At 71.6% G+C, this 109,078-nt stretch carries 113 protein-coding genes and 4 tRNA genes (2 of these 117 only partly in view); 53 read left to right on the top strand and 64 right to left on the bottom strand.

Annotation, left to right across the window (positions count from 1 at the left end; all coding sequences use genetic code 11):
• The 5 genes from infC to HNQ09_RS04715 all read left to right on the top strand — a co-directional run.
• Positions 1–177, top strand: partial view of a translation initiation factor IF-3 gene (infC, locus tag HNQ09_RS04735; RefSeq protein WP_184026098.1) — the end only. The gene continues 441 nt to the left of window position 1, outside the view; 177 of the gene's 618 nt are visible here — the last part of the coding sequence; its start codon lies beyond the left edge, outside the window; the stop codon is at positions 175–177.
• Positions 178–286: 109 nt separating this feature from the next.
• A complete protein-coding gene (locus HNQ09_RS04730; RefSeq protein WP_184026096.1) occupies positions 287–532 on the top strand; it encodes a glutaredoxin domain-containing protein in 246 nt (81 codons plus the stop codon).
• Between the two features lie 189 nt (positions 533–721).
• Positions 722–1,144: a DUF805 domain-containing protein gene (locus HNQ09_RS04725; protein WP_184026094.1), complete on the top strand. Its 423-nt coding sequence runs from the start codon at positions 722–724 to the stop codon at positions 1,142–1,144.
• Between the two features lie 248 nt (positions 1,145–1,392).
• Entirely contained in the window at positions 1,393–3,342 is a 1,950-nt protein-coding gene (gene thrS, locus HNQ09_RS04720) for a threonine--tRNA ligase (protein ID WP_184026091.1), read from the top strand.
• A gap of 140 nt (positions 3,343–3,482) precedes the next feature.
• Positions 3,483–4,202 carry an esterase/lipase family protein gene (locus tag HNQ09_RS04715; protein ID WP_221269578.1) on the top strand — a complete coding sequence of 240 codons (720 nt, stop codon included), beginning with the start codon at positions 3,483–3,485 and terminating at the stop codon, positions 4,200–4,202.
• A gap of 57 nt (positions 4,203–4,259) precedes the next feature.
• Here the strand turns inward: HNQ09_RS04715 and HNQ09_RS04710 are convergent, their stop codons facing one another.
• On the bottom strand, positions 4,260–5,141 hold the full coding sequence (locus HNQ09_RS04710; protein ID WP_184026088.1) for a glycerophosphodiester phosphodiesterase family protein: 882 nt from the start codon (positions 5,139–5,141) through the stop codon (positions 4,260–4,262).
• A gap of 133 nt (positions 5,142–5,274) precedes the next feature.
• Here HNQ09_RS04710 and HNQ09_RS04705 point away from each other — a divergent pair.
• From HNQ09_RS04705 to HNQ09_RS04685, 5 genes are all read left to right on the top strand, one after another.
• A tRNA-Cys gene (locus tag HNQ09_RS04705) sits at positions 5,275–5,348 on the top strand.
• 28 nt (positions 5,349–5,376) lie between these two features.
• Positions 5,377–5,451, top strand: a tRNA-Val gene (locus HNQ09_RS04700).
• 137 nt (positions 5,452–5,588) lie between these two features.
• Positions 5,589–5,789 (top strand): hypothetical protein, encoded by a 201-nt coding sequence (locus tag HNQ09_RS04695; protein WP_184026262.1) that lies wholly within the window; start codon positions 5,589–5,591, stop codon positions 5,787–5,789.
• Between the two features lie 141 nt (positions 5,790–5,930).
• The gene (locus HNQ09_RS04690; RefSeq protein ID WP_184026086.1) at positions 5,931–6,176 is read left to right on the top strand and encodes a hypothetical protein; all 246 of its coding nucleotides are present in this window, start codon (positions 5,931–5,933) and stop codon (positions 6,174–6,176) included.
• A 38-nt stretch (positions 6,177–6,214) separates the two neighbouring features.
• Entirely contained in the window at positions 6,215–7,483 is a 1,269-nt protein-coding gene (locus tag HNQ09_RS04685) for a cation:proton antiporter (RefSeq protein WP_184026085.1), read from the top strand.
• A 30-nt stretch (positions 7,484–7,513) separates the two neighbouring features.
• Here the strand turns inward: HNQ09_RS04685 and HNQ09_RS04680 are convergent, their stop codons facing one another.
• Complete coding sequence (locus tag HNQ09_RS04680) at positions 7,514–8,869, bottom strand: TrkH family potassium uptake protein (RefSeq protein ID WP_343057614.1); 1,356 nt, start codon at positions 8,867–8,869, stop codon at positions 7,514–7,516.
• 161 nt (positions 8,870–9,030) lie between these two features.
• Between HNQ09_RS04680 and HNQ09_RS04675 the strand changes: the two genes are divergently transcribed.
• A complete protein-coding gene (locus tag HNQ09_RS04675) occupies positions 9,031–9,573 on the top strand; it encodes a hypothetical protein (RefSeq protein WP_343057613.1) in 543 nt (180 codons plus the stop codon).
• A gap of 88 nt (positions 9,574–9,661) precedes the next feature.
• Here the strand turns inward: HNQ09_RS04675 and HNQ09_RS04670 are convergent, their stop codons facing one another.
• The 3 genes from HNQ09_RS04670 to HNQ09_RS04660 form a co-directional block, all read right to left on the bottom strand.
• The gene (locus tag HNQ09_RS04670) at positions 9,662–11,053 is read right to left on the bottom strand and encodes a sugar ABC transporter permease (protein ID WP_184026083.1); all 1,392 of its coding nucleotides are present in this window, start codon (positions 11,051–11,053) and stop codon (positions 9,662–9,664) included.
• A complete protein-coding gene (locus tag HNQ09_RS04665) occupies positions 11,050–12,471 on the bottom strand; it encodes an ABC transporter permease subunit (RefSeq protein WP_184026081.1) in 1,422 nt (473 codons plus the stop codon). The genes HNQ09_RS04670 and HNQ09_RS04665 overlap by 4 nt, the downstream gene beginning before the upstream one ends.
• A 205-nt stretch (positions 12,472–12,676) precedes the next feature.
• The gene (locus HNQ09_RS04660; RefSeq protein WP_184026078.1) at positions 12,677–13,858 is read right to left on the bottom strand and encodes a sugar ABC transporter substrate-binding protein; all 1,182 of its coding nucleotides are present in this window, start codon (positions 13,856–13,858) and stop codon (positions 12,677–12,679) included.
• Positions 13,859–14,242: 384 nt separating this feature from the next.
• Between HNQ09_RS04660 and HNQ09_RS04655 the strand changes: the two genes are divergently transcribed.
• Entirely contained in the window at positions 14,243–15,502 is a 1,260-nt protein-coding gene (locus HNQ09_RS04655; RefSeq protein WP_184026076.1) for an MFS transporter, read from the top strand.
• A gap of 53 nt (positions 15,503–15,555) precedes the next feature.
• A complete protein-coding gene (locus tag HNQ09_RS04650) occupies positions 15,556–16,830 on the top strand; it encodes a transcription antitermination factor NusB (RefSeq protein ID WP_184026074.1) in 1,275 nt (424 codons plus the stop codon).
• A gap of 65 nt (positions 16,831–16,895) precedes the next feature.
• Here HNQ09_RS04650 and deoD read toward each other — a convergent pair whose 3' ends face one another.
• From deoD to HNQ09_RS04625, 5 genes are all read right to left on the bottom strand, one after another.
• On the bottom strand, positions 16,896–17,603 hold the full coding sequence (gene deoD, locus HNQ09_RS04645; protein ID WP_184026072.1) for a purine-nucleoside phosphorylase: 708 nt from the start codon (positions 17,601–17,603) through the stop codon (positions 16,896–16,898).
• Between the two features lie 86 nt (positions 17,604–17,689).
• Positions 17,690–18,286 (bottom strand): helix-turn-helix transcriptional regulator, encoded by a 597-nt coding sequence (locus HNQ09_RS04640; protein WP_184026070.1) that lies wholly within the window; start codon positions 18,284–18,286, stop codon positions 17,690–17,692.
• Positions 18,287–18,402: 116 nt separating this feature from the next.
• The gene (locus HNQ09_RS19100) at positions 18,403–19,290 is read right to left on the bottom strand and encodes a S1C family serine protease (RefSeq protein ID WP_184026068.1); all 888 of its coding nucleotides are present in this window, start codon (positions 19,288–19,290) and stop codon (positions 18,403–18,405) included.
• A 33-nt stretch (positions 19,291–19,323) separates the two neighbouring features.
• Entirely contained in the window at positions 19,324–19,878 is a 555-nt protein-coding gene (locus tag HNQ09_RS04630) for a GNAT family N-acetyltransferase (protein ID WP_343057612.1), read from the bottom strand.
• Entirely contained in the window at positions 19,875–20,903 is a 1,029-nt protein-coding gene (locus HNQ09_RS04625) for an NAD(P)H-dependent flavin oxidoreductase (protein WP_246363119.1), read from the bottom strand. Before HNQ09_RS04625 ends, HNQ09_RS04630 begins: the two co-directional genes overlap by 4 nt.
• 28 nt (positions 20,904–20,931) lie before the next feature.
• Between HNQ09_RS04625 and HNQ09_RS04620 the strand changes: the two genes are divergently transcribed.
• The 4 genes from HNQ09_RS04620 (at position 20,932) to HNQ09_RS04605 (ending at position 27,663) form a co-directional block, all read left to right on the top strand.
• Positions 20,932–21,876, top strand: coding sequence for an arginase family protein (locus HNQ09_RS04620; protein ID WP_184026063.1), 945 nt, complete (start codon positions 20,932–20,934; stop codon positions 21,874–21,876).
• A gap of 117 nt (positions 21,877–21,993) precedes the next feature.
• Complete coding sequence (locus HNQ09_RS04615) at positions 21,994–23,592, top strand: peptide chain release factor 3 (RefSeq protein WP_184026061.1); 1,599 nt, start codon at positions 21,994–21,996, stop codon at positions 23,590–23,592.
• Positions 23,593–23,597: 5 nt separating this feature from the next.
• The gene (locus HNQ09_RS04610; protein WP_184026058.1) at positions 23,598–27,038 is read left to right on the top strand and encodes a DEAD/DEAH box helicase; all 3,441 of its coding nucleotides are present in this window, start codon (positions 23,598–23,600) and stop codon (positions 27,036–27,038) included.
• Positions 27,039–27,093: 55 nt separating this feature from the next.
• Positions 27,094–27,663 carry a C39 family peptidase gene (locus tag HNQ09_RS04605; RefSeq protein ID WP_184026056.1) on the top strand — a complete coding sequence of 190 codons (570 nt, stop codon included), beginning with the start codon at positions 27,094–27,096 and terminating at the stop codon, positions 27,661–27,663.
• Here the strand turns inward: HNQ09_RS04605 and HNQ09_RS04600 are convergent.
• Positions 27,660–28,187: an AAA family ATPase gene (locus tag HNQ09_RS04600; protein ID WP_343057611.1), complete on the bottom strand. Its 528-nt coding sequence runs from the start codon at positions 28,185–28,187 to the stop codon at positions 27,660–27,662. The two genes, HNQ09_RS04605 and HNQ09_RS04600, sit on opposite strands and share 4 nt — an antisense overlap.
• A gap of 23 nt (positions 28,188–28,210) precedes the next feature.
• Positions 28,211–29,317: an aminopeptidase gene (locus HNQ09_RS04595; protein ID WP_184026054.1), complete on the bottom strand. Its 1,107-nt coding sequence runs from the start codon at positions 29,315–29,317 to the stop codon at positions 28,211–28,213.
• A 44-nt stretch (positions 29,318–29,361) separates the two neighbouring features.
• On the opposite strand from HNQ09_RS04595, the gene purU reads away from it, so the two are divergent.
• Positions 29,362–30,279 carry a formyltetrahydrofolate deformylase gene (gene purU / locus HNQ09_RS04590; RefSeq protein ID WP_184026051.1) on the top strand — a complete coding sequence of 306 codons (918 nt, stop codon included), beginning with the start codon at positions 29,362–29,364 and terminating at the stop codon, positions 30,277–30,279.
• 3 nt (positions 30,280–30,282) lie between these two features.
• Here the strand turns inward: purU and HNQ09_RS04585 are convergent, their stop codons facing one another.
• From HNQ09_RS04585 to ftsE, 8 genes are all read right to left on the bottom strand, one after another.
• Entirely contained in the window at positions 30,283–30,897 is a 615-nt protein-coding gene (locus HNQ09_RS04585; RefSeq protein ID WP_184026047.1) for an LON peptidase substrate-binding domain-containing protein, read from the bottom strand.
• Between the two features lie 87 nt (positions 30,898–30,984).
• Positions 30,985–31,854: a tRNA (guanosine(37)-N1)-methyltransferase TrmD gene (trmD, locus tag HNQ09_RS04580; RefSeq protein ID WP_184026044.1), complete on the bottom strand. Its 870-nt coding sequence runs from the start codon at positions 31,852–31,854 to the stop codon at positions 30,985–30,987.
• Positions 31,851–32,423 carry a ribosome maturation factor RimM gene (gene rimM / locus HNQ09_RS04575; protein ID WP_184026041.1) on the bottom strand — a complete coding sequence of 191 codons (573 nt, stop codon included), beginning with the start codon at positions 32,421–32,423 and terminating at the stop codon, positions 31,851–31,853. The genes trmD and rimM overlap by 4 nt, the downstream gene beginning before the upstream one ends.
• Positions 32,424–32,433: 10 nt before the next feature.
• The gene (locus HNQ09_RS04570) at positions 32,434–32,673 is read right to left on the bottom strand and encodes a KH domain-containing protein (protein WP_184026038.1); all 240 of its coding nucleotides are present in this window, start codon (positions 32,671–32,673) and stop codon (positions 32,434–32,436) included.
• Positions 32,674–32,818: 145 nt separating this feature from the next.
• A complete protein-coding gene (gene rpsP / locus HNQ09_RS04565; RefSeq protein WP_184026034.1) occupies positions 32,819–33,067 on the bottom strand; it encodes a 30S ribosomal protein S16 in 249 nt (82 codons plus the stop codon).
• A 212-nt stretch (positions 33,068–33,279) separates the two neighbouring features.
• Complete coding sequence (locus tag HNQ09_RS04560; protein WP_184026032.1) at positions 33,280–34,986, bottom strand: peptidoglycan DD-metalloendopeptidase family protein; 1,707 nt, start codon at positions 34,984–34,986, stop codon at positions 33,280–33,282.
• A 31-nt stretch (positions 34,987–35,017) separates the two neighbouring features.
• Complete coding sequence (locus tag HNQ09_RS04555; RefSeq protein WP_184026030.1) at positions 35,018–35,881, bottom strand: cell division protein FtsX; 864 nt, start codon at positions 35,879–35,881, stop codon at positions 35,018–35,020.
• Between the two features lie 13 nt (positions 35,882–35,894).
• A complete protein-coding gene (ftsE, locus tag HNQ09_RS04550) occupies positions 35,895–36,578 on the bottom strand; it encodes a cell division ATP-binding protein FtsE (RefSeq protein ID WP_184026248.1) in 684 nt (227 codons plus the stop codon).
• Positions 36,579–36,812: 234 nt separating this feature from the next.
• Between ftsE and HNQ09_RS04545 the strand changes: the two genes are divergently transcribed.
• Complete coding sequence (locus HNQ09_RS04545; protein ID WP_184026246.1) at positions 36,813–38,114, top strand: S41 family peptidase; 1,302 nt, start codon at positions 36,813–36,815, stop codon at positions 38,112–38,114.
• A gap of 143 nt (positions 38,115–38,257) precedes the next feature.
• On the opposite strand, the gene HNQ09_RS04540 is transcribed toward HNQ09_RS04545, so the two are convergent.
• The 3 genes from HNQ09_RS04540 to HNQ09_RS04530 are packed head-to-tail and all read right to left on the bottom strand — an operon-like array spanning position 38,258 to position 40,102.
• The gene (locus HNQ09_RS04540; RefSeq protein ID WP_184026028.1) at positions 38,258–38,863 is read right to left on the bottom strand and encodes a hypothetical protein; all 606 of its coding nucleotides are present in this window, start codon (positions 38,861–38,863) and stop codon (positions 38,258–38,260) included.
• A gap of 56 nt (positions 38,864–38,919) precedes the next feature.
• Positions 38,920–39,486: a GNAT family N-acetyltransferase gene (locus tag HNQ09_RS04535; RefSeq protein ID WP_343057609.1), complete on the bottom strand. Its 567-nt coding sequence runs from the start codon at positions 39,484–39,486 to the stop codon at positions 38,920–38,922.
• Between the two features lie 58 nt (positions 39,487–39,544).
• A complete protein-coding gene (locus HNQ09_RS04530) occupies positions 39,545–40,102 on the bottom strand; it encodes a GNAT family N-acetyltransferase (RefSeq protein ID WP_184026023.1) in 558 nt (185 codons plus the stop codon).
• 60 nt (positions 40,103–40,162) lie between these two features.
• Here HNQ09_RS04530 and HNQ09_RS04525 point away from each other — a divergent pair, with 60 nt between their 5' ends.
• Complete coding sequence (locus HNQ09_RS04525; RefSeq protein ID WP_184026021.1) at positions 40,163–40,699, top strand: putative glycolipid-binding domain-containing protein; 537 nt, start codon at positions 40,163–40,165, stop codon at positions 40,697–40,699.
• Positions 40,700–40,703: 4 nt separating this feature from the next.
• Here HNQ09_RS04525 and yidD read toward each other — a convergent pair whose 3' ends face one another.
• Positions 40,704–41,015 carry a membrane protein insertion efficiency factor YidD gene (yidD, locus tag HNQ09_RS04520; RefSeq protein WP_184026018.1) on the bottom strand — a complete coding sequence of 104 codons (312 nt, stop codon included), beginning with the start codon at positions 41,013–41,015 and terminating at the stop codon, positions 40,704–40,706.
• 150 nt (positions 41,016–41,165) lie between these two features.
• Here yidD and HNQ09_RS04515 point away from each other — a divergent pair, with 150 nt between their 5' ends.
• Both HNQ09_RS04515 and HNQ09_RS04510 read left to right on the top strand, forming a co-directional pair.
• Positions 41,166–42,371, top strand: coding sequence for a branched-chain amino acid ABC transporter substrate-binding protein (locus HNQ09_RS04515; RefSeq protein WP_184026015.1), 1,206 nt, complete (start codon positions 41,166–41,168; stop codon positions 42,369–42,371).
• A 104-nt stretch (positions 42,372–42,475) separates the two neighbouring features.
• Positions 42,476–43,711, top strand: coding sequence for an FAD-dependent oxidoreductase (locus HNQ09_RS04510; RefSeq protein ID WP_184026012.1), 1,236 nt, complete (start codon positions 42,476–42,478; stop codon positions 43,709–43,711).
• Positions 43,712–43,827: 116 nt separating this feature from the next.
• On the opposite strand, the gene HNQ09_RS04505 is transcribed toward HNQ09_RS04510, so the two are convergent.
• The 4 genes from HNQ09_RS04505 to HNQ09_RS04490 form a co-directional block, all read right to left on the bottom strand.
• Positions 43,828–46,044 (bottom strand): AAA family ATPase, encoded by a 2,217-nt coding sequence (locus HNQ09_RS04505; RefSeq protein ID WP_184026003.1) that lies wholly within the window; start codon positions 46,042–46,044, stop codon positions 43,828–43,830.
• The gene (clpS, locus tag HNQ09_RS04500; protein ID WP_184026000.1) at positions 46,041–46,394 is read right to left on the bottom strand and encodes an ATP-dependent Clp protease adapter ClpS; all 354 of its coding nucleotides are present in this window, start codon (positions 46,392–46,394) and stop codon (positions 46,041–46,043) included. Before clpS ends, HNQ09_RS04505 begins: the two co-directional genes overlap by 4 nt.
• Before the next feature lie 107 nt (positions 46,395–46,501).
• Positions 46,502–47,311, bottom strand: a complete 810-nt coding sequence (locus HNQ09_RS04495) for a YtxH domain-containing protein (protein WP_184025998.1) — start codon at positions 47,309–47,311, stop codon at positions 46,502–46,504.
• 80 nt (positions 47,312–47,391) lie between these two features.
• Positions 47,392–47,760 (bottom strand): hypothetical protein, encoded by a 369-nt coding sequence (locus HNQ09_RS04490; RefSeq protein WP_184025995.1) that lies wholly within the window; start codon positions 47,758–47,760, stop codon positions 47,392–47,394.
• 144 nt (positions 47,761–47,904) lie between these two features.
• On the opposite strand from HNQ09_RS04490, the gene HNQ09_RS04485 reads away from it, so the two are divergent.
• The 4 genes from HNQ09_RS04485 (at position 47,905) to HNQ09_RS04470 (ending at position 51,180) form a co-directional block, all read left to right on the top strand.
• On the top strand, positions 47,905–48,933 hold the full coding sequence (locus tag HNQ09_RS04485) for a DUF1517 domain-containing protein (protein ID WP_184025993.1): 1,029 nt from the start codon (positions 47,905–47,907) through the stop codon (positions 48,931–48,933).
• 60 nt (positions 48,934–48,993) lie between these two features.
• Entirely contained in the window at positions 48,994–49,320 is a 327-nt protein-coding gene (locus HNQ09_RS04480) for an HNH endonuclease (RefSeq protein ID WP_184025990.1), read from the top strand.
• A gap of 376 nt (positions 49,321–49,696) precedes the next feature.
• Positions 49,697–50,200 carry a PH domain-containing protein gene (locus HNQ09_RS04475; RefSeq protein ID WP_184025988.1) on the top strand — a complete coding sequence of 168 codons (504 nt, stop codon included), beginning with the start codon at positions 49,697–49,699 and terminating at the stop codon, positions 50,198–50,200.
• Positions 50,197–51,180 (top strand): hypothetical protein, encoded by a 984-nt coding sequence (locus HNQ09_RS04470; RefSeq protein WP_184025986.1) that lies wholly within the window; start codon positions 50,197–50,199, stop codon positions 51,178–51,180. Before HNQ09_RS04475 ends, HNQ09_RS04470 begins: the two co-directional genes overlap by 4 nt.
• Before the next feature lie 83 nt (positions 51,181–51,263).
• Here the strand turns inward: HNQ09_RS04470 and HNQ09_RS04465 are convergent, their stop codons facing one another.
• From HNQ09_RS04465 to abxC, 4 genes are all read right to left on the bottom strand, one after another.
• A complete protein-coding gene (locus HNQ09_RS04465) occupies positions 51,264–52,883 on the bottom strand; it encodes a HAMP domain-containing protein (protein ID WP_184025984.1) in 1,620 nt (539 codons plus the stop codon).
• A 151-nt stretch (positions 52,884–53,034) separates the two neighbouring features.
• Positions 53,035–53,451, bottom strand: coding sequence for a hypothetical protein (locus HNQ09_RS04460; protein WP_184025982.1), 417 nt, complete (start codon positions 53,449–53,451; stop codon positions 53,035–53,037).
• Positions 53,448–54,302, bottom strand: coding sequence for a hypothetical protein (locus HNQ09_RS04455; RefSeq protein WP_184025980.1), 855 nt, complete (start codon positions 54,300–54,302; stop codon positions 53,448–53,450). The genes HNQ09_RS04460 and HNQ09_RS04455 overlap by 4 nt, the downstream gene beginning before the upstream one ends.
• Positions 54,303–54,532: 230 nt before the next feature.
• Positions 54,533–55,204, bottom strand: coding sequence for a monothiol bacilliredoxin AbxC (gene abxC / locus HNQ09_RS04450; RefSeq protein WP_184025978.1), 672 nt, complete (start codon positions 55,202–55,204; stop codon positions 54,533–54,535).
• A gap of 144 nt (positions 55,205–55,348) precedes the next feature.
• Between abxC and HNQ09_RS04445 the strand changes: the two genes are divergently transcribed.
• Entirely contained in the window at positions 55,349–55,597 is a 249-nt protein-coding gene (locus HNQ09_RS04445; protein ID WP_184025976.1) for a hypothetical protein, read from the top strand.
• A gap of 102 nt (positions 55,598–55,699) precedes the next feature.
• Here HNQ09_RS04445 and HNQ09_RS04440 read toward each other — a convergent pair whose 3' ends face one another.
• The 7 genes from HNQ09_RS04440 to HNQ09_RS04410 all read right to left on the bottom strand — a co-directional run bounded on the left by HNQ09_RS04440 (position 55,700) and on the right by HNQ09_RS04410 (position 62,162).
• Positions 55,700–56,650: a class I SAM-dependent methyltransferase gene (locus tag HNQ09_RS04440; RefSeq protein ID WP_184025974.1), complete on the bottom strand. Its 951-nt coding sequence runs from the start codon at positions 56,648–56,650 to the stop codon at positions 55,700–55,702.
• A 111-nt stretch (positions 56,651–56,761) separates the two neighbouring features.
• Positions 56,762–57,679, bottom strand: coding sequence for a phospho-N-acetylmuramoyl-pentapeptide-transferase (locus HNQ09_RS04435; protein ID WP_184025972.1), 918 nt, complete (start codon positions 57,677–57,679; stop codon positions 56,762–56,764).
• A 201-nt stretch (positions 57,680–57,880) separates the two neighbouring features.
• On the bottom strand, positions 57,881–58,882 hold the full coding sequence (locus tag HNQ09_RS04430) for an isocitrate/isopropylmalate dehydrogenase family protein (protein WP_184025970.1): 1,002 nt from the start codon (positions 58,880–58,882) through the stop codon (positions 57,881–57,883).
• Positions 58,883–58,917: 35 nt separating this feature from the next.
• The gene (locus HNQ09_RS04425) at positions 58,918–59,910 is read right to left on the bottom strand and encodes an NAD(P)/FAD-dependent oxidoreductase (protein ID WP_343057608.1); all 993 of its coding nucleotides are present in this window, start codon (positions 59,908–59,910) and stop codon (positions 58,918–58,920) included.
• Positions 59,907–60,590 (bottom strand): tRNA (5-methylaminomethyl-2-thiouridine)(34)-methyltransferase MnmC2, encoded by a 684-nt coding sequence (mnmC2, locus tag HNQ09_RS18765; protein ID WP_184025966.1) that lies wholly within the window; start codon positions 60,588–60,590, stop codon positions 59,907–59,909. The genes HNQ09_RS04425 and mnmC2 overlap by 4 nt, the downstream gene beginning before the upstream one ends.
• 86 nt (positions 60,591–60,676) lie before the next feature.
• Positions 60,677–61,216: a DUF2382 domain-containing protein gene (locus HNQ09_RS04415; RefSeq protein ID WP_184025963.1), complete on the bottom strand. Its 540-nt coding sequence runs from the start codon at positions 61,214–61,216 to the stop codon at positions 60,677–60,679.
• A 109-nt stretch (positions 61,217–61,325) separates the two neighbouring features.
• Positions 61,326–62,162, bottom strand: coding sequence for a PRC and DUF2382 domain-containing protein (locus HNQ09_RS04410; RefSeq protein WP_184025961.1), 837 nt, complete (start codon positions 62,160–62,162; stop codon positions 61,326–61,328).
• Between the two features lie 301 nt (positions 62,163–62,463).
• Here HNQ09_RS04410 and HNQ09_RS04405 point away from each other — a divergent pair, with 301 nt between their 5' ends.
• From HNQ09_RS04405 to HNQ09_RS04385, 5 genes are all read left to right on the top strand, one after another.
• A complete protein-coding gene (locus HNQ09_RS04405; protein WP_343057607.1) occupies positions 62,464–64,473 on the top strand; it encodes an elongation factor G in 2,010 nt (669 codons plus the stop codon).
• An 85-nt stretch (positions 64,474–64,558) separates the two neighbouring features.
• On the top strand, positions 64,559–65,596 hold the full coding sequence (locus HNQ09_RS04400; RefSeq protein WP_184025959.1) for a threonine aldolase family protein: 1,038 nt from the start codon (positions 64,559–64,561) through the stop codon (positions 65,594–65,596).
• Between the two features lie 197 nt (positions 65,597–65,793).
• The gene (locus HNQ09_RS04395) at positions 65,794–66,753 is read left to right on the top strand and encodes a CPBP family intramembrane glutamic endopeptidase (protein WP_184025957.1); all 960 of its coding nucleotides are present in this window, start codon (positions 65,794–65,796) and stop codon (positions 66,751–66,753) included.
• Between the two features lie 11 nt (positions 66,754–66,764).
• The gene (locus HNQ09_RS04390) at positions 66,765–67,139 is read left to right on the top strand and encodes a YkvA family protein (RefSeq protein WP_184025955.1); all 375 of its coding nucleotides are present in this window, start codon (positions 66,765–66,767) and stop codon (positions 67,137–67,139) included.
• Between the two features lie 10 nt (positions 67,140–67,149).
• On the top strand, positions 67,150–67,833 hold the full coding sequence (locus tag HNQ09_RS04385) for a hypothetical protein (RefSeq protein ID WP_184025952.1): 684 nt from the start codon (positions 67,150–67,152) through the stop codon (positions 67,831–67,833).
• 57 nt (positions 67,834–67,890) lie between these two features.
• Here the strand turns inward: HNQ09_RS04385 and HNQ09_RS04380 are convergent, their stop codons facing one another.
• Positions 67,891–68,391: a DUF456 domain-containing protein gene (locus HNQ09_RS04380; protein WP_184025949.1), complete on the bottom strand. Its 501-nt coding sequence runs from the start codon at positions 68,389–68,391 to the stop codon at positions 67,891–67,893.
• Between the two features lie 60 nt (positions 68,392–68,451).
• Here HNQ09_RS04380 and HNQ09_RS04375 point away from each other — a divergent pair, with 60 nt between their 5' ends.
• Entirely contained in the window at positions 68,452–69,042 is a 591-nt protein-coding gene (locus HNQ09_RS04375) for a peroxidase-related enzyme (RefSeq protein ID WP_184025946.1), read from the top strand.
• 11 nt (positions 69,043–69,053) lie between these two features.
• The gene (locus HNQ09_RS04370; RefSeq protein ID WP_184025943.1) at positions 69,054–69,218 is read left to right on the top strand and encodes a hypothetical protein; all 165 of its coding nucleotides are present in this window, start codon (positions 69,054–69,056) and stop codon (positions 69,216–69,218) included.
• Positions 69,219–69,276: 58 nt separating this feature from the next.
• Here HNQ09_RS04370 and HNQ09_RS04365 read toward each other — a convergent pair whose 3' ends face one another.
• The 5 genes from HNQ09_RS04365 to HNQ09_RS04345 form a co-directional block, all read right to left on the bottom strand.
• Positions 69,277–70,113, bottom strand: coding sequence for a 3-hydroxyacyl-CoA dehydrogenase family protein (locus HNQ09_RS04365; RefSeq protein ID WP_184025940.1), 837 nt, complete (start codon positions 70,111–70,113; stop codon positions 69,277–69,279).
• A 28-nt stretch (positions 70,114–70,141) separates the two neighbouring features.
• The gene (locus HNQ09_RS04360; RefSeq protein WP_184025937.1) at positions 70,142–70,585 is read right to left on the bottom strand and encodes a hypothetical protein; all 444 of its coding nucleotides are present in this window, start codon (positions 70,583–70,585) and stop codon (positions 70,142–70,144) included.
• A 2-nt stretch (positions 70,586–70,587) separates the two neighbouring features.
• Positions 70,588–70,911: a YciI family protein gene (locus HNQ09_RS04355; protein WP_184025934.1), complete on the bottom strand. Its 324-nt coding sequence runs from the start codon at positions 70,909–70,911 to the stop codon at positions 70,588–70,590.
• A gap of 10 nt (positions 70,912–70,921) precedes the next feature.
• Positions 70,922–72,103 (bottom strand): thiolase family protein, encoded by a 1,182-nt coding sequence (locus HNQ09_RS04350; protein WP_184025931.1) that lies wholly within the window; start codon positions 72,101–72,103, stop codon positions 70,922–70,924.
• Between the two features lie 70 nt (positions 72,104–72,173).
• Positions 72,174–72,875, bottom strand: a complete 702-nt coding sequence (locus tag HNQ09_RS04345) for a histidine phosphatase family protein (protein ID WP_184025928.1) — start codon at positions 72,873–72,875, stop codon at positions 72,174–72,176.
• Between the two features lie 49 nt (positions 72,876–72,924).
• Between HNQ09_RS04345 and ffh the strand changes: the two genes are divergently transcribed.
• Together ffh and HNQ09_RS04335 are read left to right on the top strand one after the other, a co-directional pair.
• Complete coding sequence (gene ffh / locus HNQ09_RS04340; RefSeq protein WP_184025924.1) at positions 72,925–74,277, top strand: signal recognition particle protein; 1,353 nt, start codon at positions 72,925–72,927, stop codon at positions 74,275–74,277.
• 91 nt (positions 74,278–74,368) lie between these two features.
• Positions 74,369–74,444: transfer RNA gene (locus HNQ09_RS04335), tRNA-Lys, on the top strand.
• A gap of 292 nt (positions 74,445–74,736) precedes the next feature.
• Here the strand turns inward: HNQ09_RS04335 and HNQ09_RS04330 are convergent.
• The 5 genes from HNQ09_RS04330 to HNQ09_RS04310 all read right to left on the bottom strand — a co-directional run bounded on the left by HNQ09_RS04330 (position 74,737) and on the right by HNQ09_RS04310 (position 78,432).
• The gene (locus tag HNQ09_RS04330) at positions 74,737–75,639 is read right to left on the bottom strand and encodes a hypothetical protein (protein ID WP_184025921.1); all 903 of its coding nucleotides are present in this window, start codon (positions 75,637–75,639) and stop codon (positions 74,737–74,739) included.
• Positions 75,640–75,679: 40 nt separating this feature from the next.
• Positions 75,680–76,786 carry an LLM class flavin-dependent oxidoreductase gene (locus HNQ09_RS04325; RefSeq protein WP_184025918.1) on the bottom strand — a complete coding sequence of 369 codons (1,107 nt, stop codon included), beginning with the start codon at positions 76,784–76,786 and terminating at the stop codon, positions 75,680–75,682.
• Between the two features lie 59 nt (positions 76,787–76,845).
• Complete coding sequence (locus tag HNQ09_RS04320; protein ID WP_184025915.1) at positions 76,846–77,583, bottom strand: metallophosphoesterase; 738 nt, start codon at positions 77,581–77,583, stop codon at positions 76,846–76,848.
• A 98-nt stretch (positions 77,584–77,681) separates the two neighbouring features.
• Positions 77,682–77,758, bottom strand: a tRNA-Pro gene (locus tag HNQ09_RS04315).
• 104 nt (positions 77,759–77,862) lie between these two features.
• A complete protein-coding gene (locus HNQ09_RS04310; protein ID WP_343057606.1) occupies positions 77,863–78,432 on the bottom strand; it encodes a regulatory protein RecX in 570 nt (189 codons plus the stop codon).
• Positions 78,433–78,620: 188 nt separating this feature from the next.
• Here HNQ09_RS04310 and rpsT point away from each other — a divergent pair, with 188 nt between their 5' ends.
• On the top strand, positions 78,621–78,899 hold the full coding sequence (gene rpsT, locus HNQ09_RS04305) for a 30S ribosomal protein S20 (RefSeq protein WP_184025912.1): 279 nt from the start codon (positions 78,621–78,623) through the stop codon (positions 78,897–78,899).
• Positions 78,900–78,987: 88 nt separating this feature from the next.
• On the opposite strand, the gene HNQ09_RS04300 is transcribed toward rpsT, so the two are convergent.
• Genes HNQ09_RS04300 through HNQ09_RS04290 form a run of 3 tightly spaced genes read right to left on the bottom strand, consistent with a single transcriptional unit; the run spans position 78,988 to position 81,163 of the window.
• Positions 78,988–79,353, bottom strand: coding sequence for a hypothetical protein (locus HNQ09_RS04300; protein ID WP_184025908.1), 366 nt, complete (start codon positions 79,351–79,353; stop codon positions 78,988–78,990).
• Positions 79,354–79,389: 36 nt separating this feature from the next.
• Positions 79,390–80,829, bottom strand: coding sequence for a MocR-like pyridoxine biosynthesis transcription factor PdxR (gene pdxR / locus HNQ09_RS04295; protein ID WP_184025904.1), 1,440 nt, complete (start codon positions 80,827–80,829; stop codon positions 79,390–79,392).
• A gap of 4 nt (positions 80,830–80,833) precedes the next feature.
• On the bottom strand, positions 80,834–81,163 hold the full coding sequence (locus HNQ09_RS04290; RefSeq protein ID WP_184025901.1) for a hypothetical protein: 330 nt from the start codon (positions 81,161–81,163) through the stop codon (positions 80,834–80,836).
• 102 nt (positions 81,164–81,265) lie between these two features.
• Between HNQ09_RS04290 and HNQ09_RS04285 the strand changes: the two genes are divergently transcribed.
• On the top strand, positions 81,266–82,336 hold the full coding sequence (locus HNQ09_RS04285; RefSeq protein ID WP_184025898.1) for a GTP pyrophosphokinase: 1,071 nt from the start codon (positions 81,266–81,268) through the stop codon (positions 82,334–82,336).
• 398 nt (positions 82,337–82,734) lie between these two features.
• Here the strand turns inward: HNQ09_RS04285 and pgi are convergent, their stop codons facing one another.
• Positions 82,735–84,426, bottom strand: coding sequence for a glucose-6-phosphate isomerase (gene pgi, locus HNQ09_RS04280; protein WP_184025895.1), 1,692 nt, complete (start codon positions 84,424–84,426; stop codon positions 82,735–82,737).
• A 76-nt stretch (positions 84,427–84,502) separates the two neighbouring features.
• The gene (locus tag HNQ09_RS04275; protein ID WP_184025892.1) at positions 84,503–85,192 is read right to left on the bottom strand and encodes a TetR/AcrR family transcriptional regulator; all 690 of its coding nucleotides are present in this window, start codon (positions 85,190–85,192) and stop codon (positions 84,503–84,505) included.
• Between the two features lie 271 nt (positions 85,193–85,463).
• On the opposite strand from HNQ09_RS04275, the gene HNQ09_RS04270 reads away from it, so the two are divergent.
• On the top strand, positions 85,464–87,734 hold the full coding sequence (locus HNQ09_RS04270) for a RelA/SpoT family protein (RefSeq protein WP_184026239.1): 2,271 nt from the start codon (positions 85,464–85,466) through the stop codon (positions 87,732–87,734).
• A gap of 487 nt (positions 87,735–88,221) precedes the next feature.
• On the opposite strand, the gene HNQ09_RS04265 is transcribed toward HNQ09_RS04270, so the two are convergent.
• Positions 88,222–89,052 carry a phosphatase PAP2 family protein gene (locus tag HNQ09_RS04265; RefSeq protein ID WP_184025889.1) on the bottom strand — a complete coding sequence of 277 codons (831 nt, stop codon included), beginning with the start codon at positions 89,050–89,052 and terminating at the stop codon, positions 88,222–88,224.
• An 83-nt stretch (positions 89,053–89,135) separates the two neighbouring features.
• On the opposite strand from HNQ09_RS04265, the gene HNQ09_RS04260 reads away from it, so the two are divergent.
• Positions 89,136–90,737, top strand: a complete 1,602-nt coding sequence (locus HNQ09_RS04260) for an ABC transporter ATP-binding protein (RefSeq protein WP_184025886.1) — start codon at positions 89,136–89,138, stop codon at positions 90,735–90,737.
• A 59-nt stretch (positions 90,738–90,796) separates the two neighbouring features.
• Here HNQ09_RS04260 and HNQ09_RS04255 read toward each other — a convergent pair whose 3' ends face one another.
• On the bottom strand, positions 90,797–91,339 hold the full coding sequence (locus tag HNQ09_RS04255) for a hypothetical protein (protein WP_184025884.1): 543 nt from the start codon (positions 91,337–91,339) through the stop codon (positions 90,797–90,799).
• 111 nt (positions 91,340–91,450) lie between these two features.
• Between HNQ09_RS04255 and HNQ09_RS04250 the strand changes: the two genes are divergently transcribed.
• The gene (locus tag HNQ09_RS04250) at positions 91,451–91,897 is read left to right on the top strand and encodes a hypothetical protein (protein ID WP_184025881.1); all 447 of its coding nucleotides are present in this window, start codon (positions 91,451–91,453) and stop codon (positions 91,895–91,897) included.
• Between the two features lie 57 nt (positions 91,898–91,954).
• Here the strand turns inward: HNQ09_RS04250 and miaB are convergent, their stop codons facing one another.
• From miaB to HNQ09_RS04230, 4 genes are all read right to left on the bottom strand, one after another.
• Positions 91,955–93,334, bottom strand: coding sequence for a tRNA (N6-isopentenyl adenosine(37)-C2)-methylthiotransferase MiaB (gene miaB, locus HNQ09_RS04245; RefSeq protein ID WP_184025878.1), 1,380 nt, complete (start codon positions 93,332–93,334; stop codon positions 91,955–91,957).
• A gap of 89 nt (positions 93,335–93,423) precedes the next feature.
• On the bottom strand, positions 93,424–93,924 hold the full coding sequence (locus HNQ09_RS04240) for a hypothetical protein (protein WP_184025875.1): 501 nt from the start codon (positions 93,922–93,924) through the stop codon (positions 93,424–93,426).
• Between the two features lie 19 nt (positions 93,925–93,943).
• On the bottom strand, positions 93,944–95,128 hold the full coding sequence (locus HNQ09_RS04235; RefSeq protein ID WP_184025872.1) for an amidase family protein: 1,185 nt from the start codon (positions 95,126–95,128) through the stop codon (positions 93,944–93,946).
• A 48-nt stretch (positions 95,129–95,176) separates the two neighbouring features.
• Positions 95,177–95,668 carry an LEA/WHy family protein gene (locus HNQ09_RS04230; protein WP_184025869.1) on the bottom strand — a complete coding sequence of 164 codons (492 nt, stop codon included), beginning with the start codon at positions 95,666–95,668 and terminating at the stop codon, positions 95,177–95,179.
• 109 nt (positions 95,669–95,777) lie between these two features.
• Between HNQ09_RS04230 and HNQ09_RS04225 the strand changes: the two genes are divergently transcribed.
• Positions 95,778–96,770, top strand: coding sequence for a hypothetical protein (locus HNQ09_RS04225; RefSeq protein WP_246363117.1), 993 nt, complete (start codon positions 95,778–95,780; stop codon positions 96,768–96,770).
• Positions 96,771–96,867: 97 nt separating this feature from the next.
• Positions 96,868–97,536: an outer membrane lipoprotein-sorting protein gene (locus HNQ09_RS04220; RefSeq protein ID WP_184025866.1), complete on the top strand. Its 669-nt coding sequence runs from the start codon at positions 96,868–96,870 to the stop codon at positions 97,534–97,536.
• Positions 97,537–97,696: 160 nt separating this feature from the next.
• Here the strand turns inward: HNQ09_RS04220 and HNQ09_RS04215 are convergent, their stop codons facing one another.
• A complete protein-coding gene (locus HNQ09_RS04215) occupies positions 97,697–98,329 on the bottom strand; it encodes a C40 family peptidase (RefSeq protein ID WP_184025864.1) in 633 nt (210 codons plus the stop codon).
• Between the two features lie 360 nt (positions 98,330–98,689).
• On the opposite strand from HNQ09_RS04215, the gene HNQ09_RS04210 reads away from it, so the two are divergent.
• The 8 genes from HNQ09_RS04210 (at position 98,690) to serA (ending at position 104,822) form a co-directional block, all read left to right on the top strand.
• Positions 98,690–99,073, top strand: coding sequence for a hypothetical protein (locus tag HNQ09_RS04210; protein ID WP_184025861.1), 384 nt, complete (start codon positions 98,690–98,692; stop codon positions 99,071–99,073).
• Positions 99,074–99,075: 2 nt separating this feature from the next.
• Positions 99,076–99,762: a uracil-DNA glycosylase gene (locus HNQ09_RS04205; RefSeq protein ID WP_184026233.1), complete on the top strand. Its 687-nt coding sequence runs from the start codon at positions 99,076–99,078 to the stop codon at positions 99,760–99,762.
• Positions 99,763–99,840: 78 nt separating this feature from the next.
• Positions 99,841–100,098: a DUF1844 domain-containing protein gene (locus HNQ09_RS04200; protein WP_184025858.1), complete on the top strand. Its 258-nt coding sequence runs from the start codon at positions 99,841–99,843 to the stop codon at positions 100,096–100,098.
• A 3-nt stretch (positions 100,099–100,101) separates the two neighbouring features.
• Positions 100,102–100,548, top strand: coding sequence for a D-aminoacyl-tRNA deacylase (gene dtd / locus HNQ09_RS04195; protein WP_184025855.1), 447 nt, complete (start codon positions 100,102–100,104; stop codon positions 100,546–100,548).
• 129 nt (positions 100,549–100,677) lie between these two features.
• Positions 100,678–101,901 carry a LysM peptidoglycan-binding domain-containing M23 family metallopeptidase gene (locus HNQ09_RS04190; RefSeq protein ID WP_184025853.1) on the top strand — a complete coding sequence of 408 codons (1,224 nt, stop codon included), beginning with the start codon at positions 100,678–100,680 and terminating at the stop codon, positions 101,899–101,901.
• Positions 101,902–102,012: 111 nt separating this feature from the next.
• Positions 102,013–102,444, top strand: coding sequence for a PaaI family thioesterase (locus tag HNQ09_RS04185; RefSeq protein ID WP_184025850.1), 432 nt, complete (start codon positions 102,013–102,015; stop codon positions 102,442–102,444).
• Between the two features lie 51 nt (positions 102,445–102,495).
• Positions 102,496–103,149, top strand: a complete 654-nt coding sequence (gene aat, locus HNQ09_RS04180; protein ID WP_184025847.1) for a leucyl/phenylalanyl-tRNA--protein transferase — start codon at positions 102,496–102,498, stop codon at positions 103,147–103,149.
• 44 nt (positions 103,150–103,193) lie between these two features.
• Positions 103,194–104,822 carry a phosphoglycerate dehydrogenase gene (gene serA, locus HNQ09_RS04175; RefSeq protein ID WP_184025844.1) on the top strand — a complete coding sequence of 543 codons (1,629 nt, stop codon included), beginning with the start codon at positions 103,194–103,196 and terminating at the stop codon, positions 104,820–104,822.
• A 13-nt stretch (positions 104,823–104,835) separates the two neighbouring features.
• Here serA and HNQ09_RS04170 read toward each other — a convergent pair whose 3' ends face one another.
• Positions 104,836–106,197, bottom strand: coding sequence for an FAD-dependent oxidoreductase (locus HNQ09_RS04170; RefSeq protein WP_184025841.1), 1,362 nt, complete (start codon positions 106,195–106,197; stop codon positions 104,836–104,838).
• Positions 106,198–106,241: 44 nt separating this feature from the next.
• Between HNQ09_RS04170 and HNQ09_RS04165 the strand changes: the two genes are divergently transcribed.
• Together HNQ09_RS04165 and HNQ09_RS04160 are read left to right on the top strand one after the other, a co-directional pair.
• The gene (locus HNQ09_RS04165) at positions 106,242–107,303 is read left to right on the top strand and encodes a WD40 repeat domain-containing protein (RefSeq protein ID WP_343057605.1); all 1,062 of its coding nucleotides are present in this window, start codon (positions 106,242–106,244) and stop codon (positions 107,301–107,303) included.
• 102 nt (positions 107,304–107,405) lie between these two features.
• The gene (locus HNQ09_RS04160) at positions 107,406–108,617 is read left to right on the top strand and encodes a pyridoxal-phosphate-dependent aminotransferase family protein (RefSeq protein ID WP_184025838.1); all 1,212 of its coding nucleotides are present in this window, start codon (positions 107,406–107,408) and stop codon (positions 108,615–108,617) included.
• Positions 108,618–108,723: 106 nt separating this feature from the next.
• On the opposite strand, the gene HNQ09_RS04155 is transcribed toward HNQ09_RS04160, so the two are convergent.
• Positions 108,724–109,078, bottom strand: the 3' portion of a protein-coding gene (locus HNQ09_RS04155; RefSeq protein ID WP_184025835.1) for a CBS and ACT domain-containing protein. The gene runs 281 nt beyond the window's last position; 355 of the gene's 636 nt are visible here — the last part of the coding sequence; its start codon lies beyond the right edge, outside the window; its stop codon occupies positions 108,724–108,726.

Raw genomic sequence — 109,078 nt, 5'->3', positions numbered from 1 at the left:
GCCGACATCGGCGCGCCCGAGGGGATGCCCAGCATGATGGGCATGGACATGAACATGATCATGGCCCCCAAGGCCGCGCCCAAGCCCAGGGTCAGCGAGGAGCAGGCGGAAGCCCCCGCCCCCGCCGCGCCCAGCACCAGCCCGGCTGCCCAGCCCGAGGCGACCGCGAACGCCTGAACGGTCCTTTCCGCCCAGCGGCCTGCCCTCCGGGGTGGGCCGTTTTTGCCTTGGCGTCCCGGTCAGCGAGGCTCACCCACTCCGGCGCTTTATTTTGTAAAGTAGAGGCATGATCAAGATGTACACGACGAGCTGGTGCCCCGACTGCGTGGCCGCCAAGCGGGCGCTGACCCAGAAGGGCCTCACCTACGAGGAGATCAACATCGAGCAGGACGAGGGCGCGGCCGAGTACGTCATGAGCGTGAACGGCGGCAAGCGCAGCGTGCCCACGCTCGTCAGCGGTGACGTGGCCCACAGCCTCAGCGGCTTCCGGCCCCAGAAGCTCGACGCCTTCCTGGCTGAAGCCGGGCTGTAGGCCGCAGGGCCAGGTGAGGGCAGCCTCTGGGTGAGGCTGCCCTTTCTCCATTCCCTCAGAGGAGAGGGCAGAATTCCCCATTCCCGTGACGGTCGCCGACGCGGATGTGCAGTCTCACGCCGTTCAAACAGAGTTTATGCTCTTCTCACCCAGTCATAACCTGGGACTGATCTGGAGTGAGGAGACCCTATGAACGACTATCTGAACGTGATTCGCCAGCACTACGCCGACTTCCGAGGACGCGCCCGGCGACGGGAATACTGGATGTTCTACCTGATCAATACCCTGATCAGCCTTCTGCTGTACCTGCCGTTCGCCGTGCAGACGGTCACGGCACCTGACCCAGAAACGGCGGCCCCCACTGGGCTGGCCCTGCTGAGCCTGATCGCGGCGGGCCTCTACAGCCTGTTTATCCTGGTGCCGTCCCTGGCGGTGAGTGTCCGGCGGCTGCACGACACGGGCCGCAGCGGCTGGTGGTACCTGATCAACTTCGTGCCGCTTGTCGGCGGTCTGGTCTTCCTGATCTTCATGGTGCTGGGCGGCCAGCCCGGCGCCAACCGCTGGGGGCCGAATCCCAAGGGGCAGACCGCGAACGCGGTGGCGGACTGGTAGGGGAGACCGGGTGGGGGCGCGGTTGCCCCCGGCCCGCCCCGCCCGCTATCCTGCCTCCCATGAGCCTCCTTGCCCATCACTCCGGTCTGGTGATGAGGGCGGGAGCGTCCCGGCGACCGCCGATGCCCGGCCCAGTCACGCGAACTCCCTGCGCCTGAGAACCCACGCGGCTCTCAGGCGCTCTGCTGGATTCGCGGCCAGACCGGGTCTTTTCTTGCCTTTTGCCAGGCTTACTTCAAGGAGTTTCCATGCACGTCACCCTCCCCGACGGAAAACAACTCGACCTGCCCCAGGGGGCCACGGCCCTCGACGCCGCCCGCGCCATCGGCCCCCGCCTCGCCCAGGACGCGCTGGCCGCGACCGCGAACGGTGATCTCGTGGACCTGATGTCCCCGCTGCCCGACGGCGCGAGCATCACCCTGATCACCAAGAAGAACCCCGCCGAGGCCGCCCCCCTCTTCCGGCACTCGCTGGGCCACGTGATGAGCCAGGCGGTGGGCGAGTTCTACCAGGCGAAAGGCTACGGTCCCGAGACGATCAAGCGCGGTGTCGGCCCCGCCATCGAGAACGGCTGGTATCAGGATTTCGATCTGCCCGAAGCCCTGCGCGAGGAAGACCTGCCCGAAATCGAGCGCCTGATGCGCGACATCCTCTCGCGCGGCCTGGACTTCTCCCGCCGCGAGGTGAGCAAGGATGAGGCCCTGGCGCAGTTTCCCCACGACCCCTACAAGGCCGAACTCATCCGCGAACTGCCCGACGGCGAGGCGATCACCCTCTACCAGCAGGGCGACTATGTGGACCTGTGCCGGGGGCCGCACTTCCCCAACACGGGCAAGCTCCCCGCCGCCTTCAAGCTGATGAGCACCTCGGGCGCGTACTGGCGCGGCAGCGAGAAGAACCCGATCCTCCAGCGCATCTACGGGGTCGCCTTCGCCACGCAAAAGGAGCTGGACGAGTATCTCGAGCGGCTGGAGGAGGCCAAGCGGCGCGACCACCGCAAGCTGGGCCGCGAACTCGAACTGTTCACCATCGACCCGATGGTGGGCAAGGGCCTGCCGCTGTGGCTGCCCAACGGCACGGTGCTGCGCGAGGAACTCAGCCGCTTCCTGCGCGAGCAGCAGTTCCAGCGGGGGTATCAGGGTGTGGTGACGCCGAACATCGGCAACCTCGACCTGTTCCGCACCTCGGGGCACTACCCCTACTACGCCGAGAGCCAGTTCAACCCCATCGACGTGGACGACGAGCAGTACATGCTCAAGCCGATGAACTGCCCCTTCCACGTGCGGATCTACGCCAGCAAGCCCAGAAGCTACCGCGACCTCCCGGTGCGGCTGGCCGAGTTCGGCACGGTGTACCGCTACGAGATGAGCGGCGAACTCAACGGCCTGACCCGCGTGCGCGGCTTTACCCAGGACGACGCGCACATCTTCGCCCGGCCGGACCAGCTCAAGAAGGAATTCCTCGACGTACTGGACCTCACGGTGCTCGTTCTGAAGACCTTCGGCATGGAGGACGTGCGTTTCCGGGTGGGCGTGCGCGACCCCGAGTCCGACAAGTACGTGGGCGACCCCGCCCAGTGGGACCGGGCCGAGGCGCAGATCATGGAAGCGGTGGAGGAAGTCGGCCTGCCCTACACGGTCGAACCCGGCGACGCCGCCTTCTACGGCCCCAAGCTCGACTTCGTGGTGAAGGACGTGCTGGGCCGTGAGTGGCAGCTCGGGACCATTCAGGTGGACTACAACCTGCCCGAACGCTTCGACATCTCCTACACGGGGGAAGACGGTCAGGACCACCGCCCGGTGATGATCCACCGTGCGCCCTTCGGCAGCCTGGAGCGCTTCGTGGGCATCCTGATCGAGCACTACGGCGGCGACTTCCCGCTGTGGCTCGCGCCCCGGCAGGTCATGATCATCCCCATCGCCGACCGCCACATTCCCTATGCCGAGACACTCGCCAACGAGTTCAAGGCCGCCGGAATGCGGGCCGAAGTGGACGATTCCGCCAACCGCATGAACGCCAAGGTCCGCACGGCGGAACTCTCCAAGATCCCGGTGATGCTGATCGTCGGGGATCAGGAAGAGGCGCGGCGCGAGGTCAGCGTGCGTGAACGCACCCCGGAAGGCCACCGGGAGCGCAAGGGCGTGGATTTCTCGGCGCTGCTCGCCGAGTTGCAGGAGCGCGTCCGCACCCGCGCCTGAGTTCTCTGGGTTCAACCGATCTGGGCCATCCCCGAGGGGTGGGGGCGGCCTCTTGCTGTCCCAGCAGCTTGAACCCAGTGCCCTAGCCCGCTACGCTGGGCCATCTTCAAAATCCACAGCAGTCCTGCAAGGAGTCTTTGATGACCCGATTCTGGAAGGTGGCGGCCCTGATGGCCGGTTCGGCAGCGTTGCTCACGGCCTGTGGAGGCACGACCCCGCCCGGCCCGGCGGCGGGCTTGCAGGCCCAGGCGCGCAAGGCCCCGGCTCCTGCGCCGACGCGCGACCCCATCCTGTTTGTCCACGGCTACAACTCCAGCGGATCGGTCTGGACCACGATGGTCGGCAACTTCAAGCGCGACGGCTGGACCGACGCGGGGCTGTTCGCCTGGAGCTACGACACCCGGCAGTCCAACGCGGTGACCGCCGACCTGATCCGGCAGAAGGTCGACGAGATTCTGACCCAGACCGGGGCCGCCCGCGTCGACGTGATCACCCACTCGATGGGCGGGCTGTCCTCGCGCTACTACCTCAAGAATCTCGGCGGCGACGTGAAGGTGGACGCCTGGGTCTCGCTGGGGGGTCCCAACCACGGCACCGATTTCGCCCTCGCCTGCCTTGACGCCTCCTGCGTGGAGATGCGCCAGGGGTCCAGTTTCCTGACGGCGCTCAACAGCCCCGACGAGACCCCCGGCGTGTCCCGCTACGGCACCTGGTGGTCCCCGTGCGACGAGATCATCAACCCGGATCAGAGCGTGCTCCTCAGCGGCGCCGCGAACACCCAGACCGCCTGCCTGACCCACAGCCAGCTTTACCAGAGCAGCACGGTCTATGCCCAGGTGCGCGACTTCGTGAACCGCTGATCTGGGGGCGGTCCTGCCCCTGACCATCCTGGGAGGGCAACGGGGGCGCGGCTTCCTTCACCGCCCCTGCGCTTCCCTGGTCAGCACTTCTTCCAGCAGGTCGGGCCGGTCGGTGATGATGCCGTCCACCCCCAGGCGGATCAGGCGGCGCATCTCGGCCGGGTCGTTGACGGTCCAGACCTGCACGGCGACCCCGCGCGCCTGCATCGCCCGCACGAAGCCCGGCGTGACCACCTCAATGCGGCCCGCGCGCACCGGCACCTGGGCGGCGCGGCCCCGTACGGGTGCCAGCCGCGCCAGGCCAACTTTGCTCAGCAGCACCAGGGGCCTCAGCTCGCGCTCGGTCATGCTGGTCATGACTTCGGGGCAGGCGGCGCGGAACTCGTTCAGGGCCACGTCGCTGAAGCTCGCGGCGATCACCCGCCGGGTCGCCCCCGCGTCTCTCAGCGCCCGGCAAAACGGCGCGGCGAGGCTGGGCGAGGCCTGCTTGATCTCGATGATCATGGGCAGGGCCGGAAAGGCGCTCAGCACCTCCGAGAGCTGCGCGACCTGCACCCCCTGGCCCCGGAAAGGAAAGGTGCGCCCGCCGTCGAGCGAGAAGGCGTACCCCGCGTCGGCGGCCCGCACCTGCGCCAGCGTCAGCTCCGGGATGCGGCCGCGCACGTTGGTCAGGCGGTCGAGCGCCGCGTCGTGCGAGAGCACCAGCACGCCGTCGCGGGTGGCGTGCATGTCCATCTCCAGCATGTCGGCCCCCAGCGAGGCGGCGTTGCGGTAGGCGAGCAGCGTATTGCTGGGCCGCAGCCCCTCGCCCCCCTGGTGCGCGATGTTCAGGGTCCGCCCCTGCACGAACGGGTTCGCGGGGGGATTCGCGGAACCCGGCAAGAGCGCACACGCGCCCAGCAGCAGCGCTCCCAGGCCAGCCAGCCACAGTCTGTTCATGACAGCCTCAACTCTACGCCCCCGCCCCTGCTTCCGGCTCGGCCGCCCCACCTTTACAGCCTGAAAAGTGCGTGCTAACATTCCCTCCGCTGGGAGAGGACGGACCCTCCAGCCGCCCCACGGCGAAGGCAACGGCGCTGTAGCCAAGTGGTAAGGCAGAGGTCTGCAAAACCTCCACCACCGGTTCGAGTCCGGTCAGCGCCTCCAACATTTACCCCGCAGACGACCTGCATGGAGAACCGTAGCTCAGGGGTAGAGCACTACCTTGACACGGTAGGGGTCAGGGGTTCAAATCCCCTCGGTTCTACCACCACGCGCCCTCCTGGAGGGCGCTTCTTTTTGCTTTCCAGTCGTTAACTCGGCGGTTGGGACTGGGGCGTTTCGTACAGCGGGGGGCGGCCCAGTCAGGGCCACGTCAGACCCGGAATCCTAGTTTGCGTGTCACGCATGACCATCCTCGATCCGCTTCCTCCGCTGACCTCCTACCGGACGCAAGCTGGCCGCCTGCACGTCTGCCCCACCCGCGACGGCCTCTACCTCTCCGTGGACCGCTACGGAGTCGGGGCGCAGGAGTTGACCCTCACCCGTGAGCAGGGGCTGGACCTGCTGCGGCTGCTCCAGGAGCAGTTCGTGAGTCCAGGCGATTGACCCCGCCCGGGGCTGCCCCCGCGCGCCGCAACACCTCAGCGTGGCCGCATGGTCCGCTCACCTGGGGCGAGAGGCTTGGGGGAGGGTTCATTTCTCAGGCGTTTTAAGATCACCGTCAGACGCCGCCTCCTATCGTGGGGCATGACCCTGACGCCCGAACAGTGCCGCGTCCTGGCCCGCATGAGGGCCGGAACGGTTCTGGAACGTGTCTGCCCCGACGGCAACCCGGTGGTGCCCGCCTACCGGCTGGGGGGTGTGCCGGTGGACGCCGAGGCGATCATGCAGCTCGAGTCGCGCGGGCTGATCCAGCCGCTGATGCCGGTCGTGCTGATGCAGATCGGCTACTCGCTCTACGAGCTGTGCCCGGCAGGCGCCGCCGCTGTCTGAGGGTCCACGTTTCAGGCTCCAGTCTCTAGAGTGGGCACATGTTGACCGCGTTCGCCGTGCTGCTGTGTGTGACTGCTGGGCTGGCGTACCTCAACGAGCGGTTCTGGCACTTCCCGACCACAGTGGGCGTGACGCTGGCGGGCGCGGTGGCGAGCATCGGCTTGATCGCGCTCGACGCGCTGGGGGTACCGGGCCTGCGCGGCTGGGCGGCGGGGTTGCTGGAAACCCTGGATTTTACCGACTTCGTCCTGAACGGAATTCTCAGCATTCTGCTGTTCGCGGGGGCGCTGGGCCTCAACGCCCGGCAGCTGGTGCGGCAGCGGGTCAGCATCCTGACGCTGGCGCTGCTGAGCACCCTGATCAGCACCGGACTGATCGGCTTCGGGGCGCACTTCCTGTTCGGGCTGGTGGGGCTGGACGTGCCGCTGGTGTGGGCGCTGCTGTTCGGTGCCCTGATCAGCCCGACCGACCCGGTCGCGGTGCTCGACCTGCTGAAGCGGGCCAGGGTCCCCGCCCGCATCGAGACCCTGATCGCGGGCGAGAGCCTCTTTAATGACGGGGTGGGCGTCGTGATCTTTCTGGTGCTGGCGGGGCTGGCCGGGATCGGGGGCAGCCACGCCGAGCCGGGGGTGGTGGGCGCACTCACCCTCTTCGTGCGCGAGGCGCTGGGGGGCCTGCTGTTCGGGGGGCTGCTGGGGGGAGTGGGGTACGCCTTGCTGCGCAGCATCGAGCAGCACGCGGTGGAGGTGCTGCTCACGCTCGCGCTGGTGATCGGCGGCTACGTCGCGGCGACCGCGCTGGGGGTCAGCGGGCCGCTGGCGATGGTGGTCGCGGGGCTGGTCATCTCGGCCACCAAGGACGCGGCGTTCGGTCAGGAGACCCGCGCCCATATCGAGGGCTTCTGGGAGACGGTCGATCAGGTGCTCAACATCCTGCTGTTCGCCTTTATCGGGCTGGACGTGCTGCTCACCGAAACCACCGGGCGGCAACTGATCGCCAGCGCGGGGCTGATCGCTCTGGCGCTGGCGGCCCGCTGGATCAGTGTGGCGCTGCCGTTCGCGCTGGTGCGGGCGCGTGACGGATACGGTCCCTACACGGTGCGGCTGCTGACCTGGGGAGGACTGCGGGGCGGCATCGCCATCAGCCTCGCGCTGGGGCTGCCGGACCATCCGGCCCGCACCCACCTCGTGACCGCCACCTACGCCGTCGTGCTGTTCACCATCGCCGTGCAGGGCCTGACCATCTTGCCGCTGGTCCGCCGGGCCGCCCAGGCCAGCGGCGAGGTCCCGGCCGCGCCCGGACGCTGAGACGCCGAGGCGCCGGCGGCCCTCCCCGGCTCAGCCGATCAGGATGGATTTGTCGGCCGGGTAGCGCACGCCCAGGCGGCCCTGCTGGGCAAAGGCGATGGCGAAGGTCAGCGGCCCGATGCGGCCCAGGTACATCAGCGCGATCACGATCAGTTGCCCGGCCACATTGAGCTGGGGGGTGGTGTTCATCGAGAGGCCGACGGTGCCGAAGGCGGAAAAGCCCTCGAAAGCCAGGTTGACGAAGGGGAGCTGGGGATTGGTGACCAGCAGCAAGAAGACGCCGCCCGTCACCACGACCAGGCTCAGCGCCGCGACCACACTGGCCCGCAGCACGTAGTCGAACTCGATGCGCCGCCCGAAGACGTTGTTCTCGGCCTGTCCGCGCACGCTGGCCCACACGCTGGAGAGCAGCACGTAAAAGGTGGTGGTCTTGATGCCCCCCGCCGTCGAGCCGGGGCTGCCGCCCACGAACATCAGCAGCATGGTGACAAAGAGGCTGCCCGGCAGCATCGCCCCGTAGTCCACCGAGTTGAAGCCTGCCGTGCGCGGCGAGACGCCCTGGTAGTAGCCGCTCAGCAGCTTGCCGGCGGTGCCCAGCGGCCCCAGCGTGCCGGGGTTGTTCCACTCCAGCGCCGTGACGGTCGCCGCCCCGACCGCGATCAGCCCCAGCGTGGTCCACACGATGATGCGGGTGTTGAGCGCGAGCGGATGGCGGCGCGGCGCGGCGGCATACAGAGACAGGCTCAGCAGCACCAGATACCCCAGCCCGCCCAGGATAAACAGGGCGCTGGTGGTCAGCAGCACCAGCGGATCCTGCGCGAAGGAAATCAGGTTGTCGGGATACAGGCCGAAGCCCGCGTTGTTGAACGCGCTCACCGAATGAAACAGGGCGGAAAAGGTTCCCTTGCCCCAGCCCTCGGCCGGCACGAAGCGCCACATCAGCAGCAGGGTGCCGACCAGCTCCGAGACCAGCGTGAAGGCGAAGATGCCGCGCACGACCCGCGTGACGCTGGCGAACTCGGTGACATTGACCTGCTGGGCCACCCGCAGCCGCTCCTCGACCCCCACCCGCTGCCCGCGCAGCGAGGCGAAGAGGGTCCCGAAGGTCAGCAGCCCCAGCCCGCCCAGCTGAATCAGCAGCAGCAGGGTCCACTCGCCCGCCCGGTTGAAGGTGCCGCCCGGATCGAGCACGTTGAGGCCAGTGACGCAGGTCGCGCTGGTCGCCGTGAACAGCGCCTGCAACAAGGTGACCCGGACACCCGGCTCGTGCGTGAAGGGCGACTCCAGAATCAGGGTACCGATCAGGATCGCGGCGGCAAAGGACAGGGCGATCAGCTGGGGAGGCCGGAAGCGGTCCATCCAGAAGCGGCGGGACGGGCGAGTCACGCCGGGTAGCCTACTCCTCGCCTGCGCCGGGAACCCGTGACCCGTGCTCTGCCGCTCCCGGACCTGGCGAGGCGCGGGGCACCCTCACGGCCTTCCGGGGCTTGCGGTAGGCTGAATCCATGCGCCGGGAGAGGTCAGAGACAGCCGCAGGTGGCGGGCGGGTGACCGCTCACCGCTGGATGCTGGCGGCGGGCCTGCTGGGGGCCGCGCTGGGGGGGACCTGGGCCGCCGCCCACGGCGAGAGCGCCGGGGTTCAGCTGCGCGGCGCGGTGCTGTGCCTGGACCCGTCCTCGGCGGCCGTGACGTTTGTGGGTGTGCCCGCCGCCCGGCAGCGTCAGGCGAGCCGCCTGCGCCCGGCGCTGTACGCGGCGCTGCTGGGCGCGCTGCGGGAGGGCCGGGTGCGCCACGAGGTCCGCGCCTCCTGCCGCCAGCACCGGGGCGCCACGCGCCTGAGCGTCGAGGTGCGCTATCTCGATTCCCGGACCTATATCGGCTTCGGGGACCCGGCCTACAGCTACGTCATGGGTCTGCGGGTCGGCTTGGCGGGGGGCGGCGGAGGTGCGGCCTCCCCCGCTTTCGCCTCCTCGTGGAACGACATTCACTCCGAGCGGCGCACAGGCCAGGCCTTCGAGGCGGCGCTGGGCGCGCTGGGGCGGGTGCAGGCGCGGGACCTGACGCGGGCGTGGCGGCAGGCCAACCCGTAAGCGGCCCGGACCGCGAAGAGGCCCCCGGCGCGTAACCGGGGGCCTCTGACGCGGGAGGAGCAGGGGCGAAAGCCTGACTCCTTATTCCTTACTCCTTGACGCCGCCCGCGAGCGTGCCGCCCACGAAGTAGCGCTGGAAGCCGTAGAACAGCGCGATGATCGGCAGCGCGCCCAGCGTGGCGGCCGCCGCGAAAACGCCCCACTTGGTCGAGAACTGGCCCTGGGTAAAGCTCAGCAGCATCACGCCGACGGTCCATTTCTCGACGCCGGTGAGCAGCACGTTGGCCAGGATAAATTCGGCGTAGGTGCCGATAAACTGATTCAGGAAGATAAAGGCCAGCATGCCCCCGGAAAGGGGCAGCACCACCCGCAGGAAGGTCTGCCAGCGGGTCGCGCCGTCCACCATCGCCGCTTCCTCCAGCGATTCGGGCAGCGACTCCACGTAGCCCTTGAAAATCCAGGTGTTAAAGGCGATCGCACCCCCCGAGTACGCCAGGATCAACCCGGTAAAGGTGTTGGTCAGGCCCAGCAGCACCATCAGGGTGTACACCGCGACGAGCGCCAGGAAGACCGGGAACATCTGGATAAAGATGAAAAACAGCAGCATCTGGAAGCGGCCCGAAAAGCGCAGCCGCGCCATCGCGTACCCGGCGGTCGTGGAGAGCAGGATCGCCAGCAGGCCGGTCAGGCCCGAGACCAGCATGGTGTTGCGGACCGACAGCAAGAACTTGCTCTCGTTGTCGGCGCCGGTAAACTGCGCCGGAACCACGAAGGCGACCAGCAGCGCCACGGCGGCGATCAGCAGCCCCATCGCCCAGCCCCGCGCCCGCGCCAGCCCGGCGCTCTCGCGGCCCAGGCGGGCCACCAGCGCCAGCAGCAGCAGCGCCGCCAGCGCCGCGCCCCCCAGCGCCGCCAGCGCGACCTGCCACCCGGGCACCGTCAGGCCCGCGAACAGCCGCGTGAAGTTTTCCAGGCTCAGCACGTCCAGATTGGGCAGCAGGCCCGAACGGTAGAGGATGTTGGGATTCTCGAAGTCCGGAAACGCGAAGAGGCTGTTGCGCGGATCGAAGGCGGCGATCAAGACGTATACCAGCGGGTAGACGGCGACCAGCACGACCAGAATCAGAAAGAGGTGGGTGAGCTGGTCGCCCAGCACCGCCGCGTAACTGATCTTGCGGCCGGTGCGCGCCTGCCCGAGCCGCTGCCCGATCAGGCTGGTCAGGGCCAGCACACCGCTGGCCGCCAGCAAGAACAGCAAGAACCGCAGCCAGCCCTGTTCCACGTAGTAGATCGAGAAGCTGCGCTGGCGCCCCTGCATACTCTGCACCAGGAAATACCCCAGCACCACGAAACCCACGGCCAGGGCGGCCAGGCCCAGCCAGGGCAGGGCGCGCCGCAGCGGCCCGGGTTCCCGGTGGACATAGCCGCCGGGCGGCAGCGCCTGGGTGCCGGAGCGGGGAGGTTGCGGCGCGGTCGTCATCGGCGGGCCTCCTTGAAGACGCCGGCGGCCCTGAAGTTCACCAGGCTGATCGCCAGCGTGAGAAAGAAGATGATCAGGGCGATGGCGCTGGCCAGCGCGTAGTTCTGCCCGCCCTGCGACGCGAACGCTGTCTTGTAGCCCCAGGTCAGCAGGATGTCGGTCGCCCCGGCGATGGCGTCCTGGCCTTCCACGGGCGGCCCGCCCGGTCCGCCGGGCGCGGTCGTGGTGAGCAGGTAGATCACGCCGAAGTTGTTGAAGTTAAAGGCGAACCCCGAGAGCAAGATCGGCGTGAACGAGTTGCGCAGCAGCGGCAGCGTGATCGCCTGAATCTGCTGCCAGCGGCTGGCCCCGTCGATGCTGGCGGCCTCGTACAGGTCGTCGTTGATGGTCGCCAGCGCGCTGATGGTCGCCGTCATCATGTACGGAAAGCCCAGCCACAGGTTCACCAAGATGACGCTGATCTTGGCCCACAGCGGGTCGGTCAGCCAGGGCACGGCGGCCAGCCCCAAGAGGCCCAGCGACTTGTTCACGATGCCGAACTGCTGGTTGAGCAGCGCGCCCCACATCTGCACGCTGATGACGGCGGGAATCGCCCACGGCAAAAAGAGCAGGGTGCGGTAGATGTTGCGGCCCTTGAGCCGCTTGTTGTACAGCAAGATGCCCAGGATCAGCCCCGCGATGGCGTTGATCACCACCGTCGAAAAGGCGAACACCAGGGTCCAGAGAAAGACCGGCCACAGGGCGCTGGAGGCCCGGGCGAAGATCTCGCGGAAGTTCGCCAGCCCGACGTACTCGTAGCGGTTGAGCCGGGTCGCGCTGACCGGCTGGAAACTCGCGGCGACCGGCGCGGCCAGGGTCACGGTGGTGCCCCCGGCCCGGGCGATCTCGGCGCGCACCGGCACCGAGGCGTCCTCGTCGTACAGCACCAGCGTGTCGCCCGCGCAGTTCGGCGCCGCGCAGCGCAGGTACTCGGCGACGTTGTCCCCCTCCGGCAGCTCGGCCAGTTCCACGGTGCGGCGGTCGGCGCTCAGGGCCACTTCCGTCCGCACGCCCGAGTCGGGGTTGCCGCTGTTCTGGCCGCTGTAGTTGGTAAAGGCGTAGTTCACCGTCAGCACGATGGGCAGCACCGTGAAGGCCGCCAGAAACACCAGCGCGGGCACCAGGTAGTACCAGTTGACCATCCAGGGAAAGAGCCGCGCGACCACGGGCATCCCCAGAATCAGGGCGCCCAGGGTGTAGACCAGAATCAGGTAGGGGGGCGCCTCTGGCAGCGCGCGGGCCGTGAGGCCCGACAGCAGCCAGCCCACCAGCACCGCGCCGCCCAGCAGCACCAGCAGCACGAGAATGGCCAGGAGAAAGCCGCGAGCGCCGTCGGGCGGCGCGGCGGAACGCGGAGAACGGGGCAGGGTCGCGGTCATAAGCGGGGCAGGCCTCCTCGGACAGGGTGAAGCGGGTGGGGGAGTCGGGGGCCGGGGCCGCCAGACGCGGGCGAGGGAAGAAAACCCCGGCTGGCCGCAGCATAGGCCAGCGCTGGCCGAAACAAAAACGCGGTGAACGAGCCGCCAGGCCCGTCCACCGCGTCAGAGAGGGGGCTGGTGCTGCCCGCCCCTCTCCTCGCCATCATCACTTGATGGCGCTGTTGATTTCCTGCACGGCCTTGTCGAGAATCTGGGTGTAGTTCTGGTTGGGGCGCTGCACGCTCTGCGCCACCGCGTTGGTCCAGGGACCCCACACCGCGCCCATCTCGACCACGTTGGGCATCGGGGTGCCCGCGCTGATGGTCTTGCTGAAGCCCGCGACCACCGGGTCACTCTTGAGCTTGGTGCGCGCGCTCAGGCTGACCGGAATGCGCCCGCCCGCCTTGTTAAAGGCCACCTGCGCGTCGCCAGTCACGATCGAGCGGGCAAACTGCGCGGCCACGGCCTTGTTCTTGCTGTAGGCGCTGAGCATGGCGCCCTGCACGCCCACGAAAGGACTCCACTTGCCGCTCGCGCCGGGAGGGGTCGGGAAGGTGGCGATCCCGTAGTTGATGCCCGCCTTCTTGATGTCGCTCATGTCCCAGGGACCGGTCAGCAGCATGGCGAGGCGGCCGTCCACGAACGCGCTCTTGGCAGCGCCGCCGTCCACGCCCTCGGGCACCAGGTTGTACTTGTAGCGCAGGTCGTTCATGAACCCGGCGGCCTTGTCCGCGCCCGCGTTGGCCAGACCGACGTCCTTGGTGTTCAGGGTGCCGCCGCTGTTCTTGAACACGTACCCGCCGTACGCGCTGATAAAGCCGTAGTTCTGGTAGGCGTTGCCCAGGTCCATCAGGAAGCCGAAGCGGCCGTTGCCGGTGTTCTTCTGCGCGGTGCTCAGGAAGGCGTTCCAGGTGGTGGGGGCCGTGGGCACCAGCTTCTTGTTGTAGACCAGGGCGACCGACTCGGCAAACATCGGCAGGCCGAACAGCTTGCCCTTGTAGGTCATCGCGCTCAGGGCCGTGCGGTCCAGGTCGCTGCGGCTGGTCACGTACTTGTCCATCGGCTCAATCACGCCCGCCGCCGCCAGCTGGCCCAGGCGGTCCTGGGGCAGGGTCACGACGAGGTCCGGTCCCTGGCCCTTGGGCGCGCTCTGGATCATCTTGTCAGGGATGTTGTCAAAAGGCACGCTGACGAGGTTGACGGTGTGACCGGTCTTCTTCTTGAAGTCGGCGGCCTGGTCCTTGAGCCAGGTCAGCTCGCCGCTGCCGAAGTGCGTCCAGACCGTGATGGTGGCGGCGCTGGCGTTGCCCAGCAGGGCGAGAGACAGAATGGTCAGAGCTTTTTTCATGCGGACTCCTCTTAGGGGCGGTTGAACCGCTTCCAGATGGTGGACGGTCGTGAACAGCCGCTGAAACCAAGCTGCACCCGCAAGCCTCAGGCAAGCGGCCGCACCGACTCCCCGGGGTGTCGACCCGTCCTGTCCCGGCGCAGCAGCCGGAGCGGGAGTCAGTTCAGTGGCCTCCACAGTATAGGCAACCTGACCACCCCTTGACAACAGCCTGGGCGCAGGACTTTTTTAACGTCCATGTCAGGAAAAGATCATCTTGTTGGACTCGCTTCAAGAAAACGTCGGGGTGGAGGCGCCGCCCTGGAAATCCCGGGTTACGTCTCGCCCCAGAAGACAGGACAGAGGACTGACCGAGCGGTCAGGCGGCGTGCTAGAGTGACGGGTATGACCGCCGCTCCCGCCCCCTCACGCGGCCCGCTCAGTCCCAAGCTGCTGCTGTTCCTGACCATCTTCATCGCCATGCTGGGCCTGAGCGTGCTGTTTCCGATCATCGCGCCGCTGGGGCGGGAACTGGGCCTGACCGAGACGCAGATCGGGTGGTTCTCGACCGCCTACAGCCTGGCGCAGTTCGTGTTCTCGCCCGTGTGGGGCAGCCGCAGCGAGCGGGTGGGGCGCAAGCCGGTCTTGCTGCTGGGTCTGGTGGGCTTCTCGCTGAGTTTCGGGCTGTTCGGGGGGCTGGCGCTGCTGGGCATGCAGGGGGTGCTGGCGGGGGGGACCCTCTTCGCGCTGCTGGTGGCCTCGCGGCTGTTGGGCGGCCTGCTGTCGAGCGCGACCCTCCCCACGGCCCAGGCGATGATGGCCGACCTCAGCTCCGAACAAGACCGCGCCGCCGCGCTGGGGCTGATCGGGGCGGCGTTCGGGCTGGGCGTGGTGTTCGGCCCGGCGCTGGGGGCGCTGCTCTCGGGGTTCGGGCTGACGGTGCCGATCTTCTTCAGCGCGGGCCTGGGGCTGCTCACCGCCCTGGCCGCCTGGCGGGTCTTGCCTGAGACCCGGCGCGCCGACGCGGCTCCGGCTCCCAGCGGCGAACGCCGCACGCTGCTGCGTTCGCCGCTGATCGGGCTGTTTCTGGCCGTGAGCGCCCTGTACACGCTCGCCAGCGTGGGCATGGAGCAGACCATCGGGTTTTACGTGCAAGACACCCTGCGGCTGGACGCGGGTGAGACGGCGCGCACGGTCGGGGGGATGCTCGCTGTCTTCGGCCTGCTGGCCGCCGCCGTGCAGGGCGGGGCGATGCGGCCCCTGAGCCGCAAGTTCGCCCCCGGCCCGCTGATCATGGCCGGGCTGCTGGTGATGGGCGCGGGAATGTTCCTGTTGCCGCTGGGGCAGACCTCCTGGGGCATCACCGCCGCGCTGGGGGTGATCGGGGTCGGGAGCGCCGTGCTCGGCCCCAGCCTCAGCGCGGCCCTCTCGCTGAGCGCGGGACCGGACCAGCAGGGCGCCGTCGCGGGCCTGAACAGCAGCGCGCTGGCCCTGGGCCGCATGACCGGGCCGCTGCTGGGCACCGGGCTGTACCAGGGCGCCGGGCACGCGGCGCCGTACCTGCTCAGCGGCGGCGTGCTGCTGGCCCTGCTGGGGTGGCTGCTGCTGGCCCGGCCTCAGCTGCGGCCCGCGCCCGCCGAACGGGTGACCGGGCAGCGCGGCTGAGGCTGAGGCGCTCTCCCGCTGTGGCCCGCCGCCCCGTCCCGTATCCTGCCCCGGTGACTGCCTCCCGCCCGACCTACAATCCGGCCCGCGCGCTGGCCGTGCGGGTGCTGACGCGCGTGCTGGCGGGCGAGACCTTCGCGGCCCCGGCCCTCGACGCGGCGCTGGAGGCGGCCCGGCTGCCCGCCCGCGACTCCGGCCTGGCGACCCATCTGGTCTACGGCACCCTGCGTCACGCGCCCACCCTGGACGCGGCCCTGGCCCCGCTGCTGCGCGGCGAGACGCACCCCAAGGCGCGGGCGCTGCTGCTGGCGGGCACCTTCGAGCGGCTGGTGCTGGGCACGCCCCCGCACGCGGTGGTCAGCGAGTACGTCAACCTCGCGCGGCTGGCGCGGCTGGCCCCGCCCGGGCTGGTCAACGCCGTGCTGCGCCGCGTCGAGCGCCCCGCCGAGACCCCGGAGACCCGCCACGCCCTGCCCGGCTGGCTGATCACGACATTTCAGGCGGCCTACGGGGAGCGGGCGGACGCCGTGATGGCCGACCTGCTGGAGCCGCAACCCCTCTGGCTGAGCCTCTCGGAGGAGGGCGCGCGGGCGCTGGAGGCCGAGGGCAGCACCGTCGAACCCGGCCCCAACGGTGCCGACCGGGTCACGCTGGCCCGCCCGCTGCGCGAGAGCGCGGCCTACCGCTCGGGGCAGGCCCAGCCTATCAACCCCGCGAGCCTGGCCGTCGTGGACGCGCTGGGGGACGTGGCCGGGCGGCGCGTCCACGACCTGGCGGGCGGCGCGGGGGTCAAGGCCGCCATGCTCGCGGCGCGGGGGGCCAAGGTGACCAGCGTGGACCTGATCGCCCGCAAGCACGGCGCCGCGCGGGGCAACCTGCGGCGCCTGGGCCTGAGCGCCGACTTCGTGACCCACGACCTGACCACGCCGCTCACGCTGCCGCCCGCCCCGCTGGTGCTGCTCGACGCCCCCTGTACCGGCAGCGGCACCCTGCGCTCCCACCCCGAGATCAAGCTGCGGCTGACCCCGGAGGCGGCCGGCGAGATGGCGGCCCTCCAGGCGCGGATGCTGCCGCACGCCGCCGCGCTGGTGGAGCCGGGCGGCCTGCTGGTCTACAGCGTGTGCAGCGTGACCCCGCAGGAGGGACCGGACGTCGTGCGCGGGTTTCTGGAGGGTCATCCCGAGTTCGCGCCGGAAGCCCTGCCGGACCTCGGCCTCCCCACCGTGCCCGCCGGAGACGGGGTGTTGACGGTTCCCGAAGGCGGCCTGGACGGGTTTTTCATCGCGCGGTTGCGGCGGGTGGGGGAGGGTCCGGCCGGGTCCGCGTGAGGTGATGACAGGGAGGCGGGGCCGGGCGAGCATCTGTGTCGCCCGGCCCCGCCCCTGTCCCCGCCTTACACCTTCAGTGCCGCGTCGAGCGCGACCTCGATCATCCCGTTGAAGGTCAACTGGCGCTCCTCGGCGGTCGTCTCCTCGCGGGTCACGAGGTGGTCGGAGACCGTCAGGACCGTCAGGGCTTTAACGCCGTGCTTGGCGGCCAGGGTATACAGGCCCGCCGCCTCCATCTCGACGGCCAGCACGCCGTACTGCGCCCAGAGTTTGTACTGCTCGAAATCGTCGTGGTAGAAGGTGTCCGACGACATGATGTTGCCGACGTGGGTGGTGAAGCCGCGCTCCTGCGCGACGCTGTAGGCCCGCAGCAGTAGCTCGAAATCGGCGATGGGCGCGAAGTTCTTCTGTCCGAAACGGATGTTGTTGATGTTCGAGTCGGTGCAGGCCGCCTGCGCGAGAATCAGGTCACGCACATGCACGTCCGGCTGGTAGGAGCCGCAGGTGCCCACCCGGATCAGGTTCTGGCAGCCGTACTCGGTGATCAGTTCCGAAACGTAGATCATGGACGAGGCGATGCCCATCCCGGTGCCCTGCACGCTGACGCGCTGGCCCTTGTAGGTGCCGGTGTACCCCAGCATCCCGCGCACCGAGTTGTGCTGCACGGGGTTCTCGAAAAACGTCTCCGCGATGTGCCGGGCGCGCAGCGGGTCGCCGGGCAGCAGGACGGTCTCGGCGATCTGGCCGGGTTCGGCGTTGAGGTGAATGCTCATGACAGACAGGCTAGCAGCCCCCCAGGGGTCCAGCCGGCCGGCGGCCGTGCCGGGACCTGGGGCGCCGAGGCCTGCGGCGCCTCCGGTTACACGCTGATCAGCCCGAGCTGCACCCCGCGCGCCACGGCGCCCGCGCGGCTTTGCACGCCCAGCTTGGAATACACCGCCTGGACGTGGAACTTCACGGTGCTCTCGCTGACCCCGAGGTCGCGGGCCGCGCGCTTGTTGCTCAGGCCCGCCGCGAGGAGCGCCAGCACGTCGCGCTCGCGGGGGGTCAGGCTCACGCCCACCGGGGCAGGACCGGGGTCGCCGCCCGGCTCCTCATCCGCCGCCCACACGTCCCCGGGCGCCAGCGCAGCCAGACCCGCTGCGGCCGCCAGCACACCCGCGAGCAGTTCGGCGGGGGTGGCGTCGGTCCCCAGGACCGCCCAGCCGCCCGGCGCGACCCCATGCAGCACGCCCACCCACGCGCGGGCGCCGAGGGCCACCACGCCCGCCGCGCCCTCCAGCTCTGCCGCCAGCGCCTCCGGGTCGTGCAGCCAGGGGTCGTCCACGACCAGCACGTCGGCCTCGTCCCCGTCTGTGACGCGGAGGCCGGCGCCGCGCAGCAGGGAGGCGATCCCCGCCGCCAGCGCGGGCGAATGCAGGGCCACACGCACCGAGGGCCGGGGAAAGGGCACCATGTCCGATGGTAAGGCGGCGGGGGAAGGTCCCGCGCCCCGCACCGCCCGGCTTCGGCGCCGTACCTGCCGACCTGATACCCGCTGACCCCGCACCCGCCGACCCCGCACCCGCCGACTCAGCGCTCGCCCACGGTCAGGGTCACGTCCAGTTCCTCGCCGCCGCGCAGCACGCGGGCCGTGAGGGTCTGGCCCGCCCACTCGCGCACCCGCTCCAGCAGTTCGCGGGGGTGGCGAATGCCCTCGCCGCCCAGCGCGAGCAGGATGTCGCCCACCCGCAGCCCGGCGGCCCCGGCGGGACTGCCCTCCTCGACCTGCACGACGGTCAGCCCGGCCCGGCCCCGGCCCGCGCCGCGTGCCCAGCGCCCGCGTGGGCCGCGTCCCGGGGACCCGGTCCCGCCGCCCACGTCCGGCAGGTGAACCGGCTGGGTGGCGATGCCCAGGAAGCCCTGCGGCACCCGGCCCGCCGTGGCGAGCAGGTCGGCCACCCGGAGCGCCCGCCCGGCCGGGACGGCGAGGAGGGTCCCGCGCATCACCCCCGCGTTGAGCACCCCGACCAGGCCGCCGCGCGCGTCCACCAGCGCCCCGCCGCTCACGCCCCGGAAGGGCGCGGCCCCGCTGGGAAGCCAGCCCCGGTCGGGCGCCGCGCGTTCCAGCAGGCCCAGGGTCGCCTGGACCCCGTGCGGCGGGCGGCCCACCGCGAGCAGCAGTTCGCCCACCCGCGCTCCGGTGCCGGGCGCGAGGGACGGCGCGCCCAGCCCCGGCACCCTGAGCAGGGCGAGGTCGCTCGCCGGGTCGCGGCCCACGACCGTGCCCGTGAGTTCGCCGCCGTCCGGGGTGCGGACCCTGAGGTCGTCGGCGTGCAGAACGTGCGCGGCCGTGAGCACCTGCTCCGGTCCCACGACGGTGCCGCTGACCGGGCGCGCCGCGTGGACGGTGACGACGCTGTGGGCGGCGGTTTCGACGGCGTCCGCGATCTGCTGGGAAAGGTCCTGAAAATTGGTCATGCCCCAGGGTGCGCTTCCGGGCGCCCGCTGCCCTCAGGCGAATGGAGAGGGGCTGGCCCCCTCCGAACGGCCAGTCCCCCCGGCCCACCCGCGCCGGGTGAGGCTGTAAAGGACGACCCCCGCCAGCTCGCCCCGGTACACCTCCGGCTCGCCGCGCCCGGCCTCCCGGAAGCCCAGGCGCCGCATCAGCGCGTGCGAGCGGAGGTTGGGGGCGTTGACCTGGGCGCTGACCGTGTCCAGCCCCAGCGGGCCGAAGGCGTGGGCGAGCATCCGCTGCCCCGCCTCCAGCCCGGCGCCCCGGCCCCACAGCGCCCGCTCCCCGATGCCGATGCCGAACTCGCCCGAGGTGCGCGTCAGCTCCGCCAGGTCCACGTACCCGACCAGCCGTCCCCGCACCTCCACGCCCAGCCGCAGAAACGCCGGCCCCTTTCCGGCCACGATGGGCCGCCAGTGGGCGCGCACCAGGCGCGGGGCCAGCCCGGGCGTCCACCCCGCCGCGAGGCAGAACTCCGGGTCGGCGGCCCAGCGCACGGCGGCTTCCTCGTCGCCGGGGCGCAGCGGGCGCAGGGTCACGGCAGGGGAGGTCACGGCCACAGCCCCGCCAGCAGCTCGGCCGCCGTCCCCTCCCGGCCCCGGTGGGCGCCCTCGCCTGCCCAGAGGCTCAGGAACTCGGGGCGGCCTGCCCGCGAGGCGGCGGCCCGGAGGTCGCGGGTCAGCGCGTTCTGGAGGGGGTAGGGGAGGGGACGCCCGACCGAGGCGGTCACCCGGTTGGCCAGGCCGCGCGCCGCCTTGCCGCTGAAGGCGCGGGTGAGCGTGGTGTCCCCGACCCGCGCCGCCGCCAGAGCCGCCCGGTACGGCGCGGAGGTGCCCGCCTCGCGCGCCCGCAGGAAGGCCGTGCCGCACTGCGCCAGGCTGGCTCCCGCCCCCAGCGCCGCACGCACGTCCGCCGCGTCCATCAGGCCGCCCGCCGCGATGACCGGGACGTTGACCGCCCGCACGGCCACCCGGGTGAGGTGAAGGGTGTCCTCCAGCCCGTCGTGCGTCCAGCCGCCCCGGTGCCCGCCTGCCGCGCCGCCCTGCACCACGACCGCGTCCACACCGTTGCGGGCGAGGGCGCTGGCCTCCAGCCCGCTTGTGGCCGTGCCCATCACGAGAATGCCCGCCGCCCGCAGGGCCGCGACCTTCTCGGCCCCCAGCTGCCCGAACGCGAAGGAGAACACGGCGGGCCGCAACTCCAGCACCGCCCGGAACTGCGCCTCGAAGTCCTCCTGCACCTGCCCCGGCAGCGCCGGGGGCATGAGGCCCAGCTCGGCGTGCAGCGGCGCGAGGTCGGCCACCGCCGCCGCCACTTCCTCCGCCGTGACCTCGGGAAGAGGGCCGGGGATAAACAGGTTCACCGCGAAAGGTCGGTCCGTCCGCGCCCGCACCGCCGCGCCCGCCTGCGCGATCTGCCTCGGCGTCAGGTACGCGGCGCCCAGGCTCCCCAGCCCCCCGGCCTGCGACACCGCCGCCACGAGGGCGGGGGTGCTCACCCCACCGGCCATCGGCGCCTGCACGACCCGGACGCGCAGCCCCAGCCTGTTCAGCTCCAGCCGGTCCATCCGCCCATTCATGCCGCCAGCTTAGCCGTAGCCTGCGGGGGTGACTCCGCCCGCTTTCCCCGCCTGGCCCCGCGCCTGGACCGCCTTTCGCCGCGCGGCCTTCGCGGGCGGTGCGCCGCCCCGGCGCCAGTTTCTGGGGCGCGAGGGGCTGGAGCGGTTGCTCGCGGGGGCCGCCGAGCGTCTGCCCCTGCTCGACGCGCCGCCGCTGGACTGGGCCGACGCCGAGCGGGTCCACGACCCCGCCTACCTCGCCCGCTGGCGGCGCGGGGACGTGACGCGGCAGGAGGAACGTGCCCTGGGGTTTCCCTGGACCCCGGCGGTCGTCGAGCGCGGCCTGGGGGGCAGCGGCGCCACGCTGGCGGCCACCCGGGACGCGCTGAGCTGCGGCCTGGGCCTCAACCTCGGCGGCGGCACCCACCACGCCTACCGGGACCGCGCGGAGGGCTTTTCCTTTCTCAACGACGTGGTGATCTCGGCGCGCTGGCTGCTCGACCACCGCTACGCCGCGCGCATCCTGATCCTCGACCTGGACGTGCATCAGGGCAACGGGACGGCGGCGCTGCTGGCAAGCGAGGCCCGCGCCCTCACGGTCAGCGTCCACGCGGCCAACAACTATCCTTTCCAGAAGGAGCGCAGCGGCCTGGACGTGGCCCTCCCCGATGGGACCGGGGACGCGGCCTACCTCGCTGCGCTGGACCGGCAAGTGGCCCCCGCCGTGGCCGCCTTCCGCTCCGACTTCGCCTTTTACCTCGCGGGGGCGGACGTGCTGGCCGGGGATCAACTGGGGCGCCTGGCCCTCACGCCCGCCGGGGTGCGCGAGCGCGACGACCGGGTGTTGGGCTGGGCGGCCCGCTCGCGCGTTCCGGTCGTCACCGTGATGGCGGGAGGCTACCCCCGCGACCCGCAGACGCTGATCGAGGTGCGGCTGGGCACCCTCGACGCGGCGCTGGCGGCGTTCAGGCGGGCGCGGCAGGCGGTATCCTAGAGGGATGACGCTTCTCCTCCCGCCCCCGTAGCGCGAGTCGCAGGAGTGTGCTGTCGCGCTCGTTCCCCCCAGCCTGACCCCAGACCCGGCCTTCTCTGTGGCCGCAGGAGTTTTCCCATGACCACCCCCGAACTTCCCCTTTCAGAACTGCACCGCGAGATCGCCCGTCGGCGGACCTTTGCGATCATCAGCCACCCCGACGCGGGCAAGACCACCATCACCGAAAAGCTGCTGCTGTACGGAGGCGCCATTCAGGAGGCCGGGTCCGTCACTGCCAAGGAAGGCCGCTCGCACACCAAGTCCGACTGGATGAGCATCGAGCAGCAGCGCGGCATCTCGATCTCGTCGAGCGCGCTGACCTTCGAGTATGCGGGCAGGCACATCAACCTGCTCGACACGCCGGGCCACCAGGACTTCAGTGAGGACACCTACCGCACCCTGACCGCCGCCGACTCCGCCCTGATGGTCCTCGACGCGGCGCGCGGGGTGCAGGCGCAGACGGAAAAGCTCTTCGCGGTGTGCCGCAACCGGGGCATCCCCATCCTGACGTTCGTGAACAAGATGGACCGCCCCGCCCAGGACCCCTTCGAGCTGCTCGCCCAGGTGGAGGGCACCCTGAAAATCACCGCCGTGCCGCTGACCTGGCCCATCGGGGACGGCCCCGATTTCAAGGGCGTGTACGACCTGCACACCGGGCAGGTGCTCGCCTTCGAGCGCACCTCGGGGGGCAAGCACCGCGCGCCCGTGCAGACGGCGGGCCTGGACGACCCCCAACTCGACGCCTTGGTGGGCAAAGACCTCGCCGCCAAGCTGCGCGAGGACGTGGAGCTGATTCAGGGCGCCATGCCCGAGTTCGACCCGGCGGCCTTTCTGGCGGGTGAACTGACCCCGGTCTTTTTCGGTTCCGCGATGAACAACTTCGGGGTGGAGCACTTCCTGGCGAACTTCGTGGACCTCGCGCCGCCGCCCGGCCCGGTGGAGACGAACCTGGGCGAACGGGCGCCCGACGCGGGTTTCGCGGGCTTCGTCTTCAAGCTCCAGGCCAACATGAGCCGGGCGCACCGCGACCGCACCGCCTTCATGCGCGTGATGAGCGGGCACTTCGAGCGCGGCATGGACGTGACCCACACCCGCACCGGGCGCAAGCTGCGGCTTTCTCAGGCCCACACCCTCTTTGCCCAGGACCGCGAGAAGGTCGAGGAAGCCTATCCCGGCGACATCGTGGGGCTGGTCAACCCCGGCGTCTTTCAGATCGGGGACGTGGTGAGCGTGGACGCCAAGGTCACGTTGCCGAGTTTCCCACGCTTCACGCCCGAGACCTTCGCCACCCTCTCCCTGCGGGACGTGGGCAAGCGCAAGGCCTTTATGAAGGGCCTGACCCAGCTGGCCGAGGAAGGCGTCGTGCAGGTGTTCTATCCCACCGACGGGGCGCGCGACCCCTACCTGGGCGCGGTCGGCCCCCTGCAATTCGAGGTCTTCCAGGCCCGCTTGCAGGAGGAATACGGGGTGGAGGTCGAGCTGCACGTCACGTCCTACGGGCTGGTGCGCTGGCTGGCCGGGGACGCGGGGAGCGTGGCCCGGTTTGCCCGCCACGTGGAAGACGACCAGGGCCGCCCGGTGATGCTGTTCCGCAGCAAGTACGACCTCGACTACACCGCCGAGCAGCACCCCGAAATCGAGTTCCTGCCGCTGCCCCGCGACCTGACGCGGGTGTAGGCGGAATGCGGCTCGAACGGGTTCCTCCGGGCTTTTTCGCCCTGATGGCAGTCAGCGCGGGGCTGAAGTTGCAGGCCCGCGCCGTGACCGACCTGGCGCTGACCCGCACCCCGCACGGCTTCATGGGCCGCTCGGCGGTGGGGGAGGGGGGGCAGGTCTATCGCCAGCAGTTCCTGCTGAACCCGGACGGCATCTACACCGGGGGGGAGTGCGGCTGCGGCCAGAAAGGCTGTCCCCACCTCGTGCGGGCGCTGCTCAGTCCCGCGCTGGAGCGGGCGCTGGAGGCGAGCGGCGCTGGGAACGCCCAGGCCGACGGCCCCGCGCCGGATCAGGCCCGGCCCGGGCAGGCAGACCCGGACGACCCGCTGCCCGAGAACGAGGCCCCGCCGCTGGCGACCCCGCTGCGGCTGTGGCTGGACCGGACCTCCGAGCTGGCGCCGGGAGCCGGGGCGGGCAGTGGTCCGGGGGGCCGCGCGGGCCTGCGTTCCAGCCTGCGCTACGACCTCTCGCTGCCGCCGCCCGCACGTGGGGCGGGGGAGACGCTCGCGCTGCGTGTCTGGCGCGGCACGGAAGTGCGCGGCGAGTGGCAGCGGACCCAGCCTTTCTCGCTGCCGCCGCAGTTGCGCTGGACCGGGGGCGGGAGCGTGCCCGACTCGCGGCTGCTGCCCGCCTACGCCCGTGCGGACCGGGACCTGCTGCACCTGCTGGTGCTGGCGGCCCAGAGCCGCGTGCGGGGTGGGGAGGAGACCTGGCTGCTGGAGGGCACCCATCCCCTGACGGGTCCCCTGCTCGCGCGGCTGCTGGAGAGCGGGCGGCTGCACTGGGCGGGCGGCCCGGCCCCCCTGGCGCCCGGCCCCGACCGGCCCGCCACCCTGACCTGGGACCTGGACGGGGGCGGGGTGCAGCGGCCCCGGCTGACGCTGCCGCCCGGCGTGCAGATTCTGCCGACCACCCCGCGCTGGTACCTGGACGAGGTGGCCGGAACGCTGGGCCGGGTGACCTCGCCGCTGCCGCCCGCGCTGGAAGACGCGCTGCGCCAGGCCCCGCCCGTGCCCCCCGCGCAGGCCGCCAGCTTTGCCCGCGCCCTGCGCGACCGCTTTCCGGGGCTGGACCTGCCCACGCCCCGGCCCATCCCGGTGCGCCGCGAGACGCTGCCCTACCAGCCGGTCCTGACCTTGCGCGAGGAACGGGTGCCGATCACGCGCCGCCACGCCCGGCGCAAAGCCACCGACGACGAGCGCCTGGGCGTGGCGGTGCTGGCCCACCACTACGGCGGTGAGCCGCTGGACATGGAGCGCCAGAGCTACGCGGGCGGCGTGCTGCACCTCGCCGTCCGCGACCCCGCCGCCGAGAAGCGGGCCGCCGGGCAGCTCACCCGCACCGGCCTGAGGCGCTTGCAGAGCCTGCAACCGCGCGGCGACCACGTGCGCCACCCGGACGCCGCCGCCCTGTACGCCTACGCGGACGAGGCCCGCTGGCGCACCTTCCTGACCGACACGGTGCCTCGGCTGGAGGCCAAGGGCTTCCGGGTCGAGGTCGATCCCAGCTTTCCCTACCGCTACGCCGAGGTCGAGGATTGGTACGGCGAGACGGGGGAACAGGGCGGGTGGTTCACCCTGGAACTCGGGGTGGTGGTGGGTGGCGAGCGCCACAGCCTGATTCCGATTCTGGTGTCGCTGATCGCGGAGCGCCCGGAACTGTTCACCCCCGAGGCCCTCGCCGCGCTGGGCGAGGAGGACGTGATTCCCGCCCGCCTCCCCGACGGCCGCCGCCTCGCGCTGCCTGCCGGACGGGTGCGGGCGATGCTCAGCGTGCTGGTCGAGCTGCACCTGCGCGAGCTGCCGCCGGGGCCGCTGCGCCTGCCGCTGCTCGACGCCGCCCGCCTCGCCGCGCTCGACGAGGCGCTGCACGCCCGCTGGCTGGGCGCCGAGAGGTTGCTCGACCTGGGCCGCCGCCTGCGCTCGTTCCGGGGCGTGGCGGAAGTCGGGCCGCCGGGGGGCCTGCACGCCGAGCTGCGCCCCTACCAGCGCCAGGGCCTCTCGTGGCTGCAATTCCTGCGCGAGTACGGTCTGGGCGGGATTCTGGCGGACGACATGGGGCTTGGCAAGACCCTCCAGACCCTCGCCCACCTCCAGACCGAGAAGGTCTCGGGCCGCGCCGACCGTCCCAGCCTGGTGGTCGCGCCCACCAGCGTGCTGGGCAACTGGCGGGCAGAGGCCGGGCGCTTCACGCCGGGGCTGCGGGTGCTCACCCTGCACGGCCCCGGCCGCCGGGCCGACTTTGACCGTATCCCCGACCACGACCTGGTGCTCTCCACCTACCCGCTGCTTCCGCGCGACGTGGACGCCCTGCGGGAGCACGAGTTCCACCTGCTGGTTCTCGACGAGGCGCAGAACATCAAAAATCCGCGCAGCGCCGCCGCAAAGGCCGCTGGAGCCTTGACGGCCCGCCACCGCCTGGCCCTGACCGGCACGCCGCTGGAAAACCACCTCGGCGAGCTGTGGTCGCAGTTCAACTTCCTGGCGCCGGGCCTGCTGCACGACGAAAAGACCTTCCGCGAGCTGTACCGCACGCCCATCGAAAAACAGGGGGACCGGGCGCGGCAGGCGGCCCTGGCCGCCCGCGTCCGGCCCTTTATCCTGCGGCGCGAGAAGCGCGAGGTGGCGACCGAGCTGCCCCCCAAGACCGAGATCCCGGTGCGCGTGACCCTCGACGGCGACCAGCGCGACCTCTACGAGACCGTCCGCGTGACCATGCTCGAACGGGTCCGTGAGGAACTCGGCGCCCGGGGCCTGGCCCGCTCCACCGTCGCCATCCTCGACGCGCTGCTGAAGCTCCGGCAGGCGGTCACCGACCCCCGGCTGGTGCGCTTGGAGGCGGCCCGCGAGGTGAGAAGCAGCGCCAAGCTCGACTGGCTGACCGCCAACCTGCCCCAGATGGTCGAGGAGGGCCGCCGCATCCTGATCTTCTCGCAGTTCGCCACGCTGCTGGGGCTGCTGGAGGAGACCCTGCGGGACCTCGGCCTGGAGTACGCCAAGCTGACCGGGCAGACCCGGGACCGCGCGGCACAGATCGGGCGTTTTCAGGGCGGCGAGGCCCCCATCTTTCTGATCAGCCTCAAGGCCGGGGGCGTGGGCCTGAACCTCACGGCGGCCGACACCGTCATCCACCTCGACCCCTGGTGGAACCCCGCCGCCGAGGCGCAGGCCACCGACCGCGCCTACCGCATCGGGCAGGACAAACCCGTCTTCGTCTACAAGCTGATCGCGGCGGGCAGCGTGGAGGAGCGGATTCTCGACCTCCAGGGACGCAAGTCGGCGCTGGCGCGGGGGGTGCTCGACGGCGGCCTGAGCAGCGCGGGCCAGCTCACGACCGGCGACCTGGAGCGGCTGTTCGCGCCGCTGGAGGACGAGGCGCAGGCGGCGGAACTGGTAGGGTCGGACTGACCCGCCCCCGGGGCCAGGCAGCTTTCTGTGACAGGCGAGCGGCCATGCTGGGCGGGTGCGTGTTCTGCTTCCCCTTCTCCTCGCGGGGCTGCTCGGCGGTGCCCGGGGTGCCCCGGCTTCCGCGGCCCCGTCTCCGGCGGGCTACGTCCTCTCGGGCATGCCGCTGGTGCGCCAGACCTACAACGCCTGCGGCCCGGCGAGTCTCACGCAGGTGCTGGGGTACTTCGGGATCAACGTCGCGCTGGCCGACGTGAGCCGCCTGACCCGTCCCAACGAGCGGGCCTACATGACGGCCCAGGCCATCGTGGACTTCGCCCCGAGCGTCGGCATGGAAGCCCGGCTGTACCGGGGCGGCTCGCTGGGGACCGTGCGCGCCGCGATCCGTGCCCGCCTGCCCCTGATCGCGCTGCAATCGCACATCATGTCCACGGCGGTCATTCCGCACTGGCGGGTCGTGACCGGCTACGACGACGCCCGGCAGGAGGTCTACCTGATGGACCCGCTGCTGGGGTACGTCCTGATGAGCTACGCCGATTTCACCCGCGTCTGGGCCGACCACCAGGGCCAGTTCGCGGTGATGTACCCGCCAGACTGGAGAACAACGGTGCAGAAGGTGATCGGCTAGGCTGGGCGGGGCCAGTCCAGCGCCAGCAGGGCGTCCACCGTCTCCTCGGCGCTCAGGCGGGCGCTGTCCACCACCGCCCACCCGGCCTCGCGGTAGGCGTCCGGGGGCATCTGCGGGTGCAAGGCGTCGATCAGGGGAACCAGCGTGCGGGTGTCGTAGGCCTTGGTGGTGCGGGTGGCGTTGCGCTCGTGGGCCACGGCCAGCCCCGGCGCGAGCAGCACCGGACGCACGTCCAGCCCCGCCCAGTGCGGGGTGAACAGCCCCAGGTCGGCGGGCCACAGCACGTCGTCCACCGCCACCACGAAACCCGCGTCCGCGTACAGGCGGGCCGTGTGCGCGGCGGCGGTGCGGGCCAGCCAGAACTGCCGCGCGGCCTCCGGCGGGTGGTCCAGGCGCGGCGGCGCGTGGCCTGAGACCACGAAGTCGCGCAGGTCGTCCACCGGCAGGTGCAGACCCAGGGCAAAGCGCTGAAGCAGGGCGCGGGCGACCGTGCTCTTGCCCGCGCCGGGACTCCCGCTGACCACCCAGACCGGGCCGCTGCCGGACCTCAGAGAAACCGCCCCCCCTCCTGCACCACTTCCCCGTCCAGGCTCAGGCGCCCCTGCCCGCGCAGGTCGGTGATCAGGTCCCAGTGGATGGCGCTGGCATTCACGCCGCCCGTCTCGGGGTAGGAGCGGCCCAGCGCGAGGTGGACGGTGCCGCCGATCTTTTCGTCGAAGAGGATGTTCCCGGTCGGTACCTGAATGCCGAAGTTGGTGCCGATCCCCAGTTCGCCCAGCCGCCGCGCGCCGGGGTCGGTCGCCAGGGCCGCGCGCAGCACGTCTTCGCCCTCCTCGGCCGTGAACTCCACGACCTCGCCCGCGCGAAAGACCAGCCGGGCGCCGCGCACGACCTGACCGCCGTACTCTGCCGGGACCGTGAAGGTGACCACGCCCTCGGCGCTGTCCTCAACCGGCCCGGTAAAGACCTCGCCGCTGGGCATGTTGCGCTTGCCGTCGCTGTTGGCCCAGCTGCGGCCGCCCACCCGCAGGGTGAGGTCGGTGCCGGGGGCCTCGATCCGCACCCGGTCGCCCTGCGTCAGGCGCTCGATCAGGCGGGCCTGCGTCCCGCGCACCTCGCCCCAGGCGGCCACCGGGTCGGCGCGGTCGAGGAACATCGCCCGCATCACGAAGGCGCCGAAGTCCTCCTCGGTCATCCCCGCCTGCGCGGCGGCGTGCGCGGTGGGGTAGAGGGTCAGGCTCCATTTTTTCCGCGCGCGGGCGGCGGCGAGGGGCGCGCGGGCGGCGGTCAGGCGGGCGCGGCGGGCGGCGTCCACGCCCGGTGCCCCCGGCCCCGGCGTCAGGACGCGCAGGCTGCCGTCCAGCGCCTCCACGTCCGCGAGGTCGGCGGGGTGGGCCTGGTCCAGCACCGCGTCTGCGGCGAGGTCGGCCCAGTCGTCGTCCTGGCCGGGGTAGTCCAGGCGCACCACCGGCCGCGCGCCGCGCGTGAGCAGCGCCCGGGTGACCTCGCGCAGCAGCGGCAGGCCCGCCGTCCCGCCCGCGACGAGCAGGCGCTCGCCTGCCCCCGCCGTCAGGCAGTAGTCGGCCAGCAGCGCCGCGTGCCGCGCGGGATCGTAGGCGAGGGGGGGGAGAGAAGCGTCACGAGTCGTCTGCACGCGCCCGAGCGTAGCACCCGGGGGCGCGGCTATCCTGCCCGCACATGACGGCCCAGCCTCCCTCCTCCCAGACGGCTTCTGACCAGGCGGCCTCCCCGCCCGACCCGCGCAACACTGCGGTCCTGACCATCACCTGCCCCGACCGCACCGGCATCGTGGCGGCGGTGTCGCAGTTTCTGTTTGTCCACGGGGCGAACATCATCCATTCCGACCAGCACTCGACGGGGGCTCCCGGCGGCACCTTTTTCATGCGGATGGAGTTTCACCTCGGGGGCCTCGACCTCGCGCCCGAGCCGTTCGAGCGGGCCTTCGCGCGGGTGGTGGCCGAGCCGTTCGGCATGGGCTGGCGCCTGAGCTACGCCGCCCGGCCCAAGCGCATGGCCCTGCTGGTCAGCCGCTACGACCACTGCTTTCTCGACCTGCTGTGGCGGGTGCGCCGGGGGGAGGTGCCGGTCGAGATTCCCCTGGTGATCTCCAACCACGAGGACCTGCGCCGCGACGCCGAGCTGTTCGGGCTGCCCTTTCATGTCGTGCCGGTCACGAGGGAGAACAAGGCGGAAGCCGAGGTCGAGCAGGTCCGGCTGCTGCACGAGGCGGGGGCCGACTTCGCGGTGCTGGCGCGCTACATGCAGATTCTCAGCGGGGACTTTCTGCGCGGCTTCGGGCGCCCGGTGATCAACATCCACCACTCGTTCCTGCCCGCCTTCGTGGGCGCCAATCCCTACCGCGCGGCCTTCCAGCGCGGGGTCAAGCTGATCGGCGCGACCAGCCACTACGTCACCGAGGAACTCGACGCCGGGCCGATCATCGCCCAGGACGTGATTCCGGTGACCCACCGCGAGACCCCCGAGTCCCTGATGCGCCTGGGCCGCGACGTGGAACGCCGGGTCCTCGCCCGCGCCGTGGCGGCCCACGCCGAAGACCGGGTGCTGGTGGAGGGCAACAAGACGGTGGTGTTCTAGCGGCTAGTTCAGCTCGCGCGCGCCCGCCGGAACGAAGCTCAGCAGCGTGTCGAGGCGGTCGAGGAGCGTCGGGGCCTCCAGCGCCTGCTCGCGCTGCTCGGGGCTGAGGGGCAGCAGGGCGGCGGCGTAACTGGCGAGCAGCAGCGGTTCCTGGGGCGCGTTGTCGCGGATGGCCGGGGCGTCGGCGGGGCGCAGGCGCAGCAGGTCCGCGAGCAGGCGCCGGGCGACGGCCTCCTCGGCGCTCGCCGCCAGTGCGGCGGATTCCAGCGGGCCGGGCGCCAGCGGCCAGGGGGTCACGTCGGCGCTGAGGTAGGCGTGCGTGGCGTCGAAGTCCTGCACCTGAAAGCGCTCGCCGCCCACCACCAGAATCGAACTGGTGCCGTCCTCGTGGGTTTCGGCCCGGACGAGGTGCGCCAGGGTGCCGACCCGCGCGACCCGGCCCGCCAGCGGCAGCGGGGCTTCCTCGCGGCTCCTGAGAATCCGCACGATGCCGAACGGCTCCTCCGCCGCCTGAACCCGCGTCAGCAGCTCGCGGTAGCGCGGTTCGAACACGTAGAGCGGCAACACCTGGCCGGGAAACAGGACCAGATGGGGGAGCGGGAACAGCGGAACGCGCATTTCGGCCCTATGTTGAGCTGTCCGTGCCGCCGCAACATGGGCGCGGCATACAGAACTCCCCCGCTGGGCGCCCGTCGGCGGGGGCTTTCACCGCTCTGGCGGCACGTCTGCCTCGGCCGCCGCGCCTTCCGCCGCCGGGGCAGGCACCGCCGCGCCGCGCCGCGCCGAACGCCGCCGCTTGGGCACCGGCGGGGGAGGCGCGCCCCAGGCGTCGAGCTGCGCCGGGGAAACGCCCAGCCGCAGCAGGGCGGCGCTGTCCTGCGGGGTCAGGCCCGCGCCGGGCAGCAGGTCGGGCCGCCGGGCCAGGGTGCGCGCCAGCGCCTGCTCCCGCCGCCACGCCGCGACGGCCCCGTGGTTGCCGCCCCTCAGGACCTCGGGCACCGCCTCGCCGCGCCACTCGGGCGGGCGGGTGTATTCGGGATAGTCCAGCAGACCGCTGGAAAAAGAATCCGCCTGGTGCGAGGCCTCGTCGCCCAGCACCCCGGGCCGCAGCCGCGCGACCGCCTCCAGCACGCAGGCCGCCGCCGCCTCGCCGCCCATCATCACGAAGTCCCCGACGCTCAGCTCGCGGGTGACCAGCCCCTCCACCCGCGCGTCGAAGCCCTCGTAGCGCCCGCACAAGAAGGCGAGGTGCTCGCGTCCACTCAGCTCCTCCGCCGTGCGCTGGGTAAAGCGCTCCCCGGCGGGCGTGAAAAGGATCACCTCGTCGGCGGGCGGCAGGCTCGCGAGTGCCCGCGCCGCCACGTCCACCCGGATCACCATGCCCGCCCCGCCGCCGTAGGGCGCGTCGTCCACCCTGGCGTGCCGGTTGCCCGCGAAGTCGCGCAGGTTCACCAGATTCACCCCGATCAGCCCCCGCGCCGCCGCCTTGCCCAAAATCGCCTCCGAGGCAAAGGGCGCGAGCAGCTCGGGAAAGAGCGTCAGGAAGGAAAACGTCAGCGGAGCCGCCTCGCTCACCCGCCCTCCGGTGCCCCGGGGTCCGCGTCCGGGGCGCTCTCGGCGCGCTCGTCGGCCAGCAGGCCCTCCGGCGCGTCCCCGGTGAGGTGAATGGCCGCCGGGCGCCCGCCTTCGCCGGGCTGCACGACCACGTAGGGCGCTTGCAGGGGCAAGAAGCCCTCGCCGCCGGGGAGGGAGACGACCAGCAGGTCCTGGTGCCCGGTGTCCAGCACGTCGCGGACCTCGCCCAGCCCCTCGCCGCCCGCGCCCAGCACCGGCAGGCCGCGCAGCTCGTGGTAGTAGTAACGGCCCTCTTCCAGTGCGGGCAGGTCCGCGTCGGCGGCGTAGACCTTCGCCCCGCGCAGCGCCTCGGCGCCCTCGCGGGTGGTCACGCCCGCCAGGTGCAGGGCGGCTCCCGGTGCCAGCGCTTCGGCGCGGCGCACCCGCAGCCAGCCGCGCCCCTCGACCCACACCCGGGGCAGCCTGAGCAGCTGGGCCGCGTCGCCCAGCACATAGACCTTGACGCCCCCCTGCACCCCGTGCGGCCCCAGCAGGTGCCCCAGCCGGGTGGTGTCCGCCGGGGGGTTCAAGCGGCCCTCCTCACGGCTTGCGCGGCGCGTCGAGGTCCACGTTCAGCCGCTCGGCGGGGTCGCAGGCCGCGCGCACCAGCGTCCGGATCGCCTGAATCACCCGGCCCTGCCGACCGATAAAGCGGCCCTCCTCGCCCGGCCCGACCCGCACGATCACGGTCGGCCCACGCCGGGAGGCGCGCACCAGCGACGGCTGATCCACCACGCTCTGCGCCAGAAAGAGGGTCAGGTCCACGGGGTCGGTCTTCATGGGGGGCATTGTAGAGGGTGAGGGGGAAGTGGTCCGTGGGCAGCGGAGTCGGGCAGAGCCGGATGTTTCCACTCACCACCGACCACGGGCCACCCACCGAAAAAGGCCCCCCGCAGGGAGCCTTCTCTGGTGTTTGCGGCCGCGCTTAGCCGAGCTTGATGCCCTGGCTTTTCAGCAGGCGGCGGGCGGTCGCGGTGGGCTGGGCGCCCTGGGCCAGCCAGTGGGCGGCGCGCTCGGCGTCCACCTTCAGGTAGTTCTCGGTGGTCTTGCGGGGGTCGTAGTGCCCCAGGTTCTCGATGTAGCCACCGTCGCGGGGACGGCGGGAATCGGTGACCACGATGCGGTAGTGGGGGTTGTGGGCAGAGCCGAAACGGGACAGGCGAATCTTGACCATGACAAAAAACCTCGGGTTGGGGGTGGTGAGGGTCTGTTCCCGCCTAGGTCGCGGGGTTCATGCGCCCGCAGCAGCCAACCGGAAGCGCACCGAAGGAGAGTAGCAGAGGTGGGGGGGAGGAGCAAGGGGAAGGGCGGGCCTGCGCTGCGCCCTCTGCCAGCTACAGGTCACGCGGGCGGGCCACACGGTCGGGCCGCCCCCCACAGGTCCCCTCAGAACGGCGGCGGCACCGGCCTGCGCGCGCCGCCGCTCACGCTGTTGACCTGAAAGGCCATCCGCCCGGGGCCGAAGATCGGGCTGCCGCCGACGGTGCCCAGCGGAGTGCCCCGGCCCACCCGCGCGCCGACCTGCACCTGCGCGTCCTGCAACCCGAAATAGGCGGTCACGGTCGGGCCGTGGTCGAGCAGGACGACCCAGCCCAGGCTGGCGTAGTAGGTCGTGGCGATCACGTTGCCGTCGAGAGCCGCGACCGCCTGCCCGCCCTCGGCGCCCTGAAGCACGCTCCACTGGGCGCCGTTCGCCCCATAAGGCTGGGCCACGCTGCCGCCGGGCAGCGGAAAACCCAGCGGACCGCTGGCGGCGGGCAGCGGCGCGAGGTCCTGCGCGGCCTGGGCCGCCGCCTGCTCGACCTGCGTCTCGCGCGCCTGGAGGGCCGCCTGCTCCTGCTGAAGCTGGGTCTGGCGCTGACGCTGCGCGGCGGCGGCGGCTTCACGGGCAGCGCGGTCGCGGGCCGCCTGGGCCTCGGCGGCGGCCCTGGCCTGCGCTTCGGCCTGGGCGCGGGCGCGTGCCTCGGCCTGCGCTCTGGCCTGCGCCTGCTGGGCCTGCGCGAGCGCCCGGGCACGGGCCTGCGCCTCCGCCTGGGCCTGCGCGCGCGCCTGGGCCTGGGCGGCGGCCAGCGCCCGCTGCCGCGCGAGTTCGGCCTGGCGGGCCTGCTCGGCGCGGATGCGGGCCTGCCGCTCCTGCTCGGCGCGAATCCGGGCCTGCCTTTCGCGTTCTGCCTGAATCCGGGCCTGGCGTTCCTGCTCCGCCCGGATGCGGGCCAGGCGCTCGGCCTCCTTGCGGGCGCGTTCCTGGGCCTCGCGGATGCGGCGCAGCTCGGCCTCGCGGCGCTTGCGTTCTTCCTCCAGGCGGCGCTTGCGCTCGGCTTCCAGCCGGGCACGTTCCTTGACGACGGCGCCCACCAGTTCGTCGATGGTGCGGGCGGTCAGGGCCTGCTCGGCCCGGGTGCGGGCGGCCAGGGTGCGCTGCCCCTGCTCGCTGCGGCGCAGGCTTGCCAGCAGCCGTGTCTGCTCGGCGCGGCGGTCACGCAGCTGCTCCAGCTTCGCCACCCGCTCGGTCTGGAGGCGCTGGAGGTCGGCCGCCTGCTGCGCCTGCCGGGTGCGCTGCGTTTCCAGGGTCTGGACCTCGGCGCGCAGGGTCCGCGTCACCTCGACGTTGTACTGCCCGGCGATGTTGGCGTAGTTCAGCCGGATCAGGAGGTCCGACAGGCTGCTCGCCTGCGACAGCAGCTGGAGGTAACGGCCGCTGCGCTCGCGGTAGAGGGCGCCCAGCAGCTCGCGCACGTCGCCCTGAAGCCGCGTCACGCGCGCCTGCGTGACCCGGCCCTGCGAGGTCGTGTCGGCCAGCTGGCGCTCGGCCAGGGCGACCCGTGCCCCCAGCCTCGCCGTCTCGTTTTCCAGATCGGCGACCCCCCCCGCCAGCGTGTCGAGCCGCGCCAGCGTGCGCCGCCCCTGCGCCGAGAGGTTCTGGATGTTGCGGCGCAGCCTCTCCAGCTCCCGGCCCTGCTCGGCGCTGGCCTGACGCTGGCCCTGCAACTCGCGCTGCAACTCCTGAAGCCGCTGGCTGGTGCTCTGCGCGCCCGCCAGCAGCGCCGCCGAGAGCAGCACCAGGGCGGGCCAGCGCGGCCCGGCGAGCTTCACGGCGCGGTCCTCGGGGGCAGCCGCAGCCGGCTCACTCCAGCTCCCGCAGGTAGCGCCGGGTCGCCAGCAGGCTGCCCGCCAGCCCGATCAGGATGCCCAGCATCGCCACGCCCGCCAGGATCGGCAGCAGGGTAGGCAGGTCACGCACGACCGGAAAGACCGGCGCGAACACCGCCGCCCGCTGCGCCAGCGCCAGGTACGACGGGGCCAGCAGTGCCAGCGCCAGCGCCGAGGCCGCCACCCCCAGCAGCACGCCCTCGATCACGTGCGGCATGCGGATAAAGCCGCGCGTTGCCCCCAGCAGCCGCATCACGCTGATCTCGTTGCGGCGCGAGTACATCGCCACCCGCACGGCGTTCAGGATGTTAAAGAGGGTGCCCAGCAGCAAGAGGCCCACCAGCGCGTACCCTGCCGCGCGCACGGCGGTCAGGGTCCGCACGGTCTGGTCCACGTATCCGGCCCCGTATTCCACGTCCTCCACGCCCGCCAGCGTCGAGACCGCCGCCGCGACCGTGCGCGAGTCCTCCACCCGCGACACCCGCAGGCGCAGCGTGTCGGGAAAGGGATTGCCGGCCAGCTCGGCGGCGTCGCGCGCGTAGGGGTAGTCGCGGGTCATCTCGGCCAGCACCTGCTCGCGGGGGACCAGCCGGGCTTCCCGCACCTGCGGCAGCGCCCGGACCCGGGCCAGCAGCGAGGCGCCGTCGGCCCCCGCATCCAGAAAGGCGGCGACCTCCACCTGCGATTCGAGCTGTTCCAGCGTGCGGTTCACGTTCAATGTGAGCAGCAGCACGGCGCCGAGCATCACCAGCGTCAGCGTCATGGTGGTCAGGGTGGCGAGGGTGGCCGTGAGGTTGCCGCGCATGGCGAGCAGGGCCTGGCGCAGGTGGTAGGTCATGGGGCCACGCTCCTCACAGCGAGTAGCCCCCGGCGGGGTCGTCGCGCACGAGTTGGCCCCGGCGCAGGGTCAGGGTGCGGTGGCGAAAGGTCTCCACCAGGTCGCGGGCGTGGGTCGCGACGACCACGGTGGTGCCGCGCAGGTTGACGTGTTGCAGCACCCGCAGCACCTCGCGGCTGTGGTCGGGGTCGAGGTTGCCGGTCGGTTCGTCGGCCAGCAGCAGCGGCGGGTCGGCCACGATGGCGCGGGCGATGGCGACCCGCTGCTGCTCGCCCTGCGAGAGCTGCACCGGGAGGGCCTGCTTCTTGTGTTCCAGGCCCACCGTGCGCAGCGCCGCGCCCACCCGCCCGGCCCACTCGCGCTGCGGCACGCTGGTCACGCGCAGGGTAAAGGCGACGTTGTCGTGGGCGCTGAGGTGGTCGAGCAAGAGGTTGTCCTGAAAGACGGTGCCGATCCGGCGGCGCAGCAGCGCGGTGCGGCGGCCCCGGTAGCGCGTCAGCGGTTCTCCCGCCACCCGCACCTCGCCCCGGGTGGGCAGCGCCCGCTTGAGCACCAGGTTCATGAAACTGCTCTTGCCCGCGCCCGAGTGCCCGACCAGGTACACGAATTCGCCCTTGTCCACCTGAAGGCTCAGGTCGTCGAGCGCCAGCGTGCGCGTCACGGGGTACTCCAGCGTCACATGGCGAAACTGAATCATGCGCCGCACCCCCCGGGCACAGGGCTTCGGAGGAGCGCGGCGCAGCGCGGCGAAACGGTCAGGGGCGTCATGCTCGCGGGTCAGCATAGCCCAGCCCTCCACCGGAACATGAAGGATTCTTCATGGGGGGCGTGCGCCCCGCGCCTGCGCCCCAGCATCGGTGCGGGGCCGTGACTTCGGCCTCAAATGGGGTTCACGCCCGCGCCCTATCCTGGGGACGTGAACCCCAAACGCATGACGCTCGTGGTGGGCGCGCTCGCCGCCACCACCGCCGTCGGGTACGCCCAGCTGGGCGGGTATACCCAGGCGGACCTGACCCGCACCGACACGGGCCGCGCCCTCCTCCAGGTGCTGGGCGACCTCAACCGCTACTACCTGTACCCGGTGGACCAGGAAAAGGTCCTGCGCGGCGCGATCAACGGCGCCCTGGGCAGCCTGGAAGACGAGTTCACCTACTACTCCGAACCCGCCAGCACGGCGATCGACACCGAGAACCTGGCCGGGGAGTTCGGCGGCATCGGCGTGACGCTGGTGGCGGCCAACCCCGACGGTACGGGCGGCAAGGTGGACAACGTGTACAAGGGCGGGGCCGCCGCCGACTCCGGCGTGCAGATCGGCGACGTGTTCGTCAAGATCGGGGACAAGGACGTGCTGACCAGCAAGCTCGACGAGATCGTGCGGCTGGTGCGCGGCCCGGAAAAGAGCACCGTGACCGTGACCTTTGCCCGGGACGGCAAGCCCTACAGCGTGCGGCTGGAGCGCAAGAAGGTCACCATCGTCAGCGTGGAGCAGACCATCTTGCCGGGCAACGTCGGCTATATCGCGCTGAATACCTTCTACAACGAGAAAGCCAGCGAACAGTTCCGCGCGGCGGTCGCCTCCATGAAGCAGCGGGGCGTGCAGAAGCTGATCCTGGACCTGCGCGACAACGGCGGCGGCTTGCTCAATGCCGGAACCGACGTGGCCGACCAGTTCCTGGGCAGCGGCAACATCGTGAGCCTCAAAGACCGCAGCGGGCGCGCGCAGGTGTACGCGCGGGCCACCAACCGCCCGACCGACTACACCGGCAAGCTGGCCGTGCTGGTGAACAAGAACAGCGCCAGCGCCAGCGAGGTCGTCGCGGGAGCGCTGCAAGACGCGGGCCGCGCGACCATCGTGGGCGAGCAGACCTTCGGCAAGGGGGTCGCGCAGATTCCCGTCGACACGGTGGACGGCGGCAAGGTCGCCATCGTGAACAGCGCGTGGCTGACCCCCAAGGGCCGCGAGATTCACAAGAAGGGCATCACGCCCGGCGTGGTCGTGGCCGACACCCGCTACACCGTCCCGCTGAACTTCAGCGGCGGCGGCCTGAAGCCGGGCGCCAAGATCACCCTGACGGTCGAGGGCAAGCCCGTGACCGTCACCGCCGACAAGGAAGGCAAGTTCACCTACACCGGCGAGGTCAAGCGCCCCACCCGCAGCGCCACCCAGGGCGAGGCCGCCGTGGACCTGGCGGGCGACGCGATCCTGAAGCGGGCCACCGAGCTGCTCAGGTAAGTCCCAGGGCTTCCGGGAAGCCGTCACCTTCCGGCGGGCCGCGCGGGGCGCTCCTCTTTGGGGGGGCGCCCTTCTGGCGCTCTCCAGGCGGCTTCCAGGGAGGTCGCGGGGCCGGGCGGGGCTGTGGCCCCCTGGCCCTGCCGCTAATCCCAGTCCCACTCGCGCCAGTCGCTGGCCTTGGCCTGCGCCGCGTGGGGGGCGGGGTACCAGGGATAGGCGGCGGCCAGGGCCTCATGCAGCCGCTCCAGCAGCCGGGCGCGGAGCGCGGCTTCCTCGCGCGGGGTGACCTGGTCCAGTTCCCCCAGCAGGTGCGCGAGGGTGCCTTCCAACCCCGGCAGGTACGGCTCGCGGGCCTTGCGCACCGCGCCTTTGCGGAGCGGCTCAGGGTGGATGACGGGCACGTAACGCTCGGCGGCGGCTTCCAGCAGGGTGGCCCGTTTCGCCGCCCGCGCCTCGCGGGCACGTTCGGCCCGCTCACGGGCGTCGGCGGCGCGGGCCTGGGCTACCAGGAAAGTCTCCTCGCGCTCGGCGTCGAGGACCCGTTGCTCGCGGTAGAGCTTGACGGGCGGAAGGCGGCGGCGGCCCATCTTCAGGCCGTTGGGCCGGGTGTCGTCGTGCTCGCCCAGGAACTTGCGGATCAGCCCCGGCGTCCAGCCGCGTTCCTTGAGGTCCTGGGTCGCCAGAAAACCGGGCGGCGTGAGCGGTTTGGGACCGCTGGGCCGGGGCGTTTCCTGCTGGCCTTTCTTCACGGCTCTGCCCTGACGGCGGGCGGCGGGCAGGGACGGGAAAAGGCCATGCCCCCAGCCTACTGGTCCACCCGGCTGCCCCCGGTCCATTCGCCGCGCAGCAGGTCGAGCCGCACGCTGTCGTAGCGCTGTCCCTCCACCACCCGGGCCTCGCGCACCCGCGCGCACTCGCGAAAGCCCAGGCGCTCTGCGGCACGAATCATGCGGAGGTTGCCGCCCCAGGTGGTCACGGTCAGGACGTGGGCGTCCGTCCAGTCCAGGGTGTCCTGCACCCACAGCGCGAGCGCCCGCGTGCCCACGCCGCCGCCCCACCACGCCGGGTCGTAGATCAGGATGCCCAGGTCCCACCAGCCGCCGCCCTCCGGCGCCTCCTCCGAGCGGTTGACCATGCCCACGCAGGCGCCGTCCACGTCGATCACCTGCTCGTCGGGGTCCGGCGGGCTGCCTGTCAGCCCCTCCACGTAGGCCTGCATGGTCCGGGTGGTCGTCTGCGCGTGAAAGTACGGCGCGTCCCAGCGGCGCCACTCGGCCCCCGGATCGGTCAGCCAGCGCCGCAGGGTGGGCAGGTCCTCGGGGCGGCGGTCGCGCAGCGAGACCAGGGAGAGGGGAGGAGGGGAGGGGGTCACGCCGGGCATGATGGCAGAGTGGGCAGGGAAGCCTGGGCAGGGGGGGGTTGAGAAAAGTTCAGGCAGGCCGCGCCAGATGGGTGTAGACCTTTCCCGCCACCCGGCGCGGCCCGGTCGCCACGAAGCCGTGCCGGGCATACAGCCGGGCCGCCGGATTGCCGTCCTCGACCAGCAGGCCCACCCGGGGCAGCCCCAGGGCCACGGCCCGCGCCACCCCCGCTTCCAGCAACCGCCCCCCCAGCCCCCGCCCACGCGCCGGGGGCGCCACCGCCAGCGTGTCGAGGTACAGCTCGCCGGGCGTGGCCTCCGGCTCGGTGCGGTCCGGCAGGCCCAGGGCGCGCAGCCGCCGCCGGAACGGTTCGTCCAGCGCCTCCGCCCGGTCGCCGGGATAGAGGACGGCCAGGCCCAGCGGCTCCCCGCCTTCTTCCAGCAGCAGCGTGTTCTCGGCGCTGAGGCGGTTGCCCGGCTGCGCGAAAAAGTGGGCGATGACCCGCGCCGCCCCTTCGTCCTCGGCCTCGCCGGTCAGCGCGTACCCGATGGCGCCGATGGTCGCCTGAATCAGCGGTGCGGCAAAGGCCGCGTCGGCGGGCGTGGCGGGGCGGATCTGGAGGGTCATAGAGAGCGTGTGATGGGTCAGAACGAAGCTCCGAGCCTGACAGCAAGATACGCTCGCCCCATGCATCTTGTCTGGCGCGGTCTCAATCCCCAACGGCCCAGCCTGGAACACCTGCGGCTGATGCCCTGGGCCTCGGCGAAAGCAGCAGTCATCGGTCTTGCCGAAGGGCAGCCCTACACCTTGCAGTACGAGCTGGAGGTCGACCGTGCTGGCTTCCCCCTCGACCTGCGCTGTGATCTAACGGACGGACGGCACTTGGGCCTCGCCCGTACCAAGCATGGTGAGTGGACCGACGCTGAAGGAAGGCTGCTCCCCGATTTGCACGGCTGCACCGATATAGACCTCCGCGCGACACCCTTCACGAACACGCTTTCCCTGCGCCGTTTAGGCTTGCGAGTGGGAGAGAACCGGGAACTGCTGGCCGTGTGGATTGACGTGCCTTCACTCGTGTTGCGTCCTACCCGACAGCGTTACACCCGCACAGGGGAGGACACCTACCACTACGAGAATCTGGAGACGGGGTACGGCAACGACCTTGCTGTAGACGCTGAGGGGCTGGTGATCTTGTATCCACAAGCCTTCAAGCGTCTGCCCTGAGTGCTTATCCGCAGCGGATCGGAATGGGAATCGGCCCGCAGCAGCATACGCCGCGCACCCTCGGCCCGGCGGTCCCGAAGGCCAGTGGTGATCCGGCGTGCAGCACGTTGTGGGCGCGGCGGCACGCGCCGAAGCGGGCGGCGATGCGGGCGCGGCCTTTCCTCAGGCCGTCCTCGCGCACGATGCGGGCGACTGCCGCCGAGCACGACTCGCCGCCGTGCAGCGCCGCGTGCGCGCAGGAAAAGCCCTTGCGCGGCGAGATGTGGCGCTGGTAGAGGCGGATGCCGGAAAGGGTCAACGCAGCCGGGAAGGACATGGCCGCAGGGTAGGAGCCGGGCCGCCCCCGCTGTACCCCGGACAGCTAAAGGCCTCCCAATCCTCGGGCACCCCCGGGGCCGCGTTCCGGGCCGTCCGCCGCTTCCGGGGGGTGTAAGAGCGCTGTTATTCATCCTGGGTAACGTGGATTATGCAAAACCGAATCAGGAGGGAGGGCGGCAGGCGCCGGGCCGTTGCCATGCTGCTGCTGGCCGGGCTGGCGGCTGGAAGCGCGCAGGCGGCCACCATCAGGGTCGCGGTGGTCGGCCCCATGAGCGGCGACGTGAGCGGCTTCGGCAGCGAGATGAGGCGCGGGGCCGAGCTGGCGGTCACGGAGCAGGCGGCCGCCTTCAGGGCGCTGGGGCATGAGCTGGTGCTGGTGCCCTACGACGATCAGGCGTCCGCGACCGTCGCCGGACCGCTGGCGAAGAAGATCGTGGCCGACAAGAGCGTCCTGGGGGTGGTCGGCGCCTTTAACTCCAGCGTCTCCAATGTGCTGGCACAGAATTTCGCGGCTTCCAGACTCGCCCTGATCTCGCCCGGCAGCACCAACGATCTGCTCACCGACCACGGCTGGAGCCACTTCAGCCGCGTGGTCGCCCCGGACGGCGCGCAGGGGGTGGCGGCCGCGAACTACATCGCCGACGAACTGAAGGCGGCGTCCGTGTTCGTGATTTCCGACAACACGGCGTACGGCAACGGCCTGAGCAAGATCCTGATGGGAACGCTGAAAAAGCGCAAGGTGGCGGTGCCTGCCTACGTGGGCGTCTCGACCTCGGCCCAGATCGCGGACGTGGTGAAAAAGGTCAAGGCGAGCGGGGCGGAGGTGGTGTACTTCGGCGGTACCTACGATACCGGGGCCGAGCTGGTCAAGGCGCTGCGGGCCGCGGGCGTGACCACGACGTTTATGGGCGGCGACGGCCTGGATTCCGTGAAGTTCGTGCAGCAGGCGGGCATCGCTGGAGCGGGCGTCGTCTACACCACCGTGTTCGGGCCGGTGAGCGCCTTTACCAACAGCCTGTCATTCAGCGAGCGCTATCAGGCCGCCTACAAGACCCGGCCGGAGGGGCTGGCCGTGTACGCCTACGACGCCGCCACCACCCTGCTCTCGGCCATCCGGGCGGCGGGCGGCAAGGACCTGCCCACCCGCGCCCAGGTCAGCGCCGCGGTGCGCAAGGTCAACCTGCCCGCCTGCTTTGACCTCGACGCTTCCAAATGCGTCACGGTCACCGGGGCCATCGGGTTTACCGCCACGGGCGAGCGGCAGCGTTCCCGGCTGCTGGTCATGAAGCTGGACAATGTGCTTCAGCTTCAGGTGGCCAAGGTCCAGACCATCAATCCGGACACCCTGAAATAGCACACCAAAAGCAGAGGCGGAGAGGGCCGCCGGGGTTCGCGGCCCGCGCCGACCCGCAGCATTCCCTACAACCTCTCCGCTCTGTTCCTTGCAGAATGCCCCGCATGGCTTCTGGACCGCAGGATGTGTGCATCGTGGGTGGAGGTCCGGCGGGAATGGTGCTGGCGCTGCTGCTGGCGCGGCAGGGCATCCCGGTGACGGTGCTGGAAGCGGCCCGCGACTTCGAGCGCAGCTTCCGGGGCGACACCCTGCACCCGGCGATCATGGAACTGCTCGCGGGCCTGGGGCTGGCCGCGCCGCTGCTGCGGCTGCCGCACACGCGGGCGCACCGGGCACGCTTCATCACGCCCCGGCGCACCCAGGTGATCGCCGACTTCTCGCGGCTGCGCACCCCCTACCCCTACCTGACGGTGATGGCCCAGGCCCGTTTCCTGACGTTCCTGGCGGCGGAACTCGCCCGGTACCCGCACGCCCGGCTGGTGATGGGCGCGCGGGTGGAAGGGCTGCTGGAGGCGGGCGGCGAGGTCCGGGGCGTGGTTTACCGGCAGGCCGGAGAACGGCGTGACCTCCCCGCCGCGCTGACGGTGGGCACCGATGGCCGCTTTTCCCGGGTGCGCGGGCTGTCGGGCCTGAGCCTGCGGCGGCTCTCGCCGGGGCAGGACGTGCTGTGGTTCGCGCTGCCCCGCCACGAGGACGATCCAGGCGGCAGCATCGACTTGCACCTCGGCGGGCCGCACTGCATCGTGACCACCGACCACGGCGGGCGCTGGCAGGTGGGCTACAGCATCCGCAAGGGCAGCCACGCCGAGGCGCGGGCACGCGGGGTCGGCCCCATCCGGGCGGCGGTGGCCGAGACGATTCCCTGGCTGGCTGGCCGGGTCCACCTGCTGACCGAGTGGCGCCAGCTGCACCTGCTGGCCGTCGAGGTCGCGCGGGTGCGGCGCTGGTGGCGGCCGGGGCTGCTGCTGATCGGGGACGCCGCCCACCCCATCTCGCCCATCGGGGGAATGGGCATCAATATGGCCGTGCAAGACGCGGTGGCGGCGGCCAACCACCTGTGCGGTCCGCTGCGCGCCGGGCGGCTGCGGCCCCGGCACCTGGCCCGGGTCCAGCGCACCCGCGCGTGGCAGATCGCCCTGCTCCAGGCCCAGCAGGTCGTCCAGGAGCGCGAGGTGGTGGGCGTGCATACCGGCGCCCAGCTGCATGTGCCCACCGCCCTGCTGCGGGTGCTGCACGGCCTGCCAGGGCTGCGCCGCCTGCCCGGCTACGTCACGGCCTACGGCCTGAGGCCGGTGCGGCTGCGCAGACGCTGGCAGGCGGCGCGGGTGGAGGCGGGGTGAGGTCGGCTAGCCTGCCCCGGCCCAGCGCCGCCGACCGCGTTACCGCCACCTCCTGATCGCCTCGAACACCCACCTGCCGGAGGTGCTGTGCGAGGACCTGCCGACCTGGGCATGGGTCAGCGGAAGCTGAAGCCCTCGCTGTCTGCGTCCACCGTCACCGCGCCGCCGCCCCGCAGCCGCCCGAACAGCAGCTCGTCGGCCAGCGGGCGCTTGACGCGCTCCTCGATCACGCGGGCCAGGGGCCGGGCGCCCATCTGCGGGTCGTACCCCAGCCGGGCCAGCCGCGCGCGGGCAGCCGGGGTGACGGTTAGGGTGACCCCGCGCTCGGCCAGTTGCGCCTCCAGCTCGCGCAGGAACTTGTCCACCACGTTGGCCATGACCTCGGGCGCCAGGGGCCGGAAGTGGATCACGGCGTCCAGGCGGTTGCGGAACTCGGGAGAAAAGGCGCGCCTCACCGCCTCGGCCTCCTCGCCTGCCCGGCCCTCGCGCGAGAAGCCCAGGGGCGGGCGGCTGGCGTCGGCGGCCCCGGCGTTGGTCGTGAACACCAGCAGCGCGCCGCGCCCGTCCACCTTCTTGCCGGTGTGGTCGGTCAGGGTGCCGTGGTCCATCAGTTGCAAGAAGAGGTTGTACACGTCGGGGTGCGCCTTTTCGATCTCGTCGAGCAGCAGCACCGCGTGCGGGTTTTTCGCCAGCGCGTCGGTGAGCAGCCCGCCCTGGTCGAAGCCCACGTAGCCGGGCGGCGCCCCGATCAGGCGGGCGACCGTGTGCGGCTCCTGATACTCGCTCATGTCGAACCGGATCAGGAGCACGCCCAGGCGCTCGGCCAGCGCGCGGGCGAGTTCGGTCTTGCCCACCCCGGTCGGCCCGGCAAACAGGAAGGCGCCCTGCGGCTTGTGGGGGTCGCGCAGGCCCGCGCGGGCAAGCTTCACCGCGCTGGAAACCGCGCCCACCGCCGCGCCTTGTCCGAACACCCGCGCCCGCAGGTCGGTCTCCAGCGTGGCGAGCGACTGCACCTCCTCGGTCTTCACCGCGCCGACCGGCACGCGGGCCATCCGGGCGACCGTCGCCTCGATGTCGGCCTCCCCGATCTCGCCGCCCTCCCCGGCGCTGCTGCGGGCGGCTCCCGCCTCGTCCAGCACGTCAATCGCCTTGTCGGGGAGAAAGCGGTCGCGCAGGTGCCGGACCGAGAGCCGGACGGCGGCGTCCAGCGCCCCACCCGTGTAGGTCACGCCGTGGTGCGCGGCGTACCCCGGCGCCAGCCCCCGCAGGATGGCGAGGGCGTCTTCCCCGGACGGCTCGGGCACCTCGACCGTCTGAAAGCGCCGCCACAGCGCCCGGTCCTTTTCCAGGTGGCGGACCTCGGCGGGGGTGGTCGCGCCCAGCACCCGCAGCCTTCCGCGCGCGAGCGCAGGCTTGAGCAGGTTCGCCGCGTCCACGTTGCCGCCCTCGGTCGCGCCCGCCCCCACCAGCGTGTGCAGCTCGTCGATGAACAGCACGGCGTTTTGGCCGTCCAGCGCGGCCAGCACCGCCTTGAGCCGCCCCTCGAAGTCGCCCCGGTAGCGGGTGCCGGCCAGCAAGGCGCCCAGGTCCAGGGCGTACACCGAGGCGCCCTTCAGGAAGCCCGGTGCGCGGCCGTCTGCCACCCGCTGCGCGAGGCCCTCTGCCAGCGCGGTCTTGCCGACGCCCGGCTCGCCCACCAGCACGGGGTTGTTCTTGGTCCGGCGCGCCAGGATATGCGCGGTGCGCGTGAGTTCGGCCTCGCGCCCGATCACCGGGTCAAAGGCCCCGGCCCTGGCCTGGGCGGTGAGGTCCGCCGTGTAGGCCTCCAGCGGGTTTGGCTCGGGCGCCGCGCCCGGCTCCGGCTCGCCGTCCACGCCCGCCGCCCGGCGCTCGCGCTCGCGGCCCGCCACCTTGGCCGCGCCGTGCGACACGTAGCCGAGCACGTCCAGCCGGGTCACCCCCTGGGCTTCCAGCGCCGCCCGCGCGGGCGAATCTGGTTCCTCGAGCAGCTCGGCCAGCACGCGGGCGCCGTCGGCCTGCTGCTGCCCTTTGCCGCTGGCGTGCAGTTGCAGCACGGCGCCCTGCACCACCCGGTGGACCCCCAGCGTGAAGTCCGGCTCGGCGCCCGTAACCGTCTCAAAACCTTCCAGCAGCGCGTGCAGATCGCCGCGCAGCCGCTCCACGTCGGTGCCGACGGCCAGCAGGGCGTCCCGGCCCTCGGGGTCGTGCGTCAGGGCCAGCAGCAGGTGTTCCAGCGTGACGTATTCGTGCCCGGCCTCGCGCGCGTAGTCGGCGGCGCGGCCCAGGGTGACTTGCAGGTGGTCCCCGATCATGTCTCTCCTCTTCCTTCGCCCGCCTCCGGCTCGGCCAGCAGCCGCAGCGGGTGGCCCTCCCGGCGGGCGTGGGCCGTGACCTGCGCGACCTTGGTCTCGGCCACGTCGCGGGTGTAGACCCCGGCCACCCCCTGCCCCTTGTGGTGCACCGCCAGCATGATGAGCTGCGCTTCCCCCTCCGCCTTGCGGAAGTAGCGCTCCAGCACCATCACCACGAACTCCATCGGCGTGTAGTCGTCGTTGAGCAGCAGCACCCGGTAAAGCCGGGGCCGGGTGGTGGCCGTGCGCTCCAGCGTCTGCGTCTGCCCGTCTGGAGTGCGGCCCTCGCCGCCGCCGTCCCTGCGCGTCATGCCCGGAGTCTAGAGGGCCGGGCGGGGGTCCGGCGCGCCCGAGGTCACCAAGCCCAGCAAAAAACCTCCCGCTGGGGGAGGCTATGGGCGGCGAGACCGGCCGGACCTCACATCTTGCGTTCGGCGTCCTTGACGGCGCTTTTCACGTCGGTCTTGGCGTTCTCGGCGTTGCGCTGGGTCTGGTTGATCACGTCCTGCACGATGCGTTGGGTGTCGTTCTTGGCGCCCTGCGCCTCCCCCTTGACCTCGCGGCCCGCCTCCTTCGCGTCCTGCTTGGCGTCCCTGAGGCCCTGCGCCGCCGCCTGGGCCGCCTGCTGACCGCTGTGCTTGGCCTCGTTGGCCTTGGACTGGGCGCTCTGGGCGGCGTCCTTGAGGTCGGCCTTCACGTCTGCGGCGCCCGCCCGGGCCTCCTGCTTGAGGTCCTGGGCCTTGGCGGCGGCCTGTTCGCCCGCCTGGGCCGCCGTCTTCTGGGCGTCCTGCTTCACCTGCTGGGCCTGATCCGCCACCTGCTGGCCCACCGCCTGACCCTGGTCCTTGGCCTTTTCGGCCACGTCGCGGGCGGCGTCTCCCGCCTCGGCAGCGGCCCCCTTGAGGGCGGCGCCCGCCTCGCCGGCCACCTCCCTGGCCCTGTCCATCCCGGCCTGCGCGCCGCCCTGCTGCACGGCCTCCTTGACCTCGCCCGCCTTGTCGGCCAGGACGTGTCCGGCGCTGGTGGCGGCGTCCTTGGTCTTCTCCCAGCCCTGGGTCACGCTCTCGCCCACGTTCTCGGCGGCGTCCTTGAGGCCCAGGTCCGCGAGCTTCTGGTCGAGCGCCTTGCGGTTTTGCTCGCGGCTGAAGTAGTACGCGCCCGCGCCGACCAGCAGCCCCAGCAGCAGCAGACGTTTGACCGGAAAGTGGCTGTCATGACGGTTAGACATACAGCCCAGCCTAGGCCCCCACCCGGTGAACCCGGATGAGCCGCCGTTCAGGCCGGGTTTACAGCGTCTGGCCTCCTGTGTCAGATGCCCGCCGTCAGGCCCAGCCGCCGGGCGAGGGCTTCTTCCAGCACCCATTCCTCCGGCTCGGGCGCGTCCACGACCCGCACCCGCACGCAGCCCCGCTCCAGGTAAAAGGCGACGATCCTGGCCCAGGCTTCCTCCTCGTCCCCGGCTTCCTCCTCCAGGTCGGCCAGGGTGCCCCACACGTCGCCGTCCACCTCGGCGCTGCGCAGGGCCTCGGCGTGCCCGCTCAGGACGTAGGCGTCCACCGTCTCCTCGGGGGGGTAGTTTTCCCCGGCTACGCGCCGCTCCAGACGCTCGCCGCGTTCGTAGAGGCCTGCCAGAAAAGCCTCCCACTGCCGCGCCGTCACTTCGATGGTGCCGTTCATGCCGGGCAGTGTAGCCCCGCCCGGCGCGGCCACCTGGGGGCGCGCCGGGCGGGCCAGCGCGGCGGACGGGGTCTTCGTGAAGCCTTCACGCGGCGCGGCGGGCGCCTGCCGCCTTCCGGAGGCACCCTCTACACTGTGGGCACCATGCCGACCTTCTCGCCGCGCCCCCTCCTGCCCAGGGCCGTGTCACCGCGCCCCGCCGCGCCGCGCTTCCTCCGGGGCGCCCTGACCCTGCTCGCCCTGCTGGCCCTGGCCCTGGCCGCGTTCACCCTGCTCGGGGACGCGGCCGCGCAGTCGGGCGGCGGCTTCGGGGGCAGCACCGGCGGCAGCTCGGGGGGCGGCTTCGGCGGGGGCGGCGGCGGCGGGTTTGGCGGGGGGTTCGGGGGCGGGTATGGCGGCGGCTACAGCGGGGGGTACGGGGGCGGCTACGCCGGGCCGATCATCGTGGGGGGCGGCAGCGGCTACTACGGGGGAGGCGGCTTCGGGTTGATCGGGCTGCTGGTGTTCGGGTTGCTGGTCTTCAGCGTGGTGGGCTTCATGCGCCGCAGCCTGGGCGGGGGCGGCGGGGCACGCGGGTTGGGCGGGCTGGGCGCCGTGAGCGGCACCGCGCAGGCGGTCAGCGTGCAGCTGCTGCTGGCCGAGGGCGACGAGGTCAAGCGCGCCCTCCAGCGGGTGGCCCGCAGCGGCGACCCCGACAGCAACGAGGGCCTGGCCCGGATGCTTCAGGAGGCCGCGCTGGTGCTGCTGCGTCACCCCGAGCGCTGGGTCTACGGCAATGTCGAGCGCGCGCAGGGCGGGGCCAGCAGCGCCGACAGCCAGGTGGGGGCCTGGGCGACCGAGGCCCGCGCCGCCTTTACCGAACAGACCACCAGCAACTACCAGAACCGCGACGTGAACAGCGGCTTCGAGCAGCGCAGCGACTACACCTTCCAGAAAGACGGCACCGACCTTTACCTGGCGGTGACCATCGCGGTCGCGGCCCACGCCCTGGGAAACCTGCCCCCGGCGGGCGTGACCACGGCCCAGGAGGCCCGCGCGGCCCTGAGCGCCATCAGCAGCGTGGCGCCCGGCGACCTGATTCGCAGCGAGGTCGTCTGGAGTCCGGACGCCGAGGGCGAATTTCTCAGCGAGGACGAGGCGATCCAGAAATATCCCAAGATGACCAAGCTGTAGGCCGCCGCGTAACGCTCCACCCGGTCGCGCGGCCACGCGGGCGCGATCATCGGGGCCGAGATGGCCCGCCGCCGCCCTGACCCCACCTGGCCTCCGCCGCCCCCCGAACCCGCCCGCTGTGCGCTGTGCGGGCGGGCGACCCCGCTGCTCACCGAGCACCATCTGGTGCCCCGGTCCCAGGGACGGCGCCGGGGCCTCAAGGTGCAGGCGCTGCCCACCGCGTGGCTGTGCCCGCCCTGCCACAAGTTCTTGCACCGGACCTTCACGAACGCCGAGCTGGCGGGAGAGTACGCCAGCGTGGACGCGCTGCTGGGGCATGAGGACGTGCGGCGCTTCGTGGCGTGGTTGCGCACTCAACCTGCGAGCAAGGGGGTGCGGGTGCGGTGAGGGAGGGTGGGCTTGAGAAGTCGGCTGGCCCCGCCCCGGAGGGCAGGCTCGCCTGCCCTCTGCGCTCGGCAAGAGGCGTTCCGGGCGGTACGAGCAGCGTCTGACCGATTTGAACAGCGGGCCAGGCACGTGCCTGGGCTGGGTAGGGGAGCGCGACCAGAGGCGGGGCCGCGACCCGGATAAAGGGGAGAGGTCCGCCGATGGGGGCGGGTGCCTGGGCAGCGGAGGAGGAAGGCCGCCGTCTCAGTGGGAAGCGTTTCTTTGATGGCGAAGCGCCTTGACTCCCCCTGCCCCCGGGGGGGTGAGGGGTGGGGGCAAAGGGAACGCGGACAGCCCAAGCCGCCTTTTCCCGCACCCCTCCTCGCTAGACTGCCCCATGCCTCAAGCTGTCCCCCTCGCCCCGCCGGACGCCTCACCCGCCCTGCGGCTGGTCATGCTGGGCGTCCCGTTGCTGCTGATGGGCTTGGCCTTCGTGCCCGACCCCGACTGGCCGGGCATTCACTGGGACCTGCTGGCCCTGGGTGCTCTGCTCGCGGCCCTGTTCGGGCTGGCCCCCCGCCGCCTGGCCTACACCCTGACGCCAGACGCGTTGGTGATCCGGCGGGTGCTGGGCCGCACCACGCTGCCCTACGCCGGGATGCGGGCGCGGCGCAGCGCGGGCCGGCTGGGCGTGCGGACCTTCGGCACGGGGCTGCCGGGCTACCTGACGGGGCGTTTCACCTTCGGGCCTGATCCACGTTCGCAGGTGCGTGCGGCGGCGACCCGGGGTGAAGGGGGCGTCGTGGTCGAGGTGGGAGGCGCAGCGCACTTTCTGACGCCCGCCGATCCCGCCGCGTTCCTGAGCGCACTGGAGGCGCGCGGCGCGGCGGTCTCCCCGTGACGCTGACCCTGCTGCCGGACCTGGGCGACCTGTGGCGCCTGCACCCGCAGTTCAACGCGGGGACGCTGGTGGAGGTGCTGCGCGGGCGGGGTGAGCGCGAGGTGCTGTGGGCCAGCGGCGCCGACCCCGACCACCCCCTGCGTGACGCGCTGCCTGCCGCGCGGATAGCGGTGCGCGAGCTGGCCCTGCCCGAGCTGTCCCCCGGCGCCGAGGCGGCGGCCGAGGCCGAACACGCCCAGTTGCAGGCCTTCTTGCAGCAGTATCCGCAGGGCCGCGACCGCCTGCGCGCGGCGGGGCGGGCCGAGCAGGCTTTCGCGGCCCTGCTGACGGCCCCCCTGACGCCGCAGCGGGCGCTGGCAGGCGAGGTGCAGCAGGCGGCCCACGCCTACCACGTGGCGGTCCGGGAAGCGCTGGGCGAGGGACCCGGCACCCGCTGGCGCGCGCGGCGGCTGGCGGCGCTGGCGAGCGCGCTGGCCGGGCAGACCGGCGCCGCGCTCGCGCCACTCGACGACCTGCCCGAGTTGCTGACCCGGTTGCCCGGCGCCCGGCTGCCGGACCTGACGGCCTTTGTGCCGGGTGAGACCTCGCGCCTGCGCGCCCTGGCCGACCGGGCCTGGCAACTGCGCGAGGACGACGACCTGGGCACCTTGCTGGAGGCGCTGGGCCGCGAGACCGGAGACGCGGTCACGCCCCGGCCCGAACTGGACGCGGCGGCGGCGGGGATTTACCTCGCCGCCGGGGACCTGAACCGGGCGCGCACCCTGCTAGAGCGCGCTGCACACGGCCTCACGGACGACCTGCCGCGCAGCCTGCCGGGGCTGGTGCTGGCACGGCTGGGACAGGTCCGCGACGCGCAGGGCGACCGCGAGCTGGCCCAGCGCACCTACCGGGCGGTGCTGGCTCTCGGGTACGTGCCCGCGGTGGCGCGCCAGACGGCAGAGGCGGGCTTGCAGCAGGCGTTCCGGCTGGAAGGGGTTTAGCGCCGCATCACGCTGGACCAGAAGCAAAGCGGGCGGGGCAGGAACTCAGCGTTCCTGCCCCGCCTGTGGCAAGGTCTGACGGTTTACCCGCGCTTGCGGCGGCGCAGGCGTTCCATCGCGGACTCCAGGCTCAGGCGCATCCGTTCGAGGGCCTGGGCGAGGTCCCCGATCTCGTCGTTGCGGCCCACCTGCACGGGGCGCGAGAGGTCGCCCATGCTGATCGCCTCGGCGGCCTTGACGAGGTTCTCGATCGGCTGCACGATGCGGCGGGTGGTCCGCAGGGTCAGGGCCGCTGCGGCCGCCGCCGCCAGCAGCGAGATGCCCAGCACCAGCAGCAGGGTGTTTCTCAGCCGGGTGGAGGCCCCGGTGCTGTCCACCCCCACCGCGATGCGGTAGAGCAGGTCCGAGCCGTTCTCGCTGGCGGCGGCGGTGGTGCGCTGGCCGTCTTCGGTCTCGACCACCGCCAGGCGGCTCACGATGTAGCTCGCGCGGGCGCTGGTCTGGTTTTCGGGGTTCTCGATCTGGGTCCGCAGTTCGCGGGCCTGGGCCGACTGGCCTGCCCCCACCGCCTCCAGCTGCTCCAGCTGCTCGCGGTAGGCGTCGGCAGGACTGCCGCTGCTGACAAAGGTGCCCGAGTCGGGGTTCTCGCCCACGAAGGTCGCGACCCGCCCTTGCAGGGTGCCGTCGAGCTGCGGCCGCTGGCTGCGGAAGTAGGTCGTGCCGTCGGGCAACTCCACTCGCACGAAGCCCACGTCCGAGCGGGTCAGCAGCGCGTTGAGCTGCGCGTTCACCGTCTCCTGGTCGCGGGTGTCCAGGCTGGTGCCCACCGCCACCGCGAGCGCCTGGGCATTTTGCTGAATCACCTGCTGCTGCGCGCTGGGCAGCAGCACCGACAGGGTGACGAGCGCCAGCGTGGTCGCGACGCCCAGCGGCGCCACCGACGCCAGCAGCATCTGGCGGGCAAGGCTGCGGCGCCGTCCTCCCGCCGTCCCCCGTTCGGTGTCGGCCACCGCCAGGAACGCCTCGGCGTCCCCGCCCGGGGCGGCCACCGGCGGCGCGGCGGCCTCGCCCACCGTCAGGGCGCCGGTAAAGTCCGACCAGATGTCGTCGCTGGCCGGGCTGCCGGACGCGGCGCCCGCTGCCGGGCGCGCGGCGGGCGCCGCTGACGTGACCGTGCCCGGAGCGGTCCCCAGGACGCTGCTGCCCATTCCCACGGCGACCGGGACCGGCGCGGCCGCCACCGCGCCCACCGCGACCGGAGCCGCGAAGGGGTCGCCACCCAGGGCCGGGGGGCCGAAGGGATCGGCGGCCTGCGCGGCAAAGGGGGCAGCGAAGTCGGCGCCCTCCCCGGGGGAAGGCCGGGGGTCGGGGGCCAGCAGCGCGTCGTCCGTGAGGTCGGGCGCGGCGGCGCTGGGGGCCACCTGGAAGGGCGCGGGCGGCGGCGTGCCCTCGAAGGGGGTGGTCATCAGGCTGGTCTCGTCGCGCACCTCCTCCAGCGCGGCCTGGGCGCCCACGCTCTCGAAGACGCGCAGCAGCAGATCGGCGCGGGCGCGGCCGGTGGGTTTCATCAGGCGGCCCGCGCGGCGTGAGGCGAGGCGCTGCGCCTGCTCGGGCGACAGGCCGAAGCGCTCGACCAGCTGCTCTTCCAGGCGCGGACGCAGTTCGTCGGGAACGGGTTGGCGGATCACGACCGTGTACTTCATGGGTGGCCCTTTCTGGCAGCGGCGCCGGTTTTGTGCGGAGACCCGGCGCCCGGCCAGCGCGGCGTGGAGTGCCGGAGAGAGAGGAGGGAAAAGAGGAGGGGGTGCCCGGTGCAGGTCCCGGCGCAGTGCCCGCCGGGGGGCCGCAGGCAGGTCATGCCAGCCCCCGCGTGCGCAACTGGCGCACGAACGCCTGCACCTGCGCCTCACCGAGTTGCGCGGCCACGCCCGAGAGCAGCGCGCTGAGGGGAGCGCCGTCCCCCAGTTCGTCCAGCACGTCGTCCACCATGAATTCGCCCATCGGCCCGACGACGGCGATCACGCAGGCGGTCACGGCCTGCACCGAGGCCTCGGTCACCGGCTGGGTGCGCTGGGCAGCGCGGCTGGCCCAGGCGGCCGCCTGCGCGACCGCACCGGGCACGTCCTGGGGCTGGACACGCGCCAGCTGCGCGACTTCACCCACGCTCCGCACGCCGTCCACGTGGTGCAGCACCCGCCACAGCGCAAAGGGAAGCAGGGTCTCACCCGTCAGGTCGGCGGGCCAAGCCGGGGCAGCGGTGGGGGCGGTCACACGGCCCCCACTTCCGGCCTCTCCAGCCCGGCGGCGAGCCATTCGCGCCGCGTTCGCAGGGCGCTCACCGGCAGGTCGGCCAGCCGCAGCCCCAGCCGGGCCAGCGTGGCCCCAAAGGCGTCCAGCAGGGCAGGCTGCGCCTCGTCGGGGGGCAGATCGGGGTCCAGCGTCAGGCGTCCTTCCTGCACGGTGACCTCCTGGGCAAAGGGATCGAGGCAGGGATGCTGTCCGGCCAGCCGCACGCTGACCTGCCGCCAGGCCTCGTCAAGGGGGGCGTGGCGGTGGGTGGTCGCGATCAGGTCGGCCCAGAAGGCCAGCACCGCCGCCGCCTCCACCGCCCCCAGCGCCTGATCCGACAGCAGGGGCTGGGCCGACAGCACCGTGCAGCGGCTGCCCGGCTCCGGCACCTTCCCCTCCGTGACCTGGCCCCCAGTCCAGAAACTGCACGCCCCTGCGCCCAGCAGCACGCCCGAGAAGCCCTGGCGTTCCAGCCGGGGGGCGGGGTCCGGCCAGACGCCTTCCAGCGGTTGCGGCTCCAGCGTGCGCGAGGTCCACAGCAGTTCTGCGGCGGCCGGGTCCAGGGGCGTGAGGCTGATCTCGGCGCGCGGCAGCGCCGAGAGCGCGGCGGGCCAGCCCACCTCGCCCGCCGCCGTGAAGCCGCCGCGCAGGTGCCCGCCCACCCATACGAACCGTGCCCAGGCGCCGCCCTGCTGCGCGTCGAACACGCCGCTGAGGCCCTGCGCCTGCCGGGCGGCGAGGTCCAGCGTCACCTCGGTCCAGGGATAGTGGTCGGTGAGAAGCTGCGTGTAGACGGCGCGGTCGCGGGGCACATCAAGGCGGGGTTGGGGCATGGCAGTGTCGTCAAGAGTCCTGGGAGAGAAGGCGGGCCGGAAAAGGCGGAACAGCTGTCCAGGGACGTCCGCCGGGGCGATGCCTCATCTCAGCGCAGGGGGTCTTACGCCACACTTACAGTTCAGGGCTTCTTCATGGAGCCGGGAGGGCACGCTCCCGCCGCGCCGGGGGTCCACGAAAAAGCCGCCCAGGCGGGCAGCCGGGCGGCAGACTTCCGGGGGGCAGCGGCTCAGCCGAGATCAGCCAGCAGCGCCTGGACCCGCGCCCTGAGGTCGCCGCGCTCCTGGGGCGCCCCAAGCTGGTGCAGGCCGCCGTGGTAGGCGTCGGGGTCCCCGAACAGGCGCGAGAGCGCCTCGAACTCGCGCTGGCTGCGCAGGGACGCGTCGTCGCGGAACAGAGTCACGTACTGGTCTTGAAAGGCCCACTCGCTCAGCTGACCGTCCAGGTACGCGCGCATCAGCTGGCGGTACGGCTCGACGTTGTCGTCGGTCGCCACCGTCCCCTCGGCGCTGCGCCGGGGCACCTGGGCCTCGAAGACCGGCGCGAGCGCCTCAGGCGTGATGTCCCAGTTGTTGACCTCGAACTGCGGCTGCCCGTCACGAAAGAGGATCAGCTGCGGGCTGTGGTGCTGGATGCCGGTGCGCTCGGCCACGTGGTTGCTCGCCGGGCGCCAGTCCACCACCCGGATAAAGCCCACCGGCAGGTCGTGGCGTTGCAAGAAGGTCTCCAGCACCCCGAAGCCCTGCATGGTCTTGTGGCAGGTTCCCGCCTTGAACACGGCGGCCAGCGGATAGGCTGTCAGAAAGCTGTCCACGTCCTCGGGGGTGGTCAGGGCCACCAGCACCTGCTGCGGCTCGGCCTGCTGGGGCGGCGTGGGCTGGGACGGCGTGGAGTGGGTCATGCCCCCAGCATACTCCCCGCTTTAGAAAACGAAGTGAGGCCCGCCACAAGCCTCCCGCCGGGAAAAGGAGGGTCGCCGGAGATCCCCCGGCCGCCCGGCACGTCCCGTTAGACTTCCGTAAGAGGGGAACCTTTACCTTCAGGTGTGCCTGCTCCCTCGGAATTCATCAGCCTGACCACCGGCGGCGTCTCCCTCAGCGGCTTCGTGAGCGCGGGTGACCTGCGGCGCATCGACTCCGGCCACGCCTGCGTCGTCGTGATTCACGAGGCCGAGGGCGACGGGTGGCCGCTGGGCCGCCTGGTCGGGAGCTTCAGCGGGGGCGAATTGACCCTCCACGCCCCGGTCTGGCGCGACCTGCCCCAGCCGGGCTGGGCAGGCCAGCCGGGGGCCTGAGCATCCCGGGACGGGCCTGGCCCGGCACGCCGGACGGCGCTGCGGAGTTTGGGTCCGTCTGACCCCCTCACTCGCAGGGGCGACCGGATTCGGGGGGAGCCGTCAGTCCAGCGTCCAGACCTGCGCTTTGAGGTGCGTGGCGCCGGGATAATCCGCGCCCGCGCCCAGCCGCGCCGTGGGGCGCCCCCGCCGCCCGGCCTTCACCAGCCCGGCCGCGACCATCCGTTCCAGGGCCGCGCCCGTCAGCCCCGCGTGGTTGGTCACCGCGAGCAGCTGGCCGCCGGGGACCGTCACGCCCGCCGCCAGGGCCGACAGCCGGGCGTAATCCTGCTCCGCGCGCCACACGCCCCCCCGTCCCCGCGCGAAGCTGGGCGGATCGAGGACCACCAGCTCGAAGCGGTCACCCCGCCGCGCCAGCCGCGCCAGCCACTCGAACACGTCGCCGTACAGAAAATCGTCGTCCGGCGCTGCCAGCCCGCTCAGCGCGTAGTTCTGCTGCCCCCAGGCCAGCACCTTGCGTGAGAGGTCCACGTTCTTCACGGTGCCCGCGCCCGCCAGCGCGGCGTTCAGGCCGAAGCCGCAGGTGTACGCGAAGGTGTTCAGCACCCGCCCGCCCGGCGGCGTGTGCTCCCGGACCCAGGCGCGCAGGGGCCGCGCGTCGCTGAACAGGCCGGTGCTGAGGTCGGCGCCGGGCCGCAGCAGGAAGGGCACGCCGCCCTCCAGCGCCACGACCTCGGGCCGCGCCTCGCCCCAGACGGGGTCCGGCGGCGAGAGCTGCTCCCGCGCCACGTTCGCCAGATGCCGCGCCTCTGGGGGTCGCCGCTTGAGGTACACGCCCGCCACCCCCGGCAGCGCCCCACACGCTGCCGCCAGCCGCGTCTCCTCCTCCCGTGACAGGTCGGCGTAGAGGCTGAGCACCGCCGCGTCCCCGGCCAGGTCGAGCGCGAACACGCCGCCCGTCTCGGTGGTGTGCGCGGCGCGGTACACGGTCGTGCCCTCGCCGGGCAGGTGCGCGCGGCGGGCCAGCAGGGCGGGGAGGTCGGGGAGCTTCACGGGAGAGAGTGTAGAGGGGCGGGCGGGGAGGGGGTTCGGAGCGGGAGCCAAAAGAAAGCGGGAGCCGAAGCTCTCGCCCGTGGCTCCCCTCCCCGCCTGCCCGCCACGGCCCTAGGGCCTGCCCCCCAGCAGCCACCACACCGCCGCCGTCGCCACCGCCGTGATCACCCAGAAGCGGGTGGTGACATGGGTCTCGGGCCAGCCGCTCAGCTCGAAGTGGTGCTGAATGGGACTCATGCGGAAGATGCGCTTGCCACGGGTGCGGAAAGACACGACCTGCAAGACCACGCTCAGCACGGCGGCTACCGGGATAATCGCGGCGAGCGGCAGCAGCCACACGTCGGCGTACAGCACGTAGGCGCCCGCCGCGACCGCCCCGATGGCGTGGCTGCCCATGTCGCCCATGAAGACCCGCGCCGGGTGCGCGTTGAACCACAAGAAGCCCAGCAGCGCGGCCACCAGCAACGCCGAGACGGGCGAAACCGCCAGCAGCGGCAGCAGCACGATGATCGCCACGCCCGCCAGCAGGCCGTCCAGCCCGTCGGTGAAGTTAAAGGCGTTCACCGCCCCCACCATCACCAGCGTGAGCAGGATGGTGTCGGGCACCCGGCCCAGGCCCGGCAGCAGCTCGTGGCTCGCCAGCGGCGCGGCGAAGTACGCGAAGGCCAGCCCGACCAGGAATTGCAGCGGGAACTTCTCGCGGGCCAGCAACTCCTTTTTGCCCCGGCCCAGCATCCGCGAGCGAATCTTGAACAGGTCGTCCAGCCCGCCGATCACGCCCATCGCCAGCGCCGCGAGCATGATCAGCAACTCGCGCTCGCCCCCGGCGCGGCCCGTCAGGTACAGCGGAAAAAACACCAGCGCCAGCGCCAGCACAAAGGCCACGCCGCCCGCCGTGGGGGTGCCCTCCTTTTTCAGGTGGGTCTGCGGGCCGTCTTGCCGGATCGGTTGCCCCCACCCCCGCGCCTTGCTCGCCCGGATAAAGAGGCCCACCAGAAACCACGACAGCAGCGCGCACAGGACCATCATGCGGAACCCCAGCAGGCATGATTCCCAAAGGTGATCCGGACCAGTAGAAGAAGCGGCATCTCAAGCGCGGAGCCTAGCATGGAGGTCCCGGCAGGCGGCGCGCGGCCCCCGGCGGGCGGAAAGGCCGGGTGGGGTGAAGGCCGCAGAGAAGAGGGACCGGGGCGGGTGACGTGCCCCCCGGTCCCTCTTCTCTGCGCGCGCTTACTTCAAGCGGGCGATCACGGCGTCGGTAAATTCCTTTGTGCCGGCGGTGCCGCCCAGGTCGCGGGTGCGCGGGCCTTCGGCCAGCACCGTGTTCACCGCGTCGTCGATGCGGCGGGCGGTGTCGTGGGCGCCCAGGTGGTCGAGCATCAGCACGGCGGCCAGGATGGTCGCGGTGGGGTTGGAGATCCCCTGTCCGGCGATGTCGGGCGCCGAGCCGTGGACGCTCTCGAAGATGCCGAACTTGTCCCCGATGTTGCCGCTGGCGGCGATCCCCAGCCCACCCACCAGCCCGGCGGCGAGGTCGGAGAGGATGTCGCCGAACATGTTCGTCATCACCATCACGTCGAACTGCCCCGGGTTGCGGACCAGCTGCATCGCCGCGTTGTCCACGATCATGGTGCCCGTGTTCAGGCCCTCTTGGCCCTGGGTCTGCGCCAGCACGGTGTCCATAAACAGGCCCTGGGTCACGGGCAGCACGTTGGCCTTGTGGACCACCGTGAGTTTCCCCCGCCGCTTGAGGGCGAGGTCCACCGCAAAGCGGCCGATGCGCTCGCTGGCGTCTTTGGTGATCACCGTGTCGGCAATCGCGGTGTCGCCGTAGCGGCGCTCCTGCTCGACGTAGAGGCCCTGGGTGTTCTCGCGCACGATCACTAGGTCCACGTTCTCGTAGGCGCCGGGGACCGGTCGGGTGCGGGTGGGGCGCACGTTGGCGTACAGGTTGTACTTCTTGCGGAGGTGACGGATCGCGCCGAAAAAGCCGTCGGGCTTCTCGCCGCTGGGGCTGGTCGCGGCGCCGAAGAGGGTCGCGTCGGTGCTCTCGACGGCCCCGTAGGTCTGGGGGGGCACGGAGGTGCCGTGGTCGAGGAAATACTCGTACCCGGCCTCGGCGGTCACGTATTCGGCGTCCAGGCCAGCGGCTTCCAGCACGCGGCGGGCGGCGGGGATGACCTCGTGGCCGATGCCGTCTCCCTCGATCAAACAGATGCGGTACTTCGCCATAACCCACCCAGTGTAGACGTTCGCTGGGAGGTCCGTCACATTCCCCGCGCTGCCAGCACGTCACCCGCGACGTGACGCGCCAGCAGCGGCCCCAGCAAGAAGCCCTTGCTGCCCAGCCCCGAGAGCCGCCAACTGCCGTCCGGTTGGCGCCCCGCCACCAGCCCGGAGAGGCGCCGACCGCTCCAGCGCCCCGTGACCCGCACGCCGCTCAGGTCGGTCAGCGCCTCGCCCTTGCCCAGCAGCCAGCCCAGCGACGGCAGCGGCAGCGTGGGCGTCTGCTCGCCTTGCCCGGGCCAGCCGGACGTGGGCGCCTCGAAGGTCGCGCCCAGCACGCCCCCGGCCGCCGCCGGGGCCAGGTAGGCGCCGAAGCTCAGCGGCTGGAGGCTGGGGGAGCGGTCCAGCGTGAGCAGGGTCCCGGCCCGCTGCACGCCCGCCTCTCCCGCCCAGCCCGCGCCGACCGCACCGCCGCACCACACCACGGCGTCCCCGCCCAGCCTCTCGCCGTTCTCCAGCGTGACCGTGTGGGCGTCCCAGGTTCTCGCTCGCTCCCGCACGACCCCGGCCCCCGAGACTGCCAGCAGCCCCGCTGTGAAGGCCGCGCCGTCCAGCCAGCCGCCCTCCGGGAGCAGCAGCGCGTGCGTCCAGCCGGGAGCGAGCGCGGCGGGCCGGTCCCCGGCGGGCAGCCAGCGGTGCGGCAAACCCGGGGGAAGGTTGCGGGCGAACTTCTGCTGCGTCCGGTCGTCGGGGACCGGCCTCACGACCCCGGTCCGTCCGTGCGGCACGCCCACCCCGGCTTCTGCCAGCGCGTCCACCAGCGCCCAGGTCAGCCGCAGGCCCTCCCGGGCGCGGGGGTCCACCTGCCCGGACTGCCCCCGCACCGGGTTGACCAGCGCCGAGGGGACGTGGCTGGCGGCGTGCCTTCCGGCATCGATCACCGTGACCCGCGCTCCGGCCCGCGCCGCGAAGTACGCGACCGAGGCGCCCGCGACCCCGCCGCCGACCACCAGCAGATGGGAACCGGGGGTCACGCGGGCCGCACCGCCCGCAGGCACTCGCGTTTGCCGGGGGGACCGGGGCGCCGCTCCACCGTCAGCCCCGCCCCGGCCAGCGTGCGGCGGACGTGTCCGGCGGCGCTGTAGGTGGTCAGGACTCCGCCCGGCGCGAGCGATCCGGCCAGCCGCCCGACGAGGTCTGGCGTCCAGACTTCCGGGTTGCGGGCAGGCGAAAAGCCGTCGAGATACACGGCGGTCGCCCACCCGGACGGCAGCCCCGCCTCCCGCACGTCCCCGAACACCACGCTCAGGGCCACGCCGGGAAGCCGCACCGTCAGCGGCGAAGCCCGGCCCCACCCCGCCAGCGCGGCGGCCCAGGCGGGGTGGTCGGCGCCCGCACTTCCCTCGGCCACCGCGCGCAGCAGCCCGGTGGGCGCCGGATCGAACTCGTAGGCGAGGTACGTCAGCGCCGCCCCCCGGCGGGCGCACTGCTCCAGCGTGGCCCGGAAGTTCGCTCCCAGGCCAAAGCCCACCTCCAGCACGCGCGGAGCCGGGTGGGTGTGGGTGCCGCTGCCCTCCACGAAGACGTGCCGGGCCTGCGCCGCCGCCCCGTGCCGCGAGCCGTAGGCCTCGCCGTAGCGCAGGCTCAGGGCGGTGCGTGAGCCGTCGGGGGTCAGGATCAGGTCACCTGCCAGGAAGCTGGGGCCGTTCGTCATGCGGCGGCCAGCATACGGGGACTGCGAAAGCCGGAGGGCGAACTTCACTCACCTTCCGGCTTCCCAGCTTCTTTTTGCGGGCGGCTTCAGCGCTGCGGGTCGTTGCTGGAGTCCGTCCGCAGGCGGTCGCGCACCAGGCCCAGCGGGTCTTCCACGTCGAGTTCCTCGCGGCGCAGGGTCAGGCGCTCAGTCTGGACGTAGCTGCGCGCCTGCTTGGCGATGGTCACGTCGCTGAGGGGGTAGATCTGCTTGTCGATCACTGCCCGCTCCTCGTACAGCGGGACCTCGTAGGTGCGCCCGACCTCCAGCGGCTCGCCCCTCAGGGTCACGCGGCCCCCGGTGCCTTCCTGGACGGTGATTTCCAGATATTCACTGTGCAGGGTGATAGGCACGACCTCCTCGCGCTCGCGCACCACCCGGCGCACCGTGACGGCGCCCAGCTGTTCGGAAATCACCTCGACGGTGGCGCGCTCCTCGTGCAGCCGCAGCCGCTCGACGATCTCACGGGTCTCGGAGGTGGGGAGGTCGTCTCCCTCCCGGCCGGAGATCCGGGTGCTGGGGGTCTGCGGCTCGGAGGTCGGGGTGGTGTCCAGGGCCTGAGGCCTGTCCGTGTTGCGCTCGTCCATGGTCGCTCCTGTGGTGCTGGAATCAGCTCTGCGCGGGGGCGTCCCCGTCCAGAGATCACAAAAAGGCGGGGTTGCCCCCGCCCATGCCTGAGGCGTTTGCGCCGAGAACTCAGCGGTTGTTGCGGTTGCGGTCGGTGTCGGTCATGGTCTGACCGTCGGTGAGCTGCACCTCGCCGGTCTTGTTCACGTCCAGCACCTCGCGGCCCACCGTCTCGGTGACCGTCTGGGTCTCGGTGACGGTGCGCTTGCCAATCTCGACTTCCTCGGTCACGTAAGCCTGCTTGCTCACGTTGGCGCGCTCGGCCTCCAGATCGACCCGCATGGTCTCGCTGGCGGCGCCCAGCACGGCGCCCTCCACCGGGCGGGCGTCGGTCACGGCGTGGCGCTCGATGATGACTTCCTCGCGCTGAAGCGGCACGTTCACCGTCTCCTGGCGGGTCTCGACATGCTTGCCGATCTCGACGGCCCCGGCGCTGAAGCGCTCCTTGTTGACCATCAGGCGCTCTTCGAGCAGCTGGAGGCGGTCAGGGGTGCGGTAGGCGCGCTCGCGGTAGGTGCTCTCGGTCTCGGTGGTGTTGGCGCCGCGCAGGACGCGCTCGTCGGCCATCATGGCCTCGTTGGAGTAGGTCTGGTCGTAGCGGTACTCGCTCATGTTCTTGACCTGATCTTTGGTCAGGTTGTCGAAGTACACGCCGCTGTCGTCAAAGCGGGCCTCGCCCACCGGCACGACGACCTCCTTGGAGGAGAACCAGCCGCCCACGTCCAGAATCAGCATGCGGATGCGGCCGGTGGAGGGATCCACCAGCGCGTCGCGGACGGTGCCGATCTTGTCGCCGCCGGCGCCGTAGGCGGTGTTGCCGCTGGGGTTGTAGACGCCCTCGCCGGACATATCCAGCTGGTTGTCGCGGTTCAGGTCAGACAGGCGCATCAGGTTCATCTGGGTCATGTGGAGCCTCCGTGAGAGAAGAAAAGGTGTGCAGGGCGCTTCCGCCCGTACCGTTGCAGTCTCGGTTCCGCGCGCTACATTTGGCTGAGCCGGACCTAAAGCCCACGCTGGCCAGACCTTGAGCTGGCGGTCATGTTCGTGCGGCGCGGGTGTATGCTCGCCGCAGCGTTTCAGGGTCTCAAGGGTCCAGGGTCTGCGCGGTGGCTGTTCGTCCGCCCTGCTGGTGTCCGGTGACGCGCCCAGAGAAGGGGTCCGGACGTGTGCGACAAAGGTCTGGTGGTAGACGGTGACCGGAAAAGCCGTGGAGAGAGCCGTTCGGATCGTGAGTGTGGCCGGGCACAGCGGGGCCGGCAAGACCACCCTCTCGGAAGCCCTGCTGGTCGCCGCCGGGGCGCTGACGCGGGCCGGGCGGGTGGAGGACGGCACCACCCAGAGTGACCACACCGACGCCGAAAAGGCGCACGGGTTTTCGATCTCGACCGGGGTGCTGCGGCTCACGCACCGGGACACCGACCTGACCCTGCTGGACACGCCGGGCTACGCGGACTTCGTGCGCGAGATTCGCGGCGGCATCCGCGCGGCGGACTCGGCCTTGATCGTGGTGAGCGCCGTGAGCGGTGTGGAGGTCGGCACCGAGCGGGTCTGGGCAACAGCCGACCGCTTCGCCATGCCCCGGGTGGTCGTGATGTCCAAGATGGACCGCGACCGCGCCCACTTCCACGCGGTACTGGCCGACCTGCGCGTCAGCCTGAAGGGGCCGGTGGCGGCGGCCTTCTTGCCGCTGGGCGAGGGACCGGACTTCCAGGGCGTGGTGGACGTACTGGGCGCGTCGCCGGACGAGGTGCCCGGCGACCTGCGCCCCGCGCTGCGCGAGGCCAGGGGCGCGCTGACCGACGCCATCGTGGAGACCGACGACGCCCTGATGAACCGTTACCTGGAAGGCGAGGAGATCGGCACCGAGGAACTGCGCGCCGCCTTCTTGCGGGCAGTCCACGCCGGGACCCTCTACCCGGTCGTGCCGGTCAGCGGGGAGACGGGCGTGGGCGTGCCCGAGCTGCTGAACCTGATGGTGGACGGGCTGCGCAGTGCCCAGGAGCGCGGCGTGCTGACCGGCCTGGACGGCCAGACGCGCGAGCCGGTGCCGGACGCCCCCGCCAGCGCGCGGGTGTGGCGGGTCAGCGTGGACCCCTTCGTGGGCAAGCTGGCGTACATCCGCGTCTGGAGCGGCACCGTCCGCCCCGGCGATACCCTGCGCAACACCACGCGCGGGGTGGACGTGAAGCCTGCCCACCTCTACGTCGTGAGCGGCAAGGAGCTGACCGAGGTGCCCGAGCTGCGCGCCGGGATGATCGGCGTGCTGACCAAGCTGCCCGACCTGCACACCGGAGACACCCTGGCCGACCCGGCGAACCCCATCGAGTATGACCCGCTGGTGCTGCCAGACCCCGCGCACACGGTGGCCCTCTTTCCGAAAACTCGCCAGGACGAGGACCGCCTGGGCACCGCCATGGCCCGCCTGCTGGAGGAAGACCCCACCCTGCGCTTTGCCCGCGAGCCGCAGACGGGCGAGCTGCTGCTGGCGGGCATGGGCGACATGCACACGGCCATCGCGGTGGAAAAGCTCGCGGGGCTGGGCGTGAACGTGGAGACCCGCACCCCGCAGATTCCCTACCGCGAGACCATCCGCGCGTCCTCGCAGGCGCAGGGCAAGCACAAGAAGCAGTCGGGCGGGCACGGACAATACGGTGACTGCCACCTGCGCCTCGACCCCGGCACGGGCACGGCCTTCCGCTCGGAGGTGGTGGGCGGCGCGATTCCCGGCAAGTACCTGCCCAGCATCGAAAAGGGCGTGGCCGACGCGATGGGCAAGGGGCCGCTGGCGGGCTACCCCATGCAGGACGTGCATGTGGCCGTAACCCACGGGTCCTACCACGACGTGGATTCCAGCGACCTCGCTTTCCGCACCGCCGGAGCATTGGCCTTCCGCAACGCGGTGGAGGGGGCCCGGCCGACCCTGCTCGAACCCGTGATGCAACTCAGGGTCCGTGCCCCCGCCCAGTTCACCGGCGACCTGATCGGGGACCTCCAGACCCGCCGCGCCCGGGTGCAGGGGATGGAACCCGAAGGCACCGTGATCACCGTCACCGCCGTCGTGCCGCAGTCGGAACTCCAGACCTACAGCGCCGACCTGCGCAGCCTGACCGGCGACCGGGGAGCTTTCAGCGTGAAGCCCCTGGGCTACCAGGACCTGCCCGAGCACCTGGCGAAGAAAGTGATCGAAGCGCGGCGGTCGGCGGCAGCGGCGGGATAGGCGCGGCGGCGGGGGAGCGCGGGACAGCAGAGCAGCGTGCCTTTGGCCGCGCACCGCCGCCTGCACGCGGCGTACCATTCTCCCCATGACTGCCACCCTGCCCGACCCTACCCGGCCGCGCGTCCTGGCCGACCTGCGCTCCGACACCGTGACCACGCCCACCCCCGAGATGCGGGAAGCGATGGCGCAGGCCCCGGTGGGCGACGACGTGTACGGCGAGGACCCGACCGTCAATGCCCTCCAGGCCGAGGCTGCGCGCCTGACCGGCTTCGAGGCGGGGCTGTTCATGCCGTCGGGCACCATGACCAATCAGGTCGCCATCGCCCTGCACACCCGCCGGGGCGAGGAGGTGATCTGCGCCGAGGGGTCGCACATCTACGAGTGGGAACTGGGGATGATGGCGGCCTTTTCGGGCGTGGTGCCGCGCTTCGTGCCCGCGCCGCTGGGCGTGCCCGACCCGGAGGCGGTGCGCCTCGCCGTGCGCCGCAGTGTCCACCAGTCCCCGACCGGGATGATCAGCCTGGAAGACACCCACAACAAGGCGGGCGGCACGGTGATCCCGCTGGACGTGCTCGCCGCCATTCGGGACGTGGCCAACGAGGAGGGCCTGCCGCTGCACCTCGACGGGGCGCGGGTCTTCAACGCCGCCGCCGCGCAGGGCGTGCCCGTTTCCGAGATCACCCGGCACTTTGGCACCGTGAGCATCTGCCTGAGCAAAGGCCTGGGTGCGCCCGTGGGCAGCGTCTTGCTGGGCAGCGCGGCCGCGATGAAGCAGGCCCACCGCTACCGCAAGATGCTGGGCGGCGGGATGCGTCAGGCCGGGGTCCTCGCTGCCGCTGGCCTGCTCGCCCTGCGAGACGGTCCTGCCCGCCTGCAAGGGGATCACCGCCGCACCCGCAGGCTGGCCGAAGCGCTGCTGGAGGCCGGGTACAGCGTGAACCTAGCCGCCGTGCAGACCAACATCCTTTACGTGACCCTGCCCGACGCGGCGGCGCAGGTGTCCCGCTGGGCCGAAGCGGGCGTGCTGGCGAGCGCCCTGGGGCCGGACTCGGTGCGCTTCGTGCTGCACCACCAGGTTGGTGACGAGGCGCTGGAGGAAGCGATCCGGGTGCTGACGGCCTGAAGGGTCTTTCCCAGCCTCCTCGGCCTTCCCGCTTTTCCCGTCGTGCGGGATGACGGGGCGGGGAGGAAGGCGGGGCGTGGTGTCTCTGCTCCCCCGGGGAAGCGCTGCGTGTCTGCCCAGTGGGGAGCCTCCGGTCGGCCCGTCTCCGCCTTTGGAGGGGTGCGCTTTCCCCGGGGCGGCGCGGTAGGCTGCCCCCCATGACGGCTCCGGACGTGCCCGCTTCCCTTCCCACCCCGGACGCGCCCCCGGCGCCGGGCATCCGCGCGCTCGACGGCAACCGCGCCGCGCTGACCCTCTTGATCGCGCAGAACGTGATCTCGGCGCTGTTGATCGCGCGGGGCGTGCCGCTGGGCACGGCGCTGCTGCTCTCGTTCGTGGGCAATGCCGTGCTGGCCGTCACGGTCTTTCGGCGGCCGATGGCGGCGCTGCTGCGCGACTCGCGCTGGCGCACCCCGCCCTCCTGGGGGCTGGCGCTGGCGGCCTTCGTGCTGGCGTTTCTGGCGTCGCGGGCCTTTGCGCTGGTGTTCGTGACCCTTTCGCCGGGAAGTGCCGACGCCATTCCGCAGTTCGTGAGCCGGGGTGCGGATCTGTGGGCGCTGCTGCTGGCGGCGGGGCTGCTGGTGCCCTTTGCCGAGGAGGTCGCCTTCCGGGGCCTGATGCTGCGCGGGCACGAGCGCGCGGCGGGCTTTGCGGTCGCGGCGCTGACAAGCAGCGTGGCCTTTGCCGTCGCGCACGGGGTTCCGGCGAGCGTGGCGGGCATCCTGCCGCTGGCCTACGCGCTGGCCCGGCTGACCCAGCACAGCGGCAGCCTCTGGAACGCCGTGATCGTCCACGCGCTGAACAACACCCTGGCCGTGGGGCTGGGTGCCTTTCTGGCCGGGCGCGACCTGGGCGACACCCGCCAGGCGACCGAGATGCTGGGCAATCCGGCGCTGGCCGTGCCGCTGGCGCTGGGAGCCGGACTGTTCGGCGCGGCGGTGATGGTCGTGCTGCACCTGTGGTTGACCCCCAGGCCCGACCCGCAGGCGCGCGCCGCCCCCGGTCCCTGGCTGAGCGGCGCCTTCGTGGGCATCGTGCTGTTCGGGGTCGTGGCCGCCGCCCTGACCCTGCCCGCCGTGCAGCAGGCCGTCACCGACCTGCGCGGGGCGCTGCGCTAGGCCGGGGCGCCATGCTGGAGCACCTGCGCGCCCTGGCCCGGCGCCTGAAGACGGAACTGCACGCCCTGAGCCTCGCCGCCCGCGACCCGCGCACGCCCTGGCCCGCCCGGCTGCTGGCCCTGGGGGTGCTGGCCTACGCCCTGAGTCCCATCGACCTGATTCCCGACTTTATTCCGGTGCTGGGACAGCTCGACGACCTGCTGCTCCTTCCCGCCGGGCTGTGGCTGGCCCTGCGGCTGATCCCCCGCGACGTGCTGTCGGACGCCCGCGCGCAGGCTGCCGCCCACCCCGCCCGGCTGGCCCGCTCCGGCTGGGGGCTGGCGCTGATGCTGGGACTGTATGTGCTGGGACTGGGGCTGCTGTGGGCCTGGTGGGCCAGGGGCTAGAGTGCCCCCGATGTCCCGTTCCCGCCGTCCCATGCCCGCACCGACGCCTCCCCCGGCCGCGCCCCTGCCCGCTGAGCTGCTGGGCGGCCCCGCCCCCTTTTTCGAGCGGCTGCGGGCGGTGGCTCCGCTGCCCTGGCGCTACGTCGGCCCCCCCCTTCTGGCAGCGCTGCTCGCCGGGGTGGTCTACGCGCTGCTGCTGCGGCCCGTGGTGGGGGCGACGGCCGAGGGGGCCGGGGCTTTCGCGGCGCACGCGATCAACGTTTTCGGCACCCTGTTTCTGACGGTGCTGCTGGCCGGGTCGATGGCCGGGCTGGGCTGGCTGGGGGCCGGACGCGAGGGGCGTGCCCCGGAGGTCTACGGCGCGACCTTCGCCGTGCTCCCGCCGCTGTATCTGGCGCTGGCTGCGCTGCTGCTGGTGTGGCCGCAGCCTGAATGGCCCGCTTTCCTGCTGGCTTCCGATGCCCTGGAGCGCCAACAGGGAACCCTCCAGGCCGTGATGCGCTGGCCGCTCGCCCGCGTCGCCGTCCTGCTGCTGCTCCTGGCCCCCCTGGCCCAGTTTGCCCTCGCCTACCGGGGCTTCCTGATCCTGACCGGGGACCGCCGCCGGGCGCTGCTGGGCACGCTGTTGCCGCTGCTGCCCGCGCTGGGGCTGACGGCGCTGGGCCTCGCGCCGCTGCTGGGCGCGCTGTTCTGAGTGGGGGAGGGCATGAGGGGCCGGAGCTGTGAAGTCCGGCCCCTCTCCCTGGGACGGCTACCCGAAAATGCTCTCGGCCGGGTCCCACAGCCGCCACAGCTCGTACACGCCGATCAACAGGTGCAGCACCAGCTTGGCGGCGATGCCGGTCAGCAGCCCCAGCAGGGTGCCCCACGCGGCGCGGCCTGCATCAAGCAAGGGCTTGCGCACGACGAACAGTTCCGCAATCAGCGCTCCGGCCAGCGGCCCCACGATCAGCCCGAACGGGATGAAGATGCCCACCAGCCCGCCGATCAAGGCCCCCCAGCCGGCCTGCTTGCTGCCCCCGTAGCGCCGCGCCCCCCACGCCGAGGCGAAGTTGTCGATCATGGAGATCAGGAACGTGATGACCGCGAAGGTGAGCAGGAACGGCAGATCGGGCCAGGGTTGAAAGCCGTCGATCAGCGTGGCGGCGACCGACCCGGCGAAGATGATGACCGTGGCAGGCATGGCGGGCACGAAGGTGCCGACCATGCCGACGATCCAGAAGACCAGGAACACGAGGAAGGCGAGGCTCATACGCTGAGGGGATACGCGGGGCGGGGGGGGGGAGTTCCCCCCGGCGGGTAAGCTGTCCCCATGACCACAACCCAGCCGCCCACCGACGAGCGCCGTATCTCTTACCTGCCCGTCCCCGACGCGTCCGGAGTACCCGAGGGCGTGAGCAAGCTGTGGGCCAAGGCCGAGGCCAACATGGGCTTCGTGCCCAACGTGTTCCGTGCCCAAGCGGTCAACGGCGAGCAGTTCCAGGCGTGGTGGAACTACTTCAACCTGCTGCTGAACAAGGAGGGGTACCTCTCCAACGCCGAGCGCGAACTCGTGGCCGTGGTCGTCAGCGGCGTCAACCGTTGCCTGTACTGCGCCGTGTCGCACGGGGCGGCCCTGCGCCACTTTGACGGCGACCCGCAGAAAGCCGACGCGGTGGCGGTGAACTGGCGCCACGCCACCCTCACCGAGCGCGAGCGCGTGCTGTGCGAGTACGCCGAGAAACTGACCCTGCGCCCCGCCGAGGTCACCGAAGCCGACCTCCAGCCCCTGCGCGGAGTGGGCCTGGATGACCACCAGATCATGGAACTCGTGCAGGTGATCGCCATGTTCAACATGACCAACCGCGTGAGCAGCGCCCTCGGGTTCCAGCCCAACGCCGAGTACTACGCGCAGAGCCGCTGAGGAGGTCCATCATGACGAAGAACGAGAACGACCGCACGCCCCAACCGCACGACGAGGACCACGAGCAGCTCTCCGAGTCGGCTCAGGACATGCCGCAGCCCTCCCCGGAGGACGAGGCCAGCGGCGACGGCAAGCATGGCCGCCCCACCGACGACTCCGATCCCGGCCACAGCTAGGAAGCCAAAAGAGGAGGAGCGGGGGCATGGGCCTCCGCTCCTCTTTTCCTATTGACGGTCAGTAGCTGTAGAAGCCCCGCCCGCTCTTGCGCCCCAGCAGCCCGGCCTGCACCATCTTGCGCAGCAGCGGCGAGGGCCGGTACTTGTCGTCCCCCAGCCCCTGATGCAGCACCTCCATGATGGCGAGGCAGGTGTCCAGCCCGATAAAGTCCGCCAGCGTCAGCGGCCCCATCGGGTGGTTCATCCCCAGCTTCATGATCTGGTCAATGGCTTCGGGCTCGGCCACGCCCTCCATCACGCACTGGATGGCCTCGTTCAGCATGGGCATCAGAATGCGGTTGGACACGAAGCCGGGGAAGTCGTTGCACTCCACGGGCGTCTTGCCCATCGCCCGCGCCGCTTCGGTCACCTTCTGCGCCGTCTCGTCGCTGGTGGAATAGCCGCGAATGACCTCGACGAGCTGCATCAGCGGCACCGGGTTCATGAAGTGCATCCCGATAAACCGCTCTGGCCGCCCGCTCGCCGTGGCGAGGCTGGTGATCGGGATGGAACTGGTGTTGCTCGCCAGGATGCCGTCGGGCTTGACGATCTCGCCCAGTTGCCGGAAAAGCTGCGCCTTGATCGCCTCGTTCTCCACGATGGCTTCGACCACGATGTCGCAGTCGGCGAAGTCACTCAGTTCGGTGGTGAACTTGATCCGCCCCAGCACTTCTTCGGGCGTGCCCGTCAGCCGCCCCTTCTCGTGCAGCTTGGCGAGGCTCTTTTCAATGACGGCCCGGCCCCGGTCCAGAAACTCCTGCTTCACGTCCTGCACGACGACGCTGAATCCACTCTGCGCGGCGACCTGCGCGATGCCGCCGCCCATCTGTCCTGCTCCGATGACTCCAAAGTTCATAGGTACTCCTTAGCAGTCTGGCGAGGTCCTAAGAAAGACTCCCGCGCAGGAAATCCTCGGTTTGCGCCGCATTGTCCGTGCCGATCAAGAGGTGGGACCCGTCGGCGAACAGGACTTCAGTAAACTCCCGGCCACCGATGCTGTAGAGCCAGCCGCGCGGCGTCAGCCTCAACCCCACAGTAAAGGGGGTGAAGGGAAGATCGGCTCTGGCAATGCCAACGATCTCGCGGGTGGGGTAATTTCGGCGCAACAGACCCGGCCCCAGCCAGACTGACAACCGTTCCGAACCTACGGCGACGGTCAGCCGACTCAGCAGGCCCAGGGGGAGCGCCAAGACTCCCAGGACGCTCAGCGCCGTCACGGTGTCTTGTGAATTCGCACTGCCGGAAAAGTACAAAGCTCCCAGAACGAGAATGCACAGCCCCAGGTAAAACCACCCCAGCCCGTCATTCCTGAAGGTGAGCCTGTTCATCCCTATTCCACCAGCGGCACGCCGTCCAGCATCACCGCTCGCCCCCGCTTGACGGGCGTGAACGGCGTGTAGGTGTACTCCGAGCACCTCTCCAGCACGAAGGGGTCGTCCCGGAAGACCTGCTCAAGCTGCTCCTGGCTCTCGGCCTGCGCGAGCAGCACGCCGCCCGTGCCGTCCACCTTGCGGCCGGAGGTCAGGAAGAGGCCCGAGCGGTAGTGCTGGTCCAGCCACTCCCGGTGCCGGGGCGTGACGGCGGCGAGGTCGTCTCCGCTCTTGAGGTAACGGCTCTGAATCACCCACAGGGTCGGCGTGCTGCCTGGCGTCATGAGGCTCAGCTTACGAGAGCCGCTTGACGGACAGCGCGAGGCCGTTGCCGCCGCCCATGCACAGGGTCGCCACGCCGGTTTCCTTATCCTGCTGCCTCAGCGCGTGCAGCAGCGTGACGAGGATGCGGGCACCCGAAGCGCCGATGGGATGCCCCAGCGCGACCGCCCCGCCGTTCACATTCACCCGCTCGGGGTCCAGCCCCAATTCGCGCTGCACGGCGAGACTCTGGACGCTGAAGGCCTCGTTCAGCTCCCACAGGTCCACGTCGCCCACGCTCAGGCCGCTCTTTTCCAGCAGCTTCTTCGTGGCGGGCACAGGCGTCATCATCACCCACTCGGGAGCGAGGCCGCCCGTCGCATAGGAGGTGATCTCGGCCATCGGCGTGAGCCCGTGCGCCTGCGCCGCTTCCTCGGACATGATCAGCAGGCTCGATGCCCCGTCGTTCAGGCCGGGCGCGTTGCCCGCCGTGACGGTGCCGTCCTTCTTGAAGGCGGGCTTGAGGCGCCCCAGCGTCTCCGGGCTGGTGTCGGCACGCGGCCCCTCGTCGGTATCCACGATCACGTCGCCCTTGCGCCCCTTGACAGTCACGGGGGCAATCTCGTCGCGGAAACGCCCGCCCTCGGTCGCGGCGATGGCCTTCTGGTGGCTGCCCGTCGCGTAGGCGTCCTGCGCCTCTCGGCCGATCTCGTACTTCTCGGCCACGCGCTCACCCGTCAGGCCCATGCCCTCGTCGTTGATGGAGCACCACAGGCCGTCGTGCGTGTTCGCGTCGAGCACCTGCGCGTGCCCCAGGCGGTAGCCTTTGCGGGCGCCGGGCAGCAGGTGCGGCGCGTTGCTCATGGACTCCATGCCGCCCGCCAGCATGACCGTCTGGTCGCCCGCGCGGATCGCCTGCGCGGCCAGGATCACGGCCTTGAGACCCGACCCGCAGACCTTGTTGATGGTCAATGCACCGACCTCCGGCGAGAGGCCCGCCCTCAGGGCCGCCTGCCGCGCCGGGTTCTGCCCGCTGCCCGCCTGGACGACCTGGCCCATGATGACTTCCTCCACCAGCTCGGCGGGAATGCTGCTGCGGCGCAGCGTCTCGCGCAGAGTGATGGTGCCCAGCTCCACGGCGGTCACGTCCTGCAAGGCCCCCAGGAATTTACCCGTCGGCGTGCGCGACGCCGAGACGATCACAGCTTTGGTCATGGGGCGAGGATAGCGCGGGGCGGCTAACGGGCGTTAGGTTCGCGGCCCGCGTTCTGCACCTCCGAGGTGATCAGAGAGTCAACAAGTCCGGAGTCAGGTGAGCGGTCCGATTCACCCAGTGCAGAACACGTCGGTCCGATCCACTGGGATCGGGAATCAGCTCTATGTGGGCCGTGGCGGTGTTGTTCAGCCGGAACGTCAGCCCCTCGCCATGCAGCGCAGGGAGGCCCAGCAGCTCCGCAATCAGGTATTGCGCGAAATCGTGATGGGTGATCAGAGCGACCACATCGGCTTCATCGGCCACCCGGCGCAGGTGACGGCTCACGTTCGCTGCCCTCCCGGCAAAGCCCGTAGGGTCCCAGGGTTCGCCGCCGCCCTCCCAGGCCTGACCACGAATCTCGTCCGGCCATAACAGGTCCGGGCAGTCAATCTGGAGCGAGACGTGGTCACGGCCCATCACGGGTGCGAATCCTCCGTCCGGGCCGCTGTTTAGCCCGCCGCACTCGTAGGCTTCGGTGAGGCCGTGAACGCTGAGGCCGAGCGCCCGGGCGAGGGGCGCAGCCGTCTGCACGGCGCGGGTCGTGAGGCTCGTATGGAGATGCGTGATGCGCTGGCAGAAGGGGTCATCGGCCGCCCAACTCGCCAGCCGCAAGGCCTGCTGCCGCCCCAGCTCCGTCAGGGGTGGATCGGCCTGCCGCCTCGCCGCGTACTCCGGGTCTCCTGTCAGGTGATTGTTCAGGGACTGAGCGTGGCGAATCAGGAGAAGCTCCATCCGTGCAAGCTATACCAAGCCTCTTGCCCCCGCACGCTAGACTCTCCCCATGTTTGAGGCGCTCGGGAACAAGTTGCAGGACATCCTCGACCGGGTGGGCCGCGAGAGCAAGCTGACCGAGAAACAGGTCAAGGAGGCCATGCGCGAGATTCGCATGGCCCTGCTGGAAGCCGACGTGAACTTCACCGTCGCCAAGGATTTCGTGGCCCGCGTGACCGAGAAGGCGGTGGGCCAGGAGGTCCAGGGGTCGCTCACCGGCGGGCAGACGGTGGTCAAGCTCGTCCACGACGAACTGATTCAGACCCTGGGCGGCGAGACCCACCAGCCCACCCTGAAAAACGAGGGCAACGTCTGGTTCATGGTCGGCCTCCAGGGGGCGGGCAAGACCACCAGCACGGGCAAGCTGGCCGCCTTTTACAAGGGCAAGGGCCGCCGCGTGCTGCTCGTCGCCGCCGACACCCAGCGCCCCGCCGCCCGCGACCAGCTCGAAGTGCTGGCGAAGCAGGTCGGCGTGCCGGTCCTGAAGGTCGCCGACGGTGAGACGCCTCAGGAGACCAAGCGCCGTCTCGACGAGCACCTGAAAACCGATTTCCGCGACCTCGTGATCGTGGACACGGCGGGCCGCCTTCAGATCGACGAGGCGCTGATGGACCAACTCGCCAACCTCCAGACTGAACTCCAGCCTACCGAGACGCTGCTGGTGGTGGATGCGATGACCGGGCAGGAGGCGCTGAACGTCGCGCGCGTGTTCGACGAGCGGGTGCACCTTTCCGGCCTGATCATCACCAAGATGGACGGCGACGCGCGCGGCGGCGCGGCCCTCAGCGCCCGCAGCGTGACGGGCAAGCCGATTTACTTTGCGGGCACCAGCGAGAAACTGACGGGCCTGGACCCCTTCTACCCCGACCGGGTGGCGGGCCGCATCCTGGGCATGGGCGACGTGCTGGGGCTGATCGAGCGCGCCGAACAGGCCGACCTCAAGGCGATGGAGGTCAAAAAGCCCGGCGACTTCGATCTCGAGGACCTGCTGACCCAGCTGCGGCAGATTCGCAAGATGGGACCGCTGGGCGACCTGCTCAAGCTGATTCCCGGCATGAGCCGCGCGCTGCCCGAGGGCTTTAACGTGGACGAGAAGCAGATTCAGCGCATCGACGCGATGATCTCCTCCATGACGGCGGGGGAACGCCGCAACCCCAAGATCATCGACGGGCAGCGCCGCAAGCGCATTGCGGCGGGCAGCGGCCACACGGTGCAGGACATCAACCGACTGCTGAAAATGCACGAGCAGATGAAAGACATGATGAAGCTGCTCCAGCGCATGAGTGGCCCCGGCGGCAAGGGACCGGGCAAGGGCATGAAGCCGCCCCGCATGCCGCAGATGCCCCCGGGCCTGAAACGCTGAGCCGGGGCCGGGCGGCGCCGCGTTGACACCCCCCGCCCGGCTCCCTATACTCAGGCCCGCTGAGATACGCCCGTCTGTGGCGCAGCCGTGCGGGTCGTTAGCTCAATCGGTAGAGCAGCTGACTTTTAATCAGCGGGTTGTAGGTTCAAGTCCTACACGACCCACCACGCCAGAGCCTGTGCCGTGCGCGCAGGCTCTCGCCTTTGGTCCCCTGCGGGCCTGGCCGCCGGGCGTCTGCCCCCTTGTCCTACAGCTGCCCAGAAAAGGCACAACAAAAGAAGGAAGCCCTCAAGCTTCCTCCGGTGGTTCAGCGGCGCGGGTCTGTGCCCCGCTGCCCTCTGCTCGCGCGCCCGTCTTTGATCTCCGAGGTGGGCGCCTCCCTCCAGTGCGGTGCACCGCACGGCTTCATGAAGCCAGAAATGAAATCTTACAGGCAGGTGGGCAAAAAAGCAAGCCCCCTCAGCGGCCTTCCCGCGCGTCGGCCATCAGGTCGCCGGCGATGGCGAGGGCCGCCGGGCCGAGGGGACTGCGGGTGACGCCCAGCAGGGTGCCGAGCTTGTCGCGCCGGGGGCTGCTGAGGTAGCTCCAGCGGTCGAGGTCGGCGCGGTGGGTGCGGGCGGCCTCGTCACGCAGGTAGCGCACGGCGCCGTCGTAGTACCCGGCCTGAAAGGCCGCGCGGGCGCGTTTTTCCTGCTCGACCATGCCCAGGCCCCGGGTGGCGAGCAGCACCCGGCGGGCTTCCTCCTCGCCGCCGAACCCGTAGAGGTTTTCCAGGCGGTAGACGGCCTTGGGAAAACGCAGCCCGGCGGCGGCGCGCCAGGCGTGCGGCAACCGGATCTCGAACTCGGGCCAGCCGTGGGTGTGCGTCAGCAGGGCGGGGTAGAGCAGGTCGAGGGCCACCGCCCGCGCCTCGGCCAGCGCCAGCAGCTGCTCCTGCACGCCGTGGCCGGGGCCGGTGAGGGTGCGCCGCGCCGTGTCCAGCCGCCCCTGGGCCTGACCCAGCAGCTCCTCGCGGTGTCCGGCCAGGCGCTCCTCGTTGAGGGTCCAGAGGGTCCGCTGGATACGGCCGAAATGCCCGGTGGGATCGTAGACCACCCGGCTGGTCGCCAGCAGCGCGACCGGCGCCTCCTCGCGGGCCACGTCCCAGTCGCGCCACTGCTCCAGTTTCTCGTAGGGGTAGCGCTGCACGGTGACGCCCGCCCGCGTCTCGCTCTGCGGCGAGATCAGCCCGCGCTCGAAGACGACCAGTGTGGGTTGGCTGCCTGCCCAGCCGTCGTCGGTGCCGTAGCTGCCCGCCTGGGCGACCGCGCGCACCTTGCGGTCGGCCACCAGCCGGTCTTGTACTTTTTCGGGGTCCTGCAAGCCTGCCTCCGGCCCCCAGCATAGCGGCCCCCGCGCCGGGTCAGCCGCCGGAAGGCGCCGCGCCGGGGGAAAAGAGCGCCCCTTCTGTGGCGGCCCCCGGCCCGGGTCCCCCCAGCCCCAGCGCCTCCGCCACCAGCCGGTACGAGCGCCGCCGGGCTGCCGGGTCCGGCAACAGGGTGGTCAGCATCAGCTCGTCGGCCCCCGTCCGCCCCGCCAGCGCGAGCAGTTCCTCACGCACCCCCGCCGGGTCGCCCACGATCACCCGGGCGCGCGAGGCGGCCACCTGTGCCCGCTCGTGCGGGGTGTAGGGGTAGGCGCGGGCCTCGGCGACGCTGGGAAAGGGCGCCGTCTCGCCCCGGATCAGCCGCAGGAACATCAGGCCCAGCGGCGCGGCGAGGTCCTCGGCCTCCTCGGCCGTGGGCGCGCAGACCACGCTGGCCGCGACCAGGCTGCGTGGCTCCGGAAACGCCGCCGAGGGCCGGAACGCCGCCCGGTACGCCTGGACCGCCGCCGCCGCGTCCTCCAGCCGGGGGTTGATGTGCGCCGCAAAGGCCAGTCCCAGGCCCCGACCGGCAGCGACCCGCGCCCCGTAGCCGCTGCTGCTCAGCACCCACAGCGGCGGAAAAAGGGGTGGGCGGCCCGCCGTGTCGGCCGGAGCCGCCGTGACCCCCGCGAAGGGGTGGCCGGCCGGAAAAATGCCGTGGCCGAAGGCGAGCAGGTCGTCCAGTTGCGCCTCGAAGGGTGCCTCGTGCAGGCCCGCCGCGCCGCGCAGGGCCAGCGCCGTGCGGCCGTCGGTGCCGGGTGCGCGGCCCAGGCCGAGGTCCACCCGCCCGGGGGCCAGCGCCGAGAGCAGGCGGTAGCTTTCCGCGACCGCCAGCGGCGCGTGGTTGGGCAGCATCACGCCGCCCGCGCCCAGCCGCAGCCTGGAGGTGTGCTGCGACAGCGCCGCGAGCACCACGGCGGGCACGCTGGCGGCCAGCGCCCCCATGTTGTGGTGTTCGGCCACCCAGAAACGGGTGTAACCCAGGCGTTCGGTTTCCTGCGCCAGCGCCACCGTCTCGCGCAGGGCAGCGGGGGCGTCCGAACCCCGGGGCACCGGTACGAGGTCCAGCACGGAGAGGGGCAAGGGGGAAGGGGATGCCGTCATGCCCGCAGTGTGCGGCGAGGGAGCCGCAGGGAAGCCGCCCAGGCTCACGTTGGGGGCGCTCAGCTTTCGGCGGGGGCAGGGGAGGCGTCCGGTGCGCCGCCCAGGTCCAGCAGCAGCTTGGGCCGGAACTTGAGCACGTCGGCGGCGACGAGGTGGGCCGGAATACCGCCCAGGGACCGCAGGGCGCGCTCGGGGTGGGCGCCGTGCAGGTGACCGTAGACGATCAGGTCGGGCCGCGCCGCCTCGATCACGGCGGTGAGCGGGTTGGGCGGGTAGGGCGGGCTGGCGGGCGGGTAGTGCAGCATCACGATCAGCACGTCGCCGGGCTGGCGCAGCCTCGCGGCGGCCTGCACGCTGAGGCCCAGGCGCTCGGCCTCGCGCCTCAGCAGCCGCGCGTCGTCGTCGCCCAGCGCCTCGTGGCCCGGTGTGAGCCAGCCGCGCGAGCCGCACACGACCACGCGGCCGACCCGCACCGCGTCGTTGTGAACGGCCAACATGCCGGGAGGCAGGGCCGCGCGCAGCTTGCCCGCCCCTGGCCACCAGTAGTCGTGGTTGCCGCGCAGCAGCACCTTGGTTCCGGGCAGCGCCGCCACCGGGGCGAGGTCCACCAGCGCGTCGGGCAGCCGCATCGCCCACGAGAGGTCGCCGGGCAGCAGCACCAGGTCGTCTTCCCGGACTTCCTCCTGCCACTGCCGGAAGATCGCCTCCGGGTGCCCGGCCCAGTTCGGCCCGAAGACCGTCATGGGTTTGGGGGTCACGGTGGCGAGGTGCAGATCGGCGATGGCAAAGACGCGCATGGGGGGCAGGCTCTCAGGAGACGGAAGAGGGAAGCGGCAGCGGCGGGCACAGCACAAGCAAGAAGCCTCCCGCCCGTGAGAGGGGGAGGCTTCCAGCGTGGTCGGGGCGAGAGGATTCGAACCTCCGACCCCGTCGTCCCGAACGACGTGCGCTACCAGGCTGCGCTACGCCCCGCCGACCACGGCCCCAGACAAGCAGGCAAGGCTGAGTCAGCAGCCCGCTTTGGTGCGCCCGGCAGTTTACGCGGCGCCCCGGGGGGTGTCAAGCACGTGGCCCGCTCACCCTGGGCTGCTGAAATCGTCCGTGTCCGGCTCGGTCAGGTCCTCTGGCTCGCCGCCAGCCTGACCCTGGGAGACGGCCTCGATGGCGGGCCAGATCGCTGATCCCCCAAACCCGCGCCTCGCCAGAAAAGCGTAGGCACTGGCCCGCGGATCACGCTTGCGGGCGAAGGCGGTCCAGCGGCGCTCCAGCAGGGCCAGGGCGTCGGCCTGCTCCTGCTCGGGGTCGCGGGCGGCGAGCGTCTCCTCGATCAGGTCCTCTTCCATGCCCCGGCGCCGGAGGGTCTGGCGCACCCGGAAGCCGCCCACGCCCCGGCGGGTGCCCTCGGCGCGGGCAACCTGATCGTCGTTCTGGTAGCCCAGCTCCTGCACCCGGGCCAGCACCTCGGCGGCCAGCGCGGGGTCGTCCGTGCGGCGGGCGAGGCGGGCGCGCAACTCGGCTTCCGTGAGCGCGCGGCCCGACAGCGCCCGGAAGGCGTAGGCGAGCAGGTCGTCGCGGGCCTTCTGGCGCTGCTCGGCCTGACGCGGGTCGGGTGTGGGCGCGGGGGGCGTGTCGGGAGGGTCCGTCACGCCGTCCAGTATGGCGCTTGCGCCTGCCCCAGCACACCCGCTAAGATGCCCAGGTTGCCCACCCCCCAGGGGTGGCGCAGCTCCAGGCGCCGTGCAGAGCGGCGGCCCGGATGCGCCGAGGCCCGGCGCGTCGCGTTCCCGCCCAGGCTGGGAACCGCCCCGCGAGTGCGGGAGAAAGAGAGAATCCTATGGCCCTCCGACACAAGTCCGCCCAGAAGCGTCACCGCCAGAGCCTCAAGCGCCGCCTGATCAACCGCAGCCGCAAGAGCACCATCAAGACCTTCAGCAAGAAGGCCGTGGCCGCCGTGCAAGAAGGCGCCGAGAACGCCGCCGAGTTGCAGCGCAAGGCCGAGAGCCTGATCGACAAGGCCGCCAAGGGCAGCACCCTGCACAAGAACACGGCGGCCCGCAAGAAGAGCCGCCTCGCCAAGGCGCTCAACCGCGCCGCGGCCGCCAAGCAGGCCTGAAGCCCGGCCCGCGGCCCGCAGCCGCAAGCGGGAGCACCTCCCCCTGGGGAGAACAGTGCTCCCGCTTTTGCCTGTGGCGGGAGCACCGCTACTCGCGCAGTTCCTTGAGGTCCAGCGTGCCGCTGTAGCGGTCGAGGTCCACGATCAACTGGTACAGACCCGGCTGACCGCCGCCCAGCAGCCGCAGCGACCAGGTGCCTTTCGGGCAGCTTTGCCCGGCGACCTGGGTGCCTGCCGGGTCGAGCAGCCGCAGGGTGGCCTGACCGCTGCGCACCGTGCAGGTGCCGCGCACGCCGACGTGTTTGCCGTCCTCGTACAGCTCGAAGCTGTAGCGGTTTTGCCCCTGCGCGTTGAGCAGCTGCGTGGGCGTCAGGGTCACGTAGCCCAGCCGTAGCCCAAACGTGAAGTACAGCAGCGCCAGGGCCGCCGTCAGAGCCAGAATCAGAAGACGCATTACCGTAGTGTAACCCGGCTCACCTAGGAGGACCGGTTAAATCTTCACGTCCGTCGGGTTGCCCGCCAGGGCCTGCGCCAGCCGCGCCACGCCGCCCCGCAGGCGCTCGGGCGGCAGGTGGGCGAAGGCGAGCAGCACGGCGGGCGGGCGCGTCTCCTGCGCCAGGGGCGCGGCGGGGGTAAGGGCCACCCCGGCTGCGGCGGCGCGGGCCACGGCCTCCTCTTCCGAGAGGCCGGGCGGCAGCGTGACATGCACGTGCAGCCCGGCGCGGGCGGGCGTGACCGCCCAACCGGGCAGGGCCGGGGCCAGCGCCGCGAGCAGGACCTCGTGGCGGTGGCGGATGGCCTGCCGGGCGCCCCGCAGGTGGCGGGCGTAGGCGCCCGAGGCGAGCACATCGGCCAGGGCCAGGGCGTCGAGGGTGGCGGGGGCGCGGTCGGTGAGCGGGCGGGTGCGCGCCAGCACCCGGATCACCCGCTCGGGGGCGACGAGGTACCCGGAGCGGGTGACCGGCGCGAGGCTCTTGCTGAAGCTGCCCAGCAAGATCACCCGCCCCGGCGCGAGGCCCTGCATGGCCGCCGGGGGCCGCGCCGAGTGGTGCAGGTCGGCGGCGTAGTCGTCTTCCAGCACGAAGGCGCCTGCCCGGCCTGCCCAGGCGACCACCTCGGCCTGCCGCGCGGCGGGCAGCGTCACCGTGGTCGGGTACTGCGCGCCCGGCGTGAGGTACAGCAGGGTGGCCCGCGCGGGCAGCGCCGCCGGGTCCAGGCCCTGGGCGTCCACCGGGACCGGCCAGAGCGAAGCGCCGGTGGCCCCCAGCGCCGCCCGCGCCCCCGGATAGGTGGGGTCTTCGAGCGCCGCGACCCGGCCCTCTTCCAAAAAGAGCCGGGCCAGCGCGTCCAGAGACGCCTGGGTGCCGCCCGTGAGCATCACCATGTCGGGGGTCACCCGGGCGCCGCGCTCGGCGTTCAGGTAGGCGGCCAGGGCGCGCCTCGTCTCCAGCGGCCCCAGTTCGGCTTCCCGTTCGAGGAGCGGAGCGCCGCCGCGCCCGGCCTCCCGCGCCTGGCGCGCCAGGGCCTGCGCCCACGCTCCCGCCGGGTACAGGTCGGGGACCGGCTGGCCGACCCGGAAGTCCACCGCGTACTCGCCGCCCACGTCGGGCAGGGCGCCGGAGAGGGCGCGGGTGGCCCAGGCGCTCAGCGGCAGCGGCGGGGGTGCGGGCGCCTCGCCGGGAGCCGGGGCAGGCACCGCGACCCGCGTGCCGCTGCGGGCGCTGGCCCGCACGTAGCCCTCGGCGCCGAGCTGCTCCAGCGCGTCGGTCAGCGTGTTGCGCGACACGCCCAGCCGCGCGGCGAGGACCCGGTGGCCCGGCAAGCGGGTCCCCTCCGGCAACGCCCCGGCCAGCACCGCCTCGCGCAGGGTGCGCGCCACCCGCGCGTGCAGCGCTTCTCCAGGCAGCGCGGGCCGCAGTTGGTCGATCACGCGCCTAGCGCCCGAACTCGCGCGCCAGCCAGGCCGGATCGCCGCCCTCGGCCTCCAGCGCCTGCCCGGCCAGCGCGAGAAAACGGTCGCGGGCGGCCCCGGCCTCGGCGGGGGTCAGGCCGTGGGCGGCGGGGTCGGCCAGCAGGTCCCGCAGCAGAGCAAAGACCGGGGTGTCCGCGTGAGACACGCCGCGCACGGTCACGTCCGCCCGCCAGTTCAACAGGTAGTCCAGCGCGTAGGGGCCAGGTTCCAGCACGCACCCGCCGGGATAGGGGATGCGCCCCGGAGCGGGAAAGGAGACGGCGGGGGCAGTGGAGCGGTCCTCGGAGGCCATGTGAACAGGATGCACCCGCGCAGGCTGCCGGGACGGTGACCCCCACCCGTCTCTTACCCCTCTGGGCGGGAGCGCGGCGGGGCGCCTATCATGCGGGCCACCATGGACCCCGAGCTGCTGCACGCCTATCAGGAGGCGCTGCCCGACTACGAGCGGCTGCGAAGCGCCGTGGTGGCGCACATCACCCGGCTGCTCGCGGACGCGGGCCTGAACATCCACCACATCACCGGGCGGGTCAAGCGCCCGGCCAGCCTGGCCGACAAGCTGCGGCGCAAGCCGGGGCGCTACCGCACGCTGGGGGACGTGACCGATTTGGTGGGCCTGCGCGTCATCACCTACTTCGAGAGCGACGTGCAGGTGGTTGCCCGCCTGATCGAGGAGCACCACGTCGTGGACTGGAAGCATTCCATCGACAAGTCGCGGATGCACGACCCCGACCGCTTCGGCTACCTGGGGGTGCACTACGTGGTGCGCGCCGAACCCGACCTGGTGCCCGCGTTGCCCGGCATGCACTACGAGGTGCAGATCCGCTCGATCCTCCAGCACGCCTGGGCCGAGATCGAGCACGACCTGGGGTACAAGAGCCGCGAGGCCGTGCCGCGCGAGGTCCGGCGCCGCTTTTACCGCCTCGCCGGGCTGCTGGAGATGGCCGACGAGGAATTCATGGCCCTGCACCGCCTCAGCCACGACTACGCCGCCACCCTACCCACCCGCATCACGGAGGCGCCCGACAGCGTGTTTATCGACGCGCCCAGTCTGAAGTACCTGCTGGGCACCGCCCCCATCCATGACCTCGACCTCCAGATCGCGGAGGCGCTGCATGTCCCGCTGCTCTCGGACTGGTCGGACCCCGAGCGGGCGCAGCGGCTGGCGAGCCTGCTGCACCACGTCGGCGTGCATTCGGTCGGGCTGCTGCACAAGGAACTCGCCCGGCAGGGGCCGCAGCTCGTGCGCTTCGCCTCGGCGCTGCTGCCGCAGGTGCGCGAGCTGTGGACCCCGGCGGGGGGTCTGCGCCCTGGCAGCAGCGTCGTGCAGTACGGGTTGTGGCGGGCCTGTGCGAATCCGGCCCTCGATCCGCTGGAGATCGTGCGGCTGCTGGACCTCAGCGGCTCGGCGCAGGGGATGGTGGAGACGGTGCGGGCGGTGTATGCGCGGGAGGTGGGGGCGGGGTAGCGGCGTTGGAAGGTGCCCCCACCCCCAGCCCCTCCCCCCAGAGGGGGCAGGGGAGTGAAGCAAGGGGAGACGGGCGGCGCTGGGATGGGGCAGTCATCAAACGCAATGTTTGAGCTTGGTGCATCCACGCTGCAGCCACCCAGGGAGCTGCGCGGTTGAGGCGTGGGGAAGGCGGTGCGGACTCTGTTGACTCGTATCTGTGCGGCGTCCGCTGTGCCCGTTTCTGAATAGCTCAAGCTCTTGCGCTGTTGCTCCCTCCCTCCTGATGGGGGAGGCCGGAAGGGGGGAAACAGGTCAGGTCCCCAGCGTTCCCCATCCCCCTCTCCCCACCTCCTCCGCGCCGAGTGCTCTGCCAGCCCCCTGCCCCGCAAGTCGCTGGAAGCTGGCCGCTCCCTCTGCTACCCCCGCCGCGCCCGGTAACGGCGGATCAGGGCGTTGGTGCTCGAATCGTGGTCCAGGTCCGGCTCCCCGGCGGCGGTCAGTTCGGGCACGATCTTTCCGGCGAGGACCTTGCCGAGTTCGACGCCCCACTGGTCGAAGGAATTGATGTTCCAGATGGCCCCCTGTACGAAGACCTTGTGCTCGTACAGGGCGATCAGGGCGCCCAGGAGGCGGGGGGTGAGGCGGTCGGCGAGCAGGGTGTTGGTGGGCCGGTTGCCCTCGAAGACCCGGTGGGGCGCCAGCGCGGACTTTACGCCCCCCCCGGCCTGCACCTGTTCCAGCGTCTTGCCGAAGGCCAGCGCCTCGGTCTGCGCGAACACGTTCGCCATCAAGAGGTCGTGGTGCAAGGGGCCTTCGGGCGTGGGCAGCGGGTTGAGCGTCTGGCAAAAGCCGATGAAGTCGCAGGGGATCAGGGTGGTGCCCTGGTGGATCAGCTGGTAGAAGGCGTGCTGCCCGTTGGTGCCGGGTTGCCCCCACACGACCGGGCCGGTGTCGTAGTCCACGGCCTGCCCGTCCAGAGTGACGTGCTTGCCGTTGCTCTCCATGTCGAGCTGCTGGAGGTAGGCGGGAAAGTGGGCGAGGTACTGGTCGTAGGGCAACACCGCGTGCGTCTGCGCGCCGAAAAAGTTGCGGTACCACACGCCCAGCACCGCCAGCAGCACCGGCAGGTTTCCCTCCAGCGGCGCCGTGCGGAAATGTTCGTCCATCTCGTGGAAGCCTGCCAGCAACTCCCCGAAGCGCTCCGGCCCGACCGCGATCATCAGCGACAGACCGATGGCGCTGTCCAGGCTGTAGCGGCCCCCCACCCAGTCCCAGAAGCCGAACATGTTGGCAGTGTCGATGCCGAACCCCGCCACGGCTTCCGCGTTGGTGCTCACCGCCACGAAGTGTCGGGCGATGGCCGCTCCCTCGTCCGCCACGTTTCCCAGCCCGGCGAGCAGCCAGGTGCGGGCGCTTTCCGCGTTCGCCATCGTCTCCTGGGTGGTGAAGGTCTTGCTGGACACGATAAAGAGCGTCTCCTCGGGGTCGAGGCCCAGCGTCTTCTCGGTCAGGTCGGTGCCGTCCACGTTGGAGACGAAGCGCAGGGTCAACCGCCGGTCGGCATAGTGCTTCAGCGCCTCGTAAGCCATCACCGGGCCCAGGTCCGAGCCGCCGATGCCGATGTTCACCACATTCCGCAGTGGTTTGCCGGTCGCGCCCAGCCACGTCCCGCCGCGCACCCGGTCGGCAAAGGCGCCCATCCGGCCCAGCACCTCGTGGACGGCGGGAACCACGTTCTGGCCGCCGACCTCCATCACGGCCCCGCGCGGCGCCCGCAGGGCCGGGTGCAGCACGGCGCGGTCCTCGGTCACGTTGATGCGCTCGCCCGCGAACAGGGCGTCCCGGCGGGCCTCCACGCCCGTCTCACGCACCAGCCTCAGCAGCAGGGCCAGCGTCTCGTCGGTCACCCGGTTCTTGGAGTAGTCCAGAAAGAGGCCCGCGCCCTCGGCGGTCAGGCGCTCGCCGCGAGCGGGGTCGGCGGCGAACAGCTCGCGCAGGGTCGTGCCCCGCAGCGCCTCGAAGTGCGCCTGGAGCGCCTGCCACGCGGGAAGCCGGGTCAGGGAGGGCTGCGCCGGGTGGGCCGCGCCGGGGCCGAGGGGGTCACTCATGGCGGGAGCATACCAGCGCCCCCGGCGGGTGGGGTTTCGCCGACCGTTGGGGATGGGGAGGCCAGGGCGCCGAGCGTCAGGCCCGCGTCTTGAGCGGCGTGTCGGGACCCGCGCCGCCCTCGCAGGCCCGCTCCTGCGCCGCGTCCGGAACGAGCGCGCCGTGCAGCAGCAGACTGAAGCGGTCTTGCCAGTCGCGCAGCACCTCGCGCTGGTCGCGGTGGCCGCCGTGCAGCAGCGCTAGCAGGCAGGCGTCCACCAGCAGGGTCCCCAGCAGGTGGGTGTTGACCCCGTCGCGCAGCGCGCCCCGGTCACGCATGGCGATCAACACGGGTTCGACCAGCGCCACCAGCGTCAGGGCCGTGCGGACGCCCTCGCCGGGGGGCTGGCCCGCGTGGTCCGTCCGGCCGCCCTCGTGACGGGCACTCAGAACCGCGTGTCCCACCGCGCCGACCAGGTGGCGGTAGCGCACGCCGAGGTCGGCCATGCGCCCCGTGACCTTGTCCCAGACCTGCTGCGGGTTCGCGCCCCGGCTCAGGCGCTCGACGGCGTCGTCGCGGCTGGCCTGCACGGCCTTTTCGAAATGCGCGAGCAGCATGTGCATCTTGCTGGGGTAGTAGCGGTACAGGTTGGTGCGGCTCACAAACGCGGCGCGGGCGATGTCCTGGGCGCTGGTCGCCTCCAGACCGCTGCGGGCGAACAGCTCGAAGGCCGCGCGGGCGATGCGTTCGCGCCGGGCGTCGTCCTGCTCCTCGCGGTCGACCTTCATGGGGCCTGGAGAACCGGGCGGGGCGAGCGGCGAGGGCCAAGGGGGTGGGTTCCGCGAAACGCCAGGTGCCCCGGCGCTTTCCCGGAAAGGACGGAGTCGAGCGGAGTCCACCTCACGCCGCCCAGGGTAGCGTCGCCGCCGCGCCGCGTGCAGTCCCCATCCTTACGGTTGTCCTGAGCCTTGGGGCGCGGGCTTCCCTTGCCGCCCGGCTGGCCGCGCTATTCTGCCCCGCGTGCCTGGCGCCTCCGTTCCCGCTCTTCCCGAACACGGCATGGAAAGCTTACGCCCCCTGATCGCCGACCGCCCGGAAGCGGACCGCGAGCGGGTGGAGCGCGCCTACGTGTTCGCGCGCGACGCCCACGCGGGGGTCAACCGCAAGAGCGGCGAGCCGTACATCACCCACCCGGTCGCGGTGGCCGTCATCCTGGCGCGGCTGGGGATGGACACCGACAGCCTGCTGGCGGGCCTGCTGCACGACACGGTCGAGGACGTGGAGGCCGTGACCTTCGAGGGGATCGAGCGCGAGTTCGGCCCCGACGTGCGCCGCATCGTGGAGGGCGAGACCAAGGTCAGCAAGCTCTCCAAGACCGGCAGCCAGCAGGCCGAGGTCGGGGACGCGGGCCGCGACATGCAGGCCGAGAACCTGCGCCAGATGCTGATCGCCATGACCGGCGACATCCGCATCATCGTGGTGAAGCTGGCCGACCGGCTGCACAACATGCGGACCCTCGGGTCCATGAAGCCCGAAAAACAGGTCCGCATCGCCCGCGAGACGATGGAGATTTTCGCGCCGCTCGCGCACCGCCTCGGCATCGGGCAGATCAAGTGGGAACTCGAGGACCTCTCGTTCCAGTACCTTCAGCCTGACGCCTACGCCTACCTCCAGACCCGGCTGCGGACCCGGCAAGAAGAGCGCGAGGCGCTGATTCAGGGCGCGGTCGTGCAGTTGCGCGAGGCCCTGCAAGACGACCTCGAACTGCCCGAGTGGGTGGCCGACATCGACATTGCGGGGCGCAGCAAGCACCTCTGGAGCATCCACAACAAGATGCAAAAGGAAGGCAAGGCGCTGGAGCAGATTTTCGACCTGCTCGCCATCCGGGTGATCCTGACGCCCAGGGAGCTGACCGTGCCCCCCGGCACCGACGAGAAGCGCCGGTTGCGCGCCGAGGAGACCCGCGAGAAACGCATCTGCTACCACACCGTCTCCATCGTGCATTCGATGTGGACGCCGCTGCCGGGACGCTTCAAGGACTACATCGCGGTGCCCAAACCCAACGGCTACCAGAGCCTGCACACGACCGTGATCAGCCAGAGCGGCCAGCCGATCGAGGTGCAGATTCGCTCACGGCGCATGCACGAGGTCGCCGAGTACGGGGTCGCCGCCCACTGGATGTACAAGCAGGGCAGCACGCTGGCCCAGCGCGACCGCGAGAACTGGATCGCCCAGCTGCGTGAGCTGCAAAACGAGATCAACGACGCCTCGGACTACATGGATGCGGTCAAGAGCGACATCCTCTCGCAGCGCGTGCGGGTCTTTACCCCCAAGGGTCTGGCGATCAGCCTGCCGCTGGGCAGCACGCCCATCGATTTCGCGTACCACATCCATACCCGCATCGGCGAGACGACCGTGGGGGCGCGGGTCAACGGGTCCATTGTGCCGCTCTCGCATAGGCTCGGCAACGGCGACATGGTCGAGATCGTGACCTCCAAGAACAGCAAGCCCAACCAGGGCTGGCTGAACTTCGCCGTGACCCGCTCGGCGCGCGCCAAGATCCGCCACTACTTTCGCCAGCAGGAACGCGACGAGGCCTTACAGCACGGCCACGACCTGCTGGAGCGCTACCTGCGCAAGCGCCACCTGCCGGTGCGCCAGCTGATGCGGACCAAGCTGCTGGAGGAAGCCACCCACAAGCTGCTGGGCACCCGCAACCCCGACGACCTGTACCAGGCGCTGCACGCCGGAAAGGTCACGCCCAGCGCGGTCGGGCGGCTGCTCTCGCCCAGCCTGGCCCAGGAGCAGGCCTCGGGTCCGGCCCGGCGCGGCCCGCCGGGTCCCCGGCCTCCCGCGCCGGGCGGCGTGTACGTCGAGGGCCTGAGCACCACCACCAAATTGTCGCTGTGCTGCAACCCGATTCGGGGTGACCAGATTATGGGCTACCTCACGCGGGGCCGGGGCGTCAGCATCCACCGCCTGGACTGCCCCAACATGATCCGGCTGCTCAAGGACGAACCCGAGCGCTGCGTCGCCGCCTCGTGGGATTCGGGCAGGCCGGGCGGCACCATCGTGGACCTCGACGTGGTCGCGCCCGACCGTCAGGGGCTGCTGGCCGACGTGCTGGGCGCGCTCGCCGCCGAGAAGCACAGCCCGATGAAGATCGAGGCGGGGGTGGGCGCCGACAGCGTCGCGCATATCGCGCTGCGGCTGGCCGTTACCGGGCAGGAGGAGGTCGAGCGGGTGCGGGCGGCGATCTCGCGGGTCAGTGGGGTCACGGAGGTGCTGCGGGTCGGGAAGAACGGGGGGCGGGGGCGGGCGAGCGCCTGAGCGGGGCTGGTCGGGTCGGTGTGGCAGGGTGTCTTGATTCGGTTCTCCCCCACCCCCAGCCCCTACCCCCGGAGGGGGCAGGGGAGCTTTTCGCTGCGCTCGGCAAGAGTCGTTCCAGGCGGTTATGGCGGCGCCTCCCCTGTGACCGTTCCTACCTCAACGCCATGCTCCGGTAATGCTGGAAGGCCTCGGGCCTGCGGCCCGAACGGCTCGGCTGCCTGGAAAGCGAGCTGGAAGGGTGGGACCTGGCCGTCGGCTGACCCGGTTTAGAAAAGCAGGAGGGTCAGGCCACCGCTTTGGCGAGAAGGGGGAGGGCAGCCAGAAGCAGGTCAGCGACCCGGGTGAAGGGGAGAGGTCAGCCGACGAGGGCTGGTGGCAGGGCAGTGGAGAAGCACAACCACCTATCGAGCGAGAAGCGTTTTTTTCATAGCGAAGCGCCTTCACTCCCCCCTGCCCCCGGTGGGGGTAGGGGGCTGGGGGGTGGGGGCTAACGGGACGCGGCCAACTCCCCAGCCCCACCCTCACTTCTCCCGACGCTCGGCAGCCACCGCCGCAGCACCAGCGGAACCCCCTCCGCCGCCACCCACACCAGCGCCGCATACCGCAGCGCCCGCACCAGCCCACCATCCTTCACCGCGTCCGGCAACGCTCCCAGCCCGAAAAACACCGCGAACACCAGCAGCAGCCCCAGCACGCCCACCGTCAGGCGGCCCGCCAGATCGCGCGGCGGCGTGAAGTCGGGCCGGACGAACCAGAAGCCCGCCAGGAGGCCCAGCGCCACGCCGTACTCGCGCCCGGTTCCGGCGGGCAAGAAGGCGGCGATGGTCAGGAAGATCGCCGGAATGGCCCAGCGCCACACGCCCCACTGCGCGAAGACTCCGCGCGCGGCCAGCAGGGCAAACACCGCGCCCAGCAGCAAGCCCACCACGACGTCGCTGGGATAGTGGACATTCAGCGCCAGCCGCGAGACGGCGATCAACGCGATCAGGGGCAGGGCCACCAGCCACGCGCCCCGGCGGTTCAGTTGCGCCGCGACGCCGCCCCACAGGGTCGCGGCCATCTGGGTGTGGCCGCTGGGCAGGCCGGGGCCGCCCGCCGTGGCCCGCGCCGCCTCGCTGGCCGCACCGGGGTCGTTGGTGAAGGGGCGCGGCAGGTCCAGGCCGTACTTGAGCGCCGTGTTCACCAGATAGGACAGCGCGAAGGCCACCCCCAGGTCGCGTCCGCCGCGCGGGTTTACCAGCCAGGTGTAGAGCGCGAGCACCACGATAAAGACCTCGTCGCGCCCGAGGTTGGTGACGGCCAGCCAGAAGGTTTCCATGTCTTCCCATTGTGACGCCTGCCGCGTTTCGGCGAAAAGGGCTGCTCAGGTGCGAATGGGGGGGCGGCGCTACACTAGGCAGCATGACGGTTTCAACCCCCGACGTGCTGCAAGTCGCGCAGCACCGCGCCGAGCACGCGCTGGAATTGCGCGGCATCACCAAACGCTTTCCGCTGGTGCTGGCGAACGACAACATCTCGCTGAGCGTGAAGTGGGGCAGCGTCCACGCCCTGTGCGGCGAGAACGGCGCGGGCAAGAGCACCCTGATGAAGATCGTGTACGGCGCGCAGCCGCCCACCTCCGGCGAGATCGTGGTGGACGGCGAGGTCGTGAACTTCACCGACCCGGCGCAGGCCATCGCGCGCGGCATCGGCATGGTCTTTCAGCACTTCATGCTGGTGGACACCCTGACCGTCACCGAGAACGTGATCCTGGGGGCCGAGCCGACGGCGGGCACCTCCATCAACTACGCCGCCGCCCGCCGCCGGGTGGCCGAGCTGATCCGGCAGTTCAACTTCGCCCTCAACCCCGACGCGCTGGTGGGCGAGTTGCCGGTCGGCCTCCAGCAGAAGGTCGAGATTCTCAAGACGCTCTACCGGGGCGCGCGCATCCTGATTCTGGACGAGCCGACCGCCGTGCTGACCCCCAGCGAGACCGACGAGCTGTTCGACTTCCTGAAAAACCAGTACGCGGCCAGTGGCAACGCCGTCATCTTTATCAGCCACAAGCTGCACGAGGTCCTGCACATCTCGGACACCATCAGCGTCATCCGCGACGGCAAGATGATCGGCACCATTCCCGCCCAGGGTGCCACCACCGAGACGCTCGCCCGCATGATGGTGGGGCGCGACGTGAGCCTCAAGGTGCAGAAGGCGGCGGCCCGGCCCGGCGAGGTCGCCCTCGACGTGCGCGGCGTCACGGTGCGCGGCGAGCACGGCAACGCGGTAGACGGCGTGTCCTTTCAGGTCCGGGCGGGCGAGATCGTGGGCATCGCGGGCGTGGAGGGCAACGGCCAGAGCGAACTGGTCGAGGCGATCACCGGACTCGTGCCGGTCGCGGGCGGGCAGATCACCTACCAGGGCCGCCCGGCCCACGGCGTGCGCGAGGTCGAAGCCTCGGGCCTGTCGCACATCCCGGAAGACCGCAACGAGCGCGGGCTGGTGCTGGACATGACCACCGCCGAGAACTACATCCTGGGCGAGCAGGACCGCGCCCCCTTCGCCGGGCGCTTCGGCTTCCTGAACCTGGAGGCCATCGAGAAAAACGCCCGCGAGCTGAGCGAGAAGTACGACGTGCGCCCCCGCAGCGCCAGCCTGCGCGCCGGACAGTACAGCGGCGGCAACGCCCAGAAGCTGATCGTGGCCCGCGAGATGCGAAAAGGCCCCAAGATTCTGGTCGCCTCGCAGCCCACGCGCGGGGTGGATATCGGCGCCATCGAGTTCATCCACGCCCGCATCGTCGAGGCGCGCGACCAGGGTCTCGCCGTGCTGCTGATCAGCGCCGATCTGGGCGAGGTCATGAACCTCTCCGACCGCATTCTGGTCATGTACGAGGGTCAGGTCGTCGGTGAGGTTCCCGCCAGCGACGCCACCGAGACGGGCCTGGGGCTGCTGATGACCGGCAGCGGCGGCGCCAGCGGACGCAGCGGCCACGTCAGCGAAACGCTCCAAACCGGCGAACGTTAAGAGGGCAAGAAAAAGGGCCGCCTCCGAGTGGGGCGGCCTCACGTGACTGTATGAGATTACTAGAGAACGCAGTCTGCGATAGGCAAAGCCTGAACGCTGGGGGAAACGTTGCTAATCGTCCCATCCGCGCTCCTGGCCTGAATAATCAGGAAGGATGCACCTTTAACCCTAATAGTGTTAATAGGCTTGACGATGATGTCTTGAGCACTCAGGCTGCGCTTGCCTACCGTTTGCGGAGCTAGTCCAGCGCCGACACCGAATTCAAACTGCACATCAGATCCATAGGAGTAAAGGTTGCCCAGAGAACCAGAGTACACTTCTGCCGTCCTGCCTGTATCGCGGCCTTCCAAGCGTGCGCCAATTTGGTTGATAGACCCATTCCATTTCGCAGTGAAGCCAATGCGTGTAGTCGTATTGTCGCATATGACAGATGCTCCGGCGTCGTAGACATTGCCGTCCTGATCCACTGCTCTTTGCTTCAAAACATATTCGCTCTGATACGAGGTTAGCTGTAAATTGCTCACCGGAGCAATAACTTCTACCCCACCACAACTCGCCAGCATCGCGCTCAGCCCGACGGCTCCCAGCAGCATCTTTTTCATACCTTTCACTTTCACCCCTGAACCTGACGCCGGGGTGATGAGGGCTTGAGGCAACGTGAGGCGAGCACAAATGTAGGCGGCTTTTCTCCGGCGGCTGCTTATGCTGCATCCATGAAGCGAATCGCTGGACTGCTGATGCTGGGCGTGTTGACGGCCTGTGCGCCCGCCGCGACGGTACCCCAGGTGCGGCTGGTGTCGCAGGCGACGGTGCAGGGACGGCTGCTGAGCGTGACGCTGATCAACGCGGGGCCGAACAACCTGCTGCTCGAAAACGAGTGTCCCCGGCCCTTCGTGGCGGGCTACCGCGAGGTGCCGGTGGCGCAGGCCGCGCCCCAGCCCACGCCTGCGCAGACCTGCGTGGATGTGCCGCTCGCCCCCCGGTCCTGGCGCGTGGGCGAGAGCATCACAGCCTCGGTGACGCTGGACCTGCCCGCCGGAACGCGCACGCTGGTGGCCTACGCGGCGCCGCGTGTCCGGCGCGTGGTGGACGGCAAAGCGCAGGGAGAGTACCGCACAGTGAACGTGGAAACGGCGCCGCTGACCGTGACCTTGCGATGAAGTGACAGAGGAAAAGGCCGGAGCAGCTTGACGCTCCGGCCTCCCGCATTCCTGTCTCTACACCATCTGCAACGGGCTGCTCAGCGCCGCCGCTTCCGGGTTGAAGCGGGGCAGTTCGGGCAGGTCCTGGCCGTCCGCGCCGATCAGGCGGCCATACAGCATGTGCGGCGTGGCGTGCTCGATGCGGGCGCGGTAGAGGCCAGGGCCGCTGGCGCCGATGGCTTTCGGAACGACCGTGGGGTGGTTGCCGCGCGTGTGGCCTTCCAGAAAGCCCGAGTCGTGGGCGTCGCCGCGCAGCAGCAGTTCCTGAATGGTGCCGACCTTCTCGGCGTTCTTGCGGGCGCTCCATTCCTTCTGCCTCACGATCAGGCGCTGGAGGCGTTCGGTCTTCAGCTCGCGCGGCAGGTCCTGAAAATGCTTGTAGCTGGGCGTGCCGGGGCGCGGCGAGTAGATGAACATGTAGGCGCTGTCGTAGCCCACCTCGTCGTAGAGGCTCAGCGTCTCCGCGAAGTCCTCCTCCGTCTCGCCGGGAAAGCCCACGATGATGTCGGTCGCCAGGACCGCGTGCGGCAGGTGCTTGCGGATGTTGGCGATGTGGCCCAGGTACGTCTCGCGGGTGTACTCGCGGGCCATGCGGCGCAGCACCCGGCTGGAGCCGCTCTGCACCGGCAGATGCACGAACTCGCACACGGCGGGGGTCTCGGCCATCGCCACGGCCACGTCCTCGGTGAAGTTCATCGGGTGGCTGGTCGTGAACTTGATGCGCTTCACGCCGCTGCGGCCCACCAGTCGCAACAAGTCGGCAAAGGAGGGGTAACCGGCGAGCTTGGCGCCCTGGTCCACCCCGTAGGCGTTCACGTTCTGGCCCAGCAGCGTGACCTCCTGCACCCCGGCGGCGAGTTGCAGGTCGAGTTCGCGCAGGATGTCGTCGGGGTGGCGGCTGACCTGCGGGCCGCGCGTGGTGGGCACGATGCAGTAGGTGCAGTGGTGGTCGCAGCCGCGCATGATCGTGAGATGCGCTTGCAGCTTTCCGGCGGGGGACGGCGGGATGTGCTCATGCAGCTCGTCCTTGAATTGCAGGCCCCAGAAGCGCTCGTTGCTCTCCAGCGCCTTGCCGATGTCCAGCAGGCTGCCCGGCCCCAGCAGCACGTCCACCTCGAACTTGCGGGCGATCTGCTGGCCTTCTTCGAGCTGCGCGAGGCAGCCCATCATGCCGACGACCAGAGGCCGCTGCTGCTTTTGCTTGCGCAGGTCGCCCAGCACCGATCGGACCTTGTCCACCGGCTTGCCGCGCACCGCGCAGGTGTTGATCAGGACGAAATCGGCCTCGTCCACGCTCCCGACCATGTCCGCGCCGAAGCTGACGAGCTGCGACTCGACCAGATGCGAGTCGTACTCGTTCATCTGGCAACCGTAGGTAATAAGGTGTGCCTTCATCTGTTTCTCCCCAGGCTGGCCGGAGGGATTCCGGGGCCTCTCGTGCGCGGCTTCCGACGGGGCGGGCCGCGACCGGGAGGGATTCTAGCTCAGGGGGTGGTGGGCGTCTGTGCGGGCAAAGGCGCCAGAGGTGCCGGAGCGCTGGCGGGTGCGGCGGCCTGCTGGCGTTCCAGCGTGACTGTGTAGCCCAGCAGCTCACGGCCCAGCAGAACGGTGCGGAGTGTGCCGCTGAGTTTGCTGGCGGTCAGGTCGCCGCGCAGGGTGCCCCGGAACTTGTCGCCGTCCTCGTAGAGGTTGAGGTCGAGGCGCCCGCCTCCGTTCCCGGCCCGCTCGAACGTGCCGCTGACCGCGTAAGCTTTGCGGCTTTCCAGGTTGGTCAGCACGCCGCTGGCCCGGCCCCCGCGCTCCTGTACCGCCAGCAGCAGGCGGTAAGGGACCCGGCCGGTGCCGCCCACGCCGACGCCCTCGTAGGTGCCGTTCAGGGCGCGTTCCAGCGCGGTCTGCGCGTCGATCTGCGCGCCCAGGGTGCAACTGCCCAGCAGGGGCAGGAGGGCGGCGGCCAGGACGGGCAGCAGGAGGGATGAGCGCATACCGGAGCCTAGGCTGGCCTCATGAAGTGTGTCTGACGCCGCTTTCGGGGGCCGAGGCCAGGCCCAGCAGCCGGTCGTCCTCGCCGGGCCGCCCGACAAGCTGCACGCCCACGAACGGGGTGGAAGAAGGCAGCGCGACCGTGGGGGCGCCCAGCAGGCTGAACGGAGCGGTCAGGCGCAGGACGGCGCGGCGCAGGGGCGCGGGGCCGCCCAGCAGCTCCACCTCGTCCTGGCCTGCCAGGGGCGGCGGCGTGGGCACGGCGGGGGCGAGCAGCAGGTCAAAGCGGGTCAACAGGTCGTCCAGGAAGGCGCGGTACTCGGCGCGGCGAGCGTGGGCGGCCTGTAGCTCGTCCGGGGTCAGCGCCTGCCCCTGCCGCAGCGAGGCGAGGGTAGAGGGCAGGAAACCGGGGTCGGGGTGCTGCAAGGCCTCCGCATGAACCCGCGCCGCCTCGCCCAGCACGATGGGGGTGTAGGCGTCCAGAACCTCGGGGAAGTCGGCGGGAGAGAGGACGGCGCCCAGTTCCTCCAGCCCGGCGGCGAAGGCCCGCACCGCGTCCCGCACGGAGGCGTCCACCCAGCCCTCCGGCAGCCAGACGCCCACCCGCACGCCCTCCCAATCCTGCGCCGCCACCGCCTGCCCGGTCAGCGCCTCCTGCACGCGCACGATGGTCCGCACGTCCCGCGCCAGCGGCCCCGCGTGGTCGCAGGTTGGACTCAGCGGCAACACGCCCGCGAGGCTCCACGCCGGATGGTCCTTCGTGGGCTTGTACCCGGCGACCCCGCACCACGCCGCCGGAACGCGGATGGAACCGCCCGTGTCCGTCCCCAGCGCGAAGTCCACCTGCCCCAGCGCCACGCTGACCGCCGCGCCGCTGCTGCTGCCGCCCGGCACCCGCCCGGGGTCGAAGGGATGCCGGGTGCCGCCGAAGCCGTTCATGCCCGTGATGCCCAGCGCGATCTCGTGCAGATGGGTCTTGCCGAGGGCCGAGGCGCCCAGGTCGAGGAGGCGGCGGACCAGCACGCTCTCGCCGGGGTCGGGCACGGGCGCGCGGGTGCTGGCGGTCAGCGGCCAGCCGGGGACGCCGTAGAGGTCCTTGACGCTGAAGGTCAGCCCCGCGAGCGGCCCACCCGGAGCGCCGCGCAGGGGAGAGGCCGGGCGGGAGGCCCACGCCCGCTGGGAATCGGGAAAATCCGGGAGAGTCACGCGTCCCAGCCTAAGCGCTGCGCCGCACCGACAGCGGACCGCTGCCCCTCAGAACGGCAGGATGGCGGGTTGCTGCCACAGCCCCTGCGCCAGCGTGAAAGGGCCGAAGGTGGGCTGGCCCAGCACGCCCAGGTCGGCCGCGAAGCTTCCGTCCACCCGGTAGCTGACCTGCCTGCCGCGCGCGACCTCCAGAAAGGCCCCGGCGGTCTGGAGGGTGACTGGTAGGGCGAGGTTGGCGTCTTGCAGCGCCTCGCCCCGCGCGGGGAGGGCGACGTTCGGCAACTCGAGGCGGCCCACGTCCTGGCCGTCGATCACCAGCCGGGCGCTGAAGTTCGCCAACCGCAGCGGGAGGGGATTGGGGTTCTGTACGCGCAGGCGCAGGGTGAGGTTCGCCAGCGCCGGATTCGGGCCGCTGGGCAGACTCAGGCGGGTGAGGCGCACACTCTGGACCTCGAAGGTGGGGACCTGGACCACCGACTGGGTGGGGGCGCAGGCCCCCAGGCCGAGGGCGAGCAGCGGAGCGAACAGCAGCTTGTTCATGCGGCCACGGTAGCGGCTCCGGCTGGCCGCCACCTGACCGCGCTCGCCCGACCGTGCCTTCCCACCGCGCCTACCCGGCCGTGCCCGCGCGGCTGTTACGCTGTTTCCCATGAAGCGCCCCCCCCTGAAGCGGATGATGACGGCCCTCGCCCTGGCAGGCGCCTGCGGCGGCGCGGCGGGCGCGGCGACCCTCGACTTCGGCGTAACTTACCGCAGCGGCGCGGCGCTCTGGGACGGCGGCCTGCTGCGCTTCGGGGTCAGCGAGGTCCCCCTGGGGCGGGCGACCCTCTCCGCCGCAGTGTCCAACCGGGCGGTCGAGGCCGGAGTCGGCGGGGGCCTCAGCCTGCCGCCCGCCGGGGCGCTCACCCTGCGGGCCGACGCGGCCCTGACCTACCGGGGAGGCGTGCGGCTGGCCCCGCGCGCGTCGGGCACCCTCGGGCCGGTTGCGCTGAACGTGGGGGGGGCCTTCTTCACGGCGGCGGCGACCGAGGTGGACCCGCTCGCCGCCTGGACCCTGACGCCCACCGATCTGCGCGCCCGGGGCTGGGCCGCCGACTTCACCGCCCGCTACCGGGTGGGCCGCGCGCTCGTCGCCGTGCTGGGGGGCGAGTTCGGCCCGCAAAACCAGGGCTTCGCGGGCGCGGAGTGGCGGCGCGACCTGACCCGCGTGCTGCCCCCCGCCGAGGGTGACGACCCCGCCACTGAACCCCTCACCGAGACCACCGGCAGCGTCACGCTGCGGCTGGGGGCACGGGCCGGGCAAGGCGTGCTGGGCGTGACGGGCGGCGTCTCGTACAGCGCCGAGTCGGGGCTGAGCCTCGCCCTCGACGCCCTGGCCGGGCCGGGAGGCTGGGGGGCGGTGGGCAGTCTGAGCGCCCCCGATCCGCTGGGCGAGGGCAGCGACGCCCGGCTGTACGTCGCCTACGAGCCGTGGCGGCGGGCGAGTGCCCCGCTGCGCGCGGGGGCCGAGGTCAGTCTCCCGGCCGGACCGGGGACCCTCAGCGCGGCGGTGCGCGGCGGCCTGACGGCGAGTGGGACCAGCGGTTTCGGCGTGCGGGTCGGCTACAGCCTGCCGCTGGGCGCCTGGCCGGAACGGCCCTGAGCTGCGCGCCCCTCCCGCTGGGCCGTCTCCAGGCGCGGTGAACCCCGCGTCAGCGTCCGCGCCCCCTTCTCATGAGGCCGGATGGAAGACTCTGGGCGTGAAGCTCTTTGTCTCCTCTTTGCTGACCCTCGCCGCGCTGGCGTCCAGTGCAGGCGCCCAGACCGCCCAGGACATCCTCACCCGTGTGGACGCGGCCCAGAAGGCGGCCAAGGACGTGACCTTCCGCCTCAGCGGCAGCGCCGCTTTCGACACGTCCAGCCAGAAGATCGACCTGACCGTCAAGAGCATCCCCGCCCAGGGCCTGGCCCGCCTGCAATTCCTGGCCCCCGACGCCCTGGCCGACAACGTGGTCGTCGCGGACAGGAACGAGGTCCGGCAGTACCTCTTCTTGACCAACCAGATCACGGTCACGCCCACCAAGAAGGCGGCGAATGGGGCCAGCGGGGCCTTCGGGGGGCTGGACTTTACCCAGCTCAGCAACGCCGCGACCCTGCTGGGTCAGTACAACGTCAAGCTGCTGGCGACCAGCGGCGCAGCGGGCAAGCGGGTCTATCAGCTGGAAGCCACGCCCAAGAGCACGGGCGGCGGCGACCGGGCGCGCGTGTGGATCACCGAGGCGGGCTGGCGCCCCACCCGCCTTCAGCTGCTGGGCACCGGCAACAAGGTCCTGGCCGACCTGACGGTCAGCAACTACCGCGTCAACAGCGGCCTGACCGCCAGCGGCCTCAAGACCCTGCCGCGCGACGCGCAGATTATTCGCCAGTAACCCGCGCTGCCGTCATCTGGAGAGGCTCCTGACTGGGGGCCTCTCTTGTCGTCTCGCTCCCTACGGCTCCCCAGAGCGACATGCCCAAAGCAGGCGCCCCCACCGGGCGGGCGGGGGCGTGGTCGATGGAGGCTTCCGGCGCCGGGCCGGGCAGGGGGCCTCAGCTCAGGACGCGGCGGGCGCCGACGTAGCGGGTGGCCCAGTAGGGGTTGCCGAACAGCGGTTCGATCACGGTGCGGCCCTGGTAGCTGTTGGCGTTCGCCATCAGGCCGTCGCCGATGTAGATGCCAACGTGGCTAGCGACGCGCCCGGTGGTGTTGAAAAACACCAGGTCGCCGGGTTGCAGGTTGCGGCTGCTCACGGCGTACCCGCTGCGCCACTGCGAGGCGGCGGTGCGGGGCAGGTTGATGCCCATCTGCCGGAAGACCAGCATGGTGTAACCCGAGCAGTCCACGCCGCGTCCGCCGGTACCGCCCAGCGCGTAGCGGATGCCCAGGAAGCGCGAGGCGGCGCTGCGGACAAAGGCGTTGCCCCGGGGAGCAGCGGCCACCGGCGCGGCGGCGCGGGCCGGAGCAGCTGCGGCGGTCGCTGCCGCGCCGCCCACGTTCAGCCGCTGGCCCACCTGGATGGTGGTGCTGTTCAGGCCGTTGAGGCGCATCAGCTGGGCAGGCTCCATCCGGTACTGGACGGCGATCTTGGACAGCGTGTCACCCGCCTTGACGGTGTAGCTGGCGGCGAGGGCAGGGCTGCTGCCCAGGGCAGCGGCGATCAGGAGGGCGCGGAAGGCTTTCATCGACCTGGGAAGTTTACTCCGCCTTTATTTTTTTTACCTTAATCCTCGGTCGAAGAGGCGGTTTTTATGCGCCTATACGGACTCTATGCGGATCTCTTCTCGATGAATACGCACAAATTCGGCTGCGTCGCTCAAGCTTCTCAGAGTCTGACTCATTTCTAAATGAGCCGGAGAATCTCCCGCCAGGAGGGACTGAAACCGTCCCTGGGGCCTGGGGGTGAATCTCATTGTTCTCATCACGGTTAGGCGGCTCGGCGCGAGTACCGGGGGGGGCGGTGGGGCGTCCAGCGGCGGGGGAGGCGGCCTATACTCGGGGGCAGGACGCCGCGCGGCGTGGAAACAGGCCCCACCGGAGGACCGATGAAGGAACCGATGACCACCGACCAGTTGCTGCAAGGTCTCAAGCACTACCGCCGGATCGCCCGCCAGGACATGCTGCGGGCACCCGAGACGCCGCACCCGGACGCCTTTTTGAAGCACGCCGAGAGCCGCCGCGAGGTGTACGTGGCGCTGGGCACCTATGCCGAGGCCCACGCCAGCGACGAGGTGATCGCGCACTCGCTGGAGCTGTACCGCCAGCTGCCCTTTGTGACAGGTACGCCCGAGCACGAGTACCCCGAGATCAAGGGCCGTGAGAACGCGCTGGAGAACTTCTTCCTCTTGGTCGGGCTGGACCCCAAGACCCGCCGTGAGGCCCGCAGCCACCGGCCCAAGCTGGAGCTGAGCGGCCCCGCCGGGGGCTGACCCTGGCGGCTGTAGGCAGCCCGGCAGCCGGTGACCCAGCAGCGGACGCCGCGGCCCTGGGTGCGCTGGAGGGCCGGGCCAGGGGGTGCGCGGCCTGCCCGCTGCGGCCGGGATCCTCGCAGGTGGTGGTGGGCGAGGGCGACCCCGCCGCGCCGCTGGTGATCGTCGGGGAAGCCCCGGGCGGCGAGGAGGACCGGACCGGGCAGCCCTTTGCGGGCGCTGCCGGGGAGTTGCTGGACCGCATCCTGGCCGCCGTAGACCTCTCGCGGGGGGACGCCTACCTCACCACCGTGGTCCAGTGCCGCCCGCCTGGCGACCGCGCGCCGCACCCGCTGGAGGTGGAGACCTGCACGGCGCTGTGGCTGCGCCCGCGCCTGGGCCTCTTGCGGTCCCGGGTGATCCTGAGCCTGGGCAACACCGCCACCCAGCACCTCTTGGGGACCCGTCAGGGCATCACGCAGCTGCGGGGCCGCTGGTACGCCTACGGCGGCTCCCACGGAACGCTGCTGATGCCGCTGTTTCATCCCGCTTACCTGCTGCGCGAGACGACCCGCATACCCGGCGGCCCCCGCAGCCTGACCTGGCGCGACATCCGTGAGGCGGCGGCGGTGCTGCGCGGCGAGAAGGCCCCCGCCGAGCTGGCCTCTGCCGCAGCGCCCGACCGGGGCGACCTGCCCACGCTGTTCTGACCCGGCCCGGGGCCGTGCCTGCGGGCGGTGGCGAGGAGCGCTGGGGCGCCCTGGGCCGCAGGCTCTAGACTGCCCCGCATGCCCAACCCCGAATTCGTCGGCCTCGTCAACTCGCTGCAAGCCACCGCCGAGGCGGCGCTGGGGGACCTGAACGCCGCGACCGCCAGCGCCGCCCGCGACGGCCTGCTGGAGGGCAGCCGGGCACGCCAGACCGCCGAGCGCTCGCTGGGGTTGCTGCTGATGCTGGCCGAGAAGACGCGCGGCAACCTCGACTTCACCGAAGCGGACCTGCTTACCGAGGCCATCGGGAGCCTGCGCGCCCGCCTGGGGAACTGAGCCGTGCGGGCGGTCTTGCAGCGGGTCACCCGCGCGAGCTGCACGGTGGAGGGGAGGGTCACCGGCTCGACCGGGCCGGGCTTCCTGATCCTGCTGGGCGTGGCGCCGGAGGACACGCCGGACACGGCCCGCGCGCTGGCGGCCAGGGTCGTCAAGCTGCGGGTCTTCAGCGACGGGGCGGGCAAGATGAACCTCAGTGTGCTGGACATCGGCGGAGGCGTGCTGAGCGTCAGCCAGTTCACCCTGTACGCCGACATGCGCCGGGGCAACCGTCCGGGCTTTTCCGGGGCCGCCGCGCCCGAGCACGCCCGCGCCCTCTACGCCGGGTTCAATGCCGCGCTGCGGGAACACGGCCTGCCGGTGGGGGAGGGGGTCTTCGGGGCGCACATGCAGCTCGACCTGACGAACGACGGCCCGGTCACGCTGCTGCTGGACACGGCGGAAGGCTGACCCCGCCCCCCGGACCTGGGACGCTGCTCGGGTGGGCACCGGGAAGGGCGCGGGGGGGCTGCTCAGCGCCGGAGCCGGGCCGGCCTGCGCTTCACCCTCGGCGGCGTCCTGGCCGCTATGCTGCGCCGCATGAAGCCCGGTCATCCCGTGCCCCACCGGGGCCGTCTGCTGCTGCTGGCCGCCGCGCTCCTGCTGGGCACGGCGGGGGCCTACACCGTCAAGAAGGGTGACACCCTCTTTTCCATCGCGCGCACCCACGGCACCACGGTCGCTGAACTCTCACGGCTGAACAACCTGACCGGCACCACCATCGAGGTCGGGCAGACCCTGCGCCTGCCGGGCGAGGCCCCCGTGAGCGCGCCCGCGACCCCGGCCCCCCCACCCCCGGCGGCCAAGCCTCCAGCCGCCAAACCGCCAGTTGCCAAGCCGCCAGTGGCCCAGCCCCCAGTGGCCCAGCCGCCAGCCGTCAAGGCTCCGGCGGCTCCGGCACCCGCCCCGGCCGCCCCCGCGCCGCTCCCCGGCACGGTCCCGCCGGGAATGGCCCAGATCGCGGGCGTGACGGTCAGCGCGCCCACCAGCCTGCGGATGGGGGACGCCTTTGTGCTGCGCCTCAGCGGGCCGCGCGCCGCCGGGGCCACCGTGCGCTTTCTGAGCGAGCTGGGCGAGGACGTGCGCCTCCCCGCCGAGGCCCTGACCCCCAGCGGCGCGGCGGGCGAGTACGTGGTGCTGGGCCGGGTGGTGCTGGGCAAGACCACGCCCGTCGTGTACGAGATCAAGGTGGGGAGTGATCTGCTGCGCGGCAGCATCCCGGTGACCGATCTGGGCCAGGTCGTGCAGCATCTCAACTTGCCGCGCTCGATCAGCAGCAAGCTCGAAGACCCCGGCCGCAAGGCCGAGGACGCCGCCGTCGAGAAGGCCTACGCCCGCCGCACCGCGCGGGTCTGGACCCGGCCCTTCGCGCCCGCCGTGCAGGTCAAGGCGCAAAGCAGCGCCTTCGGTCAGCCGCGCACCTACGTCGCGGGCGGCCCGGTGCAGTACCACTACGGCACCGACTATCCCGCGCCGGTCGGCACCCCCGTGCTGGCGGTCAACGACGGCACGGTCGTGATGGCCGGGCGCTACCCGGTGCGCGGCGGCCTGGTCATCATCGACCACGGGGCTGGGCTGACCAGCCTGTACTTTCACCAGAGCCGGGTGACCGCCAAGGTGGGCCAGAAGGTCACGCGCGGCATGAAGATCGGCGAGGTCGGCTCCACCGGCCTGAGCGCCGGGCCGCACCTGCACCTCGAACTGCGGGTGCGCGGCGAGGGCACCAACCCGGCCGGGTGGATGAACCGCATCTGGCCGAGGTAGGCAGCGGTCAGCCGCCAGCCGTCAGCGACCAGCACAAGAGCGCTGCCGCCGTGGCCAGGGCGGCCCCGTTCCGCCGATTCATGGCGGCTGGCGGCTGATAGCCTCTTGCCCATGTCCGACCTCCCCACCCTCGACCAGCTCAACACACAGGGCGAGGGCATGCTGCCCGGCCTGATCGGCATCCGCTTTACCCACGCCGAACGCGGCCTGCTGCGCAGCGAGTTCGAGGTGCGGGCCGAGCTGCTCGCTCCCAACGGCTTTCTGCACGCGGCCAGCGTGGTCGCCCTGGCCGACACGACCTGCGGCTACGGCACGCGGATGCTGCTGCCGCCGGGGGCGAGCGGCTTTACCACCATCGAACTCAAGAGCAACCACCTCTCGACCGCCCGCGAGGGGGTCGTGACCTGCGAGGCCCGCGTCGTCCACGCCGGGCGCACCACCCAGGTCTGGGACGCCGAGGTGCGCGGCCCGGGAGAGCGGGTAATGGCGCTGTTCCGCTGTACCCAGGCGGTGCTGTATCCCAGGGAGGCGCGTGGTGTGTAGCGTGTGGCGCGTAGCCACCCACCTGCGGTTTTTTGCCCAGCCACGACCCCTATGCCCCCAGCCGCCCACTTCCTGAACCATCCCGACCCCCTGACCCGCGAGGTCGCGCGGGGTTACGCGGCGGGCGCCTTCTTGATGGACAACGGAAACGGGGTGGGCTGGTACGGGGTGGACACCCGGGCGCTGGTGCCGCTGACCGAGGAAGAGGGGCTGCATGTGGCGCGGCGGCTGCGCCGGGAGCTGGGGCGCTTCGAGGTGCGGGTGGACTCGGCGTTCGGGCAGGTGCTGGAGGGCTGCCGGGGCCGCTTGCCAGGAACGCCGGAGCGGGACGGCGAGTGGATCAGCCCGCCGCTGGCCGAGCTGTACCGGCACCTGCACGGGGCGGGGCTGGTCCATTCCTTTGAGGTCTGGCAGGACGGCGAACTCGCGGGCGGGGTGCTGGGCCTGAGCCTGGGCGGGGCCTTTATCGCCGAAAGCAAGTTTCACCGCGTCACGAACGCGAGCAAGGTCGCGCTGGTGCGGCTGGCCGGGCACCTGCACGCGCGGGGCTTCACGCTGCTGGACGCGCAGATTCAAAATCCGCACCTCGCGCGGCTGGGCGTCTTCGAGGTGAGGGGCGAGGAGTACGCGGCGCGGCTGCACGCGGCGCTGGGGCAGGACGTGAGCCTGGGCGGTCCGCCCCTTTCCCCGCCCCCCATGCCCTAGCCAACCCGCCCGCATGCGGCCCTCACCCCGCTTACCCTGGCCCCATGACGGTCCCCGTTCTGACCAGCCCGGATGCCCCCCCGACCGTGCCGCTGCGGGTGCTGATCTGCGACGAGATGAACCCCGGCGACCTCTCGCACCCGGGCTTCGAGATCGACTACGAGGGGAACCTCCCGCGCGAGGAGACGCTGCGCCGCCTGCCGGGGTACGACGCCCTGATCACCCGCAGCCGCACCCGGGTGGACCGCGAACTGCTGGCGGCGGCGGGAGAGCGCCTGCGGGTCATCGGGCGCGGCGGCGTGGGCGTGGACAACATCGACCTGGAAGCGTGCAGTCGCCGGGGCATCCTGGTCCTGAACGCGCCCGAGAGCAACAACGTCTCCGCCGCCGAACTCGCGGTCATGCACCTGATGGCCGCCGCGCGCGGCCTGACCCGCTCGGACCGCCTGACCCGCGCGGGCGAGTGGGACCGAAAGTTCCTGGGCGTGGAACTCAAGGACCGCACGCTGGGCATCGTGGGCCTGGGGCGCATCGGGTCCATCGTGGCCGACCGGGCGCAGGGGCTGCGGCTGCGGGTGGTCGCCTTTGACCCCTATGTCCCCGAGAACAAGTTCGAGCGGCTGGGCGTGGAGCGGGCCGCGACCCTGGACGAGCTGCTGACGGCGGTGGACTTCCTGACCGTCCACACGCCGCTCACCGACGAGACGCGCGGGATGATCGGGGCGCGCGAACTCGCCCTCCTGAAACCGGGCGCCATCGTGGTGAATGCGGCGCGCGGCGGCATCGTAGAGGAGGGGGCGCTGGTGGAGGCCCTGACCTCCGGGCACCTGTTCGGCGCGGGGGTGGACGTGTTCGTGGAGGAGCCGCCCGCGCCGGACCATCCCTTTTTGCACGCGCCCAACCTGGGGATCACCGCGCACCTGGGGGCCAACACCCGTGAGGCCCAGGAGCGGGTGGGCGCCGAGATCGTGGAGCGGGTGCTGGCGGCCCTGCACGGCGACGTGAGCCGGGGGGCGGTCAACGCCCCGGCGCTGGACGCGCGGACGCTGGAGCTGCTGGGCGGGTACCTCGACCTCGGGGAGAAGCTGGGGCGCATCCTGGCGCAGCTGCTCCCCGGCGCGCACGACCTGGAGGTCACCTTTCAGGGCGAGTTCCCCGCCGATCCCGCCCCGGTCGTGACCGCCACGCTGGTGGGGTACCTCTCGGGCAGCACCGACGAGCGCCCCAACCTGATCAACGCCCGCGCGCTGGCGAAGGAGCGGGGGCTGAGCCTCGCCGTGCGCGAGGTGGCCGAGAGTCCCGACTACCAGACCGAGGTGATCGTGCGCGTCACGAGCGGCGCCCACGGCGAGAAGCAGCGCACCCGCACGGTGGGCGGCACGGTGTTTGGCCGCAGCCCGCGCCTGACCCGGCTGCGCGACTTCCGGGTGGAACTCGCGCCCGAAGGTTTCATCCTGATCGCTTCCAACCAGGACCGGCCCGGCGCGGTCGCCAAGCTCTCGAACTTGCTGGGCACCTGGGGCGTGAACATCGCGGGAATGGCCCTGGGCCGCGCCGAGAAGGGCGGGCAGGCGCTCTTTACCCTCACGCTGGACGACGGCCTGACCCCCGAGCAGCTGCGGGCGATCCGCGACCTCGACGTGATCGACTCGGCGTATCTGGTGCGGGTGTAGGGGCGAGGCGGCTTCAAGGCTGGCTCCTGGCCTGCCTCAGCGCCTGCCCCAGCCGGTCCGCCGCGACCAGCAGCACGTCCCACACGCCGGAAAAGGGCGGCGCGTAGGCCAGATCCAGTTCGAAAAGGTCCTGCGCGTGGCCGCGCCGGTGCAGCAGGGCGGCGACCACGTCCACCCGCTTGACGCTGCCCGGCTGGCCGACAAGCTGCACGCCCAGCAGGCGCCCGCTGGCGCGCTCGGCAGTCAGGCGCACGTGGATGGGCGCGGCGTCTTTGTAGTACCCGGCGTGGTCGGTGCTCTCCACGTCCACGCTGAGGGCGTCCAGCCCCAGCTCCCCCGCCTCCGCCTGGGTCAGCCCGCTGCGGGCCACGCCCAGGCCGAACGTCTTGAAGATCGCGGTGCCCACCACGCCCGGAAAACGTGCGTCGCCGCCTGCCATGTTCACCCCGGCGACCCGGCCCATGCGGTTGGCGGTCAGGCCCAGCGGGAGGTGGACCTTGCGGCGGGTGACGCGGTGGGTGCTTTCCGTGTTGTCGCCCGCCGCGTAGACGCCCTCCACCCGCGTCTCCTGCCGGGCGTTCACGGCGACGGCACCCGTTTGGCCCAGGGCCGCTCCGGCCGCCTGCGCCAGCTCCGTGTTGGGCTGCACCCCGACCGCCACGATCACCACGTCGGCGCGCAGCGGGCCGCTGCCAGTCTGGACCTCGGTCACCCGCCCGCCCCGGCTGCCCAGGCCCTCGACGGCCGTCCCGCAGCGCACCTCCACGCCGCCGCGCTCGACCTCGGCGCGGACCCGGCGCTGGTACTCGCGGTCGAGCATCCGGCCCGCGACCTCGGGGGCCTGTTCGAGCAGGGTCACTTCCAGGCCGCGCGAGCGCAGCGCCTCGGCCATCTCCAGGCCGATGTTGCCGCCCCCCACGATGCAGGCCCGCCGCGCGCCTCTCAGGCTGGCCTGGATGGCCCGCCCATCGGGGAGGTCGCGCAGCACATGCACCCCGCCGAGGTCGGTCTGCGCCCACTCGGGGCGGACGGCGCGGACCCCGGTGGCGATCAGCAGGCGGTCGTAGGGTTCGGTGACCGTGCGGCCCGCGGCCCGGCCCTGCACGGTGACGGTGCGCGCCGCCGCGTCCACCCCGGTGACCTCGTGGCGAAGCCGCACGCCGATGCCCCGGCCCCGCAGCTGGGCGGGGGTGCGGGCGATCAGGTCCTCGAAGCGCTCCACGTCACCGCCGATCACGTAGGGCAGGCCGCAGGCGCCGTAGCTGACCTCGCTCCCGCGCTCGAACACGGTGACCTGCGCGCCGGGATCGTGCCGCCGCGCCCGGCTCGCCGCGCTCATGCCCGCCGCCACCCCGCCCACCACCACGATCCGCATGGGGTCAGGGTACGCCGCCGCGCCAGATGCTCTAGCCTGGAGCGGTGACGTCCAAGAGCACCGCCTTGCGGCGCGGCCGCCCGCACCTGGGTCTCTCACGGCTGGCGCGGCCGCTGCTGGTCCTGAGCGCCCTGGCCTCCGCGCCTCCCGTCCGCGCCGCCCCCGGCGAGACCCGTGTGCCGCCCGATCCCCTGGTGCTGGTGGGCGTGGCGCCGCCGCTGCAACCGGGGCAGGCAGGCGCCGGGGAGGGCGGCGTCGTGGCGGTGCGCGGCCGCTACAGCTCGCAGGTGCGCCTGCTCGACGCGGTCACGGGCGAGGCCCGCCGCGCCGTGCTGCTGCCCCCCGAGGTGCGCCTCGACGTGCCGCCCGCCCTCAGCGCCGACGGCCGCTGGCTGGCGGTGGCCCTGACCCCCGATCCGCTCACCCGGGCCGGGCGGGTGGGCGTGCTGAGCACCTTTCAGCCTGCGCCCGCCGGGTTTCAGAAGCTGCTGGTGGCGGGGGGCCTCAGCGGTACCCTGAACCTGGCCTTCAGCCCCGACGGGACCCGGCTGGCGGCGGGCAACCGGGGCGGCTACGCGCAGCTGTGGGACTGGGCGGGCGTGCGGCGCGTGACCACCGTGACCAGCCAGAGCGGCTACGAACCCGCCCGGCTGGAGTTCAGCCCCGACAGCCGCCTCTTTGCGCCCCTCTTCCGCGCCCAGACGAAGACCCGGCTCTTCGACGCCCTGACGGGCGAGCTGCGCGCCACCTTGAACGGCGTGGGCTACGGCACCTTCACCCCCGACAGCCGGGGCCTGCTCGCCTCGCGCGGACGGCTGGTGCGCCTGACCGACGGCCGTGAGCTGCCCCCGCCCGCCTACCTCGCGGGGACGGGCGGCGTGATCGGGTTCAGCGCCGACGGGACCCGGGTGCTGGTGCGCCGCAGCGGCGTGGACGCCCAGGGCCGCGAGTGGCTGGAGCTGCGCGAGGTCGCCTCGGGCCGCACCCTGGGCGCCTTGACCCGCGTGTGGGACGGCTGGCCGGAAGCCCTCAGCCCCGACGGCACCACCCTGATCGGAGGCGACGGCGAGGGCGGCCTGCGGCTGTTGCCGCTCGCGCCGAGGTAGGACAGCGGGAAGCGGGCACCCGGGAAACTCCAGGCGCCCCGGGTTCCCAAGCCTCTAGCCCGCCCGCCGAATTTGCCCCCGCCCGGCGCCTACCATGCACCCATGACCGACCTGCCCCACCGCGCTGCCCCCGGCGATCCTGGCCGTGACGCCCACCTGCCCCTCAACCGCGCGCGCCTGATCGCGCCGGGACCGGTCGAGGTCGAACCGCGCGTGCTGCTGGAACTGGCCCGCCCGCAGCCGCACCACCGCTCGCCGGAAGGGATCGAGGCGCTCGCGCAGGCCCGGGCCAAGCTCACGAGGCTGCTGGGCGCCCCCTACGACGCGGTGATCACCACCAGCAGCGGCACCGGGGCGTTCGAGGGCGCGCTGGTGAGCCTGACGCCCGAGGGGGGGAAAGTGGTCAACGCCCAGGCGGGCAAGTTCAGCGAGCGCTGGGGGGAGATGGCGCAGCGGCTGGGGTACGGCACCACGCTCGTCGCGCGGCCCTGGGGCGAGCTGCTGGACCCGCAGGAGGTGGCCGACGCCTGCGTGGGCGCCCACACCCTGCTGGTGACCCACAGCGAGACGAGCACCGGAGCACTGCACGACCTCGCCGCGATCACGCGGGCAGCGAAAGCGCAGAACCCGGGGCTGATCGTGATCGCCGACTGCATCACCTCCTACGGGGTGGCCGAGCTGCGGCCCGCCGAGTGGGGGGTGGACGTGGTCGTCAGCGGCAGCCAGAAGGGAACGGCCACCCCACCGGGCCTGGGCTTCGTCCTGTTCAGCCCGGAGGTGCAGGCGCGGCTGCTTCCCGCGACCGGGCGCGGCTTTTACCTCGACCTGACCCGGGAACTCAAGGGCCAGCAGGCCGGGAACACGCCCCAGACGCCCGCCATCAACCTGATCTTTGCGCTGTCGCTGGCGCTCGACCGCCTGCTGTCGGTGCCGCTGGAGGTGCTGTGGGCCGAGAAGCGGCGGCAGGCCGACGCCCTGATCGCCGCCGGAACGGCGCTGGGTGCCCCGGCCTGGGCCGCGCGGACCACGCCCGCCGTCGCGGTGCTGCGCCCCCCCGCGCCCCTGACCGGGCGGCAGGTCGCCTCGCGCCTCGCGGAGATGGGCCAGCGGGCGCTGCCCGGCCAGGCCCCGTTTGAAGACACCGTCTTCCGCGTCTCGACCCTGGGCTACGCCGACCGCTACGACGCGCTGGGCATCGCGGGCATTCTGGAGAACTGCTTTACGGACCTCGGCGTGCCTTTTCGGCGCGGCGCGGCCGTGTCGGCGGCCTGGCAGGCGCTGGCCCCGCAGGGGCAGGCGACGGGCGTGGGCTGAGGCCAAAAGCGAACGGCAGACCGCCGCAGGACCGGGGAGGGGGCCTCTCTTCCCGGCTCTGCGGCGGTCTGCGGCCACTCAGGGCCGGGCAGTGCGGCGGCGGCGGTCAGTCCAGCGCTTCGATTCCGGCGTCCCGGACGCGGGCCTTGACCTGCTGGGCGCCTTCGCCCGTTACGCGCATCACGAAACGGCGCCGGGGTTGCCCGCCCTGGTCGCTGTGACCGTAGGTCGCCACGCTGATGATGTTGCTGGGCTGCGCGGCGTTCGCGGCGCGGGCCAGGCTGCCGGGGGTGTCGGGCATGTCCAGCGTGAGGCGGGTGCCGCCTTCTTTCATACCCATGATGTCCACAAAGGCGCGCAGCACGTCGGTGATGGTGATGATCCCGGTCATCTGCCCGGCGGCGTTGAGCACCGGCAGGCCGCCCACGCCGTGCTCCTGCATCCGCAGGGCGGCGTCTTCC

This window comes from Deinococcus budaensis, assembly GCF_014201885.1.
GTDB classification, from domain to species: domain Bacteria; phylum Deinococcota; class Deinococci; order Deinococcales; family Deinococcaceae; genus Deinococcus; species Deinococcus budaensis.
Note: the sequence above shows the minus strand (reverse complement) of the source record. Positions and strands in the feature narration are given on the sequence as shown.

Coding starts and splice junctions, on each gene's coding strand:
- HNQ09_RS04730 (WP_184026096.1), top strand. CDS start 287: ATGATCAAGATGTACACGACGAGCTGGTGCCCCGACTGCGTGGCCGCC.
- HNQ09_RS04725 (WP_184026094.1), top strand. CDS start 722: ATGAACGACTATCTGAACGTGATTCGCCAGCACTACGCCGACTTCCGA.
- thrS (WP_184026091.1), top strand. CDS start 1,393: ATGCACGTCACCCTCCCCGACGGAAAACAACTCGACCTGCCCCAGGGG.
- HNQ09_RS04715 (WP_221269578.1), top strand. CDS start 3,483: ATGACCCGATTCTGGAAGGTGGCGGCCCTGATGGCCGGTTCGGCAGCG.
- HNQ09_RS04710 (WP_184026088.1), bottom strand. CDS start 5,141: ATGAACAGACTGTGGCTGGCTGGCCTGGGAGCGCTGCTGCTGGGCGCG.
- HNQ09_RS04695 (WP_184026262.1), top strand. CDS start 5,589: ATGACCATCCTCGATCCGCTTCCTCCGCTGACCTCCTACCGGACGCAA.
- HNQ09_RS04690 (WP_184026086.1), top strand. CDS start 5,931: ATGACCCTGACGCCCGAACAGTGCCGCGTCCTGGCCCGCATGAGGGCC.
- HNQ09_RS04685 (WP_184026085.1), top strand. CDS start 6,215: ATGTTGACCGCGTTCGCCGTGCTGCTGTGTGTGACTGCTGGGCTGGCG.
- HNQ09_RS04670 (WP_184026083.1), bottom strand. CDS start 11,053: ATGACGACCGCGCCGCAACCTCCCCGCTCCGGCACCCAGGCGCTGCCG.
- HNQ09_RS04665 (WP_184026081.1), bottom strand. CDS start 12,471: ATGACCGCGACCCTGCCCCGTTCTCCGCGTTCCGCCGCGCCGCCCGAC.
- HNQ09_RS04660 (WP_184026078.1), bottom strand. CDS start 13,858: ATGAAAAAAGCTCTGACCATTCTGTCTCTCGCCCTGCTGGGCAACGCC.
- HNQ09_RS04655 (WP_184026076.1), top strand. CDS start 14,243: ATGACCGCCGCTCCCGCCCCCTCACGCGGCCCGCTCAGTCCCAAGCTG.
- deoD (WP_184026072.1), bottom strand. CDS start 17,603: ATGAGCATTCACCTCAACGCCGAACCCGGCCAGATCGCCGAGACCGTC.
- HNQ09_RS04640 (WP_184026070.1), bottom strand. CDS start 18,286: ATGGTGCCCTTTCCCCGGCCCTCGGTGCGTGTGGCCCTGCATTCGCCC.
- HNQ09_RS19100 (WP_184026068.1), bottom strand. CDS start 19,290: ATGACCAATTTTCAGGACCTTTCCCAGCAGATCGCGGACGCCGTCGAA.
- HNQ09_RS04625 (WP_246363119.1), bottom strand. CDS start 20,903: ATGAATGGGCGGATGGACCGGCTGGAGCTGAACAGGCTGGGGCTGCGC.
- HNQ09_RS04615 (WP_184026061.1), top strand. CDS start 21,994: ATGACCACCCCCGAACTTCCCCTTTCAGAACTGCACCGCGAGATCGCC.
- HNQ09_RS04610 (WP_184026058.1), top strand. CDS start 23,598: ATGCGGCTCGAACGGGTTCCTCCGGGCTTTTTCGCCCTGATGGCAGTC.
- purU (WP_184026051.1), top strand. CDS start 29,362: ATGACGGCCCAGCCTCCCTCCTCCCAGACGGCTTCTGACCAGGCGGCC.
- HNQ09_RS04585 (WP_184026047.1), bottom strand. CDS start 30,897: ATGCGCGTTCCGCTGTTCCCGCTCCCCCATCTGGTCCTGTTTCCCGGC.
- HNQ09_RS04570 (WP_184026038.1), bottom strand. CDS start 32,673: ATGAAGACCGACCCCGTGGACCTGACCCTCTTTCTGGCGCAGAGCGTG.
- rpsP (WP_184026034.1), bottom strand. CDS start 33,067: ATGGTCAAGATTCGCCTGTCCCGTTTCGGCTCTGCCCACAACCCCCAC.
- HNQ09_RS04555 (WP_184026030.1), bottom strand. CDS start 35,881: ATGACCTACCACCTGCGCCAGGCCCTGCTCGCCATGCGCGGCAACCTC.
- ftsE (WP_184026248.1), bottom strand. CDS start 36,578: ATGATTCAGTTTCGCCATGTGACGCTGGAGTACCCCGTGACGCGCACG.
- HNQ09_RS04545 (WP_184026246.1), top strand. CDS start 36,813: ATGACGCTCGTGGTGGGCGCGCTCGCCGCCACCACCGCCGTCGGGTAC.
- HNQ09_RS04530 (WP_184026023.1), bottom strand. CDS start 40,102: ATGACCCTCCAGATCCGCCCCGCCACGCCCGCCGACGCGGCCTTTGCC.
- HNQ09_RS04525 (WP_184026021.1), top strand. CDS start 40,163: ATGCATCTTGTCTGGCGCGGTCTCAATCCCCAACGGCCCAGCCTGGAA.
- yidD (WP_184026018.1), bottom strand. CDS start 41,015: ATGTCCTTCCCGGCTGCGTTGACCCTTTCCGGCATCCGCCTCTACCAG.
- HNQ09_RS04515 (WP_184026015.1), top strand. CDS start 41,166: ATGCAAAACCGAATCAGGAGGGAGGGCGGCAGGCGCCGGGCCGTTGCC.
- HNQ09_RS04510 (WP_184026012.1), top strand. CDS start 42,476: ATGGCTTCTGGACCGCAGGATGTGTGCATCGTGGGTGGAGGTCCGGCG.
- HNQ09_RS04505 (WP_184026003.1), bottom strand. CDS start 46,044: ATGATCGGGGACCACCTGCAAGTCACCCTGGGCCGCGCCGCCGACTAC.
- clpS (WP_184026000.1), bottom strand. CDS start 46,394: ATGACGCGCAGGGACGGCGGCGGCGAGGGCCGCACTCCAGACGGGCAG.
- HNQ09_RS04495 (WP_184025998.1), bottom strand. CDS start 47,311: ATGTCTAACCGTCATGACAGCCACTTTCCGGTCAAACGTCTGCTGCTG.
- HNQ09_RS04490 (WP_184025995.1), bottom strand. CDS start 47,760: ATGAACGGCACCATCGAAGTGACGGCGCGGCAGTGGGAGGCTTTTCTG.
- HNQ09_RS04485 (WP_184025993.1), top strand. CDS start 47,905: ATGCCGACCTTCTCGCCGCGCCCCCTCCTGCCCAGGGCCGTGTCACCG.
- HNQ09_RS04480 (WP_184025990.1), top strand. CDS start 48,994: ATGGCCCGCCGCCGCCCTGACCCCACCTGGCCTCCGCCGCCCCCCGAA.
- HNQ09_RS04475 (WP_184025988.1), top strand. CDS start 49,697: ATGCCTCAAGCTGTCCCCCTCGCCCCGCCGGACGCCTCACCCGCCCTG.
- HNQ09_RS04465 (WP_184025984.1), bottom strand. CDS start 52,883: ATGAAGTACACGGTCGTGATCCGCCAACCCGTTCCCGACGAACTGCGT.
- HNQ09_RS04455 (WP_184025980.1), bottom strand. CDS start 54,302: ATGCCCCAACCCCGCCTTGATGTGCCCCGCGACCGCGCCGTCTACACG.
- abxC (WP_184025978.1), bottom strand. CDS start 55,204: ATGACCCACTCCACGCCGTCCCAGCCCACGCCGCCCCAGCAGGCCGAG.
- HNQ09_RS04435 (WP_184025972.1), bottom strand. CDS start 57,679: ATGATGGTCCTGTGCGCGCTGCTGTCGTGGTTTCTGGTGGGCCTCTTT.
- HNQ09_RS04430 (WP_184025970.1), bottom strand. CDS start 58,882: ATGGCGAAGTACCGCATCTGTTTGATCGAGGGAGACGGCATCGGCCAC.
- mnmC2 (WP_184025966.1), bottom strand. CDS start 60,590: ATGACGAACGGCCCCAGCTTCCTGGCAGGTGACCTGATCCTGACCCCC.
- HNQ09_RS04415 (WP_184025963.1), bottom strand. CDS start 61,216: ATGGACGAGCGCAACACGGACAGGCCTCAGGCCCTGGACACCACCCCG.
- HNQ09_RS04410 (WP_184025961.1), bottom strand. CDS start 62,162: ATGACCCAGATGAACCTGATGCGCCTGTCTGACCTGAACCGCGACAAC.
- HNQ09_RS04400 (WP_184025959.1), top strand. CDS start 64,559: ATGACTGCCACCCTGCCCGACCCTACCCGGCCGCGCGTCCTGGCCGAC.
- HNQ09_RS04395 (WP_184025957.1), top strand. CDS start 65,794: ATGACGGCTCCGGACGTGCCCGCTTCCCTTCCCACCCCGGACGCGCCC.
- HNQ09_RS04390 (WP_184025955.1), top strand. CDS start 66,765: ATGCTGGAGCACCTGCGCGCCCTGGCCCGGCGCCTGAAGACGGAACTG.
- HNQ09_RS04385 (WP_184025952.1), top strand. CDS start 67,150: ATGTCCCGTTCCCGCCGTCCCATGCCCGCACCGACGCCTCCCCCGGCC.
- HNQ09_RS04380 (WP_184025949.1), bottom strand. CDS start 68,391: ATGAGCCTCGCCTTCCTCGTGTTCCTGGTCTTCTGGATCGTCGGCATG.
- HNQ09_RS04375 (WP_184025946.1), top strand. CDS start 68,452: ATGACCACAACCCAGCCGCCCACCGACGAGCGCCGTATCTCTTACCTG.
- HNQ09_RS04370 (WP_184025943.1), top strand. CDS start 69,054: ATGACGAAGAACGAGAACGACCGCACGCCCCAACCGCACGACGAGGAC.
- HNQ09_RS04365 (WP_184025940.1), bottom strand. CDS start 70,113: ATGAACTTTGGAGTCATCGGAGCAGGACAGATGGGCGGCGGCATCGCG.
- HNQ09_RS04360 (WP_184025937.1), bottom strand. CDS start 70,585: ATGAACAGGCTCACCTTCAGGAATGACGGGCTGGGGTGGTTTTACCTG.
- HNQ09_RS04355 (WP_184025934.1), bottom strand. CDS start 70,911: ATGACGCCAGGCAGCACGCCGACCCTGTGGGTGATTCAGAGCCGTTAC.
- HNQ09_RS04350 (WP_184025931.1), bottom strand. CDS start 72,103: ATGACCAAAGCTGTGATCGTCTCGGCGTCGCGCACGCCGACGGGTAAA.
- HNQ09_RS04345 (WP_184025928.1), bottom strand. CDS start 72,875: ATGGAGCTTCTCCTGATTCGCCACGCTCAGTCCCTGAACAATCACCTG.
- ffh (WP_184025924.1), top strand. CDS start 72,925: ATGTTTGAGGCGCTCGGGAACAAGTTGCAGGACATCCTCGACCGGGTG.
- HNQ09_RS04325 (WP_184025918.1), bottom strand. CDS start 76,786: ATGACGGCATCCCCTTCCCCCTTGCCCCTCTCCGTGCTGGACCTCGTA.
- HNQ09_RS04320 (WP_184025915.1), bottom strand. CDS start 77,583: ATGCGCGTCTTTGCCATCGCCGATCTGCACCTCGCCACCGTGACCCCC.
- rpsT (WP_184025912.1), top strand. CDS start 78,621: ATGGCCCTCCGACACAAGTCCGCCCAGAAGCGTCACCGCCAGAGCCTC.
- HNQ09_RS04300 (WP_184025908.1), bottom strand. CDS start 79,353: ATGCGTCTTCTGATTCTGGCTCTGACGGCGGCCCTGGCGCTGCTGTAC.
- HNQ09_RS04290 (WP_184025901.1), bottom strand. CDS start 81,163: ATGGCCTCCGAGGACCGCTCCACTGCCCCCGCCGTCTCCTTTCCCGCT.
- HNQ09_RS04285 (WP_184025898.1), top strand. CDS start 81,266: ATGGACCCCGAGCTGCTGCACGCCTATCAGGAGGCGCTGCCCGACTAC.
- pgi (WP_184025895.1), bottom strand. CDS start 84,426: ATGAGTGACCCCCTCGGCCCCGGCGCGGCCCACCCGGCGCAGCCCTCC.
- HNQ09_RS04275 (WP_184025892.1), bottom strand. CDS start 85,192: ATGAAGGTCGACCGCGAGGAGCAGGACGACGCCCGGCGCGAACGCATC.
- HNQ09_RS04270 (WP_184026239.1), top strand. CDS start 85,464: ATGGAAAGCTTACGCCCCCTGATCGCCGACCGCCCGGAAGCGGACCGC.
- HNQ09_RS04265 (WP_184025889.1), bottom strand. CDS start 89,052: ATGGAAACCTTCTGGCTGGCCGTCACCAACCTCGGGCGCGACGAGGTC.
- HNQ09_RS04260 (WP_184025886.1), top strand. CDS start 89,136: ATGACGGTTTCAACCCCCGACGTGCTGCAAGTCGCGCAGCACCGCGCC.
- HNQ09_RS04255 (WP_184025884.1), bottom strand. CDS start 91,339: ATGAAAAAGATGCTGCTGGGAGCCGTCGGGCTGAGCGCGATGCTGGCG.
- HNQ09_RS04250 (WP_184025881.1), top strand. CDS start 91,451: ATGAAGCGAATCGCTGGACTGCTGATGCTGGGCGTGTTGACGGCCTGT.
- miaB (WP_184025878.1), bottom strand. CDS start 93,334: ATGAAGGCACACCTTATTACCTACGGTTGCCAGATGAACGAGTACGAC.
- HNQ09_RS04240 (WP_184025875.1), bottom strand. CDS start 93,924: ATGCGCTCATCCCTCCTGCTGCCCGTCCTGGCCGCCGCCCTCCTGCCC.
- HNQ09_RS04230 (WP_184025869.1), bottom strand. CDS start 95,668: ATGAACAAGCTGCTGTTCGCTCCGCTGCTCGCCCTCGGCCTGGGGGCC.
- HNQ09_RS04225 (WP_246363117.1), top strand. CDS start 95,778: ATGAAGCGCCCCCCCCTGAAGCGGATGATGACGGCCCTCGCCCTGGCA.
- HNQ09_RS04215 (WP_184025864.1), bottom strand. CDS start 98,329: ATGAAAGCCTTCCGCGCCCTCCTGATCGCCGCTGCCCTGGGCAGCAGC.
- HNQ09_RS04210 (WP_184025861.1), top strand. CDS start 98,690: ATGAAGGAACCGATGACCACCGACCAGTTGCTGCAAGGTCTCAAGCAC.
- HNQ09_RS04200 (WP_184025858.1), top strand. CDS start 99,841: ATGCCCAACCCCGAATTCGTCGGCCTCGTCAACTCGCTGCAAGCCACC.
- HNQ09_RS04190 (WP_184025853.1), top strand. CDS start 100,678: ATGAAGCCCGGTCATCCCGTGCCCCACCGGGGCCGTCTGCTGCTGCTG.
- HNQ09_RS04185 (WP_184025850.1), top strand. CDS start 102,013: ATGTCCGACCTCCCCACCCTCGACCAGCTCAACACACAGGGCGAGGGC.
- aat (WP_184025847.1), top strand. CDS start 102,496: ATGCCCCCAGCCGCCCACTTCCTGAACCATCCCGACCCCCTGACCCGC.
- serA (WP_184025844.1), top strand. CDS start 103,194: ATGACGGTCCCCGTTCTGACCAGCCCGGATGCCCCCCCGACCGTGCCG.
- HNQ09_RS04170 (WP_184025841.1), bottom strand. CDS start 106,197: ATGCGGATCGTGGTGGTGGGCGGGGTGGCGGCGGGCATGAGCGCGGCG.
- HNQ09_RS04160 (WP_184025838.1), top strand. CDS start 107,406: ATGACCGACCTGCCCCACCGCGCTGCCCCCGGCGATCCTGGCCGTGAC.